This window comes from Streptomyces sp. NRRL S-37, assembly GCF_000721605.1.
Lineage (GTDB): Bacteria > Actinomycetota > Actinomycetes > Streptomycetales > Streptomycetaceae > Streptomyces.
The window spans coordinates 57215-172557 of sequence record NZ_JOIZ01000004.1; the positions used below are offsets into that span (position 1 = coordinate 57215).

Below are 115343 nucleotides of genomic sequence, written 5' to 3' on the forward strand. Positions count from 1 at the left end.
CACCACGATGTCCGCCGTCTCCACGGGCCGTCCCTGGTCGCTGTAGTACGTCCGGCGGAGCGGTCGTCCTGTTGGGTGGCGGCATGGCTGCACTCATCAGCTCTGCAAGTGGCCGACCCATACAGTCTTGATCTGCTCACCCTGCTCGGCAGTGATGACGCCGGCCTCCATTGCCACGGTCACGAGATCAGTGCCGGCCGCGGTCCCCGTCGTGGTCGATGGGGCGCCGGTGGAGCGGGGACCTGCGTCGGTGCGGTGTGTCGTGGTTTCCCGCGAAATCCGGTGGAGTCTCAGCGGCCGGTAGTGGTTGGGTCCTGCTCGATGCCTCGCCGACACGGCCCGGCACAGCGCGAGGCGCGAGGTTCGCATCGCAGGCGTGGTCCAGCCTGCGTGTCGTCGAGTGAGGGAAGTGGTCGCGGTGGCTGGTTATGGGGTGCTTTCCGACGTGTACGAGTGGCTGATCGGGGACGACAGGTCGACCCCCGCCGAGGCGGCCGCGGTGTACTGCACCGATGTCGTGGGCTCTGTGCCGCCCGGTGCGCGCGTCCTCGACTGCGCGTGTGGAACCGGCCAGCTCGCCGTCGGTCTCGCGCGTCTTGGCCTTGACGTGGTCGCCGCGGACGCCAGTGCGGGGATGGTTCGCCGGACCGAGAGGCTCGCCGGCGAGCAGGGTGTCCCGCTTCGAGCCCTCCGCGCGAGCTGGGACGAGCTGCCCGACCACCTGGAGGACTCCACGTTCGATCTGGTGTTCTGCGTCGGCAACTCGCTCGGGCACGCCGAGGGCGCAGCCGGGCGCCTGGCGGCACTGGACGCGATGTCGCGGCTGCTGAATCCGGGCGGACGCCTCGTGCTCACGTCACGCAACTGGGAGCTGGTGCGCTCCGCCGGCTCACGGGTGGACGTCCGCGATCGACTCATCCGCCGCAACGGCCGCGATGCGGTCGTCAGCTACTCCTGGCAGATCGAGCAGCGCTGGGAGCAGGAACACTTCCTCGAGATCGTGGTCGCCCGGATCGAGCCGGACGGGGCGGTGCGAGCCTGCTCGGAGCGGTTGTCCATCTGGCCCTACCGGTACGAGGACCTCGTGGCGCAGTTGCGGAGCGTCGGGCTCATGGTGCGGTCCACCACCTTCGACCCCGAGAGCGATGGATACGTGGTGGTCGCCGGCCGCGACCAGGCGCGAGGCACGTCCGAACCGGCGCACTGATCCGCTTTGCGTCGTTGCCGACCTGCCGACCTGCCGGCGCGCGACAGCCTGCAGCGGGTTCTTCGCTAAGTGTTCAGCGGTTGCTGCGGGTGCGGTCCTCGCCGCGCCGGCTCCCGGCCTGCGGACCGCGCGGCCTGCGCCGCCTCCACCAAGGCGTTCGTGATCCTGGACGGGACGCCATCGAGGCACCTGGTGCCGGTTGGTCCTCCGGCCGGGAGCTTCGACACGTGTGCGGTATGGCCATCCGTGAAAACCCGGTGACAGCCGAACGGCCCCAGAGTCCGCCCCTGAACGTCGAGAGGGCGTCCGGGGCTTCGTCGTGGCGGCTGGCACCGGGTCTGACCAGCAAAATGCCCTCCCTAAAGGGAGGGCGGAGACGTGCGCCCCCGGCAGGACTCGAACCTGCGGCCAAGCGCTTAGAAGGCGCCTGCTCTATCCACTGAGCTACGGGGGCCGGTGTGGTGGCCTGTCGTCGTGGTGCCCGGGGCCGGGCCTGTCCGTGACGTCGCCGGAGACAAGGATAGGGCTCCCGCATCCTTGTCCCTGTTGCCTCGCCTCCGTGGCTCGATGTGGAGGTTCGGTGAAGCGGTCCTGATAATCGCAGGCAGGTACGAATCGTGCACCGCTTTTGGTCTCTCGCGCCACCGGGTGTTGTGCACTCGTTATGCCTGGGGCGTGCATGCGTCACGGTCGTCCCTTCCGTCCCTTGTGTCCGGTCGGCGCGCAGGCATACTCATATGCTTCAGAATTCCCCCAAAATTGGGCATTCTTCGCATGTGGTGACCTTGGACGTACGGCCCCAGCTGCTCGACGCACTCTCCGCCCTGCGCGACCGTGTCGCCGCCGCACGCTTCCCGCTGCCCCTGGCGGGGGCCGCACGCGCGCGTGCCAACCGCGACGAACTGCTCGCGCAGCTCGACGACTATCTGGTGCCCCGGCTGAGAGACCCCGAAGCACCTCTGCTGGCCGTCGTCGGAGGATCCACCGGAGCCGGGAAGTCCACTCTGGTGAACTCCCTGGTGGGCCGCCGGGTGAGTGAGGCGGGCGTCCTGCGGCCCACGACCCGGACACCGGTGCTCGTCTGCCATCCGGAGGATCACCACTGGTTCAGCGGGATGCGGGTGCTGCCCGACCTCACGCGCGTATGGGTGCCCCACCACCGGGACCCCGCGGACGACCTGCTCCTGCCCGGCGAGGACCCCGCGCGGGTGCTGCGCGTCGAGACCGCCGACACCCTGCCGCCCGGCCTCGCCCTCCTGGACGCGCCCGACGTCGACAGCCTCGTCGCCGACAACCGGGTCCTCGCCGCCGAACTCATCAGCGCCGCGGACATCTGGATCATGGTCACCACCGCCGCCCGCTACGCCGACGCCGTGCCCTGGCACATGCTGCGCACGGCCAAGGAGTACGACGTCACCCTGGTGACCGTCCTGGACCGCGTACCCCACCAGGTCGTCGCGGAGGTGTCCCGGCAGTACGGCGCCCTGCTCACCAAGGCCGGGCTCGGCCACGTACCGCGCTTCACCGTGCCCGAACTGCCCGAGTCGGCCTGGGGCGGCGGACTGCTGCCCGCCACCGCCGTGGCCGCGCTGCGGACCTGGCTGGTCCACCAGACGCTGGATCCCGCCGCCCGGCAGTACGTGATGGCCCGTACCGCGTACGGCGTCCTCGGCTCCCTCGACACCCGCATGCCCGAACTGGCCGGTGCCGCCGCCGCGCAGTACGCGGCCGCGCTGCGGCTCACCGCCGCCGTCGAAGGGGCGTACGACAGCGAGCACGCGCGCGTACGGAGCCGGCTGCAGGCCGGGGCCGTACTCGCCGGCGACGCGCTCAGGCGGTGGCGCGCCTTCCCCCTGGACTGCACCCCGGGCGAACTCCTCGACACCCTGGTGGAGAGCCTGAGCGCGCTGCTGCTGTGCGCCGTCGCCGCCGCCGACGAGCGCGTCGACGACGCCTGGCGGCGCGAGCCCGCGGCGGACGCCCCCGAGCTCGCCGGGCGCGGTGCCGCGCCCGAGAGCGCCGAGCACCGCATCGGACTGGCCGTACGGCGCTGGCGGCGCGAGCTCGAGGAGTACGCCGAGGACGAGGTGCGGGAGCTGGACCGAAGCGCCGCGCCCGATCCCGAGACGGTCGCCGCGCTGGTCGCCACGGCGCTGCTGGGCGGCCGCCGGGCCCGGACCGCCGGGGAGGGGCTCGCCGAGCGGATCGGCGCGCACGGCGCGCTGCGGCTGCGCGACCGGGGCGGACGGCTGCTCGTCGCGTACGTGGACCGGGTCATGCACGCCGAACGCGAACGCCGGCTCGCCCCGCTCGACGCGCTGGAGGTGCACGCGGAGCCCCAGGCCGAACTCATCGCCGCGTTGTCCGTACTGCAGAAGGAGAGGTGACCGGTGACCGCCGTCACTGACCAGGACCACACCGAGCACCCCGAGCACCCCGAGCATCCCGAACACCTTGAGCACTCCGGCCGCGACGCCGGAGCACCACCCCGTACGGACACCGCGAGCCCCTGGGACGACGGGCTGATCGCGCGCCGGGTGAACGGGAGCGCCGACGAGGAGCAGGGCGGGGCGGCCGCGGCCCGTACAGCCGTGCCGCAGGCCGTGACCCCGCTCGCCCACGACCCGTGGCTGCGGACGCGGCTCGACGCGCTGCGCGAGCTGGTGGGGCTCTCCCGCGCACGGCTCGACAACCGGACCCTCGCCCAGGCGGGCCGGGTCATCGAGGAGTCCACCGCGCGGCGCCGGCTCTCCGGACAGCACACCGTCGTCGCCATCGCGGGCGCCACCGGCAGCGGCAAGTCGCAGCTCTTCAACGCGCTGGCCGGAGTGCCCGTCTCGGAGACCGGCGTACGGCGGCCGACCACCGCCGCACCCATCGCGTGCAGCTGGAGCGACGGCGCGGCCGGCCTCATCGAACGCCTCGGCATCCCGCCCAGGCTCAGGCGGCGCCCCCTCCAGGCGACCGCGGACGCCGACGAGCGGCTGCGCGGGCTGATCCTGGTCGACCTGCCCGACCACGACTCGGCGGCCGTGCAGCACCGTGAGCAGGTGGACCGCGTCCTGGGCCTGGTCGACGCGGTCATCTGGGTCGTCGACCCCGAGAAGTACGCCGACGCCGTGCTGCACGAGCGCTATCTGCGGCCCATGGCGGCCCACGCGGAGGTCATGTTCGTCGTCCTCAACCAGACCGACCGGCTGCCGGGGGAGGCCGCCGAGCAGGTCCTGGACGATCTGCGGCGGCTGCTCGACGAGGACGGCATCGTCCTGGGGGAGTACGGCGAACCCGGTACGACCGTGCTGGCACTGTCCGCGCTCACCGGGGACGGGGTCGGCGAACTGCGCGAATCCCTCGCCCGGTTCGTGGCCGAACGCGGCGCCCCGGCCCGGCGGATCTCCGCGGACGTGGACGTCGCGGCGGCCCGGCTGCGGCCCGTCTACGCCACCCGGCGGCGCACCGGGCTGAGCGAGGAGGCGCGCGAGGAGTTCGCCGACCGGCTCGCGGACGCCGTGGGGGCCACCGCCACGGGCGAGGCGGCCGAACGCGCCTGGCTGCGCAACGCGAACCGCGCGTGCGGCACGCCCTGGCTGCGGCTGTGGCGCTGGTGCCAGGAGCGGGGCGAGCCGTCCACCGGCCGGATCGCCCTGCGTGGCCAGCACGAGGAGGAGGCCACGGCCCGGCAGCGTGTGGAACAGGCGGTGCGCACGGTGGCCGACCGCGCCTCGGCCGGACTGCCGGCGCCGTGGGCGCTGGCCGTGCGGGAGGCGGCCGTACGCGGCTCCCAGGGCCTGCCGGAGGCGCTGGACGAGCTGGCCGTACACGCGGGACTGCCGCCGGGGAGGCCGCCGCGGCCCGGGTGGTGGCCGCTGGCCGTGCTCGTCCAGGTGTCGATGACGCTCCTTCAGTTCGTCGGCGGGCTGTGGCTGCTGGCGCAGATCATCGGGGTCATGGCGCCGAACCTGGGGGTGCCGGTGCTGCTGATGGCGATCGGCATCGTCGGCGGCCCGCTCGTCGAGTGGGGCTGCCGCATGGCGGCCCGGGGGCCCGCCCGGCGGTACGGGCAGGAGGCGGAGAGACGGCTGCGGGAGGCGGCCTCGGGGTGCGGCCGGGCCCGCGTCCTGGATCCGGTGGCGGCGGAGCTGCTGCGGTACCAGGAGGTACGGGAGCAGTACGGGCGGGTCGTGGGCACGGGGACAGGGGCTGGGGCAGGAGCGGGGGCGGGGGCCGGCCGGGGCTGATGCGGAGCGCCTCCTTCGGGTGGCGGGGGTGTCCACAGGCCGGCGGTGGTCCACAGCGCTCAGCGGACCCGGCCCGGCGCAGGCAGTCTGGCTTCGCGGTGGTCGCGGGACGGTCCGCGGCCGCCCTGCCGGACGGCAGCCGTACGGGACGGGCCCGTGCGCGTATCGGCCCGGCGCCGGATCCGCCGTGCGCGGCCGGCGGGTCCGGGCGAGGGAGGCGGACACGATGAACGAGACGATGGTGTGCGTGGTGGGCAACGTGGCGACGCGGCCGGTGTACCGGGAGACGGCGACCGGCCCCGCGGCCAGGTTCCGGATCGCGGTCACGTCCCGGTACTGGGACCGGGAGAGGAGCGCCTGGGCGGACGGGCACACCAACTTCTTCACGGTGTGGGCCAACCGGCAGCTCGCCACCAACGCGGCGTCGTCGCTGTCGGTGGGCGAACCGGTGATCGTGCAGGGCCGGCTGAAGGTGCGTACGGAGACGCGCGAGGGACAGCCGGGGTGGATGTCGGCGGACATCGACGCGGTGTCGATCGGCCACGACCTCGCCCGGGGCACGGCCGCCTTCCGGCGCGCGCAGCGACCGGAGCAGGCCTCCGTGCCGGAACGCCCCGAACCCAACTGGGAGAACGGGCCGGAAAATTCAGTGGCCGTGGACGAAAACACGTCCCAACGGCAGCCGGAACCGGCGACGGTGACATGAGGTCAGTGATCCGGCCTCGGTGCCGGCGCTGACCGAACCATGGCTTATCGGCGGATACGTACCGGAACATCCCGGGTGGATTTGTCGATAAGCCCTGCTCGAGACGGCTTCCGCGATAACGATTCCGAGTCGGATCACTCCTCCGACGCGATCATCGGCAAGCGCGCATCGCCGCCTCCTTAGGATGCCGGGCATGGCTCCCGGCACCCCCGGAGCCGGTGATTCTGCTGGTGGGACCGTCAGCCCCCCATGCCAACGGGTCCCGCCCGGGAAGGATTTCGGTGTTTGCTTCGTTCTCCGCGGGGCCCGCGCGCGGACGCGGGCCGGTCCGCGTCGCCGCAGGGGCGCTGGTGTCCGGACTCGTCACCACGGCCGTACTGGCCGGTGCCGGGAGAGCGGCCGCCGACGAGGAGACGGTGCCGGACCATGGCGGGGCGGCCGCGACCATAGAGGGACTCAAGACCTACGGCGCGGCAGTGATACACGGCGCCACCGGGGACCAGCAGGTGTCGGCGGGACTGTTCGAGATGTCCGTCGAGGGCGGCGGCATGCTGCAGACGTACTGCGTCGACATCCAGACGCCCACGCAGCAGGACGCCAAGTACCACGAGACCGCCTGGAGCGGGACCTCACTGGGCGTCAACAAGGACGCCGGCCGGATCCGCTGGATCCTGCGGAACTCCTACCCGCAGGTCAACGACCTCGCGGCACTCGCGAAGAAGGCCGGTGTACGCGGCCGGCTCACCGAGCAGGACGCGGCGGCCGGCACGCAGGTGGCCATCTGGCGGTACTCCGACGACGTCTCCGTGGACGCCGTCGACCCCCAGGCCGAGCAGCTCGCCGACTACCTGCGGAAGCACGCCCGCGATCAGGGGGAGCCGAAGGCGTCGCTGGCCCTGGACCCGCCGGCGGTCTCCGGCCGCCCGGGTGAGCGGCTCGGCCCGGTGACGGTGCGCACCGACGCGCGCAGCGTGACCATCTCCCCGCCGGCGGACGCCACCACGAGCGGGGTACGGATCGTGGACAAGGACGGCGAGCCCGTCACCACCGCCACCGACGGCGGCCAGGTCTTCTTCGAGGTGCCCGAGGACGCGGCGGCGGGCACCGTCGAGCTGACCGCGCAGGCCTCGACGACGGTGCCGGTCGGTCGTGCCTTCGTCTCCGAGAGCAGGAGCCAGACACAGATCCTGGCCGGCTCCAGCGAGTCGACGGTCTCGGCGACGGCGAGCGCCACCTGGGCGCTCAAGGGCGCGATACCCGCGCTGTCCGTCCGCGAGAACTGCGCCAAGGGCGGGGTGGACGTCACCGTCGCCAACCAGGACGACGAGCCGTTCACCTTCGAAGTGGCGGGCGCGGAGCACACCGTCGCGGGCGGCGAGTCCCGCACGGTGACGGTCCCGCTGAGCGAGGACCGGCCCTACGACTTCACGGTCACGGGCCCGAACGGCTTCGAGCGGCGCTTCACCGGCATGCTCGACTGCCTCACCCGGGCCGCCGAGACCGGCACCACCACCCACACCCTCACGGGCCCGGCCCCCAACCCCCTGACCGGCCCCACCGACACCAACCTCGCCGAGACCGGCTCCTCCGGCGCCACCCCGTGGATCGCCGGCACCGCGATCGCCCTGGTCGTCCTCGGCGGAGCGGGCCTGGTCCTCACCCGCCGCGGAAACGCCCCCTCCGGCGACTGAGACATCCCCGGTGCCCGGTGTGCCGGTGTCCGGCGGCACGAGGGAAACGGGGGCCGGAATCCGGTCGGCCGCGGCCGCGGCCGTTCCAGGGACGCCGCTGACAGGGCTGCCCGTGCCGCCCGGGTGAGGAGAGACGGCGCCGCCGACGGGGCGCCCGAAGGCGCTCGGCGTCGACCGGCAGCGAATCCCCAGGTCAGAGCCCTCCGGCCGAACGGGTTTCCCCCCGGGGGTGGCGGTCGGGCAAGATGGGGTGTATCTGCCCACTGCCTGATTTCAAGCTGCCGGACGGTTTCTCTTGGCTGAGTTCATTTACACCATGCGCAAGGCGCGCAAAGCGCACGGCGACAAGGTGATCCTCGACGACGTCACCCTGAGCTTCCTGCCGGGGGCGAAGATCGGTGTCGTCGGTCCGAACGGCGCCGGTAAGTCGACCGTTCTGAAGATCATGGCGGGGCTGGAGCAGCCGTCCAACGGTGACGCCTTCCTCACTCCCGGTTACACCGTGGGCATCCTGCTCCAGGAACCCCCGCTGAACGAGGACAAGACCGTCCTGGAGAACGTCCAGGAGGGTGTCGCCGAGGTCAAGGGCAAGCTCGACCGGTTCAACGAGATCGCCGAGCAGATGGCGACCGAGTACACCGACGAGCTCATGGACGAGATGGGCAAGCTGCAGGAGCAGCTCGACCACGCCAACGCCTGGGACCTCGACGCCCAGCTGGAGCAGGCCATGGACGCCCTGGGCTGCCCGCCCGGCGACTGGCCGGTCGCCAACCTCTCCGGTGGCGAGAAGCGCCGCGTGGCGCTGTGCAAGCTGCTCCTCGAGGCGCCCGACCTGCTGCTGCTCGACGAGCCCACCAACCACCTCGACGCCGAGTCGGTGAACTGGCTGGAGCAGCACCTCGCCAAGTACGAGGGCACCGTCGTGGCCGTCACCCACGACCGGTACTTCCTGGACAACGTCGCCGGGTGGATCTGCGAGGTCGACCGCGGCCGGCTGCACGGCTACGAGGGCAACTACTCCAAGTACCTGGAGACCAAGGCCACCCGCCTCAAGGTCGAGGGCCAGAAGGACGCCAAGCGGCAGAAGCGGCTCAAGGAAGAGCTGGAGTGGGTGCGGTCCAACGCCAAGGGGCGGCAGGCCAAGTCCAAGGCGCGTCTGGCCCGCTACGAGGAGATGGCCGCCGAGGCCGACAAGATGCGGAAGCTGGACTTCGAGGAGATCCAGATCCCGCCGGGCCCGCGCCTGGGCAACGTGGTCGTCGAGGTCAACAACCTCAGCAAGGCCTTCGGCGAGAAGGTGCTCATCGACGACCTCAGCTTCACGCTGCCGCGCAACGGCATCGTCGGGGTCATCGGCCCGAACGGCGCCGGCAAGACCACGCTGTTCAAGATGATCCAGGGGATCGAGGAGCCCGACTCCGGGTCCATCAAGGTCGGCGAGACCGTCAAGATCTCGTACGTCGACCAGAGCCGCGAGAACATCGACCCGAAGAAGACGCTGTGGGCGGTCGTCTCCGACGAGCTCGACTACATCAACGTCGGCCAGGTCGAGATGCCGAGCCGCGCCTACGTCTCGGCCTTCGGCTTCAAGGGCCCGGACCAGCAGAAGCCGGCCGGTGTGCTCTCCGGCGGTGAGCGCAACCGCCTCAACCTCGCGCTCACCCTCAAGCAGGGCGGCAACCTGCTGCTCCTCGACGAGCCCACCAACGACCTCGACGTCGAGACGCTCTCCAGCCTGGAGAACGCCCTGCTCGAGTTCCCCGGCTGCGCCGTGGTCGTCTCCCACGACCGGTGGTTCCTGGACCGGGTCGCCACCCACATCCTCGCCTACGAGGGCGATTCCAAGTGGTTCTGGTTCGAGGGCAACTTCGAGTCGTACGAGAAGAACAAGGTCGAGCGGCTCGGCCCGGACGCCGCGCGCCCGCACCGTGCCACCTACAAGAAGCTGACCCGGGGCTGATCTCTTGCGGCACCTCTACCGCTGCCCGCTGCGCTGGGCGGACATGGACGCGTACGGCCACGTCAACAACGTGGTGTTCCTCCGCTACCTGGAGGAAGCCCGCATCGACTTCCTGTTCCGCCCGGAGAAGGACTTCAAGCAGGGGTCCGTGGTGGCGCGCCACGAGATCGACTACAAGCGGCAGCTCGTCCACCGGCACCACCCGGTCGACATCGAGCTGTGGGTCACCGAGATCAGGGCGGCGTCCTTCACCCTCACCTACGAGGTGAAGGACGACGACCTCGTCTACGTCCGCGCGTCGACGGTGATCGTGCCGTTCGACTTCGAGGCGCAGCGTCCGCGCCGGCTCACCGCCGAGGAGCGCGAGTTCCTCCAGGAGTACACGGACGACCCCGCCGGTGAAGAGGAGGAGGCCGTCGCCGCATGACGGTGCTCCACCTCGCCGACGAGAGGGAGGCCGCGGACCTCGCGGCCTTCCTCTCCCGGCTGCTGCACTACGACCGTTCCGCCGCGGTGCGGCTGCAGGCGGCCGGCACGGCGCTCGCCGTCTTCGGCCGGCCGCCCTCCTTCGAGGTGCTCGCCGTGCGCGCCGTACGGCTCGTGAAGCCGTACGAGAACGGGCTCGACGTCACGCTGGACGTGACCGTGTCCGCCGGTGAGCTGCTGGAGTCGGTGGACGAGTCCGCCGCCACGGCCGCCGTGCCGGGCGCGGTGACCGGACCGCCGTGGGCCGGGGTGCTGCCGCCGCGCGGCGGCTGGCGGGCCGAGCCCGGACTGCCGGCGCCGCGGGAGCTGAGCGGGCTCGTCGCCGCGTCGGTCGCGGAGTTCCGTTCCCGTACGGAGGAGCTGGCGCCCGAGCTGCGCACCAGGGCCGAGCTCGACCGGATCGGGCGGGAGATCTGGTCCCGCACGGTCGCGGGGACCGGACTTCCGGTGCGGGCGGTGCACGCCGCCCAGTCGCTGGGGTTCCTGCGGGGCGGCGAACAGGGACTGTTCTCCTCGGGGTCCTGGCTCCGGCTGCGTACGCCCTACGGGTCGGTCGCCGTGCGCCGGGCGGGCCTCGGGGCGCTGGGCCTCAGCGTGCGCTGAGGCCGGTCCGCGCGCTAGGGGGTGTCGTCCGGGCGGACGGCGATGTGGTCGGGTTCCAGCTCCAGCGCGACCCGGTCACGCATGTGCAGCGCCTTCGTGTACTCGGCGGGGAGCTGGAGGCGTCCGGCGCGGTCGAGCATGGCGTACTCGCGGGCGACGACGGTCTCGTGGCCGGTGGCCGCGTCGACCTCGCTGCGCCGCAGCACCTCGGTGGAGGTGCGGCCGTCCCGGATGGCGACCGTGCGGCGGACCTCGCTCGCCACCGCCTGGTCGTGGGTGACGATCACGATGGTCGTGCCGAGCCGTTCGTTCGCGGTGCGGAACGCGGCGAAGATCTGCTCCGCGGTGTGGGAGTCGAGTTCGCCGGTGGGTTCGTCGGCGAGGAGTACGGAAGGGTCGCCGGCGAGGGCCACGGCGATGGCGACGCGCTGCTGCTGGCCGCCGGACATCTGATGCGGGCGGCGGTCGCGGCAGTCCGCCACCTCCAGCAGCTCCAGCAGTTCCAGCGCGCGTTCGGCGCGGGCCCGGCGTCCGGACCGGGAGCGGCCGCCGCGGCGGCCGGCGAGCTGCATCGGCAGGGCGACGTTCTGCGCCGAGGTCAGATAGGGCAGCAGGTTGCGGGACGTCTGCTGCCAGACGAAGCCGACGACCTCACGGCGGTAGGCGAGCCGGTCCTTCGCGGTCATCGTGAGCAGATCACGGCCGGCCACGCGCGCCGCGCCGGCCGTGGGGGTGTCCAGGCCGGCCAGGATGTTCATCAGGGTCGACTTGCCGCTGCCGGACGCGCCCACGAGCGCCATCAGCTCGCCCTCCCGGACCAGGAGATCGAGCCCCTGGAGCGCCTGCACCTCCACCCCGTCCGCGGTGAAGACACGGACCAGGCGGTCGCAGGTGATGAGCGCGTCATGGCCGTAGGCCGGGCGGTCGCGGTCGGCGGCGACGCGGCCGGCCAGCTCGGCCAGGGTGGGAGTGGGATGCGAGGTCATCGGGCGCCTCCTGGGCGGGAGTCGGTCGGTCGCGGTCGCGGACGTCCGGTACGCGGTGGGGGCGTCGGGGCCGCCCGCCGCCCTCCGGCCCCACCGGACGCCCCCGTCCCGGGTCCCGGATCGTCCGGTCCTGTCGGACGCCTCGTCCCGGGCCCCGCACCGTCCGGCCTCACCGGGCGTCCCCCACCCTCAGCTCCCGTACGGACCCGCGGCGCCCCGTCCACCATGCCTGCGCCACCGCGACCCCGACGGTCAGCGCCACGACCGCCAGTGCCGGCACCAGCAGCGACACCGGATCCGTGCGCAGCGCCGCCCGCCCCGCCGACGACGCGGTGGCGGGCAGGGCGACGGCGGTCAGGTCGATGCCGGGGGCGAGCAGCCGGATGGTGGCCCATGCGGTGAGCACCCCGCCCAGGGCCGCGAGCAGTGCCTGGGGGAGGGACTCGAGGACGAGCAGACGGCGCCCCTGGGCGCGGGTGAGGCCCATGGTGCGCAGCCGGGCGAGCAGCGCCGCCCGTTCGGGGGCCGCGCGCACCAGCGTCAGCAGCAGCGCGAGCACGGCGTAGCCGGCGCCCGCCGTGACCGCCGCGGCGTAGACGCGTTCGGCGCCGGACTGCAGGGGCGAGTCGACGTAGCCGGCGCGTTCCTCGGCGCGCAACAGGACCGGTGTCCCGCTGCCCGCCGCCGCCCGCAGCGCGGCCCCGTCCGGGTGGTCGCCGGTCGCCAGCAGCAGGGTCGGGCGGGCGGACCGGGCGGAGAGCCCCGACCGGTCCACGACCAGGAACTCCTCGCCGACGACCGCGGGGGTCCGTTCGCGCACCAGCGCGATCCGTACGGTGACGGAGGTGCCGTCCTCCATGCGCACCGGGAAGGGCCGGGTGCCGTGGCGGCCGGCGACCTCGGGCGAGGCCAGGGCGGGCAGGGCCTCCGGCGCCCCGGACGCCTTCAGCGCCTCCCGGTCGAAGGCGCCGATCCCGGTGTGCCGGGTGAGGGCGGCGTAGCCGGCCGGGTCGACGCCGGCCACCGGGACCGTCCGCGTGTCGTTCCCGGGCCGGGCGAACCGGGTGACGCTCAGCGCGGTGACCTCCCGTACGCCGGGGGCACGGCGGACCTGTTCGGCCAGGCCGGACGGCAGGGGGTAGGGCGACTCGACGCGGGCGTCGGCGCCGACGGTGAGCACGGCCGCGCGTTCCCGGGCGTCGTCCACACCGGTGAGCACGGACCCGCCGAAGGCGGCGGTGGTCAGCGCGGTCAGCAGCCCCAGCAGGGGCAGCACCGCGGAGCCGGAGGCGCGGCCCGCGCGGGCCAGGGACAGGTGACCGACCGCGCCCCGCAGCCGTCGTGCCGCCCGGGCCAGCCCGCGCAGCGGCAGCGGGTAGAGCCGTACGAGCACGAAGGCGGCGATCGTCCCCACCAGCACCGGGGCCAGGGACACCAGCTGGTCACCGGAGGCCGTCGCCCCGTTCGGCGTGCCGTGGGTGCGCAGCGCCACGACCGCGCCCACCGCCAGCGCGAGCAGGGTGACCTCGGCGACCGTGCGGCGCCGCGACGGGCGTGCCGAGACGATGTCCTCGCGGCCGCCGTGCACGCGCACGGACCGGTGCGCGGCGACGGCCCGCAGGGGCAGGGCCAGGCAGCCGAGGAGGGCGACGGCGCCCGCGGCGGCCCCCGCGTACTCCGGCCGGGCGCCGGGGAACGCGAGCCCGGCGGCCGCCAGCCCGAGGGCGGCCGCCGGCACGGCGACCACCGCCGTCTCGGCGAGCAGCCGGCCGGCGACACCGCGCAGGGATCCGCCGCGGGCGCGCAGCAGCGTCAGCTCGGCGCGGCGCCGGTCCGCGGCCAGTGAGCCCGCCATGACCAAGACCACGGCGGCGACCGTGCCGGTGCCGAAGGCGGCGACGGAGACCATCGGGCCGATGGCGGAGCGCAGCCCGCTGTACTCGGCGAGCACGTCGTCCAGTTCGGTGCTCGCCGTGACGTCGGGCGAGGTGGCCGTGCGCACCTGCTGGAGGGCCGGGCCGGACTCCAGGGCAGCGACGGCGGACTTCAGCCGGGCCGCGTCGTAGCCGTGCAGGGCGGTGACGGACGGGGCCAGCTGCCAGTAGCGCAGGGGCTTCGCGGCGGTGCCGAGCAGTGCCGGGGCGGCGTCCGGCGGGAGCAGTACGCGTCCCTGCCAGTACCGCCGCAGGTCCGGGTCGCCGGGCAGGGGGGTCAGGCCCGGGGTGCGCAGCAGGGGATCGGCCGACCAGTACGCGCCGCGGGGCTCGCGCGGCTCGACGATGCCGGTGATCCGGATCCTGAGCGGCGCGCGTTCCACGCCGGGGACGTCCAGGACGGAACCCACCTCGATGCGCAGGTCCCGGGCCGTGTCGGCGGTGACGGCGCCCTCGACGCTCTCCGTCGCCGCGGTGACGGTGCCCCGGGCCTCGGGCAGCCGGCCCTCGCGGGGGCGGGAGTGGTCGCCGAGCCCGCCCTGCGCGACGAACGTGAGCCGTGCGGGCAGGCCGTCCGGCCGCGGCAGCCAGGGCTCGTCCATCACCTGTTCCTCGAAGGTGCGCACCCCGTACGCGGACTGGTCCGGGTCGACGGAGAGGAGCCCGGGGGCCAGGGCGAGGATCTCGGAGTGGTCCGCGCGCAGCGCGTCCGCGCGGACGGCCGCCTCGCGTTCCTCCTGGGGCAGGTCGGCACCGGTCCGCGGGTCGGCCAGCAGCACCGTGGTGCGGTCGGGTCCGGCCGACCGCAGGGTCCGGTGCAGGCCCGCGTCGCCGTACCGGTCGACGGCGCGCGGCAGCGCGGCGGCCAGGAACGCGGTCACCGCCACCAGCAGGGCCAGGGCCAGCGCGGCGCCGGGGGCGGACCGTATCCGGGTGCGCACCCAGGGGGCGACCGTCATCGGTCTCGGGGACCGCACGCTCACCTCACTCACCTCCCCGTTCCCGCAGCGACGTCACCGGGTCCGCACGGCGCACCGCCAGGACGGCCGTGACCAGCAGCGGTGCCGCGGCCACGGCGGCCAGCAGCGCGGCCACCCGCCCGGCCGGCAGCTCCACCAGCACCTCGGGCACCGGCCGGGAGGCCTCCGAGGTCAGCATGATCAACGGGATCACGGACCGGGCCAGCACCGCGCCGAGCAGCGCCCCCACCGCCAGCGCCAGACCGACCAGCACCCCGTGCTCGACGACCAGCACCCGGGCCAGCCGCCGGCGTGACGCGCCCAGGGCGCGCAGCACCGCGAACTCGGCGGACCGCTCGCGCAGCGCCCCGGCCGCGCTCACCGCGAACCCGACCGCCGCCAGCGCCGCCGCCGCGAAGGCCACCGCGGCGAACGCCGCCCCGGACCCCGCGCCGAACGGGTCGTCGCGCAGCCGGCCGGCGATCTCGTCCCGCACCACCACCTGGGACGGCTCGACGTCGGGCCGGTCCCGCAGCGCCGAGGCCACCTCGGCCGACGCGCCCGGCGCGGTCCGCAGCCACCACTCGGTGGGCGGCACGCTCTCGCCGCGGCGGGCCTGCAGCACCCGGTTGACCGACCGCAGATCCACCAGCAGGGCCCCGCCGTCGCCCGTCCCCCCGGACGGTACGGACGGCAGCTCCCGCACCGACCTGGTGATCCGCACCGGCACGGTGGAGCCGTCGACCGTCACGTCCACGCGCTGCCCGGTGCGGGCGCCCGTCGAGGCCAGGTAGCGGTCGGTGGCCACGCCGGCGACCTCGGGCGTCCCGGGCTGCGCTATCCGCAGCAGGACGGTGAGCGACGGGATCGTCCAGGAGCTGTCCTGCGGCACGTATCCGGTGCCGTAGGCGAAGGTGGGCGGGGAGACGGCGGTCAGCCGGGGGCGGGTCGGGGCGGTCCGCGCGTCGGGGGACGACACCGTGTCGCCGTCGTCGGTCCGCGAGGACAGGGCCCAGCCGGCGGGGCTGTCGGGCAGCGTCAGCGGCCGGGTCCGGCCACCGGTGTCCGTGGCGGTCAGCGAGGCCACGGTGAGGCGGTGTTCCTCGGCCCGGCCGGCCGGCTGCTCCAGGTCGAGCCGCAGCCCGGTCAGCGTCAGCGCGCCCGGGGGCGCCTCGGCGACGGCGGACAGGCCGAGGATGAGCGTGTGGGTGCGTCCGTCGGCGGGGAGCCGGCCGAAGGTGACCTTGTACGGCGTCCCGTAACGGTCCTCCAGGGTGGCCCTGACGTCGACCGCCGTTCCCGCCGCCGCGCCCCGGAGCCGGGCCGCCAGCGTCAGGCGCGCGGTGTCCGCCGGGACCCGCACGCCCGCGGTCCCGCCCTTCGGCGCCAGACCGTCGAGGAGCGTGCCCCCGGACCCGGACCCGGACCCGGAGGCCAGGTCGGGGCGCATGAGGACGGTCCCGGCCGCGTCCGCGGTGTCCAGCGCCAGCACGGTCGCCGTCCGGTCGCCGGACAGCGTCACCGGCGTACGGTACGCCGGAGCGGCCGCGGTCACGCCGGGGACGGCCGCGTACGCCTGGGTGCGGCCCAGCCCGGCCTCCCCGGCGGCGAGCACCCGCACCGGGGCGCCGGCCCGGAAGTCAGCCTGGTCGTCCTGCGAGCGTTCCCAGGAGGAGCCCTGGCCGATCGCCAGCATGCCCAGCGCCACGGCGAGCACCAGCACCAGCACCGGGCCCGCACCGCGCGCCGGACGGCGGCTGAGCTGCCAGCCCGCCAGCGCCCCCGGCAGCCCGCGGCCGCGGGCCGCCCGGCGTTCGGCCAGCCGCGCCACCGGCGGCAGCAGACGCAACGTCAGCACCGTGCCGGCCAGCAGCGCCAGCGCCGGGGCCACGACGAGCAGCGGATCGACGCCGAGGTCGCGGCCGACGGCACCGGAGGGCCGGCGGGCCAGCTGCCAGTACGCCACACCGGCCACCACCAGCAGACCCACGTCCGCGCCCGCGCGCACCGCGCCCGGCAGCGGCCTGGCACGGCCGGCGGTGAAGGAGGAGACGAGCGCCGGGACCGCGACGGCCAGCGCGCAGCCCAGCGCCACGCCCGCCGCCACCAGCCACACCGCGCCGCGTCCGGCGACCGTGCCGACGGAGGTGTCCAGGTGCAGCCCGATCCGGGCCGGCGCGCCCTGTCCGGCGAGCAGCCGGGTGAGCGGTCCCGCGAGCAGCGGGGCACAGGCCGCCGCGGGCACGGCCAGCAGCAGCGCCTCCAGGGCGGCGAGCCGGGCCACCTGGGCGCGGGAGGCGCCGCGGGCCCGCAGCAGCAGGGTCTCGGCCGCGCGTTCGGCGCTCAGCAGCCTGGCCGCCAGCAGCAGGGCGCAGCCGGCCAGGAGGACGAGCTGGAGGGCGATGATCAGCAGGGTCGAGCGGGAGACGAGCAGGGAGCGCTCGACCCGGTCCAGCACGGTGGGCAGCGCGCTCGTCGCCGTCGCGGCGCCGCCCAGCGTCTCGTCCTCGGACAGGGCGGCGGTGCCGTGCCGCACCGTCTCGCGCAGCGCGTCGATCCGCCGCGTGTCCACCGCCGAGAAGTCGGCCGACGCCAGCCAGCCCGTCGTGCCGCCGCTGACCAGGTCTCCGGTGAGCACCGAGGGGTGGGCGAGCAGCGGGCCGTACGTGGTGAAGTCGACCTCGACGACCCCGCGGCCCTCCAGGTCGTCCAGCCGCCAGTAGGGCGCGGCGGTGTCCACCGGCCGGTACAGCCCGGTGATCCGCGCCCGCACCGGCGGTCCGCCCAGCCGGTCGGTCAGGGTGAGGCGGGCGCCCGGTTCCAGGGAGAGGGCCTGGGCCGCGGTCTCCGGCAGGGCGGCCTCGACCGTCGTTCCGGCGGCCGCCCGGGGCATCCGTCCCTCGGTGATCCGCACCTGGGTGCGGTCCAGCGCCGCGAAGTGCGTCAGGCCGGGGTCGTCCGTCCCGGCGCGGCCGCCCGGGGCGCGGAGGGAGCCGGGCAGGGCGTACGGGCCGGAACGGGTCAGGGTGCGCAGGGTCACCGGCAGTCCGCCGAAGGCCTTCCGGGCACCCTCGCGTACGGTGGCGTCGGCCGCGGCGCGACGGCCGGCGGGGACGTCGGCCCTGACGGTGAGCGCGGTGTCGGCGGTGGTGCGCGGGTCCCCGAGGGCCCGGCGCAGGGCCGCGTCGCCGATCGAGGCGGAGTAGGCCGTGAGGGTCGCCAGGACCGCCGTGGTCAGCAGGACCGTGAGCAGGGCGGCGGCGAGGAGCGGCCGGTGAGCCTGTGCGCGGGCGAGGACCAGCTTCGTCGATCCCCCTGCGGCTGTCACCACAACCCCCCGTGGTCGTCCCCCGGCCTCCGGGTGATGTTGTCAGAGGGGGCGGGCCGGAGGTAACCGTTCGGGGGGTGGGTTTGATCGGATCGTGATCGGAAATCGGGGTCGGGGTACCGGAATGCGATCGGGGTGGGGAGGTTTTTCGCCCCCGCCGCCCCTTCCCTCCCCCACTCTCGGCTTCGCTCGAGCGGGGGGACCCCCATCGTCCCAGGGGGCTCCGCCCCCTGAACCCCCGCTCCTCAAACGCCGGAGGGGCTGTGTGGTCAGTCCGGGGAGTTGATCATCGACGCCGCCGCGTACGTCATGTACTTCCACAGCGTCTGTTCGTGTTCCTCGGGCAGGCCCAGTTCGTCGACGGCGTCGCGCATGTGCTTCAGCCACGCGTCGTGTGCCGCCCGGTCGACCTTGAACGGGACGTGGCGCATCCGCAGGCGCGGGTGGCCGCGGTTCTCGCTGTAGGTGGTCGGACCGCCCCAGTACTGCATGAGGAACAGCGTCAGCCGCTCCTCGGCCGGGCCCAGGTCCTCCTCGGGATACATGGGCTTCAGCAGCGGGTCCTCGGCCACCCCCTGGTAGAAACGGTGGACGAGCCGGCGGAAGGTCTCCTCCCCGCCGACCTGCTCGTAGAAGGTCTGCTCCTGAAGCGTGCCGCGCCGAATCTCTGTCACGCCGTCCATGGTCTCAGACGCGCCGGCATAGGACTCGAGGCCTAGGACCGCCCTGTCGTGGCGGCCCGGGTGAGCGGGGTCCGGCACGCCGCGGACGGGCGTGCCGGACCCCGTGTCCCCGGCGTGATCCGCCGGACGGGCCTCAGGACCGCGTTCAGCCCCGGCGGATGGTGATCGTCGTCCAGGCGCCCACGTGGACCCGGTCGCCGTCCTGGAGCGGGACCGGGACGAACGGCTGGATCGGTTCGTCCGAGCCGTTGACCGTCGTGCCGTTCGTCGAGTTCTGGTCGACGACCGCCCATGTGCCGTCCGGCTGCTGCACCAGCACCGCGTGCTGGTGGGAGACGCCCGGGTCCTCCGGCGGGGTCGACAGATCGATGTCGGGGGTGTCGCCGGTGGAGTGGCGGCGGCGCCCGATGGTGATCTGGTTGCCGGTGAGCGTGCGCTGCTGCTCGGGCGAGTACGCGGGCAGGTTCAGGCCCGCGGCCTCGGGGCCGGAGCGCTGCATCATCGCCATGAAGTACTCGCGGTCCGGACCGATGGTCGCGGTCCAGGTCGCCGGGCCCTGCGGGGGACGGGACTGCTGCGGGAAGCCGCCGGGGCCGGGCGGTGCCTGGGTCGCGCCGGGCTGCGGGTAGCCGTAACCGCCGCGCTGACCGGGACCGTTCGGTCCGCCGGGACCGTTCGGACCACCGGGTCCGCCGGTCGGCGGGGAGATCACCCAGTCGTCGTCACCGCCGCCGAAGGACGGCCCGCCCTGCTGGGGGCGGCCGGTCTCCTGCGGGAACCCGGGCGGGGCCGACGTCCCGGGCTGGAACGCCTGCGGAGCACCGGGGCCGTTCGGCCCACCGGGGCCTCCAGGCCCACCCGGCCCGTTCGGGCCACCGAAACCGCCGGGGCCGTTCGGCCCACCAGGCCCACCAGGCCCACCAGGCCCACCAGGCCCACCAGGCCCGCCGGGGCCGTTCGGCCTGCCGGGGCCACCGGGGCCACCGGGGCCGCCCGGCCCGTTCGGGCCGCCGGAACCGCCGGGGCCGTTCGGTCCGCCGGGTCCGCCGGGACCGTTCGGCCTACCGGGGCCGCCCGGCCCGTTCGGGCCGCCGAAACCGCCGGGGCCGTTCGGTCCGCCGGGTCCGCCAGGGCCATCGAAACCGCCAGGGCCACCAGGCCTGCCGGGACCGCCAGGTCCGTCGGGACCGCCGAAGCCGCCAGGGCCACCGGGACCGTTGGGCCCACCAGGCCCGCCGAAGCCACCGGGGCCACCAGGCCCGTTAGGCCCACCAGGCCCTCCGGGCGGGCCCGGAGGGGGCGGTACAGGGCGTGAGGGGTCGCCGCCGAATCCGGGCGGGCCCGGGGGGATCGGTTCGGCGGGGCGGTTCACCTGCGAGGGGCGTGAGCTCTGGTAGTCGTACGCGTCACCGCCGCCGTACGACGGTCCGCCGGGCGGCTGCTGGAAGGGCCCGCCCGGACCCGGACCCGGGCCGGGGGCCGGCGGACGCGGGGCGGCCGGGGTGTACGAGGTCGCCGTGTTCGTCAGGAAGTTCCACCGGCACTCCTCGCAGAACGGCGCCGCGCCCTCACGCGGTGTACGGCACTGCGGGCACAGCTCCGTCCGGCCGCCGCCGGGACCGTCGAAACCACCGGGGCCACCGGGACCGCCGGAGGGGCCGCCCGGAGGCGGGAAGCCGTAGCCGCCGCCGGGCGCGGGCGGCGGGGGAGGAGGTGGGGGCACGGCACCCGCCATGCGGTGACCGCACACCTCGCACCAGTCGTCGGAACCCGACTGGTGTCCGTTCGGGCAGGTCGGCATGTCGGCGCTTCCCCCTCTCCTTGTCCGGCCGGTTCCGGCCGGTTTCTCCCACCCCGAGGGGTCGGGCTCGACTACTTACGGATCACTTCTTTACACGAACAGTCTTTGTCGACCGAGTCTCGAGCGTCATCTCGTCGGCCTCCTCGACCTTCGCCTTCAGTCGCACAGTACCCGTCGCGGCATCGACCACGTCCACCACCTTCGAAAGCAGTTTCGCAGTATCCGCGTTGCCGGACGCGCTCGCGAGCTGCACGGCCCTGCCCAGTTTGGCCGTCGCTCCGTCGATATCCCCCTCTTTGCGCAGATCCAGACCCTGTTGGATGACTTTCGCCAGTTCCGCCTGCCCGGTGTAATGGGCGACCTGGGGGTTGATCGACGTCGAGGCGGCCATGTCGTCCGTCCACACGGCCCGGACCAGACCCTGCGCACCGAGGCTGCGCACACCGCCGTCGGACGGCTGCGGGATCACCAGCGACAGCCGGGCCGCCAGCATCTCCTGCCCGATGCCCGCGGGCGGCACCTCGACGCAGACGTGGTAGTCGCGGGACTCGTCGCCCCAGGAACCCAGCGGGTAGTCGCCCGCGCGCGGACCCGCCTCCGTACGGCGGCCGGTCAGCTCCTCGACCGTGGGCGCGACCTGCTTGACGAACCTCACCGTCGCACCGGCCGGGGTCCACAGCCGCAGCGAGACGTCCGCGACCTCCTTGCCCATCGCCGTCTCCATCATCCGCGTGAAGTCGGCGGCGAGACCGGCCGGGTCGGCGACGATGTCGGCGGTGCCGAGGAGGGCGGAGGCGATGGCTGTGACTTCTTTCACTTCCCAGTCGGTGCCCACACCGCGGGCGTCACAGGTGAACCGTCCGGCGCAGGCGTCCAGGGCCGCCTTCAGGTCCTCCGCCGACTCGTGCTCGTTGCGGCCGTCGGTGAGCAGGATGCCGTGCCGGATCGCCACGTCCGCCGGCGCCAGCAGCCGGTCGGCCAGCCGCAGCCAGGTGCCGATCGCCGTGCCGCCGCCCGCGCTCAGCTTCCGCAGCGCCTGCTTGGCCTGCTCACGGGTGGAGGCGTCGGCGACCGCGAGGCCGCCGGCGCCCGGATACACCTCCTTGGCCACGTGCGTGCCGCCGACCACCGCGAAGCGCACGCCGTCGCGCAGGGCGTCGATCGCGGCGGCCGTCGCGTCGCGGGCGTTGCGCATCTTGGTCGGCGGGTAGTCCATCGAGCCCGAGCAGTCGACCATGAGGACCACGGCCGCCGACGGTCCCTGGCCGGGCGAGTAGAGATGGGGTGCCGCCACCGCGCTGCCGATGGTGCCGCCGCCGGTCGCGGTCACCGTGACGATGGCGTTGACCTCGCGGCCGCCCTCCGGCAGGTACTCGTTCTGGTACACGTCCACCGAGAACTGCGGCACGTTCGATTTCGAGAAATTGGCCATGCCTGTTTCGCTCCCCCTTGGCTGCCCCGGCGGCGCGGGGCGACGACGGATGACGGACCGGTCCCCTCCGGTCCGTCGAGGCTTCCCCGTGCGAGGCGTCCCGCAAGCGGCCTCAGGCCGATCCTGCCCCCTGCGGGACGGCCGGGAACGGCACGAGGGCCACTGTTACGTTGTCGTGGCCCCCGCCGTCGAGGGCGTGACCGACCAGGACCCGGGCGGCGTGCAGCGGTCGTACGGCCGCGTCCGCGGGCACGGCCCGGGCCATCTCGTCGGCCGACTCCGCGTAGTTCCACAGGCCGTCCGTGCAGACCACGACCACACCGGGCCGGTCCGGCTTGAACGAGGCGGTGTGCGGCTCCAGTTCGTAGGCGTCCGCGCCGAGCCAGCCGGTGATCGCGTGCGCGCGCTGGTCGGCGTACGCCTCGGCCTCGCCCATCAGACCCGCGGCGACCATCTGCGCGGCCCACGAGTCGTCCTCGGTGAGCCGGGCCGCCGGGGTGGAGCGGTCGGCCGGGATCCAGTAGACGCGGCTGTCGCCGACCCAGCCGACCACCAGCAGACCGGAGGTCACCACCGCGCCGACGATGGTGCACGCCGGGGCGTTCTGGTGCGGGGCGTGCTCACGGGCCGCCGCCGGCTCGTCGGCCAGGGCGTTGACCGCCTCGGAGGCGGCGACGATCGCGTCGTGCATCGCCTGCTGCGGGTGCGTGCCGCGCGGCAGGGCCGCGAGCAGGGACTCGTTCGCCGCGCGGGAGGCGGCGAGTGACGCCTCGTCGGGTCGGGTCGCGGAGGAGACGCCGTCGCAGACGATCGCCACGGAGGCGGGGGAACCGTCGGGCAGCGCCGTGGTGCTCACGGCGAAGGCGTCCTCGTTGCGGTGGTGACGCAGGCCGCGGTCGCTGACCGCGCCGACCGGTCCGCTCTCCTGCTCCATGTGGTCCCGTTCGCGTGGCTGGGCGTGACCGCAGTTCTCGCAGTAACCGTCGTCGTCGACCCGCCCCGTACGGCAGGCCACGCACACCGCGGCACCACCGCCGGGCGCCGCCCGCTCGGCCGCCACCCGCGGATCCGGTGCCTGGAGCGGGTACTCGTCGGGCTGCGCGGCCCGCTCCTCCGGCTGCGCACGCCGGTCGAACCGCACCCCGGACGACGGTGCGGGGGCATTCGCCGCCGGGGGCGGCGGTACGGGAGCGCCCGGGGCGGGGGGCGGCGGGGCGGACAGGGGCGCCGGTGGGGCGGCGGGGCCGTCCGGGGCGGGCCAGGACGGTGCGGCGGGCGGGGCCGACGGCGGGCGGGGCCGGTCACGGTCCGCCGAAGTCTGCGGCGGCACCGAGCCGTTCACGGCGACCGCCGGCTCGTCCCGCGGCCGTGCGGGGACCACGGAGAGGTCGTATCCGCACGCACCGCAGAAACGATCACCCGACTCGAGGGGTTCCTCGCAGCTCGGGCATTTCGACAGAGCGGCCTGCTGAGGCATCTGCGACATCAACTACACCCATGTCCGGGGGCGGTAACGATTGGCACGTTCCACCAGGTCGATCCTCTCCTCGCCGCTGCGCGCCAGCCGGGCCAGCGTGCGGTACGAACGCTCCAGGCCGAAACGGAGGCCCCGTTCGTCCAGGCCGCTGCCGAGCAGCGTCCGTCCCCCGGCGGCGGGAGGGGCGGAACCCTGGCCCCCGGAGAGTACCCAGTCCAGCGCGCAACCGAGGACTTCGGCCGACAACAGCTCGCGCCGTGCCGGATCCAGACCGTACGCCTCCAGGGCCTCGACCTGCCCGGCGGCGGCACTCAGGTCGTCCAGGAACGGTACGTCACCGGCGGCGGCCGTACGCCCGCGCAACCGCGCCCGGACGGACGCCACCCGCGCGGCCGTGTAGTGGATGGAGGACTCCGGCACCGACACCAGCGCCCGCACGGCACCGCCGCGGTCCCCGGCCGCCCACCGCACCCGGGCCAGCCCGAACGCGGCGCTCACATGGCTCGGGTCGGTCGACCACACCAGGCGGTAGTACTCGGCGGCGTTGTCCAGCTGACCCAGCACCTCCGCGCACACGCCGAGCGCCAGCTTCGGCGCGATCTCGCCGGGGAACGCGTCGTAGACCGCGTCGAAGGCGAGCGCGGCACCCTCGTGGTCGCCGGTGACCAGCGAGGCCACCCCCCGGTACCAGACCACCCGCCAGTCGTCGGGGTCCTGTTCCTCCAGCGCGCTCAGCGCCGCCAGCGCGACGGGCCACTCGCCGGTCTCCAGCCGGGCGCGCACCTCACGCAGCCGGGTCTCCGTCGACGGGGCGGGCGCGGCGGCGAGCGCGTTGATCAGCTCACCGGGCGCGGACGCCAGCAGCCCCGTGAGGAAACCGGCGTTGGGGTCGGCCGGGTGGACGTGCGGCACGGGCAGGGCGAGCGCGGCGGCGGCGCAGTCGACGGGCTTGACGAGAGCGGCGGGCGGGAGCGCGTGAGGTGCGCCCCCACGGGCCTCACGGGCCTCACGGGACGCACGGGACGCGCGGGAACGGGCCGGGCGGGCGCCCAGCCGGGAGACGTCCCCGTCCGGCGCGGGGAACAACTCCGTGTCCGTCACCCGCGGTTCCGGGCCGAAGAGCGTGGACAGCGCCGGACGCGCCCGGCCCGACTGCAGGGAGACCACCTCGCGCAGCACGCCCGTCAGCTGCTCGGCCATCTCCTGCGCGGAGGAGAACCGGCGGGCCGGGTCCGGGTCGGTGGCGCGGACCAGGAAGCGGTAGAACGACTCGTACTGCCGGAACACCTCGATGTTGTCCGGGTCGGGCAGCGAGTCCACGTAGACGTTCGTGTAGCCCTGGAAGTCGAACGTGAGGACGGCGAGCGTACGGGCCACCGTGTACAGGTCCGACGCCACCGAGGGACCGACGTCGGCGACCTCGGGCGCCTGGTAGCCGACCGTGCCGTAGATGGCCGACTCCTCGTCGTCCATCCGGCGCACCGCGCCCATGTCGATCAGCTTCAGCTGGTCCTCGGTCTGGATCGCGTTGTCGACCTTGAAGTCGCAGTACAGCAGGTTCCGGCTGTGCAGATGGCCGAGTGCCTCCAGGGCCTCGATGCCGTACGCGCACGCCTGCTCCACCGGCAGCGGATCGCGCCTGCCCTCCGGGGTGCGGCGGCCGTTGGCGATCTCCTTCAGCGACTTGCCGCCGACGTACTCCATGACGATGTAGCCGTCGAGGGAGCCGGTGCGCTGGTCGAGGTGCTCCACGAAGTTGTAGATCCGCACGATGTTGGCGTGCTCGATCTCCGCGAGGAAGCGCCGCTCGGAGATCGCCGCCGCCATCGCGTCCTGGTCGCCCGTGTCCAGCAGGCCCTTCAGCACCACCCAGCGGTCCGAGACCGCCCGGTCCACGGCGAGGTAGATCCAGCCCAGACCGCCGTGCGCCAGACAGCCGACCACCTCGTACTGGCCGTGCACGACGTCCCCGCCCCGCAGCTTCGGGACGAACGAGTACGGGTGGCCGCACTTGGTGCAGAAGCCCTCCGTGCGCCCCGGCCGGCCGCCGCGGGCCCGGCCCACCTGCGCCCCGCAGTCCGAGCGCGAGCAGAACCGCTTCCGCTCGGGCACCTCGGGGTTCTCCCGCACCATCGCACGCGGATCGGGGCGCGGGATCGGCGGCACCTCGACCAGACCGGCACCGAGACGGCCCCGGCCGGACGAGCCGGCGCCCGCGCCGGAACTGCGCACCGACACCGAACGGCCCGTGGTCCGGCCCGACAGCGAGCGGGAGAGCCGACCGGAGACCGAACGGCGGGACTTCGACGACTGGGACGACGTCCGGGCGCTGCGGGCGCTGCGGCCGCTGGAACGCCCGCTGCCCGCCGAACCCCGCGAGCCGGGGCCGCCCGCCGTGATGCCGGTCGGGGCCGAGCCGACCATGCCGGTCGGCGACACCACCGGGGCGAGGCCACAGGTGTCGCAGTACAGCTCGCCGCCGCCGACGTCCTCGTACGCGCCCCCGCACCCGGGGCGCTGGCACCCGGTCCCGGGTGCCCGGTTCTCCGGTTCGCTCATGACGCGGCCTCCCCCTCGTCGCTCATGCGCCGGGCCCCCTCCGGTCGTCGGGCACGCCCTGCTCCGGTACCCGGGGCGCCGTGCCGAGGACCTCCGCGGCGGCCTGCTGGTAGCGCAGCACCGCCCGGTCGGCGGCGCGCAGATCGCAGGGCGCGCTCCACAGCATGCGGCGCGCCTTCTCGTACCGCTCCACCAGTTCGGGGTCCTCCGCCAGGCCGTGCCGGGCCACCTTCGCCTTGTACGCGTCCAGCCGGCCGCGCAGCTCGGCACGGACCGCCAGCGGTGCCGTCACCGCGGTCAACGACTCGCGGGCGCGCAGCAGTTCGTCCTCCGCCTTCTGCTCGAGGGACTCCAGGAGCGGGGACAGGCGGTGCCACTGGGCGTGTCTGCGGTACTCCGCGGCCGTCGACAGCTGCTCCTGCAGCGCGGTCGGCGGCCCGCTGACCACCGGCACCTCCGTCGCGGCGATCTTCGCCAGCACCTCGCCGCGCGCGGTGCGGGCCTCGGCGAGGGTGCGGTCGGCGCGGGACAGCACGTCCCGCAGTCTGACGATCCGTTTCTCGGCGTCCTGGCGGACCGTCAGCACCGCGTCGATCTCCCGGCGCACGTCCTCCAGCGCGCGTGCCTCACGGTCGTAGACCGTGGTGTCGGGCCGTCCGCCGCCGGGCGCCGAACTGCCCTCCGCGCGCTTCCAGTACGCCAGCGGGTCGGACACCACCTGCTCGCGCAGCCTCGTCAGCGTGCGGGTGATCCGCTCCAGGTCGTCGCCCGCCGGATGCTCGCCCGGACGTACCCCGACCGAGTGCGCGAGCCGGGCGGTGCGCTGGAGTTCGGCGGCGAGCAGGTCGATCCGGGCGGGCAGCGCCGACCACACCGCGTCGGCGGCGACGACCACGTCCAGCGAGGTCGCGTACAGCTCGTTCATGCGGTCGACGAGGGCGGCCAGCGAGTACCGCTCGCTGAGCTTCCCGGAGGCGGCGTGGAGCGTCGGCGCGCCCGCGGTCGCCGCCGCACCCCCGGCCACGGTCACCGCGTCGCCGCGCAGCAGCTCCGTCAGCTCCACCAGGTCCTCATGGCTGGACCAGCGGCGGCGGGAGCGGATGGTCCGGGCCGTGCGCAGCGCGTCCGTGTACGCGTCGAAGTACGTCCACAGCAGCGTGATCGACGCCTCCGTGGCCGTCCAGCGCTCCTCGGTGATGCCGGTGAGCCGCGCGCCCTCCAGGAGTCTTCGGCCCGCGTGGTCCTGCAGGGCGAGGAGCGAGGTCTCGATCGCCTCGTGCTCCGCGCCGAGCCGCGCCAGCGCACGGTCCACCTCGTCCCGGTCCATCACCGGCCCGGTGGGATCCGTGTCGGCCATCGGTCACCTCTCGCTGGGGGGTTGTTGACGGTTGGGGTGTGTCCGGCCGGGGGCGTCGGTCCGGGGCCGCTCGGGGTCAGTTCTCGCGCAGGTACTCCGGGGCCGGGGGCCTCGACCCGGAGGAGTCGTCGCCCAGGGTGGCCGACAGCCACTCGGTGTACGCGTCCTGCCAGCCGTCCGTGGTGTCCTCGCGGAAGTCCACCAGGATCCGGTTGACCCGGCGCACCAGGTCGTCCGCCTCCTTCTTCATCGCCACGCCGTAGTACTCGGTCGTGAAGGCCTCCCCCTTGAGCTGGACCGTCGGGTCCTGCGCGGCCTGGCTGGCCGCGAGCGCGCCGTCGGTGACCACGGCGTCGACCTCGCCGAGCTGTAGCCGCACCAGGCAGTCGAGCTGGTTGGGGACGGTGGTGCGGATGTCGGTGGACGTCGGCAGGTCGCCCGCCTCCTTGTCCGTCTCCAGCTTCGTGTACGCGGTCGAGCCCGTCGCCGTGCAGATCTCCTGGTCCGCGAGCGTCTCGTCGTACCCCGTGATCGGTGAGGACCTCGGGGCCAGGACCTGCTGGCCGGTCCTGAAGTACGGTGCGGAGAACGCCACGTCCTCGATACGGGCGCAGTTGATCGTCATCGTACGGACGACCATGTCGACGCGGCCGTCCTGGATCGCCGGGATGCGCTGGTCGGTCGGGATCGCCTTGAACTGGACCGCGTCCCGGTCGCCGAGTATGTCCTCGGCGATACGGTGCGCCAGGTCGATGTCGAAGCCCTCCAGGGTGCCGCTCTCGCCGCTGTTGGGGTCGCGGTAGCCCCAGCGGTAGCTGTTCTGGTCGACCCCCACGATCAGCTTGCGCTTCTCCCCCCGCCGGTTCTTGATCGCCTCGATGGTGGGGCCGTCGGCGCCGGAGGGGGAGAGGGTCTGCTTCTCCGGGGCCGTGCAGTCCTCGTCCGCCTGGGCCCGCGCGGCGTGGGACACGGTCCGGCCGGTGGTCCCCGAGGGGCTGCCGGTGCAGGCCAGTACCAGCGCGAAGACCAGGGCCAGGGCGCAGGCGGTCGCCATCGCGCCCACTCCGCCCCAGCCCTTCAGGCGGGCCCGCAGGTGTCGTGCGATCGTCGTCATGGCCCCCTCCGGTGCGTCCACGCGTCCGTTCATCGGTACTCCGACAGCCTGCGGCCGATGCCCAGCACCGCGCCGGCCGCGCCCAGGAGGGCGAGGACGGCCGCGCCGGCCGGCAGGCCCGTCAGCGCGTCCCGGCCGTCGCCGGCCGCCCGCTCGAACTCGTTCTCCTCGTGCGCGAGCGCCGTGGCCAGGTTCTTGTCGACGTTGTCGAAGCACTCGCCGGTCGCGCCCTTCGCGCCGATCACCATGTCCAGCGCCTGCTGGTAGTCGCCGTTCTCGTCCCGCTCACGGGCCGCCGCGTGGCGCTTCCTCCACTCCGTCATGCTGCCCACCGCCGAGTCGACCGGCCGCTCGCCGCCGGCGTCGTCCGCGAGGCGCCGCGCCTGTGCCAGGCCCTTGGCGAGGGTGTCCATGTCGCGGCCGAAGTCGTGGTCGTAGGCGTCGAACGTCTCGTCGCCGACCTTCGTCGTCTCGGCGCCCCGGGCCACCAGGGTCAGGTTCTCGTTGCCCCTCGCCTTCAGGGAGGCGATCCGGGCGTCGTGCAGCACGTTGAGCGAGCGGACGCCGTGGTCGTAGGAGTCGTTCAGGCCCGAGCGGGCGAGGGTGTGACCGGCCGTCAGCCAGATGAGGACGACCGCGGCCGCCGCCGTCGCCGCCACCAGGCCGTGGTTGAGGACCCTGTTGGTGCGCAGGTAGTTACGGCGCATGGCCCAGGCGAGGGCGGCCAGGGTGACGACGCCGAGGGCGATGGCGGGCCAGGGGTAGGGGGTCGCGTCCGCGTAGTCGTCGCGGAGGCGCTGGTTCTCCTTGGTGTAGAGGTCCTCCGCCGCCGGGAGCATCTCCTTCTGCATCTTCTCGTTCGCGTACCGCAGGTAGGCGCCGCCGACGGGGAAGCCCTGGCGGTTGTAGGTGCGGGCGCGTTCGACCAGGCCCTTGTACTCGGGGAGCAGGCGGTTGAGCTCGGTGACGGTCCTGGCCGAGGGGGAGCCGGGTTCCGAGTTGGCCGCGGCGTTGACGAGCTTCGCGGCGGCCGTGCGGATGCCGTTCTCGTAGCGGTCCCTGGAGGCGGCGGTCTCCTGACCGCCGGCCAGGAAGCCGCTGGACGCGGCGGTGTTGGCGTCGGCGAGGGAGCGGTAGATGTCGGCGGCGTCCGAGCTGAGGGGCTGGCTGCTGGTGAGGACGTCGTCGGCGGCCGCGGCCCGGTCGGTCATCTGCCAGGCGGTCACCGCGCCGAAGGCGACGACCAGGGCGGCGAGGAGCGCGCCGATGATACGGAGACGGCCGGGCTCGGTGGTGGCGGCCCTGCGGAGGCGGTCGACGCCCTCGGCGAAGGCGGTACGGCGGGCCTCCTGCGGTGGCGGGGCGGGAGTGGGGGTGGGCTGGGGCGGCACCGCGGGCAGCGTGGGCACGGGCACGGACGCGGACACGGGCGTGGTGGCGCCGGGCGGCGCCGCGCCGTTCGGCGTGTGTGTCATGTGACCTCCCCCATGGTCATCCCTCGCGGCAAGTATCGCCGCCGCGACCGACATGTGCACCGGCCTTGGCACGATCTTGATCCGATCGCGGCGCGACCGCCGAGAACCCCGCCCCCACCCTGCCCACGAACACGCCCGGGAAATCAGTTCGGTTCCCGCGCGGGGAGTGTCAGGAGCGGTACGGCGAAGGGCGGCACCCGGGGAGTCCCGGGCGCCGCCCTTCGGGGCCGGCGGTCACTTCATGGTGCTCGGCGGGGGCAGCGGGGACGCGGCCACCGACTGCGGGGAGACCGTGCTGGCGTAGACCGACGGGGGCGCCATGCCCGCCGTCGGGTCGGCGGTCTCCACGTCCTCCGTGGCCGTGGCGCCGCCGACGATACGGATGCCCCGCGCGTCGAAGGCCCGCTTGACGCGCCAGCGCAGCTCCCGCTCCACGGTCAGGGACTTGCCGGGCATGGTCTTCGCGGAGAGGCGGACCACCATCGAGTCCAGCAGCACCGAGTCCAGGCCGAGCACCTCGATCGGGCTCCACAGGAGCTCGTTCCAGGGCTCCTCCTTGCCCATCTTCTCGGCGACCTCGCTCAGCGTGGCCTTCACCCGGTCCAGGTCCTCGTCGGAACGGACCGTGACGTCGACACCCGCGGTCGCCCAGCCCTGGGAGAGGTTGCCTATGCGCTTGACCTCGCCATTGCGGACGTACCAGATCTCGCCGTTGTCACCGCGCAGCTTGGTCACCCGCAGCCCGACCTCGATCACCTCACCGGACGCCACCCCCGCGTCGATGGTGTCCCCGACGCCGTACTGGTCCTCCAGGATCATGAAGACGCCGGAGAGGAAGTCCGTCACCAGGTTGCGCGCGCCGAAACCGATCGCCACACCCGCGACACCGGCCGAGGCCAGCAGCGGGGCCAGGTTGATCTGGAAGGTGCCGAGGACCATCAGCGCGGCCGTGCCCATGATCAGGAACGACGCCACCGAGCGCAGCACCGAGCCGATCGCCTGCGAGCGCTGCCGGCGCCGTTCGGCGTTGACCAGCAGACCGCCGAGCGCGGTGCCGTCCACCGCCTGGCCGGTCCGGGACATCCGGTCGACCAGCTTGGTGATCGCCCGCCGCACCACGACTCTCAGCACCGTCGCGATCACCAGGATCAGCAGGACCCTGAGCCCGATCGCGAGCCACGTCGACCAGTTCTCCTCGACCCAGCCGGCGGCGTTCGTGGCACTCTCCTGGGCGTCCTGGAGCGAGGGCACCCGCGGTGTCCCGGACTCCGAGGGCGTCGGCGACGGGTCGGCGGCCGACAGGACGGCGGACAAGGACACGGCAGGTACCTCCAGGTGCATGTCTGCCCCCGATGCGGCGGTCAAGGTCTTCAAGGTCACGATCGGGTCACCGGACGGGCAGAACCACCACACTAACGGGGCATTGTGCGGGGATCGGCCCCATGTGTGAAGAAGAGACCGTCCTCACCCGCGCTTGAACAGGCCATGATCCTGGGGATGAATCGGGATGTGGTCGAAAACACTCCCAGCCCGTTACCGGGACATGGTGGCGCGTCCACCAGGCATGAGGGGAGACTGACTACGGATCGTCCCGGCGCGAGCCACGCGCCGCCGGCGTACAAGGAGGCCGTCCGTGCCGCATGCCCTGGTCCTCAACGCGTCGTACGAGCCGCTCGGCGTCGTACCGCTCCGCCGCGCGCTCGTGCTCGTCCTCGAGAACAAGGCAGTCTGCCTCGAGGAGACCGGCGCCCACCTGCACAGCGCGACCATCACCGTCCCCGCACCCAGCGTGGTCCGGCTCAAGCGTTTCGTGCGGGTTCCCTACCGGGGGCCCGTTCCGCTCACCCGCCGGGCGCTGTTCGCCCGTGACGGGGGCCGGTGCATGTACTGCGGTGGCGTCGCGACCAGCGTCGACCACGTCGTCCCGCGCAGCCGCGGGGGCAAGCACGTCTGGGACAACGTGGTGGCGTCCTGCCGCCGCTGCAACCACGTGAAGGCCGACCGCCACCTGATCGAGCTGGGCTGGCGCCTGCGCCACAAGCCCGCCCCGCCCACCGGTCTGGCCTGGCGCATCATCGGTACCGGCCACAGGGACCCGCGCTGGCTGCCCTACCTGCAGCCGTACGGCGCGGACGACGCGCTGGCCCGGATCGACGGCATCTCCGCCTGACGCCGCCGGTCCGGGCCATCGTGCGGTGAGGGCTCCGCTCCGGGTGCCCCGCGGAGGCGCGAACACGTCGGCATCGCGTGTTCACGCCGTCTCCGGCGGATCCTGGAGCGCGGGCGCGCCTTCCGCTGCCCCGGCGGCATGCACGGGGGACGGACCGGCGGTCACGGGATCCGGCGTGGGCGGTGTCCGGCCGGGGAGGTCCCACTCGGCGTACACGGTCTTGCCGACGGTCCGCGGCTCCCAGCCCCACCGCGCGGCGACCGCCCCGACCAGGAGAAGCCCCCGTCCGAACTGATCGGCGCCCCCGTCCCCGGCCGGGCGCGGCCTCGGCGGCAGCTCACCGCGCGGGTCGCTCACCTCGACCCGCAGGATGCGGTGACCGAGGGTGACGTGTACGCGGATGAGCCGTCCCCGGACGCTGCCGTGCAGCAGGGCGTTGGTCATCAGCTCCGACACGACGAGGGCGACGTCGCCTGCGATTCCCTGCTGCCCCCACTCGGCGACGAGCCGCGCGGCCCGCCGCCGGGCGAGGGGGATGCTGCGCTGGGTGGGGGTGTAGTCGAGCAGGTCCTCGTGGAGGAGCGGTACGGGCGAGGACGCGGGTTCTGCCATGGGGGATGCCTCCGAGTGGGGGGCGGCGGTGTCTCTGCCGTGCCTGTGCGGAGACAGGACGGTGCACTTCCGCCGAGCGCGGACCGCAGAGTGAGCGGCTGGGCACTGAAAGTAGCGGCCGGATTGCGCTCGGTGCAACTGGATCGGAGACATTTGTCTCCGTGGTATCGCTGTGTGTCGAGTCCGGCACCATGTGGGGGTGACTCGAACCACACAACTCGGGAACCGGACGTCAACTGTGCTCGGGCGCAGGCTCGGTGGTGAACTCCTGCGCTTGAGGGACGCCGCGGCCAAGACGCAACAACAAGCCGCCGAGGTCATCAGCGCGACCAACTCGAAGATCGTCAAGATGGAGCGCGGCTGGGTGCCGATGCGCGATCCGGACATCCGTGCGCTGTGCGAGTTCTACGGTCTGGTGGATGGGAAAGCCGTGACCCAGTTGCTGGAACTGGCCAGGCTCGACCGTGAGAGGCGCAAGGCGAAGGGATGGTGGCAGGACTCACCCCATCCTGGCGCGCTGACCGAGTACATCGCCATGGAGGACGCGGCCAGTCGTGTGCGTACATGGCAGCTCTCGCTGGTGCCGGGCCTGTTCCAGACTCCGGAGTACGCACGAGCACTGGCGGTCAGTGAGGGTGTCGGTCCTTGGGAGGACCCTGCGGAGATCGAGCGGGTCGTCGACATCCGGATGCGTCGGCAGGATCGTCTGACGGGGGAGCGTCCGCTCAAGGTGTATGCCGTCGTCTGGGAGGCGGCGTTGCGGCAGTTGATCGGCGGTTCTGTGACCATGCGCGGGCAGTTGGAACGACTTCTGGAGATCGCCGGACTGGAGAACGTACGCCTCCAGGTTCTGCCGTTCCACGCCGGCGGGCACCCGTGCGTCACGGGCCCGTTCACCATCTTGTCGTTCAACGAGGACGAGGCGGTGGACGTGGTCCAGGCCGACACCATCGCGTCCAGCGTGTGGGTGGAGAACGAAGTGACGAGCAGCGCCTACGGCGACCTCTTCGACCGCACGGCACGACGGAGCCTTGCTCAGCGTGACTCCGTCCAACTCATCGAGGCTATTCGACAGGAGATTTGACCGGTGTCCGAGTTCGTCTTCGTGAAGTCCAGCTACAGCAATACCTCCGGCGAATGCGTCGAGGTGGCCCTCAACGTCCCCGAAACCGTCGCCGTCCGCGACTCCAAGGACTCCGCCGACGGCCCGATAGTCCGCCTCGCGCCGCAGGCCTGGGCGCGGTTCGCGGGGGCGCTGGGGCGGCTGCCCGCTCAGGGGTGACGCCACGAGAGCGTGTAGCGCCAGAAGAGCCGGCGGCGCAGCCGGGCGCCGGGCAGCACCTTGCGGGCCTCACCGGCGATGTCGGAGAAGGTCATGTCGGCCGGCCGGGTCCGCGCGCTCATCGAGACGGGCCGGTGCGCTCCGCGGCCCTTGTTCTTGAGCCACCCGGTGGCGGCGTTCAGCGGGATGGCGGCTGCGCCGAGCAGATGGTCCGTGGCGGTCTGCGGCCGGAAGAGACCCACGACGACCAGAGTGCCGCCGGGAGCCAGGTGCCGCCGGAAGGAGGTGAGGGCCTCGGTGAACGGCAGATGGTGGAGGGTGGCGACGCAGGTGATGACGTCGTGAGGTCCGGCGGGGAGCCCCGTCAGGGCGTCCGCGACCGCGAAGGACACCGGCGCTGCCTCAGGCGTCAGCGCACGCGCCCGTGACGTGATCACCGGGTCGGAGTCGACGCCCCGGACCTCGTCGGCGCGTGTGGCGAGGAGCCGGGCCAGGTCGCCGCTGCCGGAGCCGACGTCCAGTGCACGGCCGAACCTACGGGGGAGTTGCCGCAGGATCCACCGGTGGTAGTGGGCGTTGTGGTCCCAGGGATGGGCGGCGTTGAACCGGTCGAGCGCTCGGAGGACTCGGTGCGGCAGGGACGTCATGTGATGCCTCGGGGGACGGTCCGCGCTACGGAACTGCGCTGAGGGAGCGAAGAGGAGGAGCCGGTATCAGCCGCGGGACCGGTGACCGCGGACGGGAGGCCGACCGTGGTGCCATGGTTGCCGTCGCGAGGCTGTGGGGATGCGGTGGTTCGCGGAGTAGTGAGGCCGACCGTAGTGCCACGGTCGCCGCCGGGGTCGCTGTGGGGGATGCGGTGGTTCGCGGGGCAGCGGGCCGGGCGGGCCGCGACGGGGCGAGAGGGCCGACTCCGCTGAGCCGTCGGGTACCGCCAGGAGGAGTGTCCGGCAATACCGCAGGTCGGCGGGTCTTTGTGGTGACCGGCTTCCCACGGGAGGTCTGTCGGGGTGTCGAGGAGGATCGTGTCCCGCTTCGTGGGGTGAGCGATCCCGCCCGACGTGTTCCGGTGAGCCGTACGTCGGCCACCCCTGGGGGACGACGGCCCCGGCGTCGCGCGCGGCCGGTCTGACGTCGGTGCCGTCGGCGGCCGGCGGGCCGCGCCGGTACGGCGGTGACCTGCGTACTCCCTGTACGTGACCGGCTGGACCACTCGGCGGGACATGATTCCCCGAGAGCTCATGACACCTCCTCTGCCGAAAAGCGTGAGCATCTGGTGGGCGAATGTAATTCGCGCACTCAAATGAGCGGACTCTGAACACCGGAGGTCGAAATGCTCTCGCTTTTCAAAAGGACACACGCCTCCGACCGCTCAGGGCGACGCGCCGGCCCGGTCCCGGGGAACCCCCGTTCCCCCGGGACCGTGGCGATCACCCGCGCGGCTCGTCAGTCGCGCCGTCCCTCGGGCCGCGCCCCGCGTACGGCGTACAGCGCCGCGCCCGCCACCAGGAGTACGGCGGCGGTCACCCAGGCGAGGTGCTGCCCGGCCGGCTGCACCGGCCACGCCCACACCGGGACCAGAGGACCGCGCGCGTTCGCCGACCCCACGTACACGGCACTGACGTAACCGAAGACCGGCAGCCAGCTCAGCCGGGCCCCCAGCAGGGCGGCCGCGCCCGCGGCGAGGCCCGCGCACCCCAGGGTGTTGCGGATCATGGCCGCGGGGCCGAACGGGGAAGGATGCCCGTACACGGTCGCCGCCAGCAGCAGCGCGGCGCAGCCGGTCAGCGCCAGTAGATGGGCCAGGCGCCGGCGCCACCAGGGGCGCACCGCGGTGCGGTCCAGCTCGTCGGACGCGCTGTGCAGACCGGTGCCGATCACCGCCGCCGCGAACAGCGGCGCCAGCGCGACGACCGGGACCTGCCGGGACGGGTCCAGATACGCGTTCAGGTTCCGGGCGCCCAGGACGGCGAGGGCGGCGGTCGCGACGAGCACCAGCACGGTGCGCGGAACGGTGCGCGCGCGGGCGTACAGCAGGAAGCCGTGCGTCACAGTGCCGGCACCCCCTTCGCGTCGCACTCGCCCCGCGTCGCGAAGTACGCCGACAGCCACGCGCGGCGCTCCTCCTCGCCCATCGACACCAGCCGCTCGCGTGCCGCGAGCCGTTCCCGGAGCTCGGCGCGCTCGGCGGCGCTGCCCCGCGCGTACTGCTCGTCGAACCGCCGCCGCAGCGGGCTGGGAGCCAGGTAGTACTCGACGGCGTCGTCCGCGGCGGCCACCCGCGGCGCCACCTCGTCGCAGTCCCCGCGGCCCTGCAGTGTCATCCCCGCAGCCCACGCGTACTCCTCGGGATCCGTGAGCCGCCCCCGTACGACGGACCAGCCGATCGGTGTGATCATCGGCAGTTCCACCTCGTCCGGTCCCGGCCGTCCCGGCCGGTCCTCGAAGCGCACCGGCAGGTTCTCCACACCCTCCAGACGGCTCGTCATCCCGGACAGGGCCCCGGTGATCCGGGGGAGCAGCTTCTCGTAGCGGGCGTTCACGCAGATCTGCGGGGTGGTGGAGGTGTCGCACACCTGACGCCGGGCGAGCGGATCGGTGTGCCACAGGCCGTCGCCGGTCTGGACGAGCAGCGTCCCGGCGGCGGCCGCGGCCACCAGCGGCAGCAGGGCGAGGGCGCGGCGGCGCGCGGTGTACGCGAGGACCGCGGCAGCCGTGAGCCCGCCCGTCCACGCCACCGTCACCAGGGGCTGCCACCACACCGGTACCGAGGTGGACGAGGTGTCGACGAAGGGCGACAGGTGACGGACGGAGCCGTGGTGGTCGTACCCGACGACGCCGAGCACGACGTACCCGGCCGCCGCCAGCAGCGGCGCCGTCAGCCGCCAGGCCACCACACGGCCCACGACCTGCCCGGTCAGCGCGGCGCACGCCAGGACGGCGGCGTCCGCGAGCGGTGTGCCCAGGTGGGGCCGGTCGCCCATGGCGCAGTACCAGGTGGCGAGCAGCGCGAGCGCCGTCGCGACGGCGTACCCGGCGACCAGCCACAGCGCGACCGGCAGGGCCGACGCGAGGAACGCCGCCGTCCGGCCGCGCACGGCCGTCGCCAGCAGCTCCCCCGTCCCGCGCCTGCGCTCCCGGCCGCCCTGCCAGCAGCCGGCCGCCAGGGCCAGCGGGACACCGAGGAGCATCGCCGCCGTGTGCACCTGGTCACGGGTCTCCGCCCAGCCCCCCTGCCACCGCTCCGATCCGGCCGCCAGCGCCACCCCGAGCGTGAGCGCCATCGCCGCCCCGGCCCAGGGGGCGAAACCGCGCACGGCCTCCGCCCGCAGGGGGTGCCGGGCGCGGGGCGGGCGCGACGGCGCACCGCGCTTCCCGGGCGCCCGTTCCGTCAGGAGGGTCATCGGGCCGTCCCTTCGGAAGCCGACGGCCGGCCCGTCCGCGCCTGTGGCGCACGGTGCGCCCGCAGCGCCGCCGTGTAGCCGCGCTCGATCGGGTGGTCGCCGGGGCCGCCCGCCGACTCGCCGAGAGCGGCGAGCGCCGGGGGCGTCCCGCGGTAGGCGACCCGGCCCGCGTCGACGAGGGTGACCTCCGTGCAGGCCGCCGCCACGTCCTCCACCAGGTGCGTGGAGACGATGACGGTGGACGAGGCGCCCAGTTCGCGCAGCAGCTCGCGGAACTCCACCCGCTGTTCCGGGTCCAGGCCGGCGGTCGGCTCGTCGAGGAGCAGCACCCGGGGATCGTTCACGACGGCCTGCGCGATGCCGACGCGGCGGATCATGCCGCCGGACAGCCTGCGCACCTTCGCGTCGATGCGGTCGGCCAGGCCGACGCGGGCGACGGCCCGCTCGACGGCGGCCGGGACGCGGTCCGCGGGCATCTCCTTCAGCCAGGCCACGTAGGCGACGAACTCCCGCACAGTGAAACCCGGGTAGTAGCCGAAGTCCTGCGGCAGATAGCCCAGGTGGCGGCGGACCTCGCCGCGCCGCCGGTGGTCGCGGGTGTCGTGGCCGAGGATCTCCACCCGGCCGCCGGACGGTTCGGCGACCGTGGCGAGGACGCGGATCAGCGAGGTCTTGCCGGCACCGTTCGGGCCGAGCAGACCGTGCACGCCGGGGCCGAAGTCCAGGTCCACCGAGTCCAGGGCGACGGTTCTGCGGTGCCGGACGTGCAGGCCGGTGGTCCGGACGGTGGCGGCCGGTGCCTCGGGCACGGGGCGGGAAGCGGTGTGCGGAGCCGTACTCAACTCTTCTCCAGGAAGTGGAAGGCGGGGCGGCGTGCGGCCAGCAGGGCGGCGGACAGGAGGGCCGCGGCCGCCCAGCCTCCCTGCGCCGGGGCGCCGCCGAGGTACGAGGACAGCCGCAGGCCCAGCTCGGCGGTGGGCCCGCCGGGGGCGGCGAGCACCGGGCCGAGGACGGCGCACAGCCAGCCACCACCGGTCACGGCGGTGGCGGCGCGCAGGCCGACGTACCCGGCGAGGGCCAGCGAGGCCAGGGTCAGCGCGAGACCGGGCAGCAGCCAGGCGGCGGCGTTCGGGGCGCCCGTGGACGGCAGCAGCGCCCCGGCGAGGGTCAGCAGCGGCAGACTCACCGCCAGCACGGCGGCCGTGCGCATCAGGACCACCCGCAGCCCGGCCGAGGGCGTGGCCGCGGTGATCTCGTGCATCGGGTCGGCGTGCGGCCCGTAGGACAGGGCGACCCCGGCGACCGGCACGACCGGGGCGAGGGCCAGCAGCCAGGGCCGGGCGTGGGCGAAGCCGGCCCCGTGGGCGAGCGCGACGGCACCGACGGCGACGAGCAGCACGGCCGGCAGCCAGGCACCGCGCACGGCCGGCCCCAGGGCCCACAGCACGCGCACGGTCCTCGGACCGGCGGACGGCCACCGGAGCGTCCTCAGCCCGGCCCGGCCCGGAAATCCGGCAGGCCGCGCGGGAACCGGCACCCCCAAGACCGGACCGCACGCGGGCGCCGCCGGCACCGCTCCGGCCGGCGCCGCCTTGTACACGCCGGTTCGGGCCGCTGCGCCGGTGTGGGTCTGTGTGGTGCCGTGGGAGTCGGTTGGGGCTGCTGTGCCGGTGTGGGGCCGGGCTGTTTCGGGGAGGTCGGTTCGGGCCGCCGTGCCGGTGTCGGGCCGGGCCGTCTCGCGGGCGTCGGCCAGTACCGCCTCATGGACCTCGGCCAGTACCGCCTCGCGGATCCCGGCCAGGGCCGGACCCGCCGCCGTCGCGCGTACCGCCCGCGAGACGCGCAGCGCGCAGCCGGCGCAGGACTCCAGGTGTTTCTCCAGCGACCACGCGTCCGCCTCCGGCAGGCAGCCGTCGGCGTAACGGGTGACGAGGTGGTCGGACGCGTGCCAGCCGGTCATGCCGGACCTCCCATCGGTGACGGGCTCATCTGCGCCAGGACCGCCCGCAGCTCGGCGCGGGCGCGCATCGCGCGGGACTTGACGGTTCCCTCGGGAATGCCCAGCAGCCGCGCGGCCTCACGGGTGCTCAGCCCGTCGACGACCGTGGCACGCAGCACCTCCCGCAGCTCGGGCGAGATCCGGCCGAGGGCGGTGCCCACATCCCCGTACTCCAGACCCGCCAGCACCCGGTCCTCGGCGGACGGCGCCGCGGCCCCGGCCGGCGGGAGGCCGTCCCACGCCTCCTCCATCGGCGCCGTGCGCAGCCGCGCGGCCCGCTCCTGCGCCCGGTACGTGTCGACCAGCCGCCGCGCGGCGATGGTCCACAGCCAGCCGCCGGCCTGCTCGCCGCGGTGGGCGTCCGCCGACCGCCACACCGTGACGAACGTGTCCTGGAGCACCTCCCGCACGGTCTCGGGGTCGGCACAGCGCCGGCTCAGCCGCGCGTACAGCCAGCCCGCGTGCCGGTCGTACAACGCGGCCAGCGCCGTCGGGTCCCCGCCCGCGACGGCCCTCAGCAGCGCCGCGTCGGAGTCCCCCGCGTCCTTCTCCCGGTGGCCCCCCATGGGGCGGAACAGTCTCACACCCCGTCTATCGACGGCCGCGGGGACGCCGGTTCACGGCACCGGCCGGCCCGGTCACCGGGCGACCGCGTACGCCTCCACCGACCACAGCGAGTAGCCGTACCGCGTCGCCCGCTTCTCGCCCTGGACGCGGATGTGCCGGACGCCGGGCTCGTCCATGCGGACGGTCTCCCGGCCGCCCCGGCTGCCCCGGACCTCTGCCGCCGTGCGCCAGGTGCGGCCGTCCGCCGACACCTCCACGCGGTACGCCGACGGGTGCGCCTCCTGCCAGTGCAGCGCGACCCTGCCCAGCCGTACCGGACGCTCCAGCTCGACCTGCCACCAGGCGTCGTCGTCGACCGGGGACGACCAGCGGGTCTCCGGATCGCCGTCGTTCGCCGCCGGGGCCGGGAAGTCGGGTGTCTCGTCGGCCGAGGAGCTCGCCCGGCCGGTGCGGGCCAGATCGGGCCCCGCGGTGCGGGGGACGGCGTGGACCGTCAGCGTGCGGGTGGCGCCGGCGAAGGCGAGCCGGACGCCGTACGACCCGGTGGGCGTGCCCGGATCCACCGTCACCTCGACCGGTACCTCCACCGGTGTACCGCGCGGCACGGTCAGCGCGTCCTTCGGCACCCGCACGCCGATGCCCTTCGGGGCGTCCGCGGTCAGCCTGCCGCGCACCTCGTCGGGGCGCAGCGAGCCGAGGGCGACCGTCAGCCGCCGGACACCGCCGATGTCGGTGTCCGCGCGGTCGTCGGGCAGCTCCACGGAGGCGGCGGGCGCGTCCGCGAACCAGGGGACCAGGTGGTGTACCCGGGAGGCGTCGGCGCCGGTGACCCGGACGGAGTCCACCGGATCGTCGCCGGACGGCAGTTCGGTGGCGCCCGACGCGGACAGCGCGCCCAGCCGGCGCCAGCCCTCGCCCGGCACACGGACCTCCACGGTCCCCCGCGTGCCCGGCTCGGTGAGCACCGTCACGGCGTTCAGCGTCCGGGCGCGCGGGAGGTCGAGGACGCGGTCGCCGCCGGACCGCGCGGGCGGCTCGTGGCCGATGCCCGCCCAGCTGTCGTACGCCTGCCGCGCCCGGCTCAGGAACGGGTCAAGGACCCCCTCGCCGACCGTCACCCGGGAGGACTCCAGTCCCGCCCGCTGCTCGCCCAGCCGCCGGTACGCCGCCCAGGCGGCGTCCGCGTCCCCGGCCCGCTGCGCGCGCAGCAGGTCCAGGGCCGTGATGCCCGCCTCGCCGTAGCGGGCCAGCCGCCGGGACCACGGGTCGACCTCGGCGGCGAGCCCGGTCCCGGACAGCCGCTCCGGCAGCTCGCGCAGGACGGTGAAGGCCGCCCGCAGCCGCGCCTCCTCCACCGTCCCGTCCGCGCCGGGGGTGGTACGGGCCCGCCGGAACGCCTCCAGCAGCGGCCGCAGATACGCCGACTCCTCGCCGTCCAGCACCGACGACGCGGTGTTCCCGGCGAGCGCGGCCAGTGCCTCCTCGCGCCGGGCGTCACCGCCGGCGAGATCGGCGATCGCGGCCCGCCAGGACTCCCGGGGACGGTAGTCGCGCGGGTTCCAGGCGAAGTCCGCGGCGGTGAACAGCGGGATGCGGGACGCCTCGGGCTGCGCCATCGCGTTGGCGAGCAGCGCGGCCGAACCCGCCGCGACGGCCGGTTCGCGGCCCTGGTAGGGGCCGAGGAAGATCCGGCCGGGGGCGTAGTCGTTCACCGGGTAGTTGTCCATGGTCACCAGCGGATGCCCGAACACCTCCCGAGCCGTCGCCAGCTGGCCGCCCGTGATGGTGCTCGGCACCACCCCGACCCCGGTCCACGCCACCTCGACGTCCGCGTCCAGCTCCTCGGCGAGGGCACGCCGGTACGCCGTCGAACCGTCCTCGTAGAACTCGGTGGGCATCAGGGACAGGGCGGCGGCGTCCGGGTGGCGCTCCGCCAGGTGCCGGGCCACCGCGTTCGCCACGTGCGCCTGGGCGCGGGCGGCCGCGCCGGGCCCCGAACCGAACCGGCCGGCGTCCGCCCCGCAGTGCCACTCGCTGTAGCTGACGTCCTGGAACTGCAGCTGGAAGGCGCGGAAGCCCAGCGCCCACATCGCGTCCAGCTTGCGGGTCAGCGCCCGCAGGTCGTCGTCCGAGGCGAAGCACATCGCCTGCCCCGGCGCCACCGCCCAGCCGAGCGTGACGTGGTCGCGCCGCGCCCGCTCCGCCAGCTCCCGGAACTCCGCCCGCCGCCCGGCCGGATACGGCTCGCGCCAGCGGGCCTGCCGGTAGAGGTCCTCGCCGGGCGCGTAGAGGTACCGGTTCTGCTTGGTGCGGGCCATGAAGTCGAGCTGGGCCAGCCGCTGTCCGTGCGTCCACGGAGTGCCGTAGAAGCCCTCGGTGATGCCGCGCACGGCGGTGCCGGGCCAGTCGCGCACGACGGCCGCGGTGAACGTGGTGCCGTCCGGGCGCAGCAGCTGGCGCAGCGTCTGCACGCCGTGGAACTGGCCGTCGCCGTCCGCGCCGGACAGGGAGACGGCACCCTTGCCGACGGTCAGCGCGTAACCGCCGACGGGGAGGGCGTGCCGGGGGTCGCCCGGGGTGCGTTCCCGGTCCACGCGCACCACGAGCGCCCCCTCGGGCACCTGTGCGCCGGGGGCGGTGAACCGGCGCGCGCCCGCCTCCCGCAGCAGCGCGCGGAGCGCGTCGAGGGCGTACGGGTCGGCCGTCGCGTCCACGACCAGGGCGACCTCCTCGGTCACCGCGACCGGGGCGCCGTTCGCGCGCAGGGAGTGCGGCCGCGGCCACACGGACGGCTCCGCCGCCCGCGCCGTGTCGGCGGCCGGGGACGCGGTGGTGCCCGGCGCGGGCGGCGCGGCCACGGCGGCGGGCGCGGTGCCCAGGGTCCCGGCGCCCAGGGTGCCGGCGAGGACGGCGAGGGCGAGGGCGGTCCTTCCGGCGCTCGCCGTCGTGTTCGCCGTCCTGCCACGCCGTAGCCGCACGGGGCCCTCCTGGTCGCTCGACGGGCCGCCCGGCCCGGTGGCCGGTGCGGCCGTGTCCATTCCGTTACCGAGAAGACCCGAGCCCACCATTTCTGCGGTGAACGTGTCAATGAGAGTGGCCGTTGTGGCGCGTTTGTCCCACCGTGGAGGAAGGGGGCGGGGGAAGAATGTGATCAGGACCACGTTGAAAGACTTTGTGCGTCTGGCATCGCGCCCCCTGGGTAGGGCTGCGGGATAACCCGCACGACCCGCACGCCCCGCGTGATCCGCGCGCCGTGCTCGACGAGGAGGCCACCTGTGGCTGCACCGGCTCACGTCCCTTCCCCGATCCTGTCCAAACCCGTGGCGGAGCCCTCCGCCGACCTCGAGGAACCGCACTTCTGCGTTTTCAGCGCGGAAGGATCCTGCGCCGAGACGCCGCTGACCAGCGAACCTCCGCTGCCCGACGCCGAACCCCTCACCAGCGAACCGCCGCTCGCCGACACCACCCCCCTGACCAGCGAGTCCGACGCCTTCCTGGACACCTCGGACTCCTCCGGGCTCGACTCCTTCCCGGCCCAGTACCGCCCGGAGCCCTAGGGTGAGCGCGCCACGGCCGGCCGAGCCCCCTTCCGAGGACCTGTCCCGGCTCGCCGCCCTGCACGGCGTCGCCACCTCGTACCACCCCTCCCCGGACCGCACGGTCGCGGCCACGGCCACCGCCGTCTCCCTCACGCTGGCCGCCCTCGGCGTGGACACGGCCACCCCCGAGGCCGTACGCGCCGCCCTCACCGCCCGCGAACGGGAACTCGGCGAGCGGCTGCTGCCCCCCACCGTGGTCGGCTGGGGCGCCGGCACCCCGGCCGCCCTCACCGCGCTCCCCGAGGGCACCCGGCTGCTCGTCCGCACCGAACAGGGCGAGACCCGCGACCGGGCCGAGCACCTCCCGCCCGGCGTGCACGAACTGACCGCCACCACTCCCGACGGCCGCACCGCCCACGCCCACCTGATCGTCGCACCGCCCACGCTGCCCGCGCCGCCCGGACGCGCGTACGGGCTCCTGGTCCAGCTCTACTCCCTGCTCTCCCGCCGCTCCTGGGGCATGGGCGACCTCGCCGACCTCGGCGAACTCGCCGGCTGGGCCGGACGCGCCCTCGGCGCCGGGTTCGTCCAGGTCAACCCCCTGCACGCGGCCGTCCCCGGCCCCCCGACCGACCCCTCCCCCTACCGCCCCTCCTCTCGCCGCTTCCCCGACCCCGTCCACCTGCGGATCGAGGACGTCCCCGAGTTCGCGTACGTCGACGACCGCGACCACGTGCGCGCCCTGCTGGAGCGGGCCGGACGGCTGCGCGAGGCGGTGCTGGACGACGGCGCCCTGATCGACCGGGACGCCGTGTGGGAGGCCAAACGAGAGGCGCTGGAACTGGTGCACCGGGTCCCGCTCGGCCCCGGCCGCCGCGCCGCCTACGACGACTTCCGCGCCGGACAGGGTCAGGCCCTTCAGGACCACGCCACCTGGTGCGCGCTCGCCGAGGTCCACGGTGCCGACTGGCACCGCTGGCCCGCCGCACTGCGCGACCCGCGCTCGCCCGGGACCGCCCGTGCCCGGCAGGAGCTGGCGGACCGCGTCGACTTCCACTCCCGGCTCGTCTGGCTCACCGACGCCCAGCTCACCGCCGCCCAGCGGGCCGCGCGCGAGGCCGGGATGCCGGTCGGGATCGTCCACGACCTCGCCGTCGGCGTCCACCCCGGCGGCGCCGACGCCTGGGCCCAGCAGGAGTACTTCGCGGCCGGCATGTCCGTCGGCGCGCCCCCGGACGCCTTCAACGCGCGTGGCCAGGACTGGGGCCTGCCGCCCTGGCGCCCCGACCGGCTCGCCGCCTCCGGATACGCTCCCTTCCGCGCCCTGCTGCGAGGACTGTTCCGGTACGCGGGCGCCCTGCGCATCGACCATGTGATGGGCCTGTTCCGGCTCTGGTGGGTCCCCGAGGGCCACCCGCCCACGGAGGGCACGTACGTCCGTTACGACGCGGAGGCGATGCTCGCCGTCCTCGTCCTGGAGGCGTCCCGGGCCGGGGCGGTGGTGATCGGCGAGGACCTGGGGACCGTCGAGCCCGGCGTGCGCGAGGCGCTGCGCGAACGGGGTGTGTACGGCACGTCGGTGCTGTGGTTCGAACGGGACTGGGACGGCGACCGGCGCCCGCTGCCGCCGGACGACTGGCGCGCGGACTGCCTGGCCACCGCCACCACCCACGACCTGCCGCCGACGGCCGCACGGCTCAGCGGGGAGCACGTGGAACTGCGGGACAGCCTGGGGCTGCTCACGCGGCCGCCGGCGGAGGAGCGGGCGGAGGCGGCGGCCGACACGGCGGAGTGGCGGGAACTGTTCGTACGGCTGGGGCTGATGGGGGCGGACGCCTCCGAGGAGGCCGAGATCCAGGCCGTCCACCGGTACCTGCTGCGCACGCCGGCCCGGATGATCGGGGTCTGGCTTCCCGACGGCATCGGCGACCGGCGCCCGCAGAACCTGCCCGGCACGTGGGACCAGTACCCGAACTGGCGGCTGCCGGTGGCGGACGCGCGGGGAAGGCCGGTGACGCTGGAGGAACTGGCGGCGTCGGCGAGGCTGCGGGCACTGATGGATGTGCTGAGGACCAGCAGCCCGTCCGGCGTTTGAGGACGAGGCCCGTTCAGGGCCGAAGCAGGGTCCGGGGGTGGCGGCCCCCCGTGACGTCCGCTTGGCCGCTCACGGCGTTGAGGCCGGGCGGGGGTGTCCGCGCAGCCCGGCGCGGGCGGGGTGCCTCCCCCAGAGGGGGGACCCCCAGCCCACTCGTGCCGCCCTGGGGGTACCTCCCAGGCCTTAAGGCACTGGGGGAGGCACGACTGCCCGCGGATTGCGCGGGCGGCTTACGGCACCCCGCCCGCGCGAACCCCGACCACGTTGGATAGTTTGGGCACCGTGGACAAGAAGAACGCCCTGCGCGCCGGCGCCCTGGCAGCCGGTACGACGCTGATGATGCTGCTCATGTCGTCCCCCGCGCTCGCGCTCACCCGCGACGACGGCGACGACCCCGGCACCGGTCTGAGCGTCATCGAGACGCTGGGCCTCTATGTCGTGGCCCCGATCGCGCTGTTCGTGATCATCGCCGCTCTGGTGATGGTCGGCGACAAGTCGCACAAGAAGAAGGACACGACCAGCTCCAACATCAGCACCAAGGCCGAAGCCAAGGCCTGACCCGGGGCTCACCCGCTCGTGCAGAGGGCGCCGGCACCGCCGTACGCGGGGCCGGCGCCCTCTGCGCTGCCGAAAGGCGCCCTTGCGCGTTCCGCCGCGGCACGATCTCCTCACAGGTGGCACCGAGGAGGTCCTGATGAACGGCACCACCCGTACCGTGATCGTGGTCGGCTCCGGCCCCACCGGCCTGCTGCTGGCCGGTGACCTGGCGGCCGCGGGCGTCCCCGTCACCGTCGTCGAGAAGCGCGCCCGCGGGATCAGCAACCTCTCCCGCGCCTTCGTCCTGCACGCCCGCACCCTCGAACAGCTCGACGTGCGGGGCCTGGCCGGCGAACTGGAGGCGGTCGGCCGCCCGCTCGACCGGCTGCGCCTGTACGACCGGCTCGAACTCGACCTCCGCGCCCTCCCCTCCCGCTTCCCCCACCTCCTGGTCATCCCGCAGTACGAGGTGGAGAAGGCCCTGCTGCGGCGGGCCGTCGAAGCAGGCGCCGACTTCCGGTACGAGACCGAGGCGACCGGACTGACCCAGGACGCGGACGGCGTGACGGTCGGGACGAAGGGCCCCGGCGGGGAGCGCGGGGAACTGCGGGCCGCGTACGTCGTCGGCACCGACGGAATGCGCAGCACCGTACGGGAGGCGGTCGGGCTGCCCTTCCCCGGACGTTCCGTCATCCGGTCCGTGGTCCTGGCGGACGTACGGCTCGCCGAGCAGCCGGAGACGCTGCTCACCGTGAACGCCGTCGGGGACGCCTTCGCCTTCCTCGCGCCGTTCGGCGACGGCTACCACCGGGTCATCGGCTGGAACCGGGCCCGCGACGTCCCCGACGACGCCCCCCTCGACCTCGACGAGATCAAGGAGATCACCCGCCTCGCCCTCGGCCGGGACCACGGCATGCACGACGCCCGCTGGATGTCCCGTTTCCACAGCGACGAACGCCAGGCGCCCGCCTACCGCGTGGGCCGCGTCTTCCTCGCCGGGGACGCCGCGCACGTGCACACCCCGGCCGGCGGACAGGGCATGAACACCGGCATGCAGGACGCGGCCAACCTGAGCTGGAAGCTCGCCCAGGTGCTGGACGGCCACGCCCCCGACTCCCTGCTCGACACCTACCACGCCGAACGGCACCCCGTCGGCCGGACGGTGCTGCGCAGCAGCGGCGGCATCGTCCGGCTCGCCATGGCCCGGCGCCCCGCGACCCTGGCACTGCGCGCGGCCCTGGCCGCGGTGGTCACCCACGCCGCCCCGGTCCGCCGCAGGGCGCTCGGCCAGGTCACCGGTGTCGGCGTCCGGTACGCCGCGCCCCTCGGCGCCCACCGCATGACCGGCCTGCGCGTCCCCGACGTGACGCTCGGGGGCGGCGGCCGCCTGCACCAGGCGCTGCGCGGCGGCCGCTTCGTCCTGATCACACCGGAGCCGTACGGCGACGGGGGCGCCCGCAAGGAACGGCTGGCGGTGGAACGCTGGGCGTCCGGCAGCCGCCGTACGACCGTGCTGGTGCGCCCCGACGGATATGTGGCCTGGGCGTCGGACTCCGCCGGCGCGGCCGGCATCGAGGCCGCGCTCGCCACGCACGTCGGCTGAGGAGGGGCGGGTTCCTACCGCTCGGTCGCGAGCAGCAGTTCCCGGAGCAGACCGGCCAGCTCCCCCGCCCGTTCCCCGCCCAGGGCGGACAGGGCCTCCGTCTGGACGGCGAGCCCCGCGCCGACCGCCGCGTCGATCAGACGCAGGCCCGCCTCGGTGAGCGTGACCCGCAGTCCGCGGCGGTCGTGCGGGTCGGGGGAGCGGCGGAGCAGTCCCGCGCGCTCCAGCTTGTCGAGGCGGCCGGTCATCCCGCCGGTGGTGAGCATCAGCGTGGCCGAGAGCCGGCGGGGGGAGAGGGTGTAGGGCTCCCCGGAGCGGCGCAGGGTGGCGAGGACGTCGAACTCCCCGCGGGAGATCCCGTACCTGGCGTACTCCTTCTCCATCCGGTCGCCCATGGCGCGCGCGAGCCGGAAGACGCGCCCGAAGACCTCCATGCCGGCGGTGTCGAGATCGGGCCGCACCCGCGCCCACTGTTCGGTGATCGCGTCGACGGGGTCCTGGGGGCGCTGCTCTGCGGTCATGAACAGGAGTATCCGCCGGGAACGGGTCACCCGCAAGAAAGTAGATTGACGGCAAGTAGCTTGCAAGTAAGCTACTTTTCATCGATCTATTCGGAAGAGGTGTGCCCGTCATGGCCGCGAACCGTGCCACCCTCATCGCGCTCACCGCCCTCGCCCCCGTCTCCTGGGGCACCACCTACGCCGTGACCACGGAGTTCCTCCCGCCCGACCGGCCGCTGTTCACCGGCCTGATGCGTGCCCTGCCCGCCGGTCTTGTCCTGCTCGCCCTCGTCCGGGTGCTGCCGCGCGGGGCCTGGTGGTGGAAGGCGGCGGTGCTGGGCGCGCTCAACATCGGCGCCTTCTTCCCGCTGCTGTTCCTCTCCGCGTACCGGCTGCCCGGCGGCATGGCGGCGGTGGTCGGCTCGGTGGGCCCCCTGCTCGTGGTCGGCCTCTCGGCGCTGCTGCTGGGGCAGCGGCCGACGGCCCGCCATGTGGTCACCGGCGTCGTGGCCGCGTCCGGGGTCAGCCTGGTGGTCCTGAGGGCGGCCGGCGCGCTGGACGTGCTGGGGGTCGCCGCGGCCCTCGCCTCCACCGCCTCGATGTCCGCCGGTACCGTCCTCACCAAGCGCTGGGGCCGCCCGGAGGGCGTCGGCCCGCTCGCCCTGACGGGCTGGCAGCTGACGGCCGGAGGCCTGCTGATCGCGCCCGTCGCCTTCCTCGCCGAGGGTGCCCCGCCGGCCCTGGACGCCCCGGCGGCCGGCGGCTACCTCTACCTCGCCCTGGCGAACACGGCGATCGCGTACTGGCTCTGGTTCCGGGGCATCGGCCGCCTCAGCGCCACCCAGGTCACCTTCCTCGGCCCGCTCAGCCCCCTCACGGCGGCGGTGGTCGGCTGGGCGGCCCTCGGCGAGAGCCTGACACCGCTGCAACTGACGGGCATGGCACTGGCGTTCGGCGCGACGGTGGCCGGCCAGAGCGCCGCCCCGTCCGCCCGGAGGGCCCCCGCGGCACCGGCGCCCTCCCGCGCCGCGCCGCGCGGTACCGCCGAGGACGCGCGCCGGCACCCCTCCACTCCCTCGGCGGAAACCGTTTGACCCCGGAAAGCGGGCGGCCCGACGGTCACTGAGAACCCCGTCGGGCCGCACCCGCCCCGGGCGCCCGGCACAAGCACCGGGCGCCCCCGACGCGCGTACCGGCTAGGACGCCGCCGCGTCCGCCGCCTGGGCGCGCAGGGCGCGCTCCACGCCCGCGCGGGACTCCGAGACCAGGCGGCGCAGGGCCGCGTTCGGCTCGGCGGAGGCCAGCCAGGCGTCCGTCTTGTCGAGGGTCTCGCCCGAGACCTGGACCGACGGGTAGAGGCCGACCACGATCTGCTGGGCCATCTCGTGCGAGCGGGACTCCCAGACGTCCGCCAGCGCCTCGAAGTACCGGTCCGTGTACGGCGCCAGCAGCTCCCGCTGGTCGGTCTGGACGAAGCCGGCGATGACCGCCTCCTGGACGGCGTTCGGCAGCTTGTCGGACTCGACGACCGAGGCCCACGCCTCCGCCTTGGCCTCCTCGGTCGGGCGGGCCGCCCGGGCGGTCGCGGCGTGCCGCTCACCGGCCGCCGTCCTGTCCCGCTCGTACTCGTCCGCGATCTCCGCCTCGTCGAACCGGCCCACCGCCGCCAGCCGCTGCACGAACGACCAGCGCAGCTCCGTGTCCACGGCCAGCCCCTCGACGGTCTGCGTACCGGCCAGCAGACCCTCCAGCAGGTCGAGCTGCTCCGGCGTACGGGCCGTCGCCGCGAACGCCCGTGCCCACGCGAGCTGGTGGTCGCTCGCCGGCTCGGCGGACCGCAGGTGGGCCAGCGTGGCGTCGGTCCAGCGGGCCAGCAGGGCCTCGCGGGCGTTCGGGTCCGCGTACAGGTCGACCGCCAGCTTCACCTGGCGGTGCAGCGACTGCACGACGCCGATGTCGGACTCCTTGCCGATGCCCGACAGGACCAGGGACAGGTAGTCGCGGGCGGCGAGTTCCGCGTCCCGCGTCATGTCCCAGGCGGAGGCCCAGCACAGGGCACGCGGGAGGGACTCCGCGAAGTCGCCCAGGTGCTCGGTGACGAACGCCAGCGAGGCCTCGTCCAGGCGGACCTTGGCGTACGACAGGTCGTCGTCGTTGAGGAGCACCACCGCCGGGCGGCGCTTGCCGGTGAGCTGCGGCACGGCCGTCAGCTCACCGTCGACGTCCAGTTCGACGCGCTCGCCGCGCACCAGCTTGCCGGTCGCCTCGTCGAGGTCGTACAGGCCGACCGCGATGCGGTGCGGGCGCAGCGTCGGCTCGCCCTTGGCGCCGGCCGGGAGCGCCGGGGCCTCCTGGCGGATGCCGAAGGAGGTGATGACACCGTCGGCGTCCGTCTCGATCTCCGGACGCAGCACGTTGATGCCGGCCGTCTCCAGCCACTGCTTCGACCACGTCCTCAGGTCGCGCCCGGAGGTCTCCTCCAGCGCGCCCAGCAGGTCGGACAGGCGCGTGTTGCCGTACGCGTGGCGCTTGAAGTACGCCTGCACGCCCCGGAAGAACTCGTCCTCACCGACGTACGCGACGAGCTGCTTCAGCACGGACGCGCCCTTGGCGTACGTGATGCCGTCGAAGTTGACGAGCACGTCGTCCAGGTCGCGGATGTCCGCCATGATCGGGTGCGTGGACGGAAGCTGGTCCTGGCGGTAGGCCCAGGTCTTCATCGAGTTGGCGAACGTCGTCCACGAGTGCGGCCAGCGCGAACCGGGCGCGGCGGCCTGGCAGGCGATGGACGTGTAGGTGGCGAACGACTCGTTCAGCCACAGGTCGTTCCACCACTCCATGGTGACCAGGTCGCCGAACCACATGTGGGCCAGCTCGTGCAGGATGGTCTCCGCGCGCACCTCGTACGCGGCGTCCGTCACCTTCGACCGGAAGACGTACTGGTCGCGGATGGTCACCGCGCCCGCGTTCTCCATCGCGCCCGCGTTGAACTCCGGCACGAAGAGCTGGTCGTACTTGGCGAACGGGTACGCGTAGTCGAACTTCTCCTGGAACCACTCGAAGCCCTGCCGGGTGACCTCGAAGATCGCGTCGGAGTCGAGGAACTCGGCCAGCGACGGGCGGCAGTAGATGCCGAGCGGGACGGACTGGCCGTCCTTCTCGTAGACGCTGTGCACGGAGTGGTACGGGCCGACGATCAGCGCCGTGATGTACGACGAGATGCGCGGGGTCGGCTCGAACGTCCAGACATTCTCCACCGGTTCCGGTGTGGGCGAGTTGGACACGACGGTCCAGCCCTCCGGCGCCTTCACGGTGAACTGGAAGGTCGCCTTCAGGTCGGGCTGCTCGAAGCTCGCGAAGACGCGGCGGGCGTCCGGCACCTCGAACTGGGTGTACAGGTACGCCTGGTCGTCGACCGGGTCGACGAACCGGTGCAGGCCCTCACCGGTGTTGGTGTACGCGCAGTCGGCGCTCACCCGGAGGATGTTGCGGCCCTTCAGCAGGCCGGGCAGGGCGATGCGGGAGTCCGCGAAGACCTCGGCGGGGTCGAGGGAGTCCCCGTTGAGGGTCACCTCGTGCACGGTGGGGGCCACCAGGTCGATGAAGGACTCCGCGCCGTCACCGTCCTCGGCGACGTCGAAGCGCACCGTGGTCACGGACCGGTAGGTGCCGCCCTCCTGCGCGCCGGAGAGGTCGAGATCGATCTCGTACGAGTCAACGGTCAGCAGCTTCGCCCGCTGCCGCGCCTCTTCGCGAGTCAGGTTTGTGCCAGGCACGCGGTCATCTCCTCGATATGTGTGGGTTGCGCCATCCTTCCACGCGACCTCGGGATGAGGCGATGACCGAGCCGGATCATGGGGATACCCCTGTGTCGGCCCCGCCGGAACGGGCCCGGCGGGGATCCCGCATTCGGGTGAAGGTCCATGCGGGAGCCGGTGGGCCGGCCGCGGCGGCACCTGGCGCTCTGAACGCCCTGAGGGGGCGCCCACCGGTGGGCGCCCCCTCAGTCATGCCCGCGGAGCGTTACGCGCTCAGCTCCGCCGCCACCAGCTCCGCGATCTGTACGGCGTTCAGCGCCGCGCCCTTGCGGAGGTTGTCGTTGGAGACGAACAGCGCGAGGCCGTGCTCCACCGTCTCGTCGGGGCGGATCCGGCCGACGTACGACGGGTCCTGGCCGGCGGCCTGGAGCGGGGTGGGGATGTCGGTGAGGACGACGCCGGGGGCGTCCGCCAGCAGCTCGGTCGCGCGCTCGGCGCTGATCGGGCGGGCGAAACGGGCGTTGATCTGCAGGGAGTGCCCGGAGAACACCGGGACGCGCACGCACGTGCCGGAGACCTTCAGCTCGGGGATCTCCAGGATCTTGCGCGACTCGTTGCGCAGCTTCTGCTCCTCGTCGGTCTCGTTCAGACCGTCGTCGACCAGGTTCCCGGCGAAGGGCAGCACGTTGAAGGCGATGGGGCGCTTGTAGACGCCGGGCTCGGGGAAGTCGACCGCCGAGCCGTCGTGGGTCAGCCTGTCGGCCTCGTCGATCACCTTCCGCGCCTGGCCGTGCAGCTCCGCCACGCCCGCGAGGCCGGAACCGGAGACGGCCTGGTACGTGGCGACGACCAGCGCCTCGAGGCCCGCCTCGGCGTGCAGCGGACGCAGGACCGGCATCGCGGCCATCGTCGTGCAGTTCGGGTTGGCGATGATGCCCTTGGGGCGGTTCGCGATCGCGTGCGGGTTCACCTCGGAGACGACGAGGGGGACCTCGGGGTCCTTGCGCCAGGCGGAGGAGTTGTCGATCACGACCGCGCCCTGCGCGGCGACCTTCTCGGCCAGCGCCTTCGAGGTCGCGCCGCCCGCGGAGAACAGCACGATGTCCAGGCCGCTGTAGTCGGCGGTGGACGCGTCCTCCACCGTCACGCCGTCCAGCTCCGTGCCGGCCGAGCGGGCCGAGGCGAACAGGCGCAGCTCCGTGACCGGAAAGTTCCGCTCCGTGAGGATCCTGCGCATGACCGTGCCCACCTGACCGGTGGCTCCGACGATTCCGACCCTCACGGCGACTCCCTGTTCTGTCCTGATTCGTATCCGAATGCCTGGCCGAGGCTCTTCCATGATGCGGCCGACCACGGCCCGCCTGTCCAATTCTTTGCCCGTCCTGCCCGCACAGTGGGACGACGGACCGGTGCACAGAGGTTGCGGACCTTCGGCCGTCACCCCGCTGACCAGGAGGAATTCAGCCTGCGGGGGTCGCTGACCGCAAGGTCCCCTGCCCGGCCCGCCCCCGCCCACACGAAGGTGTGACGTACGCCTCGACAGGTTCCGGAGGGCCCGGCCGAACGTTCCGGGCGGAAGCGGCGTCGTAGGGGAAACAGCGTGAGGGGGTGGCCGGTGCTGCGCGGAAGGATCCGGCGCGGCCGGGGGTCGTCGTACGTCGCCACGGACGACGACCCGCTGGACGCGGCGCAGGAACGCCGGGTGCGGGCGGTGCTCGCACTGGGCGGGGTACCGCAGGCGGACCTGCCGGACGGGGTGCAGCAGGTCCGCCTGCGGCTGCTGGAACGCGCCGCGAGCGGGCGGGAGGCGCCGCGGGACGTCTCGGCGTGGGCGGCGGTCGTCGCCTCCAACCTCGCCATGGACTGGCACCGGGCCAAGCGCCGCCAGGAGCGGCTGGGCGAGCGCCTCGCCGCGCTCCGTCCGGCGGAGGCGGCCCCTTCCGGCGAGGAGACCAGCCTGCTCTCCCTCGCCGTGGCCCGCGGCCTGGACGAGCTGCCCGACGCGCAGCGCCAGGTGGTCGTGCTGCGCTTCTACGCCGACCTGCCGGTCCGGTCCATCGCCGAGCAGCTCGGCGTCCCGGAGGGCACGGTCAAGAGCAGGCTGCACACGGCGGTACGCGCCCTGCGCACCCGCCTGCACGAGGACGAGGTGGTCTGACATGCCGGCCCACGACGAACACCGGGACCCGCCCCACGGCAACCCCGCCGGGCCCGAAACCCCGAACCACGAAGAACTCGCCACGCACGACCACCCCGAAGCCGGCGGCCCCGCGCCCGCCGGTCGCGGCGGCGACCCCGTGCGTGAGGGCCGTGACGGCGGCGGTCCCGCCCCCGGCGGTATGGACGCGTTGATGGCCGTCCTTCTCGACGAGCCTCTGTCCGTACGGGCGCGGCAGGATCCGGGGGTCGTGGCCGCGCACCGGGCGGCCGCCGTCGACGTCGCCGTGCTGCGGGAGCAGCTGGCGTTGATCGGGGACGCTCTCGCCGGGGAGACGGCGGACGGGGAAGGGGCCGGTGCGCCGGCGGGGCGAGGCGGGGCCGGGCGGCTCGCCGGCGGGCCGGGGGCCGGTCCGGAACCGGAGGCCGGGTCCCGCTCCGGGGACGGGCCGCCGGCCGCCCGGCCGGCGGTGAGGCACCCGGCCGGCGGCCGTCCCGGCACCGTCCGCGGCCCCCGCGGGCCGCACCGCGGCCGGCGCCGGCCCCTCAAGGCCGCCCTCGGCGCCCTCGTGGCCGCCGCTGCCGCCACCGTCGTCGTCGGTATGGGGTGGCTCGTGACGCAGACCGGGGGAACGGCCGACTCGGACGCGGGCAGCTCCGCCGCGCAGGCCGACTCCCAGGAGGCGGGAGGGAAGGACGCGGGCGGGGCCGCCTTCGGCAGTCCCCGCTACCTCGCCTGCGCCCGCCTCGTCGCCGAGGGCACCGTGCTGACGGCGGACCGGATGCCGGGGACCGGGGTGGAACGCGTCACGCTGAAGGTGAGCCGCTACTACAAGGGCGAGGGCGAGGTCACCTTCCTCCACGACCCCGCCGGTGACGCCCCGCTGCACGAGGGGGACCAGGTGCTGGTCGGTATGCCCGCCGAGGGCGTCCACCCGGACACGGTGGTCGTCGGGGAGGCGGACATCGCGCCCGAACGGGTCCGGATCACCGCCTCGCTCCCCGAGTCGCGCACCCTCACCTGCGGCTGAGCACGACGAAGGGGCGGGCGCCCGCAACGGACGCCCGCCCCTGACCGAACCGGCCGGTTCCTTACGGAGTGACCTTCTCGATCGCCACGCTGCCGACGCCCGCGACCGTGCCGCGCGCGTTCACCAGCTGTACGCGTCCGAAGAACGCACGCCCCTCGGGGGCCGCCGCGGCGACGGTGACGTCGCCGGAGACGGTCGCCGAGTCGCCCGTGCCGAGCTCCACCGGCGCGGAGCCGTCGACGGTGACGGAGCCGAGCGAGGCGGAGAAGAACACGTCCCGGTAGTCGTAGTCCGTGGAACCGGCCGGGACGGAGTAGCCCACGACCTCCACGGTGTACGTACCGGCCGCCGGGGAGGCGAGGGAGACCGACTCCTCCGAGTCGCCGTCGGCGGACTGGGCGACCTGGTTGCCGTCGGCGTCGTAGACCGTCAGGTCCAGGTCGGCGGAGGCGTCGGAGACGTTGCCGATGGCCACGTCGAGGGAGGTGGCGCCCTCGGGCACCTCGACCGTCGTCGTGCGGGTGTCACCGGTGGAGATGGCCGGACGGTCCGTCTTCGACGAGCCGAGCGGGCCGCCCACCAGCTCGCCGTCCAGCGCGGCGAACTCGTTCGTCACCTTCCAGGAGACGGCGGCCGGGGTGCCGACCTTCGCCTCGGGCACGGTCACGGTCTCCGGGTCGAAGGCCGCGCCGAGGACGGCGACGTCCAGCTTGTAGGGGTTGTCGAGCAGCGGCGAGGTGCGCCGGGCCTCGACCTCGATCTCCCACACGCCCGGCTGCGGGTCCGGGTACGACCGCACGTCGGGACGGCAGCCGTTGCCGTCGTTGTAGTTGTTGTAGCAGTCCGGCGTCGAGGTGCTGTCGGACGGGACACCGTACGGGTGGATGGCGATGAACCGGGTCTGGCTGCCGTCCTTCAGCCCGCTCATCGCGACCTCCAGCGTCTTCGCGCCCTCGGGCACGGTGACGAAGTAGGAGGTGGTGTCGTTGCGCTGGGCCGTGCCGGACGTGGAGAAGGTGTGCTCCAGCGGCTCGGAGACGACCACGGTGGTGAGGATCTGCTGGTCGACGCCCTCGGTGCGCGGGTCGTCGGCCTCCAGGATCGCGCTCTTGATGCCGGCCGAGCGCGGCGCGGCCTGGACCTTGACGGTGACCGGCTCGTTCAGCGGCAGCCGGACGTCGTCGTCACCGACGATGCGGAAGGTGTGGTCCCCGTCGTTCTCGAAGTCGAGCTCGTGCCGGATCGCACGGTCGGGGCCGGACGTACGGGTGATCGTGATGTCGTACGTCTTCTTCTGCCTGGCCTTCAGGCCGCCCTCACGGTCGTAGAGGCCCGTGCCGAAGCCGGGCGTCTTCAGGAACTGGTCGATCGCGGTGTCGACCGGCGCCTTCACCGTGTAGTCGTGCGCGGTGGCGCCGTCGCGGATGGCGTCCCAGGCGTCCTCGATGTCGATGAGGCCGGCGCCCTCCTCGTAGGCCTGCACACCCTTGATGTGCTCGGCGGTGGAGGTGAGGGCGGTGCGCAGGTCCGCGGGGGTGAGGTCGATGCGCTTCTGCTTCGCGGCGGACAGCAGCAGCGCGGAGGCGCCGGCGGCCTGCGGGGAGGCCATCGAGGTGCCCTGGAGCATGCCGTAGCCGGCCGGGAGGTCGTAGCCGGCCTCGGCGACCGGGGCGCCCGGCATCCAGGTCTGGATGGTGTTGACCGCCGCGCCGGGCGCGACCAGCGTCGGCGTGAAGCCGCCGTCCTCACGCGGACCGCGCGAGGAGAACGGCATCATGGCGTACTTGGTCTTCACCGCGGAGCCGTAGTTGGCGGCCCAGGTCTCCTTGGAGGCGGACGCGCCGACGGAGATGACCTTGTCGGCCAGACCGGGGTCGCCGATGGTGTTGGCGCCGGGGCCGGAGTTGCCCGCGGAGATCACCAGCTGGACGCCGTAGGTGTCGATCAGGCGGGTGTAGAGCTCGGCGCGGGCGTTGTTGCCGTCGTTCAGCGCCGGCAGGCCGCCGATGGACATGTTGACGATGTCGACGCCGCGCTCGGTGACGAGGTCGATCATGCCCTCGGTGAGCGCGACGTTGGTGCAGCCGCCGGACCAGGTGCAGGCGCGCGAGGAGACGATCTTCGCGCCGGGGGCGGCGCCGTCCATCTTCCCGCCGAACAGGCCGTTGGCGGCGGTGATGCCGGCGACGTGGGTGCCGTGCTCGGACTCGATGACACCGATGTTGACGAAGTCGGCCGTCTTGCCGGTCCAGTCACCGCCGTAGGGGTCCATCGGGACGTCCTTGCGGATCTCCACGACGAACGGCTGGCGCTCGGCGATGTCGGTCCTCGGGTCGTCGGTGCCGAAGTACCCGACCTGGAAGCCGTCCTTGTACGGCTTCATCGGGGTGTCGTCGCCGAAGTCCTGGTTGTTGTTCAGGTCGACGCGGACCGTGCCGGCGGCGGCGTCGTAGAGGACGCCCCAGGAGTCGGTGGTGTCGCCGTCGCGGTTGGCGTCGCCCTTGGCGTCGCCGCCGGTGGTGTACGACTCCAGGAAGGTGCTGATCCGGTACGAACCGGCGGGCGCCTGCCAGGTCTTGCCGCCGTAGGTGAAGGTGGGACCGGAGACGGAGGAGACCATCGGGCGCCAGGTCTGGTCGCTGTCCACGATCGGGTCGGTCGCCGTCACCCAGTCGACGATCTTGCGCTCGCCGGTGGTGGTCTTCTGCAGCGCCGGGTGGCCGAGGTCGACGCCGGAGTCGAGGATGCCGATGGTGACCCCGCGGCCGTCGGCCTTCGGGTTGTCCTCGACGAACTCGACGGCACCGGTCTCGAAGGACGGGTTGTACGGGTTCTTCGCGGGCGTCCGCTTGCCGGGAGCCGGGTAGGCGCGGTCGCCGTGCCCGCGGTCCTTGCCGCCGGCCCGCTTCGCGGTGTCCGCGCTCGGCGTCGGGTCGTCCAGCGGGATCTCCTCGCGCAGGTCGACGCCGTGCACGGAGGAGAGCTTGGTGGCGGCGGCGATCGCCGCGTCCGCCTTGCCGGTGGGGACGGTGGCCCGGACGTAGCCGAGCTCGTCGTGGGTGCGGCCGACCGAACCGCCCTTGACCGCGTCGAGCTGCTCGGCGACCTGCTCGGTCTTCCCGGGCGCGGTGGCGATCATCATCGTGACGTTCTTGGCGCCGTCGGCCTTGGCCTCGGCGAGCAGGTCCGCGTCGTCCGCGCCGAGCTTGTCGTGCGCGGACTTGACGTCCGCGTCGGCGGGCGCGGCGGGCGGGGTGTCGGCGGCCATGGCCAGGGGGATCGGCCCGGCCGCGGAGAGCGCGGCGACGAGGCCGGCGGCCACGGCGATACGGGCCACGCGTCTGGCGCCCGGTATCGGTTCGCGCTGAGGGGAGTGGGTCATCGGCATCCCTTGTAAGTAAAGGAACGATCGTGGAGCGACCGGAGCCGATCGGCCCTGGTCGCGATGGTCCGGAACGCGATTCCGGACGATCGTTGAGCCTTACGCAAGGGGTGGCTGTTTGGCGAGAGTTGACCGAGCCGAAATGGATGTATGGGGAAAACCCCCGGTTCCCTTATGGGGAGATGAGGTGCGGAAGGCGACAAGTCGCCCATGTGGCCCGCGCGGTACCGGCCGCCGGGTTACCGTCCCTGGATGCGACGGAATCTGAGGGTGGCGGCCTACGCCGTGGTGGTGCGCGACGGACAGTTCCTGCTCGCCCGGTCACCGGGTCCCGGCGGCGTGCCCGAGTGGGTGCTGCCGGGCGGCGGCATGGAGCACGGCGAGGACCCCTACGACACCGTGCGGCGGGAGGTCGAGGAGGAGACCGGCTACCGCATCGAGGTCACCGGACTGCTCGGGGTGAACTCCACCCGCCGCACCTTCCCCGCCCGCTTCGGCCGCTCCGTCGACCACCACGGCGTACGGCTGGTCTACGAGGGCCGGATCACCGGCGGCGAACTGCGCAACGAGATCGGCGGCTCCACCGACCTCGCCGCCTGGCAGCCCCTGGACGCCGTCCCGGACCTGGTCCGCGTCCGCATGGTCGACATCGGGCTGCGGCTGTGGCGGGAGCGTCCGGCGGCGGGGCGGGTGGAGTCCGCGTAGGAAAGGCGCGTGCGCGGACCCGGCCGGCGCCCGGAGGACCGCGCCACCGGGCCGCCCCCCGGGGAAAGGCCGAAACCCGGTCAACCACCGCGGCCGGCGGCGACCCCGCCGGCCCGCCCGCGGTCCCTCCTGCCTCCTTCCAGCGGCCCCCTCCGACCCCCTCCTGACGGTGCTGCCCCGCCCCCTCTACCGGGGCAGCACCACCACATACGCCGACGGGTCGCGGTCGGCCGAGGCGATCAGCGCCGTACGGACCACCGCCGCCTGCTGCTCCATCGCGTCCCGGAGCTTGCGCGGGGTGATGTGGACGACCGTGATGCCGAGGCGCTCCAGGTGCTCGCGCTTGCGGGCGTACTCCGACCACTCGGCCTCGTCGTCGGCCCGCCGGCCCGGACGCGGCGCGCGGGTGTCCAGCTCCACCGCCACCGCGTGCTCCGGCCAGTACGCGTCCACGCCGCCGAGGTGCGGTCCGCCCGGCAGCCGCAGGTCGACGTTCCAGCACGGGTCGGGCAGGCCGTACTCGCGCACCATCCGGTACAGCCGGGACTCCGCCAGCGTCCGCCCCTCGGCGAGCAGCGAGTCCACCGCGTCCACCACGTGCGGCCGGTTCAGCAGCTTCGCGGCGGTCAGCTCGCACACCACCGCCGCCGGGTCGCAGAAGCCGCCGCGCACCGCCTCCGTGAGCAGCCGGCGTACCGTGTCCGCGTCCTGCAGGCCCGCCACGGCGTCGGCCAGCGCACGCGGGGCCGGGGCCACCGGCAGGCCTGTGACCTGCTCCGGGACGGGCAGCTCGGGGGTGCGGACGATCCGGGCGCAGCCCGTCGAGCGCAGCCGGCGCAGCCGCGGGACCAGGACGTCGAAGGCGTCCAGGGACGGCAGCGGGGGAGCGGACGGGAAGCCGTGCAGGGTCAGCGCGGCCAGTCCGGTGATCATCGCCTCCCCGTAGGCGGACGCGGGAGGGCCCTCCGTACCGGGCTGGACGGGGACGCCCGCGGTCCGCTCCCGTGCCGCGTACAGCAGCACCGCGTGCAGCCGCTCCTCGCTGGTCGGCGGGCCGGGGTGGAGCAGGACGACGCCCGGGAGCAGGTGCAGCCAGGGCCCGCCGGGGCGGCACTGCTCGCTCGCCTGCGCGGCCGAGACGCCGTGGGCGCGCAGTTGCGCGTGGGTCAGCACCCGGCGTCCGGCGCTGGTGGAGAGGTGGTGCAGGGGGCGGGGGGAGAGCGGGGTGTTGTGGTTCATGCCCGGCAATTTCCCGCCTCCGGGCCGTCTTGGAACCCCTGTTACAGGCTCGTCGACAAATGGGGACAAGGGCGCACTAAAGGACGCGTGTTCGGATACCGAGAACCCCTGGTCCGCCCGGGGGCGGGCCAGGGGTTACGGGTCTGTTGTAACGGTGCCGGAACGGCCTCTCGCGGCACTCAGCGGCCGGCGGCGGCCGCGTCGCAGGCCTGGCCGCGCAGGGCGCGGGCCAGGTCGTCGCGGGACTCCAGGACCAGGCGGCGCAGGGCCGGGGCCGCGTCCTCGTGGGACGTCAGCCACGCGTCCGTCGCGTCCAGCGTCGCCTGCGAGTCCTGGAAGGAGGGGAACAGGCCCCGCACCACGTCCATGCCGATCTGGATCGACCGCTCGGTCCACACCCGCTCGATCGCCGCGAAGTACTTCTCCGTGTACGGCGCGAGCAGCTTCCGCTGGGACGCCTGGGCGAAGCCCGAGATGGTGGCCTCCACCAGCGCGTTGGACAGCGCGTCGGACTCCACGACCTGCGCCCAGCACCGCGCCTTGACCGCGGCCGACGGGCGGGCGGCCAGACAGCGGACGTGGTGCCGCTTGCCGGACGCGGTGTCGTCGCGGGCCAGCTCCGCGTCCAGCCGCTTCTCGTCCGCCGCGCCGTGCGCGGCCAGCGGCTCGAGGAACACCCAGCGCAGCTCCTGGTCGACGTCCAGGCCCGGCAGGGTCACCGTGCCGTCGAGCAGCGAGGTCAGCAGCTCGAAGTCGGCCGGCGCGTCGGCCACGCGCGCGAAGAACCGTGCCCACGCGAGCTGGTGCTCGCTGCCCGCCTCGGCGGAGTGCATCCGGGCGGAGGCGTTCCGGGAGAGCTCCCGTCCGGCCTCCGCCCGCCGCTCGGCCGCGGTGTAGTGCACCGCCGCCGACTCCGCCCACGCATGCAGCATCTGCAGCACGCCGATGTCGGTCTCCTGGCCCGCGAACCTCACCACCAGGCCGATGAACTCCCGGGCCGGCAGCAGCGCGTCCCGTGTCATGTTCCACAGCGCCGACCAGCACAGGGCGCGGGCCAGCGGGTCGGTGAGGTCACCCAGGCCGTCGCGCAGGGTGGCCAGCGAGGTCTCGTCGAACCGCGTCTTGCAGTACGTCAGGTCGTCGTCGTTGACCAGCACCAGGTCCGGCGCCTCGGCGCCCGCCAGCTCCGCCACGACCGTACGCGCGCCCTCGACGTCCGTCTCGGCCTGCGCGTACCGCTCCAGGGTGCCGGAGTCGTCACGCCGGTACAGGCCCACCGCGACCCGGTGCGGGCGGAGTTCGGGGTGCGACTCGGCGGCCTCCTGCACGATCGCCAGCTCGTCGACCCGGCCGTCCTCACGCAGCAGCACCTGCGGGGTGAGGGAGTTGACGCCGGCCGTCTGCAGCCAGGCCCGCGACCAGGCGGCCATGTCCCGCCCGCTGGTCTCCTCCAGGACGGACAGCAGGTCACCGAGGCGCGTGTTGCCGTACGCGTGCCGCTTGAAGTAGCGCCGGGCGCCCTCCAGGAACGCGTCCTGGCCGACGTACGCCACCAGCTGCTTGAGCACCGAGGCGCCCTTCGCGTAGGTGATGCCGTCGAAGTTGAGCTTGGCGTCCTGGAGGTCGCGGATGTCGGCGGTGATCGGGTGCGTGGAGGGGAGCTGGTCCGCGCGGTACGCCCACGCCTTGCGGCGGTTGGCGAAGGTGACCCAGCCGTCGGTGAAGCGGGTCGCCCCGACCAGCGAGAACGCGCCCATGAAGTCCGCGAAGGACTCCTTCAGCCACAGGTCGTCCCACCACTCCATGGTGACCAGGTCGCCGAACCACATGTGCGCCATCTCGTGCAGGATGACGTTGGCCCGGCCCTCGTACGACGCCCGCGTCACCTTCCCCCGGAAGATGAACTCCTCGCGGAAGGTCACCATCCCCGGGTTCTCCATCGCGCCCAGGTTGTACTCGGGCACGAACGCCTGGTCGTACTTGCCGAACGGGTACGGGTAGTCGAAGTGGTCGTGGAAGAAGTCCAGGCCCTGCTTGGTCACCAGGAACACGTCGTCGGCGTCGAAGTGCGGGGCGAGACCCTTGCGGCACATCGCGCCGAGCGGGATCTCCAGACGGGTGCCGTCCTCGAAGACCCGCTCGTAGGAGTCGGTCACGTAGTGGTACGGGCCGGCCACCACGCACGTGATGTACGTCGAGATCGGCTTGGTCTCCGCGAACCGCCACACCCCGTCGGTGAGCTCACCGGCCCCGTTGCTCCACACCGTCCAGCCCTCGGGGGCGCGCACCTCGAAGCGGTAGGGCGCCTTGAGGTCGGGCTGTTCGAAGTTGGCGAAGACGCGGCGGGAGTCGGCCGGCTCGTACTGGGTGTACAGGTACACCTCGCCGTCCTCGGGGTCGACGAAACGGTGCATGCCCTCGCCGGTGCGGGAGTAGGCGCACCGCGCGTCGACGACGAGCTCGTTCTCGGCGGCCAGGTCCTCCAGCAGGATCCGCGAGCCGTCGAAGACCTGGCCGGGGTCGAGGTCGCGTCCGTTGAGGGAGACGGCCGTGACGGCCGGCGCGATCAGGTCCGCGAAGCTGCTCGCGCCCGGCTCGGCGCAGCGGAACCGGACGGTGGTGACGGAGCGGAAGGTGCGCGGCCCTTCGCCGCTGTGCTCGCCGACCGCCGAGCGCAGGTCCAGGGACACCTCGTACCCGTCGACGGACAGCAGGGCTGCCCGCTCCCGGGCCTCGTCGCGGGTCAGGTTCTCACCGGGCACGGGCGGACTCCTCATGCGTCGTCGACATGGATGATCAGGACCGATCCTGCCATGCACTCCTGATACAGGGCGGGCGGGAATGGCCAGGGTCCCTCACGCTGTTTCCGGAGAGGATCTTTTCCTTCTCCGAGGAGCGATATGCCGGACAAGACGACCGCCACGCCCGTCGACTTCTGGTTCGACCCGTCATGTCCCTGGGCCTGGATGACCTCCCGCTGGGTGCGGGAGGTGGAGAAGGAGCGGGACATCGAGGTCCGCTGGCACCTGATGAGCCTCGCCGTCCTCAACGAGGACAAGCTCGACGAGCTCCCCGCCGAATACCGCGAGTGGCTCGAGGCCAAGGCCTGGGGTCCGGTCCGGGTGGTCATCGCGGCCCAGCAGGAGCACGGCGCGGAGGTGCTCGACGACCTCTACACCGCGCTCGGCACCCGCATCCACAACCAGGGCGAGGGCCCGGAGAAGGAGACGGTCGCCGCCGCCCTGAAGGACGTCGGCCTGCCCGAGTCCCTCATGGAGCACTGGGACTCCACCCCCTACGAGGCCGAGCTGCGCGCCTCCCACAAGGAGGGCATCGAGAAGGTGGGCCAGGAGGTCGGCACCCCGGTCATCGCGGTCCCCGGACCCGACGGCGAGGAGATCGCCTTCTTCGGCCCGGTCGTCACCCCCGCGCCCAAGGGCGAGGAGGCCGCCCGTCTGTGGGACGGCACCCTCGCGGTGGCCTCGGTCCCCGGCTTCTACGAGATCAAGCGCACCCGCACGAAGGGGCCGGACTTCAGCAACCTGTGACGATCAGTCGATCACGGGCACTTTGATCGGCGCGGCGAAGGGCTTCTTGTTGAAGCCCGTGCGCAGGTTGCGGCACTGCTTGCCGGTGTCGGGGTCGAGCACGTTCACACAGAGCCAGAACTCGCCGACCCCGGACCGGCCGAGCCGTTCCTTGAGCCAGTCCTCCTCCTTCCTGGTGAGCTGACGGTGCTGCTGGTCCCCGCCACAGGTCCAGCAGTAATCCTTCATCGTCCGCTGTGTCGCCATTGCGCCACCATGACCCGGATCGCCGCATACCGGAAGCCCCCGCGAGTCCTGTCCTCGCGGGGGCTTCCTCTTTTCCGCCTGCCGGGTGAACGGTGAGAAGACGATCACGAGGCAGGACGCTTATTGCGCATGACTTGCAACTACACGCTAACAGCGGAAAGGGCCGTCCGTGAGCCCCCGGGACGCGAAACGGCCCCCGCGTGGTCACGCGAGGGCCGTCGGGGCGGGCGTCAGTCCCGGGCGCGCGTCCGCTGCCAGGCGTATCCCCCGGCCGCCAGGAGCAGCGTCATCGCGCCCGTCGAGCAGAGCTGCACCCGCGTGTCCGGCTCCCGGGCCATGAGGACGAAGACCGCCGCCATGCCGGCCAGCGCCACCCACGTCAGCCACGGGAACGCCCACATCCGCACCGTGAGCCGCTCCGGCGCCTCGCGCTCCAGCCGGCGGCGCAGCCGCAGCTGGGAGACGGCGATGAAGATCCAGACGACCAGGATCACCGCGCCGATGGTGTTCAGCAGCCAGGCGAAGACGTCGTCCGGCCGCCAGTAGCTCAGCAGCACGCACAGGAAGCCGAAGGCCGAGGAGGCCAGTACGGCGACCCGCGGCACCCCGCCCGACACCCGGCCGAGCGCCTTCGGGCCGTGCCCGCGCTCGACCAGCGAGTAGCCGATGCGCGAGGCGCCGTAGACGTTGGCGTTCATCGCGGACAGCAGCGCCACCAGGATCACGACGTTCATCATCTGGTCGGCGCCCGGGATGCCGAGGCGGTCCAGGGCGGCGACGTACGGGCCGTCCTCGACCACCGCCGGGGAGTCCCACGGGACCAGGGTGACGACGACCGCCATCGAGCCGATGTAGAACAGCGCGATCCGCCACATCGCCGTACGGACCGCGCCCGCCACGCCCTTGACCGGGTCCCGCGACTCGGCCGCCGCGATGGTCACCGTCTCCAGACCGCCGTACGCGAAGACGGAGGCGAGCAGTCCGATCACCAGGCCCTCGCCGCCGTGGGGGAGGAAGTCGGTGAGGTGGGAGGTGCCCGGGGAGTCCGTGCCCGGCAGCACGCCGGCGATCGCCAGCCCGCCGAGCACCAGGAACAGGGAGATCGCTCCGACCTTGAGGGCCGCGAACCAGAACTCGAACTCGCCGAAGTTCCGCACCGCCGCGAGGTTCGTCCCGCAGAACACCACCATGAACAGCGCCACCCACGCCCACGCGGGCGTGCCCGGCAGCCAGCCGGTGACGATCGTCGCGGCGCCGATGCCCTCCAGGCCGACCGCCGTGCACAGCAGCACCCAGAACGACCAGCCCACGGTGAACCCCGCCCAGGGCCCGAACGCCCGCTCGGCGTGCGCGGAGAAGGAGCCCGACGACGGGTACGCGGCCGACATCTCGCCCAGCATCCGCATCACCAGCATCACCAGAAGACCGGAGAGGGCGTAGGCGACGACGACGGACGGGCCGGCGGCGGCGATGGCCGTCCCGGAGCCGACGAACAGCCCGGCGCCGATCACCCCGCCGAGGGCGATCATCGACAGATGGCGTTGCTTCAGGCCGTGCGAGAGGGAGACGTCGTCCGCCTGCGGGGGCGTCTCGACAGAGGTGCGGGGCATGGGCGTGACTCGTCCAATGCGGGAGACGGCAAAACGTCCCCCAGTCTGGTCGGCCTTCCTCCGTGCACGGGGAGGCCGACCGGCATGTGGACACGTGTCATGCGGAGGGTGATATTCCGGTTACTTGGCGGCCGTCGCGCGGGATGCCGCCCGGCCCGTTTGGCGGATCCCTACAGCCGCCGTTCCCCGGCCGTGCACCGGCGAAACCACGTCACCTCAGTGACCGGTGTCACCTCGCGACCCTCCCCTCCCCGCCCTTTGTCAGGAGCCCACCAAGACCGCGTCGGCGCCTTTGTCGAGCGCTGACGGTGATCGGCGCGCGGGCGCCGGTATAGCGTCGCGGTGTCCCCAACTGCCCTCACCCCGTGGAGACCTCATGAGCACCGCCACCGTCACGTCCGCCCGATCCGGCCAGGTCCTCGCGGACCTCGTCCCGGCCTCCCGTGTCCGGGACGCCGCGCTCGTGCTCGGCGGCGCCGCGCTCACCGGCCTCGCCGCCCAGATCGCGGTGCCCGTCCCCGGCTCCCCGGTGCCGGTGACCGGCCAGACCTTCGCGGCGCTCCTCGTCGGCACCGCCCTCGGCGCCCGCCGCGGATTCGTCTCCCTCGCGGTGTACGCGCTGGCGGGCGCGGCCGGCGTGCCGTGGTTCGCGGAGGGCGGGTCGGGGACGGCGATGCCGTCGTTCGGCTACGTCCTCGGCATGCTGCTGGCCTCCGTCGTCGTGGGCGCCCTGGCCCGCCGCGGCGCCGACCGCTCCGCCTGGCGCATGGCGGGCACCATGGTGCTCGGCTCGGCGGTCGTCTACGCCGTCGGCGTGCCCTACCTGGCCCTCGCCACCGGCATGTCCGCCTCCGCCGCGATCGCGGCCGGCCTCACCCCGTTCCTCGTCGGCGACGCCCTGAAGGCGGCCCTGGCGATGGGCGTGCTGCCGACGGCCTGGAAGTTCGCCAACAAGCGGTGATCTCCCGGGTTCTACGGCGAGAGGCCCGGCCACCCGCTGCTTGACGACGGCGATGACGAGCACGATCGCGGCGACCAGCAGCGACAGCAGCATCGTCGTACGCCCGTCGTGCTCGGTGTCGGTCAGCATGTAACCGAGCACGAACACGATCAGCGCGGCGCTGGCCCACGTCAGGTACGGGTACAGCCACATCCGCACGACCAGCTTCTCCGGCGCCTCCGCCTCGATGATCTTCCGCATGCGCAGCTGCGAGAAGCAGATCACCAGCCACACGAACAGCGCGACCGCGCCGGAGGAGTTGACGAGGAAGAGGAAGACGGAGTCCGGGAACTTGTAGTTGAAGAAGACGGCGACGAAGCCGAACACCACGGACACGAGGATCGCCGTGCGCGGCACACCGCGGTCCGTGGTCCGGGCGAACGACTTCGGCGCGTCCCCGCGCCGGCCGAGCGAGAAGGCCATCCGGGAGGCCGTGTAGAGGCCGGAGTTGAGGCAGGACAGCACGGACGTCAGCACGATGAAGTTCATGATCTGACCGGCGTGCGCGATGCCGAGGGAGTCCAGGGCGGCGACGTACGAGCCGTCCTCGGTGATGGACTTGCTGTCCCACGGCAGCAGACAGACCACGACGAGGATCGAGCCGAGGTAGAAGACGCCGATCCGCCAGATGATGCTGTTGGTCGCCTTGGTGACGGCGCGCTGCGGGTCCTCCGACTCACCGGCGGCCAGCGTGGCGATCTCGCTGCCCATGAAGGAGAAGACGACGAGCAGGATGCCGGTGAGGATGGCGCCGGCGCCGTTCGGCAGGAAACCGCCGTGCTCGGTGAGGTTGGCCAGGCCCGCCTGGTCGCTGTCGACGCCGGGCAGCACGCCGAAGACGGCCAGCCCGCCGACGACGATGAACGCGCCGATGGCGACGACCTTGATCCCGGCGAACCAGAACTCGAACTCGCCGTAGGAACCCACGGAGACCAGGTTGGTGGCGGTCAGCACCACCATCACGATGAGCGCCCAGCCCCACTGCGGAACGGCCGGTATCCACCCTTCGAGGATCGCGGCACCGGCGGTCGCCTCGACCGCGAGGACGACGACCCAGAAGAACCAGTAGAGCCAGCCGATGGTGAACCCGGCCCAGGGCCCGAGCGCCCGGTCGGCGTGCGCGGAGAAGGACCCGGAGGTCGGGTTGGCCGCGGACATCTCCCCGAGCATCCGCATCACCAGCACCACGAGCGTGCCGACGAGGGCGTACGACAGGAGGATGCCGGGGCCGGCGGTCGCGATGCCGGAGCTGGAACCGACGAAGAGGCCCGCCCCGATCACACCGCCGATGGCGATCATCGACAGATGGCGGTTCTTGAGCCCGGCCTGGAGTCCGGAATCTCCCGGTGTCCCGGGATCGCCGGGCTTTCCGGGATCGTCCTCGGGCTTGGTGAGGGTCGGCTGCGAAGTCATGGGGTGGTTTTCCTTTGCGCCGGTGGGGCAGTCCCCGTACGAACGGGTACGAGCCGGACCAGTGAAACGGAGGAGAAAGAATTCGGAAACCTTTGATTCCGGATCGTTACTTGAGCTTTTCCTGAGCTTCTATGGATTTCCTCACAGTTTTTGTGCAAGGCACCCGACGCGCCTTCCCGGGAACCCCCGTGTCACACTCGGACCATGCGCGTGTATCTCGGCTCGGACCATGCGGGCTACGAACTCAAGAACCACCTCGTCGAGTGGCTCGGGGCGGCGGGGCACGAGCCCGTCGACTGCGGTCCGCACATCTATGACGCCCAGGACGACTACCCGCCCTTCTGCCTCCGCGCCGCCGAGCGGACCGCCGCGGACGAGGGCGCCCTCGGCATCGTGATCGGCGGCTCCGGCAACGGCGAGCAGATCGCCGCCAACAAGGTCGAGGGCGTACGGGCGGCCCTGGCGTGGAGCGAGGAGACGGCGGCCCTGGGCCGCCAGCACAACAACGCCAACGTGATGGCGGTGGGCGCGCGCATGCACACCCGGGACGAGGCGACGAAGTTCGTCGAGACCTTCCTGAGCACCCCGTTCTCCGGCGACGAGCGCCACATCCGCCGGATCGACATGCTCGCCGCCTACGAGACCACCGGCGACCTCCCGCCCATCCCCCCGCACCACCCGCAGCAGTAACGCCACCAGGCCCCCCGAGGCGAGGGCCTCGGGGGGCACCCTCTCCGAGGCGCCGGCGGGACCCCGGCGGACACGGCCCCCGCCGGGACCGGGGCGGAGCCCCCCGGAACGAGCCGGCCGCCTGGAGCGATCCGGGCCGCCCGGGGCGAGCCAGGCCGCTTGGAGCGAGTCGGGCCGCCCGGAGCGAGCTGGATCGCCCGGGCGGGTCGGGCCGCCCGGAGCGAGTCGGGCCGCTCGGGGCGAGTCGAGTCGCCTGGGGTGAGCTGGATCGCTTGGAGTGAGCCGGTTCGCCTGGAGCGAGTCGGGCCGCCTGGGGCGAGCTGGATCGCCCGGGCGGGGTGGGCTGCTTGGAGCGATTCGGGTCGGCCGGGGCGAGTCGAATCGTCTGGGGCGAGCTGGACCGCTTGGAGCGAGCCGGGTTGCCCGGGCGAGCCGGGCCGCTCGGGGCGGGCTGGATCGCCCGGAGTGAGTCGAGTCGCCCCGGCTGACCGGGCCGTCCGGCTGACCGGGCCGTCCGGCCGACCGGGCCGTCCGGCCGACCGGGCCGTCCGGCCGACCGGGCGGTGGGTACAAGCTTGGAAGGACATCCCCGTGCCGGAAGGCCACACCATCCACCGGCTGGCCGAGGACTACGCCGCCGCCTTCGCCGCCGGCGCCCCCCTCCGCGTCACGAGCCCCCAGGGCAAGTTCGCCGACGCCGCCGCCCTCCTCGACCGCACGCCGCTGCACACCACCGACGCCCACGGCAAGCACCTGTTCCTCGGCTTCGGCGACGACGGGCCCGCCGAGTGGGTCCACATCCACCTCGGCCTCTTCGGCAAGGTCACCTTCGGCCCGGCCCCGGCGCCGCCGCCCACGGACACCGTCCGGCTCCGCCTCGCCGACGCCACGTCCTATGTCGACCTGCGCGGCCCCACCACCTGCGCCCTGATCACGGACCCCGAGAAGCAGGCGGTCCACGACCGGCTCGGCCCCGACCCGCTGCGCCCGGACGCCGACCCGGCCCTCGCGTACCGCAGGATCGGCCGCAGCCGTACGACGATCGCCGCCCTCCTCATGGACCAGAAGGTCATCGCGGGCGTGGGCAACGTCTACCGCGCCGAGGTCCTCTTCCGGCACCGGATCGACCCGTACCGCGCGGGCCGGGACATCACCGCGGCCGAGTGGGACGCGATCTGGGCCGACCTGGTCGCGCTGATGCGCGAGGGCGTCCGCCTCAACCGCATCGACACCGTCCGCCCCGAACACACCCCGGAGGCGATGGGCCGCCCGCCGCGCGTCGACGACCACGGCGGCGAGGTGTACGTCTACCGCAGGGCGAACCTGCCCTGCCACATCTGCGGCGGCGAGATCCGCACCGCCGATCTCGCCGCCCGCAACCTGTTCTGGTGCCCGGAGTGCCAGCGCCGCTGAGCCGTCAGAACCCGTGCGGCAGCCACGGCGCCGGGTCGCTCCCGAACGCCAGGGACGCCTCCGCCAGCGCGCCCCGCCGCAGCTCACGCACCCGGCCGGCCGCCGCGAGCGCCGCGAGGCTCACCCCGCCCAGATACGCCGCGCCCAACTCCCGTACCGACAGGGCGAGATCGGCAGGATCCTCCGTACGCTCGCAGGACGCGCCCTTGGCGTCCCCGCTCAGCCGCCAACGCCCCGCGTTCCAGGGGCAGAAGGCGTCCTCCACCTCGAACACCACGTCCACCGGCGCCCGGTAGGTCCGCGCCCGGAGCGCCGCACCGACATCGACCAGCCGTACGTACAGCGAGTCCCGGAGTTCCGGCCGGCACCGGCGGATGTCGGACACCAGGTACTGCCACGCCTCGTCGACCGGCCGGCCGCGCGCCACCAGCGTCGACGTCAGGTCGATGCCGAACAGGAACCGCCACAGCGCGCCGTCCGCCGCCGGATCGAGCGCGGCCAGGGTGCTCAGCAGCACCGTGCCGTCGGCCCCGGCGGAGCTCCAGCCCGGCTTCACCCGGAACCGCGCGTACCCGACCGTCTCACCGGCCCGTTCGGCGACCACGCACTGCAGCGGTGACGCCCCGCCCCGCTGCTGCTCCGTGTCGAGCAGGGCCACCCGCTCCCAGCCGGGCAGGCGTGCGAGCATCCCGGGACGGCAGGGCACCGACCGGGCGTAGACCGCCTCACAGGCGTCGAGGACGTCGGCGGGATCCACGTACCGCAGCCGTACGTCGTCGGTGCCGGCCGGGACGGTCAGGCCCGTCCGGCGGGTGTCGATCTCGGCGTTGACCTGGAAGGTGGCCGCGGCGTACCCGAACCGGCCGTAGATCGCCGGCTCCGACGCCGTGAGCACCGCCAGCGGCTCGCCCCAGGACCGCACATCGTCCAGCTGCCGTCGCATCATCGACGTCAGCACCCCGCGCCGCCGGTGTGTGGCGGCCACGCTCACCATCGTGACGCCCGCGGCCGGTACCGAGGCGCCGCCCGGCACGGTGAGCCGGAACGAGAACGCACCCGCCGTCCCCACGCAGGCGCCCCCGTCCCACACACCGAGGGAACGGTCGAACTCGGTCAGCGAGTTCCACAGGTCCCGTTCCGCGTCCGCCTCCGGAACCCCGCCGAAGGCACGGATCAGCGTCGCGTACCACTTGTCCCAGTCGTCCGGATCCAGCACGTGAAGTCCGTTTGTGGAGCCCGTTTTCTCGGTCGTCATGAGCCATCCCTACCAGTGCCGTACCGGACGGGCGAGACAATTTCTCCCGCGCGGCCCCACGACGGCGTCCGGTGAAGTTGACTGGGAAGTCGGCCCCGGCACGGGGACAACCAGGACCTCCCGTGCCAAGTGGCCGGTCCGATGGATAGGGTCCCGAACTAATGGCAACAGGACGAGAGCGGCGTGCGGAAGCCGACACGTTCACGGCCCGGTGGAAGAAGCAGTGGCACCGGGCCCGCGTCGGCATGCGCCGGAGCGCCGTCGACTACTTCCGCGGGGACGGCTCCGACTGGGTCGCGCTCGCCGGACTGTTCCTCACCGTCCCGCTGATCGCGGCCGGGACCCTCGCCAACTCGGTGTGGTGCGCGCCGTCCGCACTGGTCATACCGATCGTCGCCGGCGGCCTGCTGCTGCGTCCGGCGAGCCTGCTCGGCCTGTACGCCGCCGCGGCGACCGCGCTGATCGTGGAGTCGGTGCTGCTCGGCCCCTACACCGAGGGCGCGGCCCGCGTCACACCCGGTGTGGTCCTCACCGTCGCCGCCTGCGGCTTCTTCGGACTGCTCGTCGCCCAGTTCCGCAGCCGGGTCGGCGTGCCCTGGCGGCGCGGCGGCACCATGCTGTTCGACCTGCGCGAACGCATCCGGGTGCAGAGCAAGCTGCCGAAACTCCCCGACGGCTGGCACCGGGAGATGGCCCTGCGTCCGGCCGGCGGACAGTCCTTCTCGGGCGACTTCGTGGTCGCCGCCCGCACCAACGGCGGGCGCACCCTGGAGGTCGTGCTCACCGACGTCTCCGGCAAGGGCATGGACGCCGCCTCGCGCGCCCTGCTGCTGTCGGGCGCCTTCGGCGGTCTCCTCGGCAGCCTCCCGCCGCACGCCTTCCTCCCGGCCGCCAACGGTTACCTGCTGCGCCAGGACTGGGACGAGGGCTTCGCCACCTCCATCCACCTGGTGCTCGACCTGGACTCCGGCGACTACGAGCTCTACTCCGCCGGGCACCCGCCGGGCCTCCAGCTCAGCGCGGGCAGCGGACGCTGGGAGGAGAAGGCGGCCGACGGCCCGCTCCTCGGCGTGTACGACGGCGCCCAGTTCGACTCGGTGAAGGGCTCGCTGCGCCCCGGGGACGTGCTGATGCTGTTCACCGACGGTCTGGTGGAGACCTCCGACCGGGACATCGTCGAGGGCATCGACCGCCTCACCGGCGAGGCCGACCGCTATGTCGCGGGCGGCTTCCACGGCGCCGCCTGGCACCTCATCGAGGCGGTCGCCAAGGACGTCAACGACGACCGGGCGCTGCTGCTGATCTGCCGCGAGGGCCCGACGGCCGCGGCGGCCCGCTGACCCGTGCACACTGGGCGGGTGACCGAGACGACACCGCTGCCCCTGGCCGAGATCGAGGCCACCGCCCGCGCCGCGCACGCCGGCCAGACCGACAAGGCGGGCCGGCCCTACGCCGAACACCTGCGGGCCGTCGCCGAGGGGGTACGGGCCCGCGGCGGCGACGAGGAGCAGATCGCGGCGGCCTGGCTGCACGACGCCGTCGAGGACGACAAGCTGTCCCGGTGGTGGCTGGAGGAGGCGGCGCTGACCCGGCGGACCAAGGACATCGTCCTCGCGGTCACCAAACGCTCCGGGGAGCCGCCCGAGGCGTACGCGGCCCGGATCCTCGCCACCCCCGGTGCGCTGCTGGTGAAGGAGGCGGACCTGGCGCACAACGCCGACCCGGCCCGCCTCGCCGTACTGGACGGACCGACCCGCACACGACTGACCGAGAAGTACGCGCGGATGCGCGCACTCCTCGGCCTCGCGATCTCGTGATCTCGTGGTCCCGTGAAGGGGGAGAAGAGGAGAGGACCTCCTAGGCGGAGACCTTCTCGCGGGTCTCCCTCTCCTCCCGCCGCCCGCGTTCGCGGGCCGGTCCGGCGGCGTCCCGCTTGAACGCCCACTCCATCCTCGGCTCCATCACGAACCGGAACACCCGCCGCACGGGGGCGGTGCACAGCAGCGTCACCATGGCCGCCGCCAGGACGCTCACGGCGATCTCGCCGAGCGGCCGGTGCAGCACGGAGTGCTCGAACCAGCCCTGGTAGTCGCCGGCCTTCACCACGAAGCCGTGCAGCAGATAGCCGTACAGCGTGCCCGCGCCGAGCGCCGTGAACCACATACGGCGGCCCGGCACCCAGGCGAAGAAGCAGGCGGTCAGCAGCAGCGAGCAGCCGAACATCGCGAACACCATGACCGGACCGGCCCACCACGGCGCGCCCAGCTCCTGCGCGGCGTCACGGTGGTAGAACCACGCGGTGTTCATCCGCGGCACCGCCCACCAGCCGAAGGCCAGCGCCGCCGCGAACACCGGCACCGCCGCGATCCGCACCGACCGGCGGCGCACCATGCGGAAGTGCTCCGGCCGCATGCACAGACCGAGCACGAAGTACGGCAGGAACTGCAGCACGCGCTGCAGGTCGAGGTCGTCGCCGATCCCGGGGGTGACACTGGCCAGCACGGCGATGCCGAGGGCCAGCGGCAACGGGTGCCGCACCGCGTTCCAGATCGGCGTGGTCAGCCGCCACACGAACAGCGCGACCAGGAACCAGGTCAGGTACCAGGGGTCGAGCAGGCTGATCTCCTGCTCGGGGGCGTGGTCGACGACCCGCCGGAACAGGGGATAGGCGGTCTCGAACACGATGTACGGCACGGCGACGCCGGTGACCAGCCGGCGCAGCCGGTCGGGCCGCATGTCGAAACTGCGCGAGAAGTAGCCGGAGATGATGATGAAGGCCGGCATGTGGAACGCGTACACGACCGTGTACGCCGCTTCCAGGACCCGGCTGTCGCCCTTGAGGGGCTCCCAGGCGTGGCCCACCGCCACCAGCACGATCGCCAGGTACTTGGCGTTGTCGAAGAACGCGTCGCGCTGTCTGCCGTGCGGGCTCTTCGTGTGCGGGCTCTCCGTGCGCGGGCTCGGCACCGCGGGTGCCGGTGACTGTGCCGGGGGGAGCGGCGTTCTGCGGTTGCCGTACGGTCGCTGCGAGTTCGTCACTGACCCTCCCGGCGGGAAATCGGGGAGTCGATCGGTGAGCTCGCTGCGCTTGCGGGGGACGAGGCAGCGTGGAACATCTGAGGCACCCTAGCGTCGTCTTCGGCATTTCGTAAAACGCCCGGCGTTGTTCCTGGTATTCGGCTCGGGTACCCCGGATCGGGGAAAGTGATCGGCATGATTGCCGTGATGGCCAACATGTTCCGCGTATAAGGGACTTGGCCGACGGCCGGGCCTTACTTGTCATGATTGTTCCGGACTAAGCCATGCATAAGCCCGGCAGGCGACTCTGGCGGTATGTACCGGCTTGGGGGTGTCTCTCCCGTATCGGCCCAAGGGGTGTTGGAGTACCTGCGGCGACAATTCGAATTAACCGCGAACGCGTTGTGTGGAGACGGAAACGATCCGGTTGAATTCCCTGTGCGGGTGTCCCTTCGAATTGCCGTGCGACACCGCGCCGTCGGCCGGTGCGGACGGCCGCGCACGGACGGGACCGTCCGCACCGGGACGGATGATGCGTCAGCCGCCGCATAGGGCGGCCGTGTTGGTGGCACGATGGTTCTGGCGGGGTGCGCGGGGTCGTGTCGCCCGGGCCGGGGAAGCGGAACCGACCGAGGGTGTGATCAGTTGTGGCCATTTCACTGTCTGTGGTGCTGCTGTTGGCGATCATCCTGGTGGTGCTGATGAGAGGCGGCTCCCTCAAGGCCGGCCCGGCGATCGTCGCCGTCCTCTTCGGCTTCTTCCTCGCCTCCACCGGCATGGCCGACGACATCCAGCGGTTCCTGGACTCGATAGCCGAGATGATCAACTCGATCAGCTTCTGACCCCGCCCGCCCCCCGCGCGGAAACGATCCGGGCCGGCCCGGGACCACTCCCCGGCACGGCGGCCCGGCCTGTCCGCCCGACGCCGCGGACGGTGTGAGGAAAACACTCAGGGCCAGGCGGAGGAATGATCCTCCGCCTGGCCCTGAGCCGTACAGAGCGGGCGACGGGAATCGAACCCGCGTAGCTAGTTTGGAAGACTAGGGCTCTACCATTGAGCTACGCCCGCACGGAGCGCGCCGCACGTCGGTGACCGCGGCACTGACAGGCATCGTAGCGGGTTGTACGCCCTCGTCGCACACCCCGTTTCCGGACCGCCCCGGCGCGGCACCGCGCCCGTGAAACACGGCGGCCGTTCCGCCCGGGTGCATGTACCCTACGTGTCGCACCAGACGGGGTGTGGCGCAGCTTGGTAGCGCGTCCGCTTTGGGAGCGGAAGGCCGTGGGTTCAAATCCCGCCACCCCGACCAGCCACCTGCTCACGCACCGGTGATCGCCTTTTGGGTGCCGTAGCCGCTGCCGTTACTATGCAAGCTGCACGCCCTGTGTGTCTCTGAAGTCCTCCGGGCGGCGAATCGGCCGGGCCTCTCTGGTCCCGGCAGAACCCGAGAAGTCAGCCACAAGGAGACCGAACCGTGAAGAGCGCCGTGGAGACCCTGAACCCGACCCGGGTTCGGCTCACTGTCGAGGTGCCCTTCGAGGAGCTCAAGGACAGCCTCGACGCGGCGTACAAGAAGATCAACCAGCAGGTCACGGTGAAGGGCTTCCGCAAGGGCAAGGTCCCGGCCCGGGTCATCGACCAGCGCTTCGGCCGCGGTGCGGTGCTGGAGGAGGCCGTCAACGACGCCCTCCCGAAGTTCTACACCGACGCCGTGAACGAGGCCGAGCTGAGCCCGCTGGGCCAGCCCGAGGTCGACATCACGGAGCTGAAGGACGGCGAGACGCTGAACTTCACCGCCGAGGTCGACATCCGCCCGGCCATCGAGATCCCGGACTACTCCGGCATCGAGGTCGAGGTCGACGCCGTCGAGGTCACCGACGAGGACGTCGAGAAGTCGGTCGAGCAGCTCCGCGAGCGCTTCGCCTCCACCTCCCCGGTGGAGCGCGCCGCCCAGGACGGCGACGTCGTCACCATCGACCTGGAGGCCAAGGTCGACGGCGAGGTCCTCGAGGACGGCGTCGCGAACGGCGTGTCGTACACCATCGGCTCCGGTGAGCTGCTGGAGGGCATCGACGACGCCGTGAAGGGCCTGGAGGCCGGTGGCGAGGCCACCTTCACCTCCGAGCTGAAGGGCGGCTCGGCGGCCGGCAAGGAGGCCGAGGTCACCGTCAAGGTGTCCCAGGTCGCCGCCCGTGAGCTGCCGGAGCTGGACGACGAGTTCGCCCAGCTCGCGTCCGAGTTCGACACCCTCGAGGAGCTGAAGGCGGACAGCCGCAAGCGCCTGGAGAACATGAAGGAGTACGACCAGGCCACGCAGGCCCAGGAGCGCGTCCTGGAGAAGCTGCTCGAGCTGGTCGAGGTCCCGGTCCCCGAGAAGCTGCTCGAGGACGAGATCAACACCCGCAAGCACAACCTCGAGCACCACCAGCTCGGCCAGATGGGCCTCGACCTCGCGAAGTACCTGGAGATCCAGGGCAAGACCGAGGAAGAGTTCGAGGCCGAGACCCGCGAGGCCGCGATCAAGGGCATCAAGACCCAGTTCGTGCTCGACGAGCTCGTCAAGCAGGAGAAGCTCAACGTCAACCAGGAGGAGCTCACCGAGCACCTCATGCGGCGCGCGGCCTCCTCCGGCATGTCCCCCGACCAGTTCGCCCAGGCCGTCGTCGAGCAGGGCCAGGTCCCGCTCCTCGTCGGCGAGGTCGCCCGCGGCAAGGCCCTGGCCTCCGTGGTCGAGAAGGCCACGGTCAAGGACACCAACGGCGAGATCGTCGACCTCGAGGACGAGGACGAGGCGGACACCGCCGAGACCGCCACGGAGTCGGCCGAGACCGCCGAGAAGCCGGCCGAGGAGAAGACCGAGGACTGATCCTCGCGTCACCTCTGACATGATCACCGGGGCCCCGGAACGCACAGCGTTCCGGGGCCCCGGTGTCTGGTCGTCGGGACGCACGTCACTCAGGGCCCTGCTCCCGGGCATCGGGGTGTGCATCGCTCCGGGGCGCTGGTGCCGGGCGGCGGGGTCTGCATCGCTCCGGGACCCTGGTGCCGGGCGGCGGGGCAGCCCACCCAGGGGCGCGGGGCCGTGCCGGCGCGCGGCTCCGCCGCGTGGGCGCGACCGGCCCCCACCGGCCCGCGGCCGCCCGCGAACCGGCGGCCCCCGCCGGAAAGGCGAACGGCGCTCCCCGCGGAGCGCATCGCGGAGCACATCGCGACGTACACCCCTCTACGCCCCCGGCGAACACCCCCGTTACCGGGATTCCCTGGCGGAGTCACCGCGTTAGGGTCCATGAATACCAGGGGACGCGAGTCACCGAATACGGCTCCGACCCCGTAGGGACACGTGAGACGGCCCGGCGCCGTCGTAAGACGAGCAGGTGGATACGTGACGAATCTGATGCCCTCAGCCGCCGGCGAGCCCTCCATCGGTGGTGGCCTCGGCGACCAGGTCTACAACCGGCTGCTCGGCGAGCGGATCATCTTCCTCGGCCAGCCGGTCGACGACGACATTGCCAACAAGATCACCGCACAGCTGCTGCTCCTTGCCTCCGACCCGGACAAGGACATCTACCTGTACATCAACAGCCCCGGCGGCTCCATCACGGCCGGTATGGCGATCTACGACACCATGCAGTACATCAAGAACGACGTGGTGACGATCGCCATGGGCCTGGCGGCCTCCATGGGCCAGTTCCTGCTGAGCGCCGGCACCCCCGGCAAGCGTTTCGCGCTGCCGAACGCCGAGATCCTGATCCACCAGCCGTCCGCCGGCCTGGCCGGCTCGGCCTCGGACATCAAGATCCACGCCGAGCGTCTGCTGCACACCAAGAAGCGCATGGCCGAGCTGACGGCCCAGCACACCGGCCAGACGGTCGAGCAGATCACCCGCGACTCCGACCGTGACCGCTGGTTCGACGCCTTCGAGGCCAAGGAGTACGGCCTCATCGACGACGTGATCGCCACGGCCGCCGGCATGCCGGGCGGCGGCGGCACCGGGGCCTGAGCGGCCTCGCGGGGCCCTCACGGCCCCGTGGACGCCCCACCGGGCCCCCGCGCCCGGTGAACAGCCCCAGCAGCCCCAGCCGACCGCCTCAGCCCCTTTCAGGAGACACCGTGAACAGCTTCCCCGGCAGCGGCCTGTACGACCGCACGCCCGCCGCCTCCGAGGGCCGGTACACCGGCCCCTCGGCCGAGTCCCGCTACGTCATCCCGCGCTTCGTCGAGCGCACCTCCCAGGGCATCCGCGAGTACGACCCGTACGCGAAGCTCTTCGAGGAGCGCGTGATCTTCCTCGGCGTGCAGATCGACGACGCCTCCGCCAACGACGTCATGGCGCAGCTGCTGTGCCTGGAGTCGATGGACCCCGACCGGGACATCTCGGTCTACATCAACAGCCCCGGTGGCTCCTTCACCGCGCTCACGGCGATCTACGACACCATGCAGTACGTGAAGCCGGACGTCCAGACGGTCTGCATGGGCCAGGCGGCCTCCGCCGCCGCCGTCCTGCTGGCCGCCGGTACGCCCGGCAAGCGCATGGCGCTGCCGAACGCGCGCGTGCTGATCCACCAGCCGTACAGCGAGACCGGCCGCGGTCAGGTCTCCGACCTGGAGATCGCCGCCAACGAGATCCTGCGGATGCGCAGCCAGCTGGAGGAGATGCTGGCCAAGCACTCCACCCGGCCGCTCGACAAGATCCGCGAGGACATCGAGCGCGACAAGATCCTCACGGCCGAGGACGCGCTGGAGTACGGCCTGATCGACCAGATCATCACCACCCGGAAGATGGACAACACCAGCCTGCGCTGACGCGGGGCGGGGTGTGACGTCTGCCGCCCCTTGGCACGGTTTGGCACGGTCCACGTCAAAGTGAACCGTGCCAAGGGGGGCCCGAACGGGGGGCCAGGCAAGGTACCGTCGGACATAAGGCAGCACCAGGAGCCGCCGGACGCCCGCGTCCAGACGACTCCCAGGCGAAGGGGAAGCACACCGTGGCACGCATCGGTGACGGCGGCGATCTGCTCAAGTGCTCGTTCTGCGGCAAGAGCCAGAAGCAGGTCAAGAAGCTCATCGCAGGGCCCGGTGTGTACATCTGCGACGAGTGCATCGATCTCTGCAACGAGATCATCGAGGAAGAGCTCGCCGAGACCAGCGAGGTCCGCTGGGAGGAGCTGCCCAAGCCCCGCGAGATCTACGAGTTCCTCGAGGGGTACGTGGTGGGGCAGGAGGCGGCCAAGAAGGCCCTCTCCGTCGCCGTCTACAACCACTACAAGCGCGTCCAGGCCGGCGAGAACGGCGGCGCGCAGGGCCGCGAGGACGCCATCGAGCTGGCGAAGTCCAACATCCTCCTGCTGGGCCCCACGGGCTCCGGCAAGACCCTGCTGGCCCAGACCCTCGCCCGCATGTTGAACGTCCCGTTCGCGATCGCCGACGCCACGGCGCTCACGGAGGCGGGCTACGTCGGCGAGGACGTCGAGAACATCCTGCTGAAGCTGATCCAGGCGGCCGACTACGACGTCAAGAAGGCCGAGACCGGGATCATCTACATCGACGAGATCGACAAAGTCGCCCGCAAGAGTGAAAACCCGTCGATCACCCGTGACGTCAGCGGCGAGGGCGTCCAGCAGGCCCTGCTGAAGATCCTGGAGGGCACCACGGCCTCGGTCCCGCCGCAGGGCGGCCGCAAGCACCCGCACCAGGAGTTCATCCAGATCGACACGACGAACGTGCTGTTCATCGTGGGCGGCGCCTTCGCCGGACTGGAGAAGATCATCGAGGGCCGGGCGGGAGCCAAGGGCATCGGCTTCGGCGCGACGATCATCTCCAAGCAGGAGCGGGAGGCCAAGGACCAGTTCGAGGAGGTCATGCCGGAGGACCTGGTCAAGTTCGGCATGATCCCCGAGTTCATCGGCCGGCTCCCGGTCATCACGAGCGTCCACAACCTCGACCGCGAGGCCCTGCTCCAGATCCTCGTCGAGCCGCGCAACGCGCTGGTGAAGCAGTACCAGCGACTCTTCGAACTCGACGGCGTGGAGCTGGACTTCGAGCGCGAGGCGCTGGAGGCCATCGCCGACCAGGCCATCCTCCGCCAGACCGGCGCCCGCGGCCTGCGCGCCATCATGGAGGAGGTCCTCCAGGGCGTGATGTACGAGGTCCCGTCCCGCAAGGACGTCGCCCGCGTGGTCATCACGGCCGACGTGGTCCTCTCCAACGTCAACCCGACCCTCATCCCCCGCGACGCCCGCGGCCGGGGGCCGGGCGAGCAGAAGACGGCGTAGACGTCCCGCACCGACGCGAAAGGGGCCCCGGCACCGGCCGGGGCCCCTTTCGCGCGTGCACGCGTCGCGTCAGGCCTTGACGCGGACGTCCGTGCGGAACTTGGCGGTGAGTTCGGCGGACTTCTCCAGGTCGGCGGCCTTGCCGGCCATGGCGTCGGCCACCACCGTGTTGATGATGACGCCCACCGTGCTGTGGTCACCCCAGATGCACACCGGCATGCTGATCTCCGAAGGACCGGAGGCCACGTCACCCGATGAGGCCTCACTGTTCTTGATCTTGATCTCCTGGCACTTCAGGACAGCGCCGTCCAGAGCGCTCGGCTCGAAGGCCTTCGGGCTGCCGACGAGTTCGCCCTCGGTCTCCTTGTCCTCGGAGGCGTTCTTCTCCATCTCTCCGAACATGGCGTCGACGACCTTCTCCGGATCGTCGATCTCGCCGTAGACGCCCATGAACTGGACCATCCTCAGGGCGAGCGGATTGTTCTCGTCCCCGGCCTGGTAGACCGCGTCGACGTTCTTGGCGTTCTTGACGCCGTGCTTCTCGGCTTCCTTCATGTCGTTCTTGTCGAAGCCGTCGCTCTCCTCGGCGTCGCCCTTCTTGTACTCGCCGCCGAGCACCGTCGCCGGCGTCGTCAGCTTGTGCGGGCCGTCGTCGGCGATGTCCGCACCGCCGCCCCCGCCGATCACGAAGTACGCGCCCACGCCGATCGCCGCGACGACCGCCACCGCGCCGATGATGATCCCGGCCTTCTTGCCGCCGCCACCGGAGGCGGGGGGCTGGGGCGGCATGCCGTACTGGGGCTGGCCGTAGGGCGGCTGCTGCCCGTACGGGGGCTGCTGCGGCGGGACGCCGGGCTGGCCGGGCTGCTGCGGGTAGCCGTAGGGCGGCTGCTGGCCGGGCTGCGGGGCCTGCTGGGGGTAGCCGTAGCCGGGCTGCGGAGCCTGCGGCGGCTGGCCGTAAGGTCCCGGCTGGCCGTACGGTCCGGGCTGCTGTGGCTGCCCGCCGTACGGGCCCGGCTGGTTGTAGCTCATTACGGGGTTCCCCCTCCAGGTGCTTATGCGTTGCTGACATCCTGACTCAGGAGCGACACGTTCAGACCGGCGGGGGTGGCACCGTTACAAACGAAACGCGTTTCGGGACACGCCTGTGACGCCTCTAAACTGAGCCCCGTGACCGAGAACGCTCAGCAGGAGCCACCAGCGCCCACGACCGAACTGCCGACCCAGTACGCGCCGGCCGATGTAGAGGGGCCGCTGTACGAGCGCTGGGTGGAGCGCGGTTACTTCGAGGCGGACGCGGGGAGCGAGAAGCCTCCGTACACCGTCGTCATCCCGCCGCCGAACGTCACCGGCAGCCTGCACCTCGGGCACGCGTTCGAGCACACGATCATCGACGCGCTGACCCGCCGCAAGCGCATGCAGGGCTTCGAGACGCTGTGGCAGCCCGGCATGGACCACGCCGGCATCGCCACGCAGAACGTCGTCGAGCGGGAGCTCGCCAAGGAGGGCAGGTCCCGTCACGACCTCGGCCGTGAGGCGTTCATCGAGCGCGTCTGGCAGTGGAAGGGCGAGTCCGGCGGGCAGATCTCCGGCCAGATGCGCCGCCTCGGTGACGGCGTCGCCTGGTCGCGTGAACGCTTCACGATGGACGAGGGCCTGTCCCAGGCCGTCCAGACCATCTTCAAGCGGCTCTACGACGACGAACTGATCTACCGCGCCGAGCGCATCATCAACTGGTGCCCGCGCTGTCTGACCGCGATCTCCGACATCGAGGTCGACTACCAGGACGACGACGGCGAGCTCGTCTCCATGACGTACGGCGAGGGCGACGAGACGATCGTCGTCGCCACGACCCGCGCCGAGACGATGCTCGGTGACACGGCCGTCGCCGTCCACCCCGAGGACGAGCGCTACAAGCACCTCGTCGGCAAACTCGTCAAGCTGCCGCTGACCGACCGTTCCATCCCGGTCGTCGCGGACGAGCACGTCGACCCCGAGTTCGGCACGGGCGCCGTCAAGGTCACCCCGGCACACGACCCGAACGACTTCGAGATCGGCCAGAGGCACGGTCTGCCGTCCATCGCCGTGATGGACGAGCACGCGGTCATCACCGCCCACGGCCCCTTCCAGGGCCTGGATCGGCTGGAGGCCCGCTCCGCCATCGTCGCCGCGCTGCGCGCCGAGGGCCGGATCGTCGCCGAGAAGCGGCCCTACGTCCACTCGGTCGGCCACTGCTCGCGCTGCAAGACCACCATCGAGCCGCGGCTGTCCATGCAGTGGTGGGTCAAGGTCGGCCCGCTGGCGAAGGCGGCGGGTGACGCGGTCCGCGAGGGCAAGGTCAAGATCCATCCGCAGGAGATGGAGAAGCGGTACTTCGACTGGGTCGACAACCTCCACGACTGGTGCATCTCGCGGCAGTTGTGGTGGGGCCACCGCATCCCCGTCTGGTACGGGCCGAACGGCGAGGTCGTCTGCGTCGGACCGGACGACGAGGCCCCGACCGGCGAGGGCTGGCACCAGGACACCGACGTCCTCGACACCTGGTTCTCGTCGGGCCTGTGGCCGTTCTCCACGCTCGGCTGGCCCGAACAGACCGAGTCGCTCGCGAAGTTCTACCCGAACTCCGTCCTGGTCACCGGCTACGACATCCTCTTCTTCTGGGTCGCCCGGATGATGATGTTCGGCCTGTACGCGATGGACGGCACCCCGCCGTTCCACACCATCGCCCTGCACGGCATGGTCCGCGACCAGTTCGGCAAGAAGATGTCGAAGTCCTTCGGCAACGCGGTCAACCCGCTGGACTGGATGGACAAGTACGGCTCCGACGCCCTGCGCTTCACGCTCGCGCGCGGCGCCAACCCGGGCGTCGACGTGCCGATCGGCGAGGACTGGGTCCAGGGCTCGCGCAACTTCGCCAACAAGATCTGGAACGCCACGCGCTTCGCGCTGATGAACGGCGCGACGGTCGAGGGCCCGCTGCCGGACGCGTCGGCGATGTCGCCGACCGACCGCTGGATCCTGTCCCGGCTGAACTCGGTCGTCGCCGAGGTCGACGCGTACTACGACGACTACCAGTTCGCCAAGCTGTCGGACGCGCTGTTCCACTTCGCCTGGGACGAGGTCTTCGACTGGTACGTCGAGCTGTCCAAGACGACGTTCCAGGCGGGCGGCGAGCCGGCCGAGGTCAGCAAGCGGGTCCTCGGCGAGGTCCTCGACGTCACGCTCAAGCTGCTCCACCCGGTCGTCCCGTTCGTCACCGAGACGCTGTGGACGACGCTCACGGGCGGCGAGTCGGTCGTCATCGCCGCGTGGCCGTCCGACAGCGGCTTCCGGGACGCGGACGCCGAGCGGGAGATCGGGACGCTGCAGTCCGTCATCACCGAGGTCCGCCGCTTCCGCGCCGACCAGGGCCTGCAGCCCGGCCAGCGGGTCCCCGCCCGGCTGACCCTCGACGGCACGGCACTGGCCCCGCACGAGCCGGCCATCCGGCAGCTGCTGCGCCTCCAGCCGGAGGGCGACGCCTTCACCGCGACGGCGACCCTGCCGGTCGCGGGCGTGGAGGTCGCGCTGGACCTGTCCGGTGTGATCGACGTCGCCGCCGAGCGCAAGCGCCTGGCCAAGGACCTCGCCGCCGCCGAGAAGGAGAAGGCCCAGGCGACGGCGAAGCTCGGCAACGAGGCGTTCCTGTCGAAGGCCCCGGACCACGTGGTCGACAAGATCCGCGGCCGTCTGGCCAAGGCGGAGGAGGACATCGCACGCCTCCAGGCGCAGCTCGAGAAGCTGCCGCAGGCGTAGCCGCCGATACGCCGACGAAGGCTCCCGGTGCCCTGTCGGTACCGGGAGCCTTCGGGTACGCGGGGGCGCGGGGCCGTACCGACGGGCGGCTCCGCCGCGTGGACGCGGCCGGCCGGGACGCACGCGCACGCGCCGCGGAGCACCGGCCGCCCCACTCCATGGGTGTCCCGTCGGCCGGCCTCCGTAGACTGGTCCCCGTGAGCGACATCCCCGGCGAGAACGATCAGCCAGACCCTCTCGACTCCTTCGACGAGATCATCGACGCGGAGACCACCCGCGACCCCGACCTCGCCGTGATCGAGGCGGGCAGCCGCACCCTGCGCACCCAGGGGGGCCCGCCCCAGGCGGACGTGCCCGCCCGCCCCGCCGACCCCGAGGTCGACAAGGCCCTGCGCGAGGTCGAGGCGGAGCTCGCCACCCGCTGGGGCGAGACCAAGCTCGAGCCCTCGGTCGCCCGCATCGCCGCGCTGATGGACGTCCTGGGCGAGCCCCAGCGCTCGTACCCCTCGATCCACATCACCGGCACCAACGGCAAGACCTCCACCGCCCGCATGATCGAGGCCCTCCTCGGCGCCTTCGAGCTGCGCACCGGCCGCTACACCTCCCCGCACGTCCAGTCGATCACCGAGCGGATCAGTCTCGACGGGGCGCCCGTGACCGCCGAGCGGTTCATCGAGACGTACCGGGACATCAAGCCGTACGTCGAGATGGTCGACTCCGCGCAGGAGTACCGGCTGTCGTTCTTCGAGGTGCTGACCGGCATGGCGTACGCCGCCTTCGCCGACGCGCCCGTGGACGTGGCGGTCGTCGAGGTCGGCATGGGCGGCAGCTGGGACGCGACGAACGTGATCGACGGCGGGGTCGCCGTGGTGACGCCGATCGACCTCGACCACACCGACCGGCTCGGCACCACGCCCGCCGAGATCGCCGGCGAGAAGGCCGGCATCGTCAAGCGGGACGCGACGGTGATCATGGCGCAGCAGCCGGTGGACGCCGCGCAGGTGCTGCTGAAGAAGGCCGTGGAGGTGGACGCGACGGTGGCCCGCGAGGGCCTGGAGTTCGGGGTGGTGGCCCGGCAGGTCGCCGTCGGCGGCCAGCTGGTCACGCTGCGCGGACTGGGCGGCGAGTACCCCGAGGTGTACCTGCCGCTGCACGGCGAGCACCAGGCGCACAACGCGGCCGTGGCGCTCGCCGCCGTGGAGGCGTTCTTCGGCGTCGGCGCGCAGCACGCCCGGACGCTGGACATCGACACCGTGCGCAAGGCGTTCGCCGCCGTCGCCTCCCCGGGCCGGCTGGAGGTCGTACGGCGGTCGCCGACCGTCGTCCTGGACGCCGCCCACAATCCGGCGGGCGCGCGGGCGGCGGCCGCGGCGATCGGGGAGGCGTTCCAGTTCAGCCGGCTCATCGGCGTGGTCGGCGCGAGCGGTGACAAGAACGTGCGCGAGCTGCTGGAGGCGTTCGAGCCGGTCTTCGCCGAGGTCGTCGTCACCCAGAACTCCAGCCACCGCGCGATGGACGCCGACGAGCTGGCGGGCATCGCCGTCGAGGTGTTCGGCGAGGACCGCGTCCAGGTCGAGCCGCGGCTGCCGGACGCCCTGGAGGCCGCGATCACGCTGGCCGAGGAGGAGGGCGAGTTCGCGGGCGGCGGTGTGCTCGTCACCGGTTCCGTCATCACCGTCGGCGAGGCCCGACTGCTCCTGGGGAAGGGCTGAGATCCCGTGCGTACGCTCTGCTCCTCGACCCTGATCGGCGAGTTCTTCATCATCGGATTCGCCGGACTGGTCGCGATGAAGGACCAGGACCTGTCCACCGGCACGGTGTGGACGGTCTGCGGTGTCGCGATGTTCCTGTCCGTGGTCCTGTGCGGGATGGTCACCCGGCCCGGCGGGGTGGCCCTCGGCTGGGCGCTGCAGATCGCCCTGATCGCCTCCGGTGTCTTCGTCCCGATGATGTTCTTCATGGGCGCGCTCTTCGCGCTGCTGTGGTGGGCTTCGGTGCACTTCGGGCGAAAGGTGGACGAAGCGAAGGCCCGTTTCGCCGCGCAGGCGGAGCGGCTTGACGCTGCGTGACAGATGTCCCGACACGCCCGGTAATCTCGTCCTCCCGCACCACTTCCCGTACAAGGAGTTCCGTCGTGACCCAGCGCACCCTCGTCCTCCTCAAGCCCGACGCCGTACGTCGTGGCCTGACCGGCGAGATCATCAGCCGTATCGAGCGCAAGGCCGGCTGGCAGATCACCGCGCTGGAGCTGCGGGCCCTGGACCAGGACACGCTGGAGCAGCACTACGGTGAGCACAAGGGAAAGCCGTTCTACGAGCCGCTGGTGGAGTTCATGGCCTCCGGGCCGGTCGTGGCGATGATCGTCGAGGGTGAGCGGGTCATCGAGGGTGTGCGCCAACTGGCCGGTCCCACCGACCCGATCGCCGCCGCGCCGGGCTCCATCCGCGGCGACTTCGGTGTGATCGTCCGGGAGAACCTGATCCACGCCTCCGACTCCGAGGAGTCCGCCGAGCGCGAGGTGAAGATCTTCTTCCCGGGCCGCGCGTAACCCGCGCACCCGGACGTGCGCGAATCCCGCGCATAACGATCACATCGCGGTGGCGGCCGGCGCGTTTGGCCGCCTGTCGGACGGTCTGGGGGCTTTGCCCCCGGACCTTTTCTGGCATATGCGTGGCGTTCGGGGGAACGGTTGCCCCCGATGGACCGTCTCCACAAGCAGCGGGGCCCGCCATCTGATGACAATGGCGAAGACCCTCGCGCGGTGCTCGCGAAGGCGCGTCTACGATGGAAGCATTCACGTCACCGCACCCACCTCGCCGACCTGAGATGCCCTCAAAAGCTCGTGGGAAGGCCAGCCGAATCCTGATGGGGAACTCAATGTCGTTCATCGGCCGTGACATGGCTGTCGACCTCGGGACCGCCAACACGCTGGTGTACGTCAGGGGTCGTGGGATCGTACTCAACGAGCCGTCCGTCGTCGCGATCAACACCAACACCGGTGGCATCCTCGCGGTCGGCGCCGAGGCGAAGAAGATGATCGGACGCACCCCCGGCAACATCGTCGCCGTGCGCCCGCTGAAGGACGGCGTCATCGCCGACTTCGAGATCACCGAGCGGATGCTCCGCTACTTCATCCTGAAGATCCACAAGCGGCGGTACCTGGCTCGTCCGCGGGTCGTCGTCTGTGTGCCCTCGGGCATCACGGGCGTCGAGCGCCGCGCCGTCATCGAGGCGTCGTCCCAGGCCGGCGCCCGCCAGGTGCACATCATCGAGGAGCCCATGGCCGCCGCCATCGGCTCCGGTCTGCCTGTCCACGAGGCCACCGGCAACATGGTGGTGGACATCGGCGGCGGCACCACGGAGGTCGCGGTCATCTCTCTCGGCGGCATCGTCACCGCCCAGTCCATCCGCGTCGCGGGCGACGAGCTGGACAACGCGATCATCCAGCACATCAAGAAGGAGTACTCCCTCCTGCTGGGTGAGCGGACGGCCGAACAGATCAAGATCACGATCGGTTCGGCGTACGACCTGGACACCGACGAGCACACCGAGATCCGCGGCCGGGACCTCGTCTCCGGACTGCCGAAGACCGTCGTCATCTCCGCCGCCGAAGTGCGCAAGGCGATCGAGGAGCCGGTCAACGCCATCGTGGACGCCGTCAAGACGACCCTCGACAAGTGCCCGCCGGAGCTGTCCGGCGACATCATGGACCGGGGAATCGTTCTGACCGGCGGCGGTGCGCTGCTGCGCGGCCTCGACGAGCGGCTGCGCCGGGAGACGGGCATGCCGATCCACATCGCCGAGGACCCGCTGGACAGCGTGGCGCTCGGTTCCGGCAAGTGCGTCGAGGAGTTCGAGGCGCTTCAGCAGGTGCTCGACGCCCAGCCGCGCAGATGACCCACCTCCTCGACACCGCCGTACGGGACGACCTTCTTCCGTACGGCGGATCGTTGATATAGAGGCACAAAATCCCCCCATAACGCCTCGAAATGCCGTTGACGCACCTTCAACGCACTTTTCATACACCTGAACAGACCCCCCCCACCTCATACCCGTTCTCGACGAGGAAGGCACGGCCGCCGCACGTGAGGGACACACGAGAGAGCCGGCTGCTCCTGGTGCTGCTGATCGCCATCGCGTTCGCACTGATCACGGTGGACATCCGCGGCGGGGAGGATTCACCGGTCGACGGTGCCCGGCAGGCCGCGGCGACCGTCTTCGGCCCGATCGAGAACGGCGTGTCCGGCGCGGTCGACCCGATCGGCAACGCGGTCACCGCCGTCCGCGAGTCCGGCGACCGGCACGACCGGCTCGCCGAGCTGGAGCGGGAGAACGCCGCGCTCAAGGCCGAACTCGGCAGCGACGACCGCGGCCGCAGCCGCCTCAAGCAGCTCGACAAGCTGCTGAAGGTCTCCGGACAGGGCCAGTACGGAATCAAGGGCGCCCAGGTCATCGCCATAGGAGCGGCCCAGGGCTTCTCCTGGACCATCACCATCGACGCCGGCGCCGACGACGGCATCGAACGCGACATGACCGTCCTCAACGGCGACGGACTCGTCGGCCGCGTCACCACCGTCGGCCCGGACACCGCCACCGTGCTGCTCGCCACCGACCCCGACTTCACCGTCGGCACCCGCATGGAGTCCACCGACGAACTCGGCTTCGCCTCCGGCCAGGGCGACCGCCCGCTGCGCGTCGAACTCCTCAACGGCAAGGCCGAGATCAAGAAGGGCGACCGCCTGGTCACCTTCGGCTCGCAGGCCGACAAGCCGTTCGTGCCCGGCGTCCCCGTCGGCGTCGTCTCCCGCGTCGACCCGTCCGGTGGCGACCTCACCCGCACCCTCTCCGTCACGCCGTTCGTCAGCTTCAGCAAGCTCGACGTCGTCGGCGTCGTCGTCCAGGCCCCCGAGAAGGACCCGCGCGACACGGTGCTGCCCGAGAAGCCGAAGCCGACCCCCACGCCGACCGTGACGGTGACCGTCACGCCCTCCGCCCCCGCCGACGGCCTCAACCAGCAAGAGCAGTAGGAGCTGACACCCCCATGCGCGTCAACCGGATCCTGCTCGCCGGCTCGCTGATCGTCGTCGCCCTGGTGATCCAGGTGAGCGTCCTCGCCCGCCTCCACCTCCCGGGCGCCGTCCCCGACCTGCTGCTGCTCACCGTCCTCGGCCTCGCCCTGGTCTACGGCCATGTCGGCGGCGCCCTCATCGGCTTCGCCGCCGGACTCCTCGTCGACCTCGCCCCGCCCGCCGACCACGCCGCCGGGCGGTACGCCCTCGTGCTGTGCGTCATCGGCTACCTCGCCGGACTCGTCAAGCCCGAGAGCGGCCAGGTGAAGTCGGCGAGCGGCCCGATGGTCGTGGTCGTCGCCGCCGCCGTCGGCTCCACCCTGCTCTACGCCGGTGTCGGCTCCCTCGTCGGCGACACCGCCGCCCGCCATGTCGGCCTGGGCGGACTGCTGTTCACCGCCGCCCTGTACGACCTGCTGCTCGCGCCGTTCGTCGTCCCCGGCGTCATGGCCCTGGCCCGGCGCGCCGAGAACGACCCGCTCGCCGAGACCAACCCCGCCAAGTCCGGCGACATCGCCTCCGGCTTGATCTCCGGCGGCACCGGACTGCGCATCGGCGGACAGCGCAACGGACTGCGGGTCAAGGCGGCCCGCGCCCGGGGAGCCCGCGCCGGACGCATCAAGGGGGTCAAGCGCCTGTGACCTCGCAGAACTTCACCGGAACGAGTGAACGGGCGGCGGAACGCGGGCACACGGCCCGGCCGTTCATCACTCGTACCCGCACCGCCGTACGCGCTCCGAGGAAGGAGGAAGCCGCGTGACCAACATTCCCGAGACCGGCCGCAGCCCACGGGTCCAGATCCGGCTCGTCGTCGTCCAGGTCCTCGTCCTCTCCCTCCTCGGCACCCTCGGCGGGCGCCTGTGGTACCTCCAGATCCGCGAAGGCGACCAGTACGCCAAGGAGGCCTCCGGCAACCACGTCCAGCAGGTCGTCCAGCCCGCGGTCCGCGGCTCCATCCTGGACGCCCGCGGAGTCCCCCTCGCCGACAACGAGACCCGCCTGGTCGTCTCCGCCTCCCGCACCGACCTGCTGAAGATGAAGGACGACGGCAAGGCGGTCCTCACCAAACTCGCCGGCGTCCTCGGCATGGACGCCGAGGAGGTCCGGCGGAAGGTCCGCCTCTGCGACGCCGAGACCCCCCAGCCCTGCTGGAACGGCTCGCCGTACCAGCCCATCCCCATCACCGACGAGGCCACCCCCAAACAGGCCCTGCAGATCCGCGAGCGCGCCGAGGACTTCCCCGGCATCTCCGCCGAACCGCAGGCCCTGCGCCGCTACCCGAGCCCCGGCAAGGCCAACACCGCCCAGGTCCTCGGCTACCTCTCGCCCGTCACCGACGAGGAGATCACCAAGGCCCAGGACACCAGCTCGCCCTACCTGCGCTCCGACATGGTCGGCCGCTCCGGCCTGGAGCGCCAGTACGACCAGCAGCTGCGCGGCAAGGCCGGCGTCACCCGCTACGAGGTCGACAACCTCGGCCGCGTCATCGGCGAGGCCGAGGCCGACCCCGCCCAGCCCGGCGCCAACCTCGTCACCAGCATCGACGCCCGCGTCCAGCGCATCGCCGAGTACCAGCTGAACGAGGCGATGAAGGAAGCCCGCAAGGTCCACGACCACAACACCAACCGCAACTACGAGGCCGACTCCGGCGCCGTCGTCGTCATGGAGGCCAAGACCGGCCGCGTCGTCGCCATGGCCTCCAACCCCACCTACGACCCCAACGCCTGGGTCGGCGGCATCTCCGCCAAGGACTACGCGAACCTCACCGGCAAGAAGTCCAACTACCCGCTGCTCAACCGCGCCATCCAGGGCCAGTCGGCACCCGGCTCCATCTTCAAGGTCATCCCGACGGCCGCCGCCATACAGGCCGGCTACTCCTTCGAAGGCCCCTACAACTGCTCCAGCTCGTACTCCATCGGCAACCAGGTCTTCAAGAACTTCGAGTCCCAGAACCACGGCCCGATCAGCCTCGGCCGCGCCCTGGAGGTGTCCTGCGACACCGTCTTCTACGCCCTCGCCCACCAGGAGTGGAAGCGCGACGGCGGCAACAAGCCGAAGAAGAACGCCAACGACTGGTTCTACAAGACCGCCCACCAGTTCGGCCTCGGCGAGGAGACCGGCATCGACCTGCCCAACGAGGTCACCGGCCGCGTCCCCGACCGCCAGTGGAAGCTGGACTACTGGACGGCCAACAAGGACGCCTGGTGCAAGTACGGGAAGAAGGACGGCACCTACGCGGAGAAGATCGCCTACGAGAACTGCCTCGAAGGCAACCGGCTGCGCGCGGGTGACTCCGTCAACTACTCCATCGGCCAGGGCGACACGCTCGTCACCCCCATCCAGATGGCCACCATCTACGCGGCCATCTCCAACGGCGGCACCCTCTACGACCCCACCGTCGGCAAGGCCGTCATCAGCCCCGACGGCAAGACCGTCACGGAGATCGAGCCCAAGGCGCACGGCAAGCTGCCCACGTCGAAGAAGACGCTCGCCCAGATAGACGAAGCCCTCGAGGGAGTCGCCACCCGCGGTACGGCCGCGTGGCGATTCGGGGGCTGGCCGCAGGACGAGATCCCGATGCACGCCAAGACCGGCACCGCCGAGGTCCACGGCAAGCAGACCACCTCGTGGTTCGCCACGTACACCAAGGACTACTCGATCGTCATGACGATCTCCCAGGGCGGTACGGGCTCCGGCGCCTCGGGCCCCGCCGTGCGCAACATCTACAACGCCCTGTACGGCGTCTCCGAGGACGGCGAGATCGACAAGAAGAAGGCGCTGCTGCCCACGCCGCAGAAGAGCCTCCCGAAGGTCCGCACGGACGGCACCATCACCTCCCCGAAGATCTCCAAGGACCCCGCCAAGGACCGGGTGTCCCCCTCGCCCGACGCCCAGGCCACCAACCCGCAGGGCGACGACCCCGCCGGCCCGCAGCAGGCGGGCACGGTCCCCTCACCGGAGAACACCGACCGCCGGACCCGCCGTCGCCACCGGCGACGACGCGGCGGCACCGGCACCGGAAAGGCACTCCGGAGGACAGCGTCATGACCGGCGGAGTCAACAGCTTCCAGGTCTCCGGATACGGACCGGAGCGGGCCGGCTGGACACGGGTCTTCGCCCGTGACTCCCTGGCCCGGCGCCTCGACTGGCCGATACTGTTCTCGGCGCTCGCCCTGTCCCTGCTGGGCTCGCTCCTGGTCTACTCGGCCACCCGCAACCGCACCGAACTCAACCAGGGCGACCCCTACTACTTCCTGGTCCGGCACTGGCTCAACACCGGCATCGGGGTGGCCCTGATGATCGGCGTCCTCTGGCTCGGCCACCGCACCCTGCGCACGGCCGTGCCCCTGCTGTACGGCGCCTCCGTCTTCCTGATCCTGCTGGTGCTCACCCCGCTGGGCTCCACCATCAACGGCGCCCACTCCTGGATCAAGCTCCCCGGCGGCTTCTCCCTCCAGCCCTCCGAGTTCGTGAAGATCACGATCATCCTGGGCATGGCGATGCTGCTCGCCGCCCGCGTCGACGCCGGCGACAAGCCCTACCCCGATCACCGCACGGTCCTCCAGGCCCTCGGACTGGCCGTCGTCCCCATGCTGATCGTGATGCTCATGCCCGACCTCGGGTCGGTCATGGTCATGGTCATCATCGTGCTCGGTGTGCTGCTCGCCTCCGGCGCCTCCAACCGCTGGGTCTTCGGCCTGATCGGCGCCGGCGCCGCCGGCGCGGTCACCGTCTGGCAGCTCGGGATCCTCGACGAGTACCAGATCAACCGCTTCGCCGCCTTCGCCAACCCCGAGCTCGATCCCGCCGGCGTCGGCTACAACACCAACCAGGCCCGCATCGCCATCGGCTCCGGCGGACTGACCGGCTCCGGCCTCTTCCAGGGCTCCCAGACCACCGGCCAGTTCGTGCCCGAACAGCAGACCGACTTCGTCTTCACCGTCGCCGGTGAGGAACTCGGCTTCGTCGGCGGCGCACTGATCATCGGCCTGCTCGGCATCATCCTCTGGCGCGCCTGCCGCATCGCCCGCGACACCACCGACCTGTACGGCACGATCGTCGCCGCCGGCATCGTCGCCTGGTTCGCCTTCCAGGCCTTCGAGAACATCGGCATGACCCTCGGCATCATGCCCGTCACCGGCCTCCCCCTGCCGTTCGTCTCCTACGGCGGCTCCTCCATGTTCGCCGTCTGGCTGGCCGTGGGCCTGCTCCAGTCCATCCGGATACAACGGCCGATGTCCGCGTAGAGGATGCCGTCCCGGGCGCGGAGCGGCGGCCCACCGCCGCTCCGCATCCACGACTGGATTCGCCCGCGGCGGATACATTCACCTCATGGCGGACACCAAGCGCGAGATCGAGCGGAAGTACGAGTCCGACGACAGCGGACTGCCCGACCTGACCCGCGTACCCGGCGTGGCGACCGTCCTCGACAAGGGCGTCACCCACCTCGACGCCACCTACCACGACACCGCCGACACACGCCTCGCCGCGTCCTCCGTCACCCTGCGCCGCCGCACCGGCGGCTCCGACGCCGGCTGGCATCTGAAGTTCCCCGTCGCCCCCGGAGTGCGCGACGAGATCCGCGCCCCGCTCTCCGACACCCTCCCGGACGAACTCGCCGCCCTCGTCCGCTCCCGCGTCCGCGACCACGCACTGCTGCCCGTCGTCCGGCTGCGCTCCGACCGCGACGTACGCCACCTCGTCGACGCCGACGGCCGGCTGCTCGCCGAGGTCAGCGTCGACACCGTCCACGCCGAACGCCTCACCGGCACCGGCGGCACCGCCCGGTGGACCGAGATCGAGGTCGAACTCGCCGACGACGCCGACCCCGCCTTCCTCGACAAGGTCGACAAACGCCTGCGCAAGGCCGGCGTACGCCCCTCGGCCTCGGCCTCGAAACTGGCCAGAGCACTCGCCGACACGGCACCGGACGCCACCACGGCCGCGACGGCCCCCCGCACACCCGCCACGGCACCCGAGGCCGCCCCGAAGCGGAAACACCGGCCACGGCCGGCCGGGAAACCCGTCACCGCCGGCGACCACGTCCTCGCCTACGTCCGAGCCCAGCGTGACGCCCTCGTCGAGCTCGATCCCGCCGTGCGCCAGGACGTCCCCGACTCCGTGCACCGCATGAGAGTCGCCACCCGCCGCCTGCGCAGCACCTTCCGCACCTTCCGCGCCGTCCTCGACCGTGAGGCGACCGACCCCCTCGGCGCCGACCTGAAGTGGCTGGCCGCCGAGCTGGGCCTGGACCGCGACCAGGAGGTGCTCGCCGAACGCCTCCGCTCCTCCCTCGCCGGCCTGCCCGACGCCCTCGTCGCCGGCCCCGTCGGCCACCGGCTCACCACCTGGGCCGAGGCCCGCCACGCCGGAGCCCACGGCCGCCTCACCGGCATCCTCGACTCCCGCCGGTACCTCACCCTCCTCGACACCCTGGACGCCCTGCTCGCCGACCCGCCCCTGCGCAAGAAGGCCGGAGCCAAGCCGGAGAAGGCCCTCACCAAGGCCGTACGCAAGGACCTCGACAAGCTCACCGGTCTCGTCACCCGCGCCCTCGACCTCCCGCCCGGCACCGACCGCGACGTCGCCCTGCACGAGGCCCGCAAGAAGACCAAGCGCACCCGCTACGCCGCCGAGGCCGCCGCCCCCGCGCTCGGCAGACCGGCGGACGGCCTCGTCAAGGACATGAAGGCGCTCCAGGGCCTGCTCGGCGACCACCAGGACAGCGTCATGGCCCGCCGGACCCTCCGCGAGCTCGCCGCCGTCGCCCACGCGGCCGGTGAGAGCGCCTTCACCTACGGCGTCCTCCACGCCCGCGAGGAACACCGCGCGGAGCGCGCCGAGGCCGCCCTCCCCGAAGCCTGGACCTCCATCACCGAGGACCTCCGGCCCTGGACAACGTAGGGAGTACCCCTCCGGCCGCGTTACGCTGAATGGTCACCCCACTCAGCACACAAAGGTTCGCGAGATGCCTGCCGAAGCCGCCGAGTCTGTGTTCCCGCAGCTCGAAGCTCTGCTCCCGCATGTGCAGAAGCCGATCCAGTACGTCGGCGGAGAGCTCAATTCCACGGTCAAGCCGTGGGAGAGCTGCGACGTCCGCTGGGCGCTCATGTACCCCGACGCCTACGAGGTCGGACTGCCCAACCAGGGCGTCATGATCCTCTACGAGGTCCTCAACGAACAGGACGGCGTCCTCGCCGAGCGCACCTACAGCGTCTGGCCGGACCTCGAGGCGCTGATGCGGGAACACGACGTCCCCCAGTTCACCGTCGACAGCCACCGCCCGGTGAAGGCCTTCGACGTGTTCGGCCTGAGCTTCTCCACCGAGCTCGGCTACACCAACATGCTCACCGCCCTCGACCTGGCCGGCATCCCCCTGGAGGCCAGGGACCGGACGCTGGACGACCCGATCGTCATGGCCGGCGGCCACGCCGCCTTCAACCCCGAGCCGATCGCCGACTTCATCGACTGCGCGGTCATCGGCGACGGCGAGCAGGCCGTCCTGGAGGTCACGCGGATCATCCGCGCCTGGAAGGAGGAGGGCCGCCCCGGCGGCCGCGAGGAACTCCTCCTCCGCCTGGCGAAGACCGGCGGGGTGTACGTCCCCGGCTTCTACGACGTCGAGTACCTCCCCGACGGCCGTATCGCCCGCGTCGTACCGAACAGGTCGGGCGTCCCGTGGCGCGTCTCCAAGCACACGGTGATGGACCTCGACGAGTGGCCCTACCCCAAGCAGCCCCTCGTCCCGCTCGCCGAGACCGTCCACGAGCGCATGTCCGTGGAGATCTTCCGCGGCTGCACCCGCGGCTGCCGCTTCTGCCAGGCCGGCATGATCACCCGCCCGGTCCGGGAGCGCTCGATCACCGGCATCGGCGAGATGGTCGACAAGGGCCTGAAGGCGACCGGCTTCGAGGAGGTCGGCCTGCTGTCGCTGTCGAGTGCCGACCACTCGGAGATCGGCGACATCGCCAAGGGCCTCGCCGACCGCTACGAGGACGACAAGATCGGCCTCTCCCTCCCCTCCACCCGCGTCGACGCCTTCAACATCGACCTGGCGAACGAGCTGACCCGCAACGGCCGCCGCTCCGGCCTCACCTTCGCCCCCGAGGGCGGCTCGGAACGCATCCGCAAGGTCATCAACAAGATGGTCTCCGAGGACGACCTCATCCGGACCGTCGCCACCGCCTACGGCAACGGCTGGCGCCAGGTGAAGCTGTACTTCATGTGCGGCCTGCCCACCGAGACCGACGACGACGTCCTCCAGATCGCCGACATGGCCACCCGTGTGATCGCCAAGGGCCGCGAGGTCTCCGGCTCCAACGACATCCGCTGCACCGTCTCCATCGGCGGCTTCGTCCCCAAGCCGCACACCCCCTTCCAGTGGGCCCCGCAGCTCTCCGCCGAGCAGACGGACGAGCGCCTGGCCAAGCTCCGCGACAAGATCCGCGGCGACAAGAAGTACGGCCGCTCGATCGGCTTCCGCTACCACGACGGCAAGCCCGGCATCGTCGAGGGCCTGCTCTCGCGCGGCGACCGCCGCATCGGCGCGGTCATCCGCGCGGTCTACGAGGACGGCGGCCGGTTCGACGGCTGGCGCGAGCACTTCTCGTACGACCGCTGGATGAACTGCGCCGACAAGGCGCTGGCCCCCTTCGGCGTCGACGTCGACTGGTACACCACCCGCGAGCGCACCTACGAGGAGGTCCTCCCCTGGGACCACCTCGACTCCGGCCTCGACAAGGACTGGCTCTGGGAGGACTGGCAGGACGCCCTCGACGAGACGGAGGTCGAGGACTGCCGCTGGACCCCGTGCTTCGACTGCGGCGTGTGTCCTCAGATGGACACGTCCATCCAGATCGGCCCCACCGGCAAGAAGTTGCTGCCGCTGACGGTCAAGAACGCCGCGCCCGCGACGAGCGGGCACGTTCACTGATGTGAGCGGGGCCTCGATCGGGTGATCGGGGCCCCGGAGGCGGGTGAGGGCGAGGCGGCCGCCGTGCCGTGCGCGGCCGGTGGGGCACGGCCTCGCCCTTCTCACCCGGGTGACCGGGCCGCCCTGCTTCGGGCCGCCCGGTCACGGACTTCCGCCACCTGCCTCAGGAGGCGTCCTTGGTGGTGACGACGTAACAGCTGGCGTGTCCTCCACTCTGTTCCCATTGCTCCCGCTTGGACCACATGTGCCAGTACTCTCCGGCCCGGTCCGTCCCGGAGACCCATGGCCCGGGGGCGGTGCGATAGGCGGTGCGGCAGGCGGCGGCGGCTTCCTCCCGGGCGGCCGTGCTGCCCGGATAGGGGCCCGTGCCGAGTGTTCTCTGCGCGAAGATCCTGCCGTCGTGCGCGCCCGAGCACGGCACGTCCACGACGGTGTCCATGAGCCGCTGGCCCGTGCTGAAGTCGACGCAGCCGCCGGGTTTCACCGCGTCGACGGAGCGGACCGCCTCGGAGGCCGGCCGGACAGGTCCGTCGGGCTTCGCGGCGGGCTTCGACGCACCGTGCCCGGAGAGCCGGAGGTCGATGGTCAGGGAGGTCATGTCCTCGAACGCGCTGCCCTCCTTCCCCAGGGTCGTCGAGAGGTCGGTCCGCACGTGGGTGACGCGTCCCCGGCCGTCCACGGAGACGGTCGTCGGCAGCGGGGCGCTCGTGCCGGAGGATCCGCCGGGGAAGGGGACGGACAGTTCGTGCGTGAGGTCCTCGGGGAACAGGTGCCTGGCTGCGTCGGCGGGCATGTCCGCCTCGTAGACGCGCTGGGAGCCGTCGGTCCGCCGGGATGTCGCCTCCGCGGCGCCGAGTCCTTCGAGGAGGGTGCCGCCCACGGGTCCTTCGGTTCCGCGCAGGTGGCCGATGTTGTCGATGCCGAGGTCCCGACCGGTGTCGTCCGTCGTGTACCGGAGCCAGTACGCCGCCGATCCGGCGCGGTAGTGGATGTGCTGGAAGTCGACGAGGACGCGTGCCGAGGTGGCGGCGTTGCCCTTGCCCGGGGTGACGCCCAGGAGCGTGTCCTTCGTGTCCTGGGGGAGCTTCTTCGGCAGGTTCCACCCCGTGGTCACCTCGCCCGTTCCCTTCCCGAAGTCCATCCGCCCGCTGACGGTCTGCACCGCCCGGCCCTTCTTCGACGCGAAGGTCGTGGTCTGGACGAAGTCGGCGCTGCCCGCCTTCTGTGTCTGGCGCAGGGCGTGGAAGATCTGGAGGCTGAGCTTCTGGTCGAAGACGGGGTGCTTGGCGGCGGGGTGCCCGGCGGAGGTGTCCTGACCGCCGGAGCAGGCGGTCAGGAGCAGGGACGCGAGGGTGAGCACCGCACCTGTACGGGCAAGGTGTCTGATCATGCCCGTAAGACCCGGCAGAGCCGTGGGGGGTTGCCTTCGTACGGGGCATGACGTGATCGCCTTCGACGGGACGGAGGGACCGTCACGGAGGGCGTCGTCCTTCCCCGTTCGCCCGGGACGACGCGGCCCCCGCCGTCGGCGGGGGCCGCTGAGAGGTTTTCCGCTGCCGGCGGTGTACCGGTCCGTCGGCAGCGGGGGCCTACAGGGTGTGCTGTCCGGGGTGCCGGGTGGAGGGCGTGTCACGCCGGTAGGAGCGGGCCGGGGCCCGGAAACGTTCCTGTTTGCCGGGATCGGTGAGCGGTGCGGGGTGGTCCATGGGGGACCGCAGGCGGTGGCGGGCCGAGGCGCGGCGGGGTGGGCGGGTGAGGGTGATCTGGCGGACGAGTTGCTGGAAGCAGGCCAGGGCGGCCACGCCCGGGAGGGCCGCGGCGGCCGTGTCGGTGAGCGTCCGGGGGGCCTGGGCCACACAGAGCACGATGGCGACGAGTGAGAAGAGGAGGACGACGAACCACGAGTGCAGGGCGCGCCGTTGGTGCAGTGCCGCGCGGAGGATGGACAGCGAGCCCGCCAGCCAGGGGCCGTAGACCAGTACGGGCCACCAGGCCGAGGAACTGCCGCTGCTGTGGGCCGTGGTGACGAGGAGCAGGGGTTCGTAGGTGACGACGCCGCTGAAGACGCTCACCATCGACACGGTGACCGCTGCCAGGGCGGCGATGGTGTAGCTGGCGAGGCGCAGTGCGTCGGGGCGTCTGCGCGGGGGTTTGCGGTGGCCGCGCGGTGACGCGCGCAGGGGTGGCAGTTCCGCCGTGATCTCCTGCAGGTTGTCCATGGGGCTGCCGGCCGGGGGAGCGGTGACCGAGGTCTCCTCGCGGGGTCCGGGCATGGTGAGGCCGGAGGCTTCCTCGCCGCGGGCTTCCTGGAGCAGATAGGCGAGTTCCTCGGCCGGGTCCCAGTGCGGTACGGACGTTTCCATGGGCTCCGCGTAGACGAGAGGGTCGTAGCGTTCGTCATTCATGTCAGGCGGCCTCGCCGATCCAGTGGGCGGCGAGGTCGGATTTCCATGAATTCCCCCCGTCGGACCTGATGAGCCCGGACATGCTTGCCTTCGTCATATAGCGACTAACGGTGGCTGTTTCGCTTGGATGCGTGGCGAATGAGTGAACGGCCGTAGGAAAAATCGCTTTACATAAGTCGCGGAATTCTTATGTCGGATCGGCGTTCAGCATATGAGGTAAACAACATCGTGCGGGTGGGATCCGGGCGGGCCGCGCCTGCGTCTTCGTGGGTATGGATATCGAGAAGCCGGCCGGTCCGCCGGCCGCCGCGCCCGCGGGCGAGGGGTGTCTCGTCGTGGCGATCCGCGTTCCCGTGCGGATCGTGGCGTTGGTGCTGGTCGTGCCGGTGCGGATGGCGTGGGACGCGCTGGTCGTCGTCGGACGGTTCCTGAACGGCACGCTGCTGCGGCCTCTCGGGCGGGCACTGCTGTGGGTGGGGCGGGCGGTGTTCGTGTGGCCGTCCGTGGGGCTGTGGCGGTATGTCCTGGTGCCGTCCGGCAAGGGGCTGGCGTGGCTCGGGAAGGTGCTGCTGGTCCTTCCGGCCATCGCGTTCTACCGCCATGTGCTGACTCCCCTCGGTCATGGGGCCGCATGGCTGTACGCGCGTGTGCTGACACCGATCGGGACCGGGGCGTGGGCGGCCGTGGTGTGGCTGGGGCGGTGTCTCGTCGTCGTGCCCGCGCTGTGGTCGTACCGGTGGGTTCTGGCGCCGGTGGGGCGGGTGGTCGCCTGGTGCGGGAAGGGGCTGGTGCGGCTGGTGGCGACGGCCGTCACCGGGATCGGTACGGGGCTGTACTGGATCGCCCGGATCCTGCTGGTGCTGCCCGCGCTCGCGGTGTGGCGGTGGGTGCTGGTGCCCGTCGGGCGTGTGCTCGCGGTCGTCGCGCGGGAGGCCGGGGACGCCCTCGGGCATGCCTGGCGGATCGCCGGGTACGTGTCCCTCGCCGTGGGGCGGTTTCTGGGGAGGCTCTTCCGGTGGGTGTTCGTGGAGCCGGTGCGCTGGGTGTACTGGAGTGTGCTGACGCCGGTGGGGCACGTGGTGCGCGACGCGGTGCTGCGGCCCGTCGGGAACGCCGCCCGCGCGGTGGGCCGGGCCGGCCGGCAGGCCCTCGCCGCCGCCCGCGCGTCGGTGCGGCAGGCACGTGCCGACCTCCGCCGGGCGCTGTTCGGCGAACCGGCCGCGGAACCGGGGAAACCGCAGCTCACGCACCGGCGGGAACCTGTGGCGGCGGTAACGCGTACTCTAGAAAAGAAGACCGGGTGAAGTGTTCCCGCCGACGCGGGGATGCGGCTCGGTCCGACCGCCGTACACAAGGAGTAGTTCCCCTGGGCAAGCGACAGCCCGAAGGCCCGCCGCCCGCACCCGCGGTGCAGCGCATCCGACTGCGCTACACCAAGCGCGGCCGCCTCCGGTTCACCAGCCACCGTGACTTCCAGCGCGCCTTCGAGCGTGCGCTGCGCCGCGCCGAGGTGCCGATGGCGTACTCGGCGGGGTTCACACCGCACCCGAAGGTGTCGTACGCCAATGCCGCACCCACCGGCACGGGCAGTGAGGCGGAGTATCTGGAGATCGCGCTCACCGAGCCGCGTGACCCGGAGCGGCTCCGGGTCCTCCTCGACGAGTCGATGCCCGCCGGACTCGACATCATCGAGGCGGTCGAGGCCCGCACCTCGGGTCTGGCCGACCGGCTGACGGCTTCCGTGTGGGAGCTGCGGCTGGACGGCGTCGGCCCCGAGGACGCCCGCCGCGCGGTGGACGTCTTCAACGCGGCCGAGACCGTCGAGGTCCAGCGCCGGACCAAGAACGGCATCCGCACCTTCGACGCCCGCCCGGCGGTCGTGGGCCTGGAGAGCGCGGAGACGTACTCGTCGCGGCCTGATAGGCCGACCGACCGGCCCTGTGCGATACTGCGGCTGGTTGTTCGGCACGTGACGCCTGCCGTACGACCCGACGACGTCCTGTCCGGTCTCCGCGCCGTGGCCGACCTGGCGCCGCCGGTCCCCGCAGCGGTGACCAGGCTGGCGCAGGGGCTGCTCGATGAAGAGACCGGCACGGTGACCGACCCGCTCGCGCCCGACCGCGAGGCAGCAGCGACCGAGCCGCAACCGGCCGGCGCCACTGCCACCGCGACGGCGCCGGCGTAAGGAAGGTCCCGCGAAGGGACGGATGTCGTAAGCGCCGCCCTCGAACTCGGGAGCCACCTGGGTCGGGCAGCGCACCGACCACAAGACTTTCGCCAGGCCGTACGCATTCGGTGTACGGAACCGGCGAGACAGGACACAGAGTGCTCCCGTGCGGCGCCCGCGCCCCGGACGGCGGCGATCGCGCACCGCGCGAGCCGCGGACGTCACCGGCATCGCCGGACCAGGTGCGGCGCCCGGGAGCCTGACGGGAGAAACGCCCGCATGCTCGAACCGATCGAGCCCACCGAGGGCTCCGAACCGAACACCCCCAGCGACACCCTGCCGCCGAGGCGGCGGCGCCGTGCCGCGTCCCGCCCGGCGGGCCCGCCCGCCGGGGCGGCCGAGGTGACGGCCGAGACCGTCGCGCCGGCCATACCGGCCGCGGAGGCCCCCGAGCCCGATGAGCTCGGGGAGCAGGAGGGCGTCGAGGCCGAGGCGGAGCAGGAGGCCGAGCCCGTCGAGGCCCCGGCCGCCGCGCCCCGGCGTCGTCGTGTGGTCCGCCGCGCGGCCGCGCCGGCCGGGGCACCCGAGTCGGCGGAGGCCGCCGAGACCGTCGTACCGGCGACGCCCGCCACGCCCGGGACGGCTCCCGCTCCCGAGCAGCCCGCCGTCGCCGCGGACACGGCCGAGGACGCGGCCCCGCGCCGTACCCGGCGCCGTGCGACCCGCAGCGTGACCTCGCCGACGGCGACCACCGCGACCACCGAAACCCCCAAGACCGCCCCCGCGGCCCCGGAGACCGCCCCCGAGGCCGGGGAAGCCGTGCCCGAGGACGCCGCTCCGCGCCGTTCCCGGCGTCGCGCCACGCGCGGCGTGACCTCCTCGGAGGTGTCCACCGAGACCGCCGAGGCCACGACCGAGGCCCCCGCGGCCCCGGAGACCGCCCCCGAGGCCGGGGAAGCCGTGGCCGAGGACGCCGCTCCGCGCCGTTCCCGGCGTCGTGCCACGCGGCGTGCCGACGCGCCCGCCGCCGAGGAGACCCCGGTGGCCGAGGCCCCTGAGCCCGCACCGGCCCCCGAACCCGTGCAGGCCCCTGAGCCCGCGCAGGCCTCCACGCCCGTTCAGGCCCCCGGGTCCGTCACCGACGAGGCCGCTCCGCGGCGCCGGCGCCGGGTGGTCCGCAAGGCCGCCGCCGGCTTCGCCGAGCCCGCCGCGTCCGGCGAGGCGGAGACCCCGTCGCGGCGCCCCGCGCGTCCGGCCGTCGCCGTGTTCCAGCCGCCGGTGTTCACCGAGCCCCGCTTCCAGACCCCCGAGCGGGCCGCCGCCGAAGCGGCCGCCGAGGTCGCCGCACCGGCGGCGGAGCCGGAGCGGGCCGAGGAGCCGGCCGAGGAGCTGCCCGCCGCCTCCCGCCGCCGTCGCCGGCGCCGGGGCGAGGAGCCCGAGGCCGCTCCCGAGACCCGCGCCGAGGACGAGGCGGAGGAGACCGAGGAGCAGGCCGAGGACCACGCCGAGGCCGACGACGACCAGGACGACAGCGAGGCCGCCGGTTCGCGCCGTCGCCGTCGCCGCGGCGGCCGTCGCCGCCGGCGTGGTGACTCCGTCGAGACCGACGCCGAGGGCGGCGAGCCCGCGGACGTCTCCGCCGAGCAGGCCGCCCAGGACGCCGAGGACACCGCCGAGCAGGTCGAGGAGGACGCCGAGGAGGAGGCCGAGCAGGCCGAGGACCGCGAGGACTCCGGGTCCAGCAGCAGCCGGCGCCGTCGTCGCCGTCGTCGCCGCGCCGGTGACGGCGGCGGCGAGGCCGAGACGACCGCCGACGACCCCGAGCGCACCGTCGTCAAGGTCCGCGAGCCGCGTCCGAAGGCCGAGCCGTCGGACGAGGTGCAGTCCATCAAGGGCTCCACGCGTCTGGAGGCGAAGAAGCAGCGCCGCCGCGAGGGCCGTGAGCAGGGCCGCCGCCGGGTGCCGATCATCACCGAGGCCGAGTTCCTGGCCCGCCGCGAGGCCGTCGAGCGCGTGATGGTGGTCCGCCAGCACGGCGACCGTACGCAGATCGGCGTCCTGGAGGACGACGTGCTCGTCGAGCACTACGTCAACAAGGAGCAGGCGACCTCGTACGTCGGCAACGTCTACCTCGGCAAGGTGCAGAACGTGCTGCCGTCGATGGAGGCCGCCTTCATCGACATCGGCAAGGGCCGCAACGCCGTGCTGTACGCCGGTGAGGTCAACTTCGAGGCGCTCGGCATGTCGGGCGGCCCGCGCCGCATCGAGTCCGCGCTGAAGTCCGGCCAGTCGGTCCTGGTGCAGGTCACCAAGGACCCGATCGGCCACAAGGGTGCCCGCCTCACCAGCCAGGTCTCCCTCCCGGGCCGCTACCTCGTGTACGTCCCCGAGGGCTCGATGACCGGCATCAGCCGCAAGCTGCCCGACACCGAGCGGGCCCGGCTGAAGACCATCCTCAAGAAGATCGTCCCCGAGGACGCGGGCGTCATCGTGCGCACCGCCGCCGAGGGCGCGAGCGAGGAGGAGCTGCGCCGGGACGTCGAGCGGCTGCAGGCGCAGTGGGAAGAGATCAAGAAGAAGGCCAAGAACGGTGCCGGCAGCGCGCCGACGCTGCTGTACGGCGAGCCGGACATGACCGTCCGGGTCGTGCGGGACATCTTCAACGAGGACTTCTCCAAGGTCGTCGTCAGCGGTGACGACGCCTGGGAGACCATCCACGGGTACGTGTCGCACGTGGCGCCGGACCTGGCCGGGCGGCTGTCCAGGTGGACCAGCGAGGTCGACGTCTTCGCCACCTACCGGATCGACGAGCAGCTCGCCAAGGCGCTGGACCGCAAGGTGTGGCTGCCCAGCGGCGGTTCACTGGTGATCGACCGGACCGAGGCGATGGTCGTGGTCGACGTCAACACCGGCAAGTTCACCGGCCAGGGCGGCAACCTGGAGGAGACGGTCACCAGGAACAACCTGGAGGCGGCCGAGGAGATCGTGCGCCAGCTCCGGCTGCGCGACCTCGGCGGCATCATCGTCATCGACTTCATCGACATGGTGCTGGAGTCCAACCGGGACCTGGTGCTGCGGCGCCTGCTGGAGTGCCTGGGCCGGGACCGTACGAAGCACCAGGTCGCCGAGGTGACCTCGCTGGGTCTGGTGCAGATGACCCGCAAGCGGGTCGGCCAGGGCCTGCTGGAGTCGTTCTCGGAGACCTGCGTCCACTGCAACGGGCGCGGTGTCATCGTGCACCTGGACCAGCCCGCGGCCGCAGGTGGCGGCGGCAAGCGCCGGAAGCGGGCGCGGGCCGGCGCGGCGGACCAGCCGCACGAGCACGAGCACGAGGTGATCGTGGGCGTGGAGACGGCCGAGGAGGAGGCGGAGACGGAGACGGCGGCCGAGGTCGCCGCCGAGACCGCCGAGCCGGTCGCGCTCCCCGCACCCGAGTTCGTCCCCGACGAGGAGCTGTACAGCAGCGCCGCCGAGGCGGAGGCCGCGGCCACCCGTGGGCGCACGCGCCGCCGGGCGAGCCGGCGGGTGTCGGCTCCGGCGGGCGCGCCGAAGCGGTCGGCCAGGGCCGAGCGGCGGAAGGCCGAGGAGGCCGAGGCCGAGGTTCCGACGGCGCAGGACGTGACGGCCGCCGAGGAGGCCGCGCGTCCGGTGCGGCCGGAGCCGGCCGCCGAGGCGCTGGCCGAGCCCGCGGCCGTCGAGGACGCGGTGGTCCCCGAGCCGGTCGAGCCGGCCGCGGAGGAGGCCGCGCCCAAGGGCCGTACGCGTCGCCGGGCCACCCGCAAGGTGTCCGCGCCGGCCGGTTCACCGGCGGGGGCGGAGGTCGCGGTGGTGACGGTCGCGGAGCCCGCGGCCCCGGTCGCCGAGGCGCCCGCGCCGAAGCCCGAGGAGGTCCCGTCCGAGGCACCCGCCGAGGCGTCCGACGGGACCGCGGCCCCGGCCCGTCCGCGCCGCCGCGCGGTGCGCAAGCCGAGCACGCCGACCGCGTCCGAGGAGACGGCCGTCGTGGTCGTCCCGTCGGCGGCGACGGAGACGGCGACGGACACGGCGCCTGCCGAGGAAGCCGAGCCCGAGACCGAGGCCGTAGCCGGGACCGAGGCCGCCCCGGCCAAGAAGACCGCCCGCAAGGCGGCCAAGAAGGCCACGGCGAAGAAGGCCGCCACGAAGAAGACGGCGGCCAAGAAGACCGCCGCCAAGAAGACGACGGCCAAGAAGGCGGCGGCCAAGACCACCAAGTCGGCCGCCACCAAGACGACCACCGCCAAGACGACCGCGAAGAAGGCGGCGTCGAAGAAGACCGCGGCGGCCCGGCAGCCGTCGTCGTCGGTGACCGCCTCGACAGAGGACTGATCCCCGGATCGTTCGGTGATCGTGATCCGCCCCCGGTCCCGCCCGGGGGCGGATCATTTGTGTCGTGAGAGTGGCCACGGTGGGTTCGAATACGTGAATGGCCGGTGAATCGTTGTTCCCGCCACGTGGTTATGATGTGCCGACAGATTGACTGCGAAATCAGACAAACAGGGGCTTTCGGTCCCTATCAAGGTCCACAGTATTGGGGCGCCACACGTGAAGGCTCTCGTTCTTTCCGGGGGAGCGGGGACCCGCCTCCGTCCGATCACCCACACCTCCGCCAAGCAGCTCGTACCGGTCGCCAACAAGCCGGTGCTCTTCTACGGCCTGGAGGCGATCGCCGACGCGGGGATCACCGAGGTCGGGATCATCGTCGGTGACACCGCGGACGAGATCCGTGAGGCGGTGGGGGACGGATCCCGGTTCGGCATCGAGGTCACCTACATCCCGCAGGAAGCGCCCCTGGGGCTCGCGCACGCCGTGCTCATCGCCCAGGACTTCCTCGGCGACGACGACTTCGTCATGTACCTCGGTGACAACTTCATCGTCGGCGGCATCACCGGCCTGGTGGAGGAGTTCCGCACCGAGCGGCCCGACGCGCAGATCCTGCTGACCAAGGTCCCCAACCCCACCTCCTTCGGTGTCGCCGAACTCGGCGCCGACGGCCGCGTGGTGGGCCTGGAGGAGAAGCCGAAGCAGCCGAAGAGCGATCTGGCCCTCGTCGGCGTCTACCTGTTCACCCCGGCCATACACGAGGCGGTCCGCTCCATCGAGCCGTCCTGGCGCGGCGAGCTGGAGATCACGCACGCCATCCAGTGGCTGATCGACGAGAAGCGCGACGTCCGCTCCACCACGATCTCCGGCTACTGGAAGGACACCGGCAACGTCACCGACATGCTGGAGGTCAACCGGTCCGTCCTGGAGACCCTGGAGCCCCACGACGCGGGCACGGTGGACGAGACCAGCGAGATCATCGGCCGGGTGCGCATCGAGGAAGGCGCCCGGGTCAGCGGCAGCCGGATCGTCGGACCCGCCGTCATCGGCGCCGGTACGGTGGTCAACGACGCGTACATCGGTCCCTTCACCTCGGTGTCCGAGGGCTGCCGGATCGAGGACAGCGAAATCGAGTACTCCATCGTCCTGCGGGGCGCGTCCGTGACCGGCGTGCGCCGGGTGGAGGCCTCGCTCATCGGGCGCGACGTCGAGGTCACGCCCGCCCCCCGTAACCCCAAGGCCCACCGGCTCGTGCTCGGTGATCACAGCAAGGTGCAGATCTCCTCATGACTACCAGGATCCTGGTGACCGGCGGTGCCGGCTTCATCGGCTCGCACTACGTCCGTACGCTGCTCGGCCCCCAGGGCCCCGGTGACGTCGCGGTCACCGTCCTGGACAAGCTGACGTACGCGGGCAACCCGGCCAACCTCGACGAGGTGCGCGAGCACCCCGGGTTCGCCTTCGTGCAGGGCGACATCTGCGACCCGGAGCTGGTCGGCAAGCTGATGGCCGAGCACGACCAGGTGGTGCACTTCGCCGCCGAGTCCCACGTCGACCGGTCCATCGACGGCGGCGCGGAGTTCGTCCGCACGAACGTGGTCGGCACGCACACGCTCGTCGACGCCGCGCACCGGGCCGGCATCGAGACCTTCGTGCACATCTCCACCGACGAGGTCTACGGCTCGATCGACGAGGGCTCCTGGCCCGAGACCCACCCGCTGGAGCCCAACTCGCCCTACTCCTCGGCGAAGGCGTCCAGCGACCTGATCGCGCTGTCCTACCACCGCACCCACGGCCTGGACGTCCGCGTCACCCGCTGCTCCAACAACTACGGGCACCACCACTTCCCCGAGAAGGTCATCCCCCTCTTCGTCACCAACCTCCTCGACGGCAAGAAGGTCCCGCTGTACGGCGACGGCGGCAACGTCCGCGACTGGCTGCACATCGACGACCACGTCCAGGGCATCGAACTGGTCCGCACCAAGGGCCGCGCGGGCGAGATCTACAACATCGGCGGCGGCACCGAGCTCTCCAACAAGGAGCTCACCGAGCTGCTCCTGAAGGCGTGTGGCGCCGACTGGGAGACCAGCGTCGAGTACGTCCAGGACCGCAAGGGCCACGACCGCCGCTACTCCGTCGACTGCACGAAGATCCGCGAGGAACTCGGCTACGAGCCCCGCAAGAGTTTCGAGCAGGGCCTCGCCGAGACCGTCCAGTGGTACCGCGACAACCGCGCCTGGTGGGAGCCGCTGAAGGAGCGCGCGGCGCTGAGCTGACGCCGCCACCCGTCTCACGCGGGCCCGGGACCGTCCCGGGCCCGTTCAGGCATTTCCCGCGGGCCCCGGACCCCGCCCGGGGCCCGCGCCATCCGGCACGGAGGAGACAGGAAGAGGGATGAACCCGACAGAGGAACAGGGGAACACGCCGGCCGGCTGGCTGGTCACCGGGGCGGGCGGCATGCTCGGCCAGGACGTGCTGGCCCGGCTGGCCGCGGCCGGGGAGCAGGCCACCGCCCTGGACCGCGCGGCGCTGGACCTCACGGACGCCGACGCCGTGCGGCGGGCGCTCGCACACCACCGGCCGGCCGTGGTCGTCAACTGCGCCGCCTGGACCGCCGTGGACGACGCCGAGACCCGCGAGGCCGAGGCGCTCGCGATCAACGGCGACGGCCCGGCCCACCTCGCCGCCGCCTGCGCCCGCACCGGCGCCGTCCTGCTCCACGTCTCCACCGACTACGTCTTCGCGGGCGACGCCACGACGCCGTACGCGGAGGACGCCCCCACCGCGCCGCGCAGCGCCTACGGCCGCACCAAGCTGGCCGGCGAGCAGGCCGTCCTGAAGACCCTCCCCGACAGCGGTTACGTCGTGCGCACCGCCTGGCTGTACGGAGCGGGCGGAGGCAACTTCGTCCGTACGATGATCAAGCTGGAAGGTCTCAAGGACACCCTCGACGTCGTCGACGACCAGCGCGGCCAGCCCACCTGGAGCGCCGACCTGGCCGGTCTGCTGGTCGAGCTGGGGCGGGGCGCCCTGGCCGGCACCGCCCCGGCGGGCGTCTACCACGGCACCAGCTCCGGCGAGACCACCTGGTACGGCCTCACCCGCGAGATCTTCCGCCTGCTCGGCGCCGACCCGGACCGGGTCCGCCCCACCACCAGCGAGGCGTTCGTCCGCCCCGCCCCCCGTCCGGCCTACAGCGTGCTCGGCCACGAGCGCTTCGCCACGGCCGGCATCGAGCCGCTGCGCGACTGGCGCGCGGCCCTCACCGAGGCGTTCCCGGAGATCCACCGGGTCCACAAGAAGGAGAACCCGGCGTGACAGTCAAGGTCAGTGTCGTCATCGCGGTCTACAACCCGGGCAAGTACGTCGAGGACTGCGTCAACGGCCTGCTCCGGCAGAGCCTCACCCCCGACGAGTTCGAGGTCTTCTTCGTCGACGACGGATCCACCGACGAGACCCCCGCCCGGCTGGACCAGCTGGCGGCCGAGCACCCCCACTTCCACGTCATCCACCAGGAGTCCTCCGGCTGGTCCGGAAAGCCCCGCAACACCGGCATCGACGCCGCCCGCGGCGAGTACGTCATGTTCGTCGACCACGACGACTGGCTCGGCGACGAAGCCCTCGAGCGGATGTACGACTACGGCAAGGCGAACGAGGCCGACGTGGTCGTGGGCAAGATGGCGGGCATCGGCCGCCCGGTCCCGCAGGAGCTGTTCCGGGTCAACCGGCCGCGCGCGACGGTGGAGAACGCGCCGCTGATCGACAGCCTCACCCCGCACAAGATGTTCCGGCGGGAGTTCCTCCAGCAGCACAACATGCGCTTCAAGGAGGGCCGCCGCCGGCTGGAGGACCACGTCTTCGTCGTCGAGGCCTACCTGCGGGCGAAGAGCGTCGCCGTCCTGGGCGACTACCTGTGCTACTACCACATCACCCGTGACGACGGCTCCAACGCCGGCTTCCAGCGCTTCGACCCGGTCGGCTACTTCGCCAACCTCCGCGAGGCCCTCGACGTGGTCGAGGAGCTCACCGAGCCCGGCCCGCTGCGCGACAAGCTGTTCAGCCGCTGGCTGCGCAACGAGATGGTCGAGCGGCTGCGCGGCAGCCGGCTGCTCAAGCTCCCCGAGGACTACGCCGAGGAGCTGTACCGCGAGATCCGCGGGGTGGTCACCGAGCGTTTCGGGCCGGGCGTGTTCCAGCGGGTCGCCCCCACCCAGCGGGTGGTGGCCGGACTGGTCGCCGCCGACCTCTACGAGGACGTCTGCGCCCTCGCCCACTGGGAGGCCGGGATCAAGCCCACCGGCACACTCGACTCCCTGGCCTGGGAGGACGGTGTCCTGAACATCGGCTTCACCTCCGAGTACCAGGTCGACGGCGAGCCGATGACCTTCCGCCGGGAGGACGGGCGCGACCTGCTCGGCCTGCCGCTCTCCGAGAAGGCGCTCAAGGCGCTGGCCGACCAGGACATCTCCCTGGCCGCCCCGGTCGACAAGAGCGACGTGGACCTGGTGGTCCGCCACCGCGAGACCGCCACGCAGTACTACCTCCCGGTCGAGTGCGAGGCGCACCGCCTGGACGCGGGGGACGGCTCCTTCCGGCAGCGGATCACCACGCGCGCCGTCCTCGACCCGGAGACGGCGGCCGCGGGCAAGCCCCTGGACAAGGGCCTGTGGGACCTGCACCTGCGCATCAAGTCCTGCGGCTGGAGCAAGGAGACCCGGCTCGGCGCGGTGCGCGGCGAGGACGTGGACGCCGGACGGCTGGCCGCGCTCACCGGTGAGCCGCGGCGGCTGGTGCTGCCGTACTGGACCGACGGGCCGGGCAACCTCTCCCTCGACGTCGACCAGCACACGAACAAGCTGGAGCGCGAGGCGGTGGCCCTGATGGACCCGGCCCGGGCCGTGGTCGAGGGCTCCACCGTGCGGCTCCCGCTGCCGCTGCACGGCACGGCGGACGCCGGGGACCCGGTGCGGCTCCGCTTCGAGCGCAAGAACGTGGGCAAGTACCCGGCCGACGCCGTGACCGACGGCCGTACCGTGACCGCCACGCTGCCGCTGGAGAAGCTCACCGGCAAGCGCTGGGCCGTCCGGATCGGCGTGCCGTCGGCCGGCCGCGGCGAGGCGAAGTGGACCCGGCTCCCGGTCGACGTGGTGGTCGCCGCCGACGGCACCGCCCGGGTGATCGACCGGCACACCCCGCCGGCCGGGAAGAAGCCCGCGCCGAAGCAGTCCGCCCGGCCCCGCCCCCTGTGGCGCCGGGCCGCCGGCCGGGTCAAGCGCGCACTGATGAACAAGCAGAAGAAGAGCTGAGGACACCTTCGATGCGACCCCTTTCCCTCTCCGGTGCCTGGGTGCACGAGCCGAAGATCTTCCCCGACGGCCGGGGCAGCTTCCACGAGTGGTTCAAGGCCCCGGTCTTCACCGAGGCGGCGGGCCACCCGCTGACGCTCGCCCAGGCCAACATGTCCGTCTCCAGCCGGGGCACCCTGCGCGGCATCCACTTCGCCGACGTGCCGCCCGGCCAGGCCAAGTACGTCAAGTGCGTGCGCGGCGCGGTCCTCGACGTGATCGTGGACATCCGGACCGGCTCGCCCACCTTCGGCCAGTGGGAGGCGGTCCGCCTGGACGACCGGGACCACCACGCGGTCTACCTCTCCGAGGGCCTCGGCCACGGCTTCATGGCGCTCACCGACGACGCCACCGTGGTCTACCTCTGCTCCGAGGGGTACGCCCCCGAGCGGGAGCACGGCATCCACCCCCTCGACCCGGCCGTCGGCATCGACTGGCCCGCCGAGCTCACCCCGCTGCTGTCCGCCAAGGACGAGCAGGCCCCCACCCTGGCCGAGGCCCGCGACCAGGGCCTCCTTCCCTCCTACGAGGCGTGCGTGGCCTACCGGGAGGGCCTCGGCCGCTGAACCGTCCGGGTCGGGCCGGCCTCCGCGGGGGCCGGTTTGACCCGTTCGGCCACGGCCCGTAACCTTGACCGTCGGCGTGTCCATCGGGGCCGCCACGTCCCCGTAAACCTCTTCCTTCCGGGTGCTCCGGTGTCCGGGAGAGGTCGTCCGTGTTCTCGGCCGGACGGCTGGCCTGCGGGGATGCCGTTCTTCGAGTGAGAGTGAGATCCGCGTGTACGCCATCGTGCGCAGCGGTGGCCGCCAGCACAAGGTCGCTGTCGGTGACATCGTTGAGGTTGACAAGATTTCCACCGCCAAGGTGGGCGACACGGTCGAGCTCTCGACCCTGCTCGTCGTCGACGGCGACGCTGTGACCAGCGACCCGTGGGTGCTGGCCGGCATCAAGGTCCAGGCCGAGGTCGTGGACCACCACAAGGGCCAGAAGATCGACATTCTGCGCTACAAGAACAAGACCGGCTACCGCCGTCGTCAGGGCCACCGCCAGCAGTACACGGCGATCAAGGTCACTGAGATCCCCGCGGCTGCGAAGTAAGGGACTGAGGAGACATGGCACACAAGAAGGGCGCATCGTCCACCCGGAACGGTCGCGACTCGAACGCCCAGCGGCTCGGCGTGAAGCGCTTCGGCGGTCAGGCCGTCAACGCGGGTGAGATCCTGGTCCGCCAGCGCGGCACCCACTTCCACCCGGGCGCCGGTGTCGGCCGCGGCGGCGACGACACGCTGTTCGCCCTGCAGGCCGGTGCGGTGCAGTTCGGCACCCACCGTGGCCGCAAGGTCGTGAACATCGTTCCGGTCGCCTGATCGGAAGCTTTCGCGAGGCGGACCTCACTTCCCGGTCGGGAAGGCGGGTCCGCCTTTCGCGTGTTAAGACAACACATCCCTGATACGTCTCTGGAGGCACCCCACCATGACCACCTTCGTGGACCGCGTCGAACTGCACGTCGCCGCGGGTAACGGAGGCCACGGCTGTGCCTCCGTCCACCGTGAGAAGTTCAAGCCGCTCGGCGGACCCGACGGCGGGAACGGCGGACGCGGCGGCGATGTGATCCTCACCGTCGACCAGTCCGTGACGACCCTCCTGGACTACCACCACTCCCCGCACCGCAAGGCCACCAACGGCAAGCCCGGCGAGGGCGGCAACCGCAGCGGCAAGGACGGGCAGGACCTGGCCCTCCCCGTGCCGGACGGGACCGTCGTCCTGGACAAGGCCGGCAACGTGCTCGCGGACCTGGTCGGGCACGGGACGTCGTACGTCGCCGCCCAGGGCGGACGCGGCGGGCTCGGCAACGCCGCCCTCGCCTCCGCGCGCCGCAAGGCGCCCGGGTTCGCGCTGCTCGGCGAGCCGGGGGACCTCCAGGACATCGTCCTGGAGCTCAAGACCGTCGCCGACGTGGCGCTGGTCGGGTACCCGAGCGCCGGCAAGTCGTCGCTGATCTCCGTGCTCAGCGCCGCCAAGCCGAAGATCGCCGACTACCCCTTCACCACCCTCGTCCCGAACCTCGGTGTCGTCACCGCCGGGTCGACCGTCTACACCATCGCCGACGTGCCCGGCCTCATCCCCGGCGCCAGCCAGGGCAAGGGGCTCGGCCTGGAGTTCCTGCGCCACGTCGAGCGGTGCAGCGTGCTCGTGCACGTGCTGGACACCGCCACGCTGGAGTCCGAGCGCGACCCCGTCTCCGACCTCGACATCATCGAGGAGGAGCTGCGGCAGTACGGCGGTCTCGGCGACCGTCCCCGCATCGTCGTCCTCAACAAGATCGACGTCCCCGACGGCAAGGACCTCGCCGAGATGGTCCGCCCCGACCTGGAGGCGCGCGGCTACCGCGTCTTCGAGGTGTCGGCCGTCGCCCACACGGGGCTGAGGGAGCTGTCGTTCGCGCTCGCCGAGCTGGTGGCCCAGGCGCGGGCGGCCAGGCCCAAGGAGGAGGCGACCCGCATCGTCATCCGGCCCAAGGCCGTGGACGACGCCGGCTTCACCGTCACCCGCGAGGACATCGACGGGGAGCCGCTGTTCCGCGTGCGCGGCGAGAAGCCCGAACGCTGGGTCCGCCAGACCGACTTCAACAACGACGAGGCCGTCGGCTACCTCGCCGACCGGCTCAACCGCCTCGGCGTCGAGACCGAGCTGATGAAGGCCGGCGCCCGTAACGGTGACGGCGTCGCCATCGGCCCCGAGGAGAACGCGGTCGTCTTCGACTGGGAGCCGACCGTCACGGCCGGCGCGGAGATGCTCGGCCGGCGCGGCGAGGACCACCGCTTCGAGGCACCCCGCCCGGCCGCCCAGCGACGCCGCGACAAGCAGGCCGAACGGGACGAGTCGGAGCGGGAGTACGACGACTTCGAGCCGTTCTAGCCGGTGCGGTGACGGCGGGTGCGGTGACGGCGGGTGAGGTCGTGGTGAACACCCGGGCAACCAACGGGTGTTCCGGCCGGTCGTACTGAACGGCAACCCGACCGGTTCTACGACAGGACGCCCGCCATGGCCGCGCCTTCCCCACGCCACAGGAACCTCACCCGCCCCGCCCGGATCGCGCTCGCGACCGGTGCGGCACTCGTCGTCGCCGGCACCCTCGCGGTGCCCGGCGCGTACGCGGCACCCGCCGACGGGCCGGCCGCCGGCGCCGCGCAGCCGCGCGACGACTTCAACGGCGACGGCTACGCCGACCTCGCCGTCGCCGCC

86 protein-coding genes, 3 tRNA genes and 2 pseudogenes (2 of these 91 running past the window's edge) are annotated in these 115343 nt (G+C 72.6%); 54 read left to right on the top strand and 37 right to left on the bottom strand.

All coding sequences use genetic code 11. The annotated features are described in order from the left end of the window. Positions 1-60: pseudogene (locus IH50_RS39390) on the bottom strand (GntR family transcriptional regulator); its annotated part reaches 48 nt to the left of the window's first position; the annotation flags it as partial. A 358-nt stretch (positions 61-418) separates the two neighbouring features. Here IH50_RS39390 and IH50_RS0105855 point away from each other — a divergent pair. Beyond that, positions 419-1207, top strand: coding sequence for a class I SAM-dependent methyltransferase (locus IH50_RS0105855; protein ID WP_030858011.1), 789 nt, complete (start codon positions 419-421; stop codon positions 1205-1207). Between the two features lie 381 nt (positions 1208-1588). Here IH50_RS0105855 and IH50_RS0105860 read toward each other — a convergent pair. After that, a tRNA-Arg gene (locus IH50_RS0105860) sits at positions 1589-1661 on the bottom strand. Positions 1662-1983: 322 nt separating this feature from the next. Here IH50_RS0105860 and IH50_RS0105865 point away from each other — a divergent pair. From IH50_RS0105865 to IH50_RS0105895, 7 genes are all read left to right on the top strand, one after another. Next, positions 1984-3594, top strand: coding sequence for a dynamin family protein (locus tag IH50_RS0105865; protein WP_030858012.1), 1611 nt, complete (start codon positions 1984-1986; stop codon positions 3592-3594). A 3-nt stretch (positions 3595-3597) separates the two neighbouring features. Continuing rightward, positions 3598-5445, top strand: coding sequence for a YfjP family GTPase (locus IH50_RS0105870; RefSeq protein WP_030858013.1), 1848 nt, complete (start codon positions 3598-3600; stop codon positions 5443-5445). 226 nt (positions 5446-5671) lie between these two features. Continuing rightward, entirely contained in the window at positions 5672-6151 is a 480-nt protein-coding gene (locus tag IH50_RS0105875) for a single-stranded DNA-binding protein (protein WP_030858014.1), read from the top strand. 281 nt (positions 6152-6432) lie between these two features. After that, the gene (locus tag IH50_RS0105880) at positions 6433-7842 is read left to right on the top strand and encodes a Cys-Gln thioester bond-forming surface protein (protein ID WP_030858015.1); all 1410 of its coding nucleotides are present in this window, start codon (positions 6433-6435) and stop codon (positions 7840-7842) included. A gap of 295 nt (positions 7843-8137) precedes the next feature. Then, positions 8138-9802 carry an energy-dependent translational throttle protein EttA gene (gene ettA, locus IH50_RS0105885; RefSeq protein ID WP_030858016.1) on the top strand — a complete coding sequence of 555 codons (1665 nt, stop codon included), beginning with the start codon at positions 8138-8140 and terminating at the stop codon, positions 9800-9802. A 4-nt stretch (positions 9803-9806) separates the two neighbouring features. Next, entirely contained in the window at positions 9807-10229 is a 423-nt protein-coding gene (locus IH50_RS0105890) for an acyl-CoA thioesterase (RefSeq protein ID WP_030858017.1), read from the top strand. Then, the gene (locus tag IH50_RS0105895; protein ID WP_030858018.1) at positions 10226-10891 is read left to right on the top strand and encodes a hypothetical protein; all 666 of its coding nucleotides are present in this window, start codon (positions 10226-10228) and stop codon (positions 10889-10891) included. Before IH50_RS0105890 ends, IH50_RS0105895 begins: the two co-directional genes overlap by 4 nt. Positions 10892-10905: 14 nt before the next feature. Here IH50_RS0105895 and IH50_RS0105900 read toward each other — a convergent pair whose 3' ends face one another. From IH50_RS0105900 to IH50_RS0105955, 12 genes are all read right to left on the bottom strand, one after another. Further along, positions 10906-11877: an ABC transporter ATP-binding protein gene (locus IH50_RS0105900; RefSeq protein ID WP_030858019.1), complete on the bottom strand. Its 972-nt coding sequence runs from the start codon at positions 11875-11877 to the stop codon at positions 10906-10908. Positions 11878-12046: 169 nt separating this feature from the next. Next, entirely contained in the window at positions 12047-14770 is a 2724-nt protein-coding gene (locus IH50_RS0105905) for an ABC transporter permease (protein WP_030858020.1), read from the bottom strand. Between the two features lie 25 nt (positions 14771-14795). Beyond that, positions 14796-18098, bottom strand: coding sequence for an FtsX-like permease family protein (locus IH50_RS0105910; protein WP_030858021.1), 3303 nt, complete (start codon positions 18096-18098; stop codon positions 14796-14798). Between the two features lie 269 nt (positions 18099-18367). Next, on the bottom strand, positions 18368-18781 hold the full coding sequence (locus IH50_RS0105915; protein WP_030858022.1) for a globin: 414 nt from the start codon (positions 18779-18781) through the stop codon (positions 18368-18370). Between the two features lie 145 nt (positions 18782-18926). Continuing rightward, positions 18927-20582, bottom strand: coding sequence for an FHA domain-containing protein (locus tag IH50_RS39400; protein WP_078913874.1), 1656 nt, complete (start codon positions 20580-20582; stop codon positions 18927-18929). Between the two features lie 82 nt (positions 20583-20664). Further along, complete coding sequence (locus IH50_RS0105925) at positions 20665-22014, bottom strand: vWA domain-containing protein (protein ID WP_030858024.1); 1350 nt, start codon at positions 22012-22014, stop codon at positions 20665-20667. A 112-nt stretch (positions 22015-22126) separates the two neighbouring features. Next, positions 22127-23500, bottom strand: a complete 1374-nt coding sequence (locus IH50_RS0105930) for a PP2C family serine/threonine-protein phosphatase (protein ID WP_030858025.1) — start codon at positions 23498-23500, stop codon at positions 22127-22129. 3 nt (positions 23501-23503) lie between these two features. Continuing rightward, on the bottom strand, positions 23504-26050 hold the full coding sequence (locus IH50_RS0105935; protein WP_030858027.1) for a serine/threonine-protein kinase: 2547 nt from the start codon (positions 26048-26050) through the stop codon (positions 23504-23506). A 22-nt stretch (positions 26051-26072) separates the two neighbouring features. Then, on the bottom strand, positions 26073-27407 hold the full coding sequence (locus IH50_RS0105940; RefSeq protein WP_030858029.1) for a hypothetical protein: 1335 nt from the start codon (positions 27405-27407) through the stop codon (positions 26073-26075). A 76-nt stretch (positions 27408-27483) separates the two neighbouring features. Further along, positions 27484-28521: a glutamate ABC transporter substrate-binding protein gene (locus tag IH50_RS0105945; RefSeq protein ID WP_030858031.1), complete on the bottom strand. Its 1038-nt coding sequence runs from the start codon at positions 28519-28521 to the stop codon at positions 27484-27486. 29 nt (positions 28522-28550) lie between these two features. Then, a complete protein-coding gene (locus IH50_RS0105950) occupies positions 28551-29996 on the bottom strand; it encodes a hypothetical protein (protein WP_030858033.1) in 1446 nt (481 codons plus the stop codon). Positions 29997-30230: 234 nt separating this feature from the next. Then, positions 30231-31337 (bottom strand): mechanosensitive ion channel family protein, encoded by a 1107-nt coding sequence (locus tag IH50_RS0105955; RefSeq protein WP_037872112.1) that lies wholly within the window; start codon positions 31335-31337, stop codon positions 30231-30233. Positions 31338-31629: 292 nt separating this feature from the next. Between IH50_RS0105955 and IH50_RS0105960 the strand changes: the two genes are divergently transcribed. Then, positions 31630-32166 (top strand): HNH endonuclease, encoded by a 537-nt coding sequence (locus IH50_RS0105960; protein WP_030858037.1) that lies wholly within the window; start codon positions 31630-31632, stop codon positions 32164-32166. Between the two features lie 81 nt (positions 32167-32247). On the opposite strand, the gene IH50_RS0105965 is transcribed toward IH50_RS0105960, so the two are convergent. Continuing rightward, on the bottom strand, positions 32248-32778 hold the full coding sequence (locus tag IH50_RS0105965; RefSeq protein WP_063759470.1) for an ATP-binding protein: 531 nt from the start codon (positions 32776-32778) through the stop codon (positions 32248-32250). A 199-nt stretch (positions 32779-32977) separates the two neighbouring features. On the opposite strand from IH50_RS0105965, the gene IH50_RS0105970 reads away from it, so the two are divergent. Both IH50_RS0105970 and IH50_RS0105975 read left to right on the top strand, forming a co-directional pair. After that, entirely contained in the window at positions 32978-33862 is an 885-nt protein-coding gene (locus IH50_RS0105970) for a DUF5753 domain-containing protein (protein WP_030858041.1), read from the top strand. A 3-nt stretch (positions 33863-33865) separates the two neighbouring features. After that, on the top strand, positions 33866-34060 hold the full coding sequence (locus IH50_RS0105975; RefSeq protein ID WP_030858043.1) for a DUF397 domain-containing protein: 195 nt from the start codon (positions 33866-33868) through the stop codon (positions 34058-34060). Here IH50_RS0105975 and IH50_RS0105980 read toward each other — a convergent pair. From IH50_RS0105980 to IH50_RS0106010, 7 genes are all read right to left on the bottom strand, one after another. Beyond that, complete coding sequence (locus tag IH50_RS0105980) at positions 34051-34707, bottom strand: class I SAM-dependent methyltransferase (RefSeq protein WP_030858044.1); 657 nt, start codon at positions 34705-34707, stop codon at positions 34051-34053. The two genes, IH50_RS0105975 and IH50_RS0105980, sit on opposite strands and share 10 nt — an antisense overlap. Positions 34708-35506: 799 nt before the next feature. Then, the gene (locus IH50_RS0105985) at positions 35507-36112 is read right to left on the bottom strand and encodes a hypothetical protein (RefSeq protein WP_030858045.1); all 606 of its coding nucleotides are present in this window, start codon (positions 36110-36112) and stop codon (positions 35507-35509) included. Further along, positions 36109-37464 (bottom strand): hypothetical protein, encoded by a 1356-nt coding sequence (locus IH50_RS0105990; protein ID WP_030858046.1) that lies wholly within the window; start codon positions 37462-37464, stop codon positions 36109-36111. The genes IH50_RS0105985 and IH50_RS0105990 overlap by 4 nt, the downstream gene beginning before the upstream one ends. After that, the gene (locus IH50_RS0105995) at positions 37461-38273 is read right to left on the bottom strand and encodes an ABC transporter ATP-binding protein (protein WP_037872114.1); all 813 of its coding nucleotides are present in this window, start codon (positions 38271-38273) and stop codon (positions 37461-37463) included. Before IH50_RS0105995 ends, IH50_RS0105990 begins: the two co-directional genes overlap by 4 nt. Before the next feature lie 29 nt (positions 38274-38302). Continuing rightward, positions 38303-39424 (bottom strand): zf-HC2 domain-containing protein, encoded by a 1122-nt coding sequence (locus IH50_RS0106000; RefSeq protein ID WP_030858048.1) that lies wholly within the window; start codon positions 39422-39424, stop codon positions 38303-38305. Next, positions 39421-40029: an RNA polymerase sigma factor gene (locus IH50_RS0106005; RefSeq protein WP_030858049.1), complete on the bottom strand. Its 609-nt coding sequence runs from the start codon at positions 40027-40029 to the stop codon at positions 39421-39423. Before IH50_RS0106005 ends, IH50_RS0106000 begins: the two co-directional genes overlap by 4 nt. A 72-nt stretch (positions 40030-40101) precedes the next feature. Beyond that, positions 40102-43008 carry a beta-N-acetylglucosaminidase domain-containing protein gene (locus IH50_RS0106010; RefSeq protein ID WP_030858051.1) on the bottom strand — a complete coding sequence of 969 codons (2907 nt, stop codon included), beginning with the start codon at positions 43006-43008 and terminating at the stop codon, positions 40102-40104. Between the two features lie 297 nt (positions 43009-43305). Between IH50_RS0106010 and IH50_RS0106015 the strand changes: the two genes are divergently transcribed. From IH50_RS0106015 to IH50_RS0106030, 4 genes are all read left to right on the top strand, one after another. After that, positions 43306-43587: a hypothetical protein gene (locus IH50_RS0106015; RefSeq protein ID WP_030858054.1), complete on the top strand. Its 282-nt coding sequence runs from the start codon at positions 43306-43308 to the stop codon at positions 43585-43587. A 1-nt stretch (position 43588) separates the two neighbouring features. After that, entirely contained in the window at positions 43589-45664 is a 2076-nt protein-coding gene (malQ, locus tag IH50_RS0106020) for a 4-alpha-glucanotransferase (protein WP_030858056.1), read from the top strand. Positions 45665-45946: 282 nt separating this feature from the next. Then, positions 45947-46222, top strand: coding sequence for a hypothetical protein (locus tag IH50_RS0106025; RefSeq protein WP_030858058.1), 276 nt, complete (start codon positions 45947-45949; stop codon positions 46220-46222). 136 nt (positions 46223-46358) lie between these two features. After that, entirely contained in the window at positions 46359-47804 is a 1446-nt protein-coding gene (locus tag IH50_RS0106030; protein ID WP_030858060.1) for an FAD-dependent monooxygenase, read from the top strand. Between the two features lie 14 nt (positions 47805-47818). Here IH50_RS0106030 and IH50_RS0106035 read toward each other — a convergent pair whose 3' ends face one another. Then, positions 47819-48325: a MarR family winged helix-turn-helix transcriptional regulator gene (locus IH50_RS0106035; RefSeq protein WP_030858062.1), complete on the bottom strand. Its 507-nt coding sequence runs from the start codon at positions 48323-48325 to the stop codon at positions 47819-47821. A gap of 110 nt (positions 48326-48435) precedes the next feature. Here IH50_RS0106035 and IH50_RS0106040 point away from each other — a divergent pair, with 110 nt between their 5' ends. Beyond that, positions 48436-49398, top strand: a complete 963-nt coding sequence (locus IH50_RS0106040) for an EamA family transporter (protein ID WP_051767210.1) — start codon at positions 48436-48438, stop codon at positions 49396-49398. Positions 49399-49500: 102 nt separating this feature from the next. Here IH50_RS0106040 and pepN (IH50_RS0106045) read toward each other — a convergent pair whose 3' ends face one another. Both pepN (IH50_RS0106045) and IH50_RS0106050 read right to left on the bottom strand, forming a co-directional pair. Beyond that, the gene (gene pepN, locus IH50_RS0106045) at positions 49501-52080 is read right to left on the bottom strand and encodes an aminopeptidase N (protein WP_030858066.1); all 2580 of its coding nucleotides are present in this window, start codon (positions 52078-52080) and stop codon (positions 49501-49503) included. Positions 52081-52327: 247 nt separating this feature from the next. Next, complete coding sequence (locus tag IH50_RS0106050) at positions 52328-53344, bottom strand: aspartate-semialdehyde dehydrogenase (protein ID WP_030858070.1); 1017 nt, start codon at positions 53342-53344, stop codon at positions 52328-52330. A gap of 333 nt (positions 53345-53677) precedes the next feature. Here IH50_RS0106050 and IH50_RS0106055 point away from each other — a divergent pair, with 333 nt between their 5' ends. Both IH50_RS0106055 and IH50_RS0106060 read left to right on the top strand, forming a co-directional pair. After that, positions 53678-54220 (top strand): sigma-70 family RNA polymerase sigma factor, encoded by a 543-nt coding sequence (locus tag IH50_RS0106055; protein WP_030858072.1) that lies wholly within the window; start codon positions 53678-53680, stop codon positions 54218-54220. A 1-nt stretch (position 54221) separates the two neighbouring features. Beyond that, entirely contained in the window at positions 54222-55250 is a 1029-nt protein-coding gene (locus IH50_RS0106060; RefSeq protein WP_051767199.1) for a hypothetical protein, read from the top strand. 61 nt (positions 55251-55311) lie between these two features. Here IH50_RS0106060 and IH50_RS0106065 read toward each other — a convergent pair whose 3' ends face one another. Next, positions 55312-58632 (bottom strand): S8 family serine peptidase, encoded by a 3321-nt coding sequence (locus IH50_RS0106065; protein ID WP_030858077.1) that lies wholly within the window; start codon positions 58630-58632, stop codon positions 55312-55314. Between the two features lie 252 nt (positions 58633-58884). Between IH50_RS0106065 and IH50_RS0106070 the strand changes: the two genes are divergently transcribed. After that, complete coding sequence (locus IH50_RS0106070; RefSeq protein WP_199822052.1) at positions 58885-59337, top strand: NUDIX hydrolase; 453 nt, start codon at positions 58885-58887, stop codon at positions 59335-59337. A 186-nt stretch (positions 59338-59523) separates the two neighbouring features. Here IH50_RS0106070 and IH50_RS0106075 read toward each other — a convergent pair whose 3' ends face one another. Continuing rightward, on the bottom strand, positions 59524-60576 hold the full coding sequence (locus tag IH50_RS0106075; protein ID WP_030858080.1) for a hypothetical protein: 1053 nt from the start codon (positions 60574-60576) through the stop codon (positions 59524-59526). Positions 60577-60755: 179 nt separating this feature from the next. Then, entirely contained in the window at positions 60756-63338 is a 2583-nt protein-coding gene (pepN, locus tag IH50_RS0106080; protein WP_030858082.1) for an aminopeptidase N, read from the bottom strand. Between the two features lie 138 nt (positions 63339-63476). Here pepN (IH50_RS0106080) and IH50_RS0106085 point away from each other — a divergent pair, with 138 nt between their 5' ends. Beyond that, complete coding sequence (locus tag IH50_RS0106085; protein ID WP_030858084.1) at positions 63477-64124, top strand: DsbA family protein; 648 nt, start codon at positions 63477-63479, stop codon at positions 64122-64124. Between the two features lie 3 nt (positions 64125-64127). Here the strand turns inward: IH50_RS0106085 and IH50_RS0106090 are convergent, their stop codons facing one another. Together IH50_RS0106090 and IH50_RS0106095 are read right to left on the bottom strand one after the other, a co-directional pair. Further along, positions 64128-64370 carry a hypothetical protein gene (locus IH50_RS0106090; RefSeq protein ID WP_030858086.1) on the bottom strand — a complete coding sequence of 81 codons (243 nt, stop codon included), beginning with the start codon at positions 64368-64370 and terminating at the stop codon, positions 64128-64130. A 230-nt stretch (positions 64371-64600) separates the two neighbouring features. Beyond that, positions 64601-65980 carry an amino acid permease gene (locus IH50_RS0106095; protein WP_030858088.1) on the bottom strand — a complete coding sequence of 460 codons (1380 nt, stop codon included), beginning with the start codon at positions 65978-65980 and terminating at the stop codon, positions 64601-64603. 376 nt (positions 65981-66356) lie between these two features. On the opposite strand from IH50_RS0106095, the gene IH50_RS39405 reads away from it, so the two are divergent. Further along, positions 66357-66941, top strand: a complete 585-nt coding sequence (locus tag IH50_RS39405) for a biotin transporter BioY (protein ID WP_078913880.1) — start codon at positions 66357-66359, stop codon at positions 66939-66941. A 12-nt stretch (positions 66942-66953) separates the two neighbouring features. Here IH50_RS39405 and IH50_RS0106105 read toward each other — a convergent pair. Further along, a pseudogene (locus tag IH50_RS0106105) lies at positions 66954-68393 on the bottom strand (amino acid permease); the annotation flags it as partial. Between the two features lie 204 nt (positions 68394-68597). Here IH50_RS0106105 and IH50_RS0106110 point away from each other — a divergent pair. Next, positions 68598-69083 carry a ribose-5-phosphate isomerase gene (locus IH50_RS0106110; protein ID WP_030858092.1) on the top strand — a complete coding sequence of 162 codons (486 nt, stop codon included), beginning with the start codon at positions 68598-68600 and terminating at the stop codon, positions 69081-69083. 591 nt (positions 69084-69674) lie between these two features. After that, positions 69675-70496: an Fpg/Nei family DNA glycosylase gene (locus tag IH50_RS0106115; protein WP_030858094.1), complete on the top strand. Its 822-nt coding sequence runs from the start codon at positions 69675-69677 to the stop codon at positions 70494-70496. A gap of 4 nt (positions 70497-70500) precedes the next feature. Here the strand turns inward: IH50_RS0106115 and IH50_RS0106120 are convergent, their stop codons facing one another. After that, positions 70501-71751, bottom strand: a complete 1251-nt coding sequence (locus IH50_RS0106120) for a GNAT family N-acetyltransferase (protein ID WP_030858096.1) — start codon at positions 71749-71751, stop codon at positions 70501-70503. Positions 71752-71912: 161 nt separating this feature from the next. Between IH50_RS0106120 and IH50_RS0106125 the strand changes: the two genes are divergently transcribed. Continuing rightward, positions 71913-73091: a PP2C family protein-serine/threonine phosphatase gene (locus tag IH50_RS0106125; RefSeq protein ID WP_030858098.1), complete on the top strand. Its 1179-nt coding sequence runs from the start codon at positions 71913-71915 to the stop codon at positions 73089-73091. 18 nt (positions 73092-73109) lie between these two features. Beyond that, positions 73110-73568 carry an HD domain-containing protein gene (locus tag IH50_RS0106130; RefSeq protein ID WP_030858100.1) on the top strand — a complete coding sequence of 153 codons (459 nt, stop codon included), beginning with the start codon at positions 73110-73112 and terminating at the stop codon, positions 73566-73568. Between the two features lie 40 nt (positions 73569-73608). On the opposite strand, the gene IH50_RS0106135 is transcribed toward IH50_RS0106130, so the two are convergent. Beyond that, complete coding sequence (locus IH50_RS0106135) at positions 73609-74790, bottom strand: acyltransferase family protein (protein ID WP_037872121.1); 1182 nt, start codon at positions 74788-74790, stop codon at positions 73609-73611. 626 nt (positions 74791-75416) lie between these two features. On the opposite strand from IH50_RS0106135, the gene IH50_RS0106140 reads away from it, so the two are divergent. Continuing rightward, positions 75417-75611, top strand: coding sequence for a hypothetical protein (locus IH50_RS0106140; RefSeq protein WP_030858104.1), 195 nt, complete (start codon positions 75417-75419; stop codon positions 75609-75611). 156 nt (positions 75612-75767) lie between these two features. On the opposite strand, the gene IH50_RS0106145 is transcribed toward IH50_RS0106140, so the two are convergent. Next, positions 75768-75838: transfer RNA gene (locus tag IH50_RS0106145), tRNA-Gly, on the bottom strand. Between the two features lie 164 nt (positions 75839-76002). On the opposite strand from IH50_RS0106145, the gene IH50_RS0106150 reads away from it, so the two are divergent. The 5 genes from IH50_RS0106150 to clpX all read left to right on the top strand — a co-directional run bounded on the left by IH50_RS0106150 (position 76003) and on the right by clpX (position 81042). Beyond that, positions 76003-76079: transfer RNA gene (locus tag IH50_RS0106150), tRNA-Pro, on the top strand. Between the two features lie 165 nt (positions 76080-76244). After that, positions 76245-77636 carry a trigger factor gene (gene tig / locus IH50_RS0106155; RefSeq protein WP_030858105.1) on the top strand — a complete coding sequence of 464 codons (1392 nt, stop codon included), beginning with the start codon at positions 76245-76247 and terminating at the stop codon, positions 77634-77636. Positions 77637-78164: 528 nt separating this feature from the next. After that, on the top strand, positions 78165-78770 hold the full coding sequence (locus IH50_RS0106160) for an ATP-dependent Clp protease proteolytic subunit (protein WP_030858107.1): 606 nt from the start codon (positions 78165-78167) through the stop codon (positions 78768-78770). Between the two features lie 110 nt (positions 78771-78880). Next, on the top strand, positions 78881-79573 hold the full coding sequence (locus IH50_RS0106165) for an ATP-dependent Clp protease proteolytic subunit (protein ID WP_030858109.1): 693 nt from the start codon (positions 78881-78883) through the stop codon (positions 79571-79573). A gap of 182 nt (positions 79574-79755) precedes the next feature. Continuing rightward, positions 79756-81042 carry an ATP-dependent Clp protease ATP-binding subunit ClpX gene (gene clpX, locus IH50_RS0106170; RefSeq protein ID WP_030858111.1) on the top strand — a complete coding sequence of 429 codons (1287 nt, stop codon included), beginning with the start codon at positions 79756-79758 and terminating at the stop codon, positions 81040-81042. 69 nt (positions 81043-81111) lie between these two features. Here clpX and IH50_RS0106175 read toward each other — a convergent pair whose 3' ends face one another. After that, positions 81112-82074 (bottom strand): hypothetical protein, encoded by a 963-nt coding sequence (locus IH50_RS0106175; RefSeq protein ID WP_030858113.1) that lies wholly within the window; start codon positions 82072-82074, stop codon positions 81112-81114. A gap of 138 nt (positions 82075-82212) precedes the next feature. Here IH50_RS0106175 and IH50_RS0106180 point away from each other — a divergent pair, with 138 nt between their 5' ends. The 11 genes from IH50_RS0106180 to IH50_RS0106230 all read left to right on the top strand — a co-directional run bounded on the left by IH50_RS0106180 (position 82213) and on the right by IH50_RS0106230 (position 97839). After that, the gene (locus tag IH50_RS0106180; RefSeq protein WP_030858115.1) at positions 82213-84837 is read left to right on the top strand and encodes a valine--tRNA ligase; all 2625 of its coding nucleotides are present in this window, start codon (positions 82213-82215) and stop codon (positions 84835-84837) included. A gap of 158 nt (positions 84838-84995) precedes the next feature. Beyond that, complete coding sequence (folC, locus tag IH50_RS0106185; RefSeq protein WP_420709021.1) at positions 84996-86549, top strand: bifunctional tetrahydrofolate synthase/dihydrofolate synthase; 1554 nt, start codon at positions 84996-84998, stop codon at positions 86547-86549. Positions 86550-86555: 6 nt separating this feature from the next. Beyond that, positions 86556-86906, top strand: coding sequence for a DUF4233 domain-containing protein (locus tag IH50_RS0106190; RefSeq protein WP_030858119.1), 351 nt, complete (start codon positions 86556-86558; stop codon positions 86904-86906). Positions 86907-86971: 65 nt separating this feature from the next. Further along, the gene (gene ndk / locus IH50_RS0106195) at positions 86972-87385 is read left to right on the top strand and encodes a nucleoside-diphosphate kinase (protein WP_030818434.1); all 414 of its coding nucleotides are present in this window, start codon (positions 86972-86974) and stop codon (positions 87383-87385) included. A gap of 329 nt (positions 87386-87714) precedes the next feature. Further along, complete coding sequence (locus IH50_RS0106200) at positions 87715-88734, top strand: rod shape-determining protein (RefSeq protein ID WP_006133575.1); 1020 nt, start codon at positions 87715-87717, stop codon at positions 88732-88734. A 188-nt stretch (positions 88735-88922) separates the two neighbouring features. Next, positions 88923-89864: a rod shape-determining protein MreC gene (gene mreC, locus IH50_RS0106205; protein ID WP_030858123.1), complete on the top strand. Its 942-nt coding sequence runs from the start codon at positions 88923-88925 to the stop codon at positions 89862-89864. 14 nt (positions 89865-89878) lie between these two features. Then, entirely contained in the window at positions 89879-90547 is a 669-nt protein-coding gene (gene mreD, locus IH50_RS0106210; RefSeq protein ID WP_030858125.1) for a rod shape-determining protein MreD, read from the top strand. 115 nt (positions 90548-90662) lie between these two features. Beyond that, a complete protein-coding gene (gene mrdA / locus IH50_RS0106215; RefSeq protein ID WP_030858127.1) occupies positions 90663-92954 on the top strand; it encodes a penicillin-binding protein 2 in 2292 nt (763 codons plus the stop codon). Next, positions 92951-94153, top strand: coding sequence for a rod shape-determining protein RodA (rodA, locus tag IH50_RS0106220; RefSeq protein ID WP_030858128.1), 1203 nt, complete (start codon positions 92951-92953; stop codon positions 94151-94153). The genes mrdA and rodA overlap by 4 nt, the downstream gene beginning before the upstream one ends. Positions 94154-94238: 85 nt before the next feature. Continuing rightward, on the top strand, positions 94239-95810 hold the full coding sequence (locus IH50_RS0106225) for a CYTH and CHAD domain-containing protein (protein WP_030858130.1): 1572 nt from the start codon (positions 94239-94241) through the stop codon (positions 95808-95810). A 64-nt stretch (positions 95811-95874) separates the two neighbouring features. Next, on the top strand, positions 95875-97839 hold the full coding sequence (locus IH50_RS0106230; protein WP_030858132.1) for a TIGR03960 family B12-binding radical SAM protein: 1965 nt from the start codon (positions 95875-95877) through the stop codon (positions 97837-97839). A 163-nt stretch (positions 97840-98002) separates the two neighbouring features. Here IH50_RS0106230 and IH50_RS0106235 read toward each other — a convergent pair whose 3' ends face one another. Both IH50_RS0106235 and IH50_RS0106240 read right to left on the bottom strand, forming a co-directional pair. Further along, complete coding sequence (locus IH50_RS0106235; protein ID WP_030858134.1) at positions 98003-99229, bottom strand: hypothetical protein; 1227 nt, start codon at positions 99227-99229, stop codon at positions 98003-98005. Positions 99230-99428: 199 nt separating this feature from the next. Continuing rightward, the gene (locus tag IH50_RS0106240) at positions 99429-100244 is read right to left on the bottom strand and encodes a DUF2637 domain-containing protein (protein ID WP_051767201.1); all 816 of its coding nucleotides are present in this window, start codon (positions 100242-100244) and stop codon (positions 99429-99431) included. A gap of 272 nt (positions 100245-100516) precedes the next feature. On the opposite strand from IH50_RS0106240, the gene IH50_RS0106250 reads away from it, so the two are divergent. From IH50_RS0106250 to IH50_RS0106305, 12 genes are all read left to right on the top strand, one after another. After that, on the top strand, positions 100517-101548 hold the full coding sequence (locus IH50_RS0106250; protein WP_030858138.1) for a hypothetical protein: 1032 nt from the start codon (positions 100517-100519) through the stop codon (positions 101546-101548). Between the two features lie 104 nt (positions 101549-101652). Continuing rightward, positions 101653-102429 (top strand): TIGR03936 family radical SAM-associated protein, encoded by a 777-nt coding sequence (locus tag IH50_RS0106255; RefSeq protein ID WP_030858140.1) that lies wholly within the window; start codon positions 101653-101655, stop codon positions 102427-102429. A gap of 261 nt (positions 102430-102690) precedes the next feature. Continuing rightward, the gene (locus IH50_RS0106260) at positions 102691-106758 is read left to right on the top strand and encodes an Rne/Rng family ribonuclease (protein ID WP_030858141.1); all 4068 of its coding nucleotides are present in this window, start codon (positions 102691-102693) and stop codon (positions 106756-106758) included. A gap of 216 nt (positions 106759-106974) precedes the next feature. Next, positions 106975-108042: a glucose-1-phosphate thymidylyltransferase gene (locus IH50_RS0106265; RefSeq protein WP_030858143.1), complete on the top strand. Its 1068-nt coding sequence runs from the start codon at positions 106975-106977 to the stop codon at positions 108040-108042. Next, positions 108039-109028 (top strand): dTDP-glucose 4,6-dehydratase, encoded by a 990-nt coding sequence (rfbB, locus tag IH50_RS0106270; RefSeq protein WP_030858145.1) that lies wholly within the window; start codon positions 108039-108041, stop codon positions 109026-109028. The genes IH50_RS0106265 and rfbB overlap by 4 nt, the downstream gene beginning before the upstream one ends. 118 nt (positions 109029-109146) lie before the next feature. Next, positions 109147-110070, top strand: a complete 924-nt coding sequence (gene rfbD / locus IH50_RS0106275; protein WP_030858147.1) for a dTDP-4-dehydrorhamnose reductase — start codon at positions 109147-109149, stop codon at positions 110068-110070. Then, positions 110067-112058, top strand: a complete 1992-nt coding sequence (locus tag IH50_RS0106280) for a glycosyltransferase family 2 protein (protein ID WP_030858149.1) — start codon at positions 110067-110069, stop codon at positions 112056-112058. Before rfbD ends, IH50_RS0106280 begins: the two co-directional genes overlap by 4 nt. A gap of 11 nt (positions 112059-112069) precedes the next feature. Further along, positions 112070-112663, top strand: a complete 594-nt coding sequence (rfbC, locus tag IH50_RS0106285) for a dTDP-4-dehydrorhamnose 3,5-epimerase (RefSeq protein ID WP_030858151.1) — start codon at positions 112070-112072, stop codon at positions 112661-112663. A 211-nt stretch (positions 112664-112874) separates the two neighbouring features. Beyond that, positions 112875-113195, top strand: a complete 321-nt coding sequence (gene rplU / locus IH50_RS0106290) for a 50S ribosomal protein L21 (RefSeq protein ID WP_004931419.1) — start codon at positions 112875-112877, stop codon at positions 113193-113195. Positions 113196-113209: 14 nt separating this feature from the next. Further along, positions 113210-113464, top strand: coding sequence for a 50S ribosomal protein L27 (gene rpmA / locus IH50_RS0106295; protein WP_003976205.1), 255 nt, complete (start codon positions 113210-113212; stop codon positions 113462-113464). A gap of 106 nt (positions 113465-113570) precedes the next feature. Then, positions 113571-115016, top strand: coding sequence for a GTPase ObgE (obgE, locus tag IH50_RS0106300; protein WP_030858157.1), 1446 nt, complete (start codon positions 113571-113573; stop codon positions 115014-115016). Between the two features lie 126 nt (positions 115017-115142). After that, on the top strand, positions 115143-115343 hold the beginning of the coding sequence (locus IH50_RS0106305) for an FG-GAP-like repeat-containing protein (RefSeq protein ID WP_051767202.1). The gene runs 1314 nt beyond the window's last position; 201 of the gene's 1515 nt are visible here — the first part of the coding sequence; the start codon lies at positions 115143-115145; its stop codon lies beyond the right edge, outside the window.

Excerpts from the sequence above, each read along its gene's own strand:
- IH50_RS0105875 (WP_030858014.1), top strand. The coding sequence starts at position 5,672 with ATGAACGAGACGATGGTGTGCGTGGTGGGCAACGTGGCGACGCGGCCG.
- IH50_RS0105895 (WP_030858018.1), top strand. The coding sequence starts at position 10,226 with ATGACGGTGCTCCACCTCGCCGACGAGAGGGAGGCCGCGGACCTCGCG.
- IH50_RS0105900 (WP_030858019.1), bottom strand. The coding sequence starts at position 11,877 with ATGACCTCGCATCCCACTCCCACCCTGGCCGAGCTGGCCGGCCGCGTC.
- IH50_RS0105905 (WP_030858020.1), bottom strand. The coding sequence starts at position 14,770 with ATGACGGTCGCCCCCTGGGTGCGCACCCGGATACGGTCCGCCCCCGGC.
- IH50_RS0105915 (WP_030858022.1), bottom strand. The coding sequence starts at position 18,781 with ATGGACGGCGTGACAGAGATTCGGCGCGGCACGCTTCAGGAGCAGACC.
- IH50_RS39400 (WP_078913874.1), bottom strand. The coding sequence starts at position 20,582 with ATGCCGACCTGCCCGAACGGACACCAGTCGGGTTCCGACGACTGGTGC.
- IH50_RS0105925 (WP_030858024.1), bottom strand. The coding sequence starts at position 22,014 with ATGGCCAATTTCTCGAAATCGAACGTGCCGCAGTTCTCGGTGGACGTG.
- IH50_RS0105930 (WP_030858025.1), bottom strand. The coding sequence starts at position 23,500 with ATGTCGCAGATGCCTCAGCAGGCCGCTCTGTCGAAATGCCCGAGCTGC.
- IH50_RS0105935 (WP_030858027.1), bottom strand. The coding sequence starts at position 26,050 with ATGAGCGAACCGGAGAACCGGGCACCCGGGACCGGGTGCCAGCGCCCC.
- IH50_RS0105940 (WP_030858029.1), bottom strand. The coding sequence starts at position 27,407 with ATGGCCGACACGGATCCCACCGGGCCGGTGATGGACCGGGACGAGGTG.
- IH50_RS0105945 (WP_030858031.1), bottom strand. The coding sequence starts at position 28,521 with ATGACGACGATCGCACGACACCTGCGGGCCCGCCTGAAGGGCTGGGGC.
- IH50_RS0105950 (WP_030858033.1), bottom strand. The coding sequence starts at position 29,996 with ATGACACACACGCCGAACGGCGCGGCGCCGCCCGGCGCCACCACGCCC.
- IH50_RS0105955 (WP_037872112.1), bottom strand. The coding sequence starts at position 31,337 with ATGCACCTGGAGGTACCTGCCGTGTCCTTGTCCGCCGTCCTGTCGGCC.
- IH50_RS0105965 (WP_063759470.1), bottom strand. The coding sequence starts at position 32,778 with ATGGCAGAACCCGCGTCCTCGCCCGTACCGCTCCTCCACGAGGACCTG.
- IH50_RS0105980 (WP_030858044.1), bottom strand. The coding sequence starts at position 34,707 with ATGACGTCCCTGCCGCACCGAGTCCTCCGAGCGCTCGACCGGTTCAAC.
- IH50_RS0105990 (WP_030858046.1), bottom strand. The coding sequence starts at position 37,464 with ATGACCCTCCTGACGGAACGGGCGCCCGGGAAGCGCGGTGCGCCGTCG.
- IH50_RS0106000 (WP_030858048.1), bottom strand. The coding sequence starts at position 39,424 with ATGACCGGCTGGCACGCGTCCGACCACCTCGTCACCCGTTACGCCGAC.
- IH50_RS0106005 (WP_030858049.1), bottom strand. The coding sequence starts at position 40,029 with ATGGGGGGCCACCGGGAGAAGGACGCGGGGGACTCCGACGCGGCGCTG.
- IH50_RS0106030 (WP_030858060.1), top strand. The coding sequence starts at position 46,359 with ATGAACGGCACCACCCGTACCGTGATCGTGGTCGGCTCCGGCCCCACC.
- IH50_RS0106035 (WP_030858062.1), bottom strand. The coding sequence starts at position 48,325 with ATGACCGCAGAGCAGCGCCCCCAGGACCCCGTCGACGCGATCACCGAA.
- IH50_RS0106040 (WP_051767210.1), top strand. The coding sequence starts at position 48,436 with ATGGCCGCGAACCGTGCCACCCTCATCGCGCTCACCGCCCTCGCCCCC.
- IH50_RS0106060 (WP_051767199.1), top strand. The coding sequence starts at position 54,222 with ATGCCGGCCCACGACGAACACCGGGACCCGCCCCACGGCAACCCCGCC.
- IH50_RS0106065 (WP_030858077.1), bottom strand. The coding sequence starts at position 58,632 with ATGACCCACTCCCCTCAGCGCGAACCGATACCGGGCGCCAGACGCGTG.
- IH50_RS0106070 (WP_199822052.1), top strand. The coding sequence starts at position 58,885 with ATGCGACGGAATCTGAGGGTGGCGGCCTACGCCGTGGTGGTGCGCGAC.
- IH50_RS0106075 (WP_030858080.1), bottom strand. The coding sequence starts at position 60,576 with ATGAACCACAACACCCCGCTCTCCCCCCGCCCCCTGCACCACCTCTCC.
- IH50_RS0106085 (WP_030858084.1), top strand. The coding sequence starts at position 63,477 with ATGCCGGACAAGACGACCGCCACGCCCGTCGACTTCTGGTTCGACCCG.
- IH50_RS0106090 (WP_030858086.1), bottom strand. The coding sequence starts at position 64,370 with ATGGCGACACAGCGGACGATGAAGGATTACTGCTGGACCTGTGGCGGG.
- IH50_RS0106095 (WP_030858088.1), bottom strand. The coding sequence starts at position 65,980 with ATGCCCCGCACCTCTGTCGAGACGCCCCCGCAGGCGGACGACGTCTCC.
- IH50_RS39405 (WP_078913880.1), top strand. The coding sequence starts at position 66,357 with ATGAGCACCGCCACCGTCACGTCCGCCCGATCCGGCCAGGTCCTCGCG.
- IH50_RS0106110 (WP_030858092.1), top strand. The coding sequence starts at position 68,598 with ATGCGCGTGTATCTCGGCTCGGACCATGCGGGCTACGAACTCAAGAAC.
- IH50_RS0106120 (WP_030858096.1), bottom strand. The coding sequence starts at position 71,751 with ATGACGACCGAGAAAACGGGCTCCACAAACGGACTTCACGTGCTGGAT.
- IH50_RS0106125 (WP_030858098.1), top strand. The coding sequence starts at position 71,913 with ATGGCAACAGGACGAGAGCGGCGTGCGGAAGCCGACACGTTCACGGCC.
- IH50_RS0106160 (WP_030858107.1), top strand. The coding sequence starts at position 78,165 with ATGCCCTCAGCCGCCGGCGAGCCCTCCATCGGTGGTGGCCTCGGCGAC.
- IH50_RS0106175 (WP_030858113.1), bottom strand. The coding sequence starts at position 82,074 with ATGAGCTACAACCAGCCGGGCCCGTACGGCGGGCAGCCACAGCAGCCC.
- folC (WP_420709021.1), top strand. The coding sequence starts at position 84,996 with ATGGGTGTCCCGTCGGCCGGCCTCCGTAGACTGGTCCCCGTGAGCGAC.
- IH50_RS0106200 (WP_006133575.1), top strand. The coding sequence starts at position 87,715 with ATGTCGTTCATCGGCCGTGACATGGCTGTCGACCTCGGGACCGCCAAC.
- mreD (WP_030858125.1), top strand. The coding sequence starts at position 89,879 with ATGCGCGTCAACCGGATCCTGCTCGCCGGCTCGCTGATCGTCGTCGCC.
- rodA (WP_030858128.1), top strand. The coding sequence starts at position 92,951 with ATGACCGGCGGAGTCAACAGCTTCCAGGTCTCCGGATACGGACCGGAG.
- IH50_RS0106225 (WP_030858130.1), top strand. The coding sequence starts at position 94,239 with ATGGCGGACACCAAGCGCGAGATCGAGCGGAAGTACGAGTCCGACGAC.
- IH50_RS0106230 (WP_030858132.1), top strand. The coding sequence starts at position 95,875 with ATGCCTGCCGAAGCCGCCGAGTCTGTGTTCCCGCAGCTCGAAGCTCTG.
- IH50_RS0106235 (WP_030858134.1), bottom strand. The coding sequence starts at position 99,229 with ATGATCAGACACCTTGCCCGTACAGGTGCGGTGCTCACCCTCGCGTCC.
- IH50_RS0106240 (WP_051767201.1), bottom strand. The coding sequence starts at position 100,244 with ATGAATGACGAACGCTACGACCCTCTCGTCTACGCGGAGCCCATGGAA.
- IH50_RS0106250 (WP_030858138.1), top strand. The coding sequence starts at position 100,517 with ATGGATATCGAGAAGCCGGCCGGTCCGCCGGCCGCCGCGCCCGCGGGC.
- IH50_RS0106260 (WP_030858141.1), top strand. The coding sequence starts at position 102,691 with ATGCTCGAACCGATCGAGCCCACCGAGGGCTCCGAACCGAACACCCCC.
- rfbB (WP_030858145.1), top strand. The coding sequence starts at position 108,039 with ATGACTACCAGGATCCTGGTGACCGGCGGTGCCGGCTTCATCGGCTCG.
- rfbD (WP_030858147.1), top strand. The coding sequence starts at position 109,147 with ATGAACCCGACAGAGGAACAGGGGAACACGCCGGCCGGCTGGCTGGTC.
- rfbC (WP_030858151.1), top strand. The coding sequence starts at position 112,070 with ATGCGACCCCTTTCCCTCTCCGGTGCCTGGGTGCACGAGCCGAAGATC.
- rpmA (WP_003976205.1), top strand. The coding sequence starts at position 113,210 with ATGGCACACAAGAAGGGCGCATCGTCCACCCGGAACGGTCGCGACTCG.
- obgE (WP_030858157.1), top strand. The coding sequence starts at position 113,571 with ATGACCACCTTCGTGGACCGCGTCGAACTGCACGTCGCCGCGGGTAAC.